This window comes from Saccharicrinis aurantiacus (genome assembly GCF_947489045.1).
GTDB classification, from domain to species: domain Bacteria; phylum Bacteroidota; class Bacteroidia; order Bacteroidales; family Marinilabiliaceae; genus Saccharicrinis; species Saccharicrinis aurantiacus.
Genome location: NZ_CANLCN010000012.1, coordinates 1 through 115,343, shown reverse-complemented (window position 1 = coordinate 115,343; position 115,343 = coordinate 1). Strand labels below are relative to the sequence as shown.

At 34.8% G+C, this 115,343-nt stretch carries 75 protein-coding genes (1 of these 75 running past the window's edge); 25 read left to right on the top strand and 50 right to left on the bottom strand.

The window, feature by feature from the left end; genetic code table 11:
* From QMO11_RS14460 to QMO11_RS14440, 5 genes are all read right to left on the bottom strand, one after another.
* Positions 1–100 carry the 5' portion of a SusC/RagA family TonB-linked outer membrane protein gene (locus QMO11_RS14460; protein WP_282037940.1) on the bottom strand. Its footprint begins 3,020 nt before the window's first position, so 100 of the gene's 3,120 nt are visible here — the first part of the coding sequence; its start codon is at positions 98–100; its stop codon lies off the left edge, out of view.
* Between the two features lie 117 nt (positions 101–217).
* Positions 218–1,921, bottom strand: coding sequence for a glycoside hydrolase family 9 protein (locus QMO11_RS14455; protein ID WP_282037939.1), 1,704 nt, complete (start codon positions 1,919–1,921; stop codon positions 218–220).
* A 107-nt stretch (positions 1,922–2,028) separates the two neighbouring features.
* On the bottom strand, positions 2,029–4,461 hold the full coding sequence (locus QMO11_RS14450) for a glycoside hydrolase family 94 protein (RefSeq protein ID WP_282037938.1): 2,433 nt from the start codon (positions 4,459–4,461) through the stop codon (positions 2,029–2,031).
* Between the two features lie 11 nt (positions 4,462–4,472).
* Positions 4,473–6,104, bottom strand: coding sequence for an MFS transporter (locus QMO11_RS14445; RefSeq protein WP_282037937.1), 1,632 nt, complete (start codon positions 6,102–6,104; stop codon positions 4,473–4,475).
* A 4-nt stretch (positions 6,105–6,108) separates the two neighbouring features.
* A complete protein-coding gene (locus QMO11_RS14440; protein ID WP_068471905.1) occupies positions 6,109–6,831 on the bottom strand; it encodes an NUDIX hydrolase in 723 nt (240 codons plus the stop codon).
* Positions 6,832–7,138: 307 nt separating this feature from the next.
* Between QMO11_RS14440 and QMO11_RS14435 the strand changes: the two genes are divergently transcribed.
* Positions 7,139–7,822, top strand: coding sequence for a DUF2293 domain-containing protein (locus QMO11_RS14435; RefSeq protein ID WP_282037936.1), 684 nt, complete (start codon positions 7,139–7,141; stop codon positions 7,820–7,822).
* A gap of 149 nt (positions 7,823–7,971) precedes the next feature.
* On the opposite strand, the gene QMO11_RS14430 is transcribed toward QMO11_RS14435, so the two are convergent.
* Positions 7,972–8,262 (bottom strand): hypothetical protein, encoded by a 291-nt coding sequence (locus QMO11_RS14430; protein ID WP_282037935.1) that lies wholly within the window; start codon positions 8,260–8,262, stop codon positions 7,972–7,974.
* 472 nt (positions 8,263–8,734) lie between these two features.
* Between QMO11_RS14430 and QMO11_RS14425 the strand changes: the two genes are divergently transcribed.
* Positions 8,735–8,944: a hypothetical protein gene (locus tag QMO11_RS14425; RefSeq protein ID WP_282037934.1), complete on the top strand. Its 210-nt coding sequence runs from the start codon at positions 8,735–8,737 to the stop codon at positions 8,942–8,944.
* A 66-nt stretch (positions 8,945–9,010) separates the two neighbouring features.
* Here QMO11_RS14425 and QMO11_RS14420 read toward each other — a convergent pair whose 3' ends face one another.
* The 7 genes from QMO11_RS14420 to QMO11_RS14390 all read right to left on the bottom strand — a co-directional run bounded on the left by QMO11_RS14420 (position 9,011) and on the right by QMO11_RS14390 (position 21,044).
* A complete protein-coding gene (locus tag QMO11_RS14420) occupies positions 9,011–10,849 on the bottom strand; it encodes a sulfatase-like hydrolase/transferase (RefSeq protein ID WP_282037933.1) in 1,839 nt (612 codons plus the stop codon).
* A gap of 10 nt (positions 10,850–10,859) precedes the next feature.
* Positions 10,860–12,716, bottom strand: a complete 1,857-nt coding sequence (locus QMO11_RS14415; protein WP_282037932.1) for a sulfatase-like hydrolase/transferase — start codon at positions 12,714–12,716, stop codon at positions 10,860–10,862.
* A 19-nt stretch (positions 12,717–12,735) separates the two neighbouring features.
* The gene (locus tag QMO11_RS14410) at positions 12,736–14,157 is read right to left on the bottom strand and encodes a sialate O-acetylesterase (protein ID WP_282037931.1); all 1,422 of its coding nucleotides are present in this window, start codon (positions 14,155–14,157) and stop codon (positions 12,736–12,738) included.
* Between the two features lie 136 nt (positions 14,158–14,293).
* Complete coding sequence (locus tag QMO11_RS14405; RefSeq protein WP_282037930.1) at positions 14,294–16,855, bottom strand: VPS10 domain-containing protein; 2,562 nt, start codon at positions 16,853–16,855, stop codon at positions 14,294–14,296.
* A gap of 640 nt (positions 16,856–17,495) precedes the next feature.
* Positions 17,496–18,782, bottom strand: a complete 1,287-nt coding sequence (locus tag QMO11_RS14400) for a S41 family peptidase (RefSeq protein ID WP_282037929.1) — start codon at positions 18,780–18,782, stop codon at positions 17,496–17,498.
* A gap of 210 nt (positions 18,783–18,992) precedes the next feature.
* Entirely contained in the window at positions 18,993–19,634 is a 642-nt protein-coding gene (locus QMO11_RS14395; protein ID WP_282037928.1) for a hypothetical protein, read from the bottom strand.
* Between the two features lie 468 nt (positions 19,635–20,102).
* On the bottom strand, positions 20,103–21,044 hold the full coding sequence (locus tag QMO11_RS14390; RefSeq protein ID WP_282037927.1) for an NADP-dependent oxidoreductase: 942 nt from the start codon (positions 21,042–21,044) through the stop codon (positions 20,103–20,105).
* Between the two features lie 225 nt (positions 21,045–21,269).
* On the opposite strand from QMO11_RS14390, the gene QMO11_RS14385 reads away from it, so the two are divergent.
* Positions 21,270–21,674, top strand: a complete 405-nt coding sequence (locus QMO11_RS14385) for a winged helix-turn-helix transcriptional regulator (protein ID WP_282037926.1) — start codon at positions 21,270–21,272, stop codon at positions 21,672–21,674.
* 92 nt (positions 21,675–21,766) lie between these two features.
* On the opposite strand, the gene QMO11_RS14380 is transcribed toward QMO11_RS14385, so the two are convergent.
* From QMO11_RS14380 to QMO11_RS14365, 4 genes are all read right to left on the bottom strand, one after another.
* A complete protein-coding gene (locus QMO11_RS14380; protein WP_282037925.1) occupies positions 21,767–23,407 on the bottom strand; it encodes a sulfatase-like hydrolase/transferase in 1,641 nt (546 codons plus the stop codon).
* A gap of 397 nt (positions 23,408–23,804) precedes the next feature.
* Complete coding sequence (locus QMO11_RS14375) at positions 23,805–26,324, bottom strand: glycoside hydrolase family 2 TIM barrel-domain containing protein (RefSeq protein WP_282037924.1); 2,520 nt, start codon at positions 26,322–26,324, stop codon at positions 23,805–23,807.
* A 322-nt stretch (positions 26,325–26,646) separates the two neighbouring features.
* The gene (locus QMO11_RS14370; RefSeq protein WP_282037923.1) at positions 26,647–29,241 is read right to left on the bottom strand and encodes a VPS10 domain-containing protein; all 2,595 of its coding nucleotides are present in this window, start codon (positions 29,239–29,241) and stop codon (positions 26,647–26,649) included.
* A gap of 238 nt (positions 29,242–29,479) precedes the next feature.
* Complete coding sequence (locus QMO11_RS14365) at positions 29,480–30,943, bottom strand: sulfatase family protein (RefSeq protein WP_282037922.1); 1,464 nt, start codon at positions 30,941–30,943, stop codon at positions 29,480–29,482.
* A gap of 255 nt (positions 30,944–31,198) precedes the next feature.
* On the opposite strand from QMO11_RS14365, the gene QMO11_RS14360 reads away from it, so the two are divergent.
* Entirely contained in the window at positions 31,199–32,656 is a 1,458-nt protein-coding gene (locus tag QMO11_RS14360; RefSeq protein ID WP_282037921.1) for an alpha/beta hydrolase family protein, read from the top strand.
* Between the two features lie 442 nt (positions 32,657–33,098).
* Here QMO11_RS14360 and QMO11_RS14355 read toward each other — a convergent pair whose 3' ends face one another.
* The 3 genes from QMO11_RS14355 to QMO11_RS14345 form a co-directional block, all read right to left on the bottom strand.
* Positions 33,099–33,560 (bottom strand): hypothetical protein, encoded by a 462-nt coding sequence (locus QMO11_RS14355; protein WP_282037920.1) that lies wholly within the window; start codon positions 33,558–33,560, stop codon positions 33,099–33,101.
* A 233-nt stretch (positions 33,561–33,793) separates the two neighbouring features.
* Entirely contained in the window at positions 33,794–34,258 is a 465-nt protein-coding gene (locus QMO11_RS14350) for a toxin-antitoxin system YwqK family antitoxin (protein ID WP_282037919.1), read from the bottom strand.
* Positions 34,255–34,809 carry a hypothetical protein gene (locus QMO11_RS14345; RefSeq protein WP_282037918.1) on the bottom strand — a complete coding sequence of 185 codons (555 nt, stop codon included), beginning with the start codon at positions 34,807–34,809 and terminating at the stop codon, positions 34,255–34,257. Before QMO11_RS14345 ends, QMO11_RS14350 begins: the two co-directional genes overlap by 4 nt.
* An 825-nt stretch (positions 34,810–35,634) precedes the next feature.
* On the opposite strand from QMO11_RS14345, the gene QMO11_RS14340 reads away from it, so the two are divergent.
* From QMO11_RS14340 to QMO11_RS14330, 3 genes are all read left to right on the top strand, one after another.
* Positions 35,635–36,228 (top strand): sugar O-acetyltransferase, encoded by a 594-nt coding sequence (locus QMO11_RS14340; RefSeq protein ID WP_282037917.1) that lies wholly within the window; start codon positions 35,635–35,637, stop codon positions 36,226–36,228.
* Between the two features lie 436 nt (positions 36,229–36,664).
* Positions 36,665–38,326: an alpha-amylase family glycosyl hydrolase gene (locus tag QMO11_RS14335; RefSeq protein ID WP_282037916.1), complete on the top strand. Its 1,662-nt coding sequence runs from the start codon at positions 36,665–36,667 to the stop codon at positions 38,324–38,326.
* Positions 38,327–38,459: 133 nt separating this feature from the next.
* Positions 38,460–39,029, top strand: a complete 570-nt coding sequence (locus QMO11_RS14330; RefSeq protein ID WP_282037915.1) for a class I SAM-dependent methyltransferase — start codon at positions 38,460–38,462, stop codon at positions 39,027–39,029.
* 70 nt (positions 39,030–39,099) lie between these two features.
* On the opposite strand, the gene QMO11_RS14325 is transcribed toward QMO11_RS14330, so the two are convergent.
* The 4 genes from QMO11_RS14325 to QMO11_RS14310 all read right to left on the bottom strand — a co-directional run bounded on the left by QMO11_RS14325 (position 39,100) and on the right by QMO11_RS14310 (position 48,125).
* Positions 39,100–41,139 (bottom strand): WG repeat-containing protein, encoded by a 2,040-nt coding sequence (locus tag QMO11_RS14325; RefSeq protein ID WP_282037914.1) that lies wholly within the window; start codon positions 41,137–41,139, stop codon positions 39,100–39,102.
* 54 nt (positions 41,140–41,193) lie between these two features.
* On the bottom strand, positions 41,194–43,254 hold the full coding sequence (locus tag QMO11_RS14320; RefSeq protein WP_282037913.1) for a WG repeat-containing protein: 2,061 nt from the start codon (positions 43,252–43,254) through the stop codon (positions 41,194–41,196).
* A gap of 90 nt (positions 43,255–43,344) precedes the next feature.
* A complete protein-coding gene (locus tag QMO11_RS14315) occupies positions 43,345–45,444 on the bottom strand; it encodes a WG repeat-containing protein (protein ID WP_282037912.1) in 2,100 nt (699 codons plus the stop codon).
* Between the two features lie 317 nt (positions 45,445–45,761).
* Positions 45,762–48,125: a type IA DNA topoisomerase gene (locus QMO11_RS14310; RefSeq protein ID WP_282037911.1), complete on the bottom strand. Its 2,364-nt coding sequence runs from the start codon at positions 48,123–48,125 to the stop codon at positions 45,762–45,764.
* A gap of 331 nt (positions 48,126–48,456) precedes the next feature.
* Here QMO11_RS14310 and QMO11_RS14305 point away from each other — a divergent pair, with 331 nt between their 5' ends.
* Together QMO11_RS14305 and QMO11_RS14300 are read left to right on the top strand one after the other, a co-directional pair.
* A complete protein-coding gene (locus QMO11_RS14305) occupies positions 48,457–49,761 on the top strand; it encodes a M18 family aminopeptidase (RefSeq protein WP_282037910.1) in 1,305 nt (434 codons plus the stop codon).
* 458 nt (positions 49,762–50,219) lie between these two features.
* A complete protein-coding gene (locus QMO11_RS14300) occupies positions 50,220–51,326 on the top strand; it encodes a hypothetical protein (protein WP_282037909.1) in 1,107 nt (368 codons plus the stop codon).
* A gap of 154 nt (positions 51,327–51,480) precedes the next feature.
* Here the strand turns inward: QMO11_RS14300 and QMO11_RS14295 are convergent, their stop codons facing one another.
* The 3 genes from QMO11_RS14295 to QMO11_RS14285 form a co-directional block, all read right to left on the bottom strand.
* Complete coding sequence (locus QMO11_RS14295; protein ID WP_282037908.1) at positions 51,481–51,621, bottom strand: hypothetical protein; 141 nt, start codon at positions 51,619–51,621, stop codon at positions 51,481–51,483.
* 168 nt (positions 51,622–51,789) lie between these two features.
* Positions 51,790–52,626 (bottom strand): hypothetical protein, encoded by an 837-nt coding sequence (locus QMO11_RS14290; RefSeq protein WP_282037907.1) that lies wholly within the window; start codon positions 52,624–52,626, stop codon positions 51,790–51,792.
* Between the two features lie 122 nt (positions 52,627–52,748).
* A complete protein-coding gene (locus QMO11_RS14285) occupies positions 52,749–55,508 on the bottom strand; it encodes a serine hydrolase domain-containing protein (RefSeq protein ID WP_282037906.1) in 2,760 nt (919 codons plus the stop codon).
* Between the two features lie 336 nt (positions 55,509–55,844).
* Between QMO11_RS14285 and QMO11_RS14280 the strand changes: the two genes are divergently transcribed.
* Positions 55,845–56,246, top strand: a complete 402-nt coding sequence (locus QMO11_RS14280; RefSeq protein WP_282037905.1) for a response regulator — start codon at positions 55,845–55,847, stop codon at positions 56,244–56,246.
* An 81-nt stretch (positions 56,247–56,327) separates the two neighbouring features.
* Here QMO11_RS14280 and QMO11_RS14275 read toward each other — a convergent pair whose 3' ends face one another.
* Positions 56,328–58,295: an OmpA family protein gene (locus QMO11_RS14275; RefSeq protein ID WP_282037904.1), complete on the bottom strand. Its 1,968-nt coding sequence runs from the start codon at positions 58,293–58,295 to the stop codon at positions 56,328–56,330.
* A gap of 201 nt (positions 58,296–58,496) precedes the next feature.
* Between QMO11_RS14275 and QMO11_RS14270 the strand changes: the two genes are divergently transcribed.
* From QMO11_RS14270 to QMO11_RS14250, 5 genes are all read left to right on the top strand, one after another.
* Positions 58,497–58,964 carry a MaoC family dehydratase gene (locus tag QMO11_RS14270; protein ID WP_075602614.1) on the top strand — a complete coding sequence of 156 codons (468 nt, stop codon included), beginning with the start codon at positions 58,497–58,499 and terminating at the stop codon, positions 58,962–58,964.
* Between the two features lie 92 nt (positions 58,965–59,056).
* On the top strand, positions 59,057–60,253 hold the full coding sequence (locus tag QMO11_RS14265; protein WP_282037903.1) for an MFS transporter: 1,197 nt from the start codon (positions 59,057–59,059) through the stop codon (positions 60,251–60,253).
* A gap of 35 nt (positions 60,254–60,288) precedes the next feature.
* Complete coding sequence (locus tag QMO11_RS14260) at positions 60,289–61,080, top strand: EI24 domain-containing protein (protein WP_282037902.1); 792 nt, start codon at positions 60,289–60,291, stop codon at positions 61,078–61,080.
* A 10-nt stretch (positions 61,081–61,090) separates the two neighbouring features.
* Positions 61,091–62,482, top strand: a complete 1,392-nt coding sequence (locus QMO11_RS14255; RefSeq protein ID WP_282037901.1) for an NfeD family protein — start codon at positions 61,091–61,093, stop codon at positions 62,480–62,482.
* 182 nt (positions 62,483–62,664) lie between these two features.
* Complete coding sequence (locus QMO11_RS14250; protein ID WP_139314838.1) at positions 62,665–62,862, top strand: hypothetical protein; 198 nt, start codon at positions 62,665–62,667, stop codon at positions 62,860–62,862.
* A 46-nt stretch (positions 62,863–62,908) separates the two neighbouring features.
* Here QMO11_RS14250 and QMO11_RS14245 read toward each other — a convergent pair whose 3' ends face one another.
* The 6 genes from QMO11_RS14245 to fabG all read right to left on the bottom strand — a co-directional run bounded on the left by QMO11_RS14245 (position 62,909) and on the right by fabG (position 69,842).
* Positions 62,909–63,322, bottom strand: coding sequence for an RrF2 family transcriptional regulator (locus QMO11_RS14245; RefSeq protein ID WP_075602617.1), 414 nt, complete (start codon positions 63,320–63,322; stop codon positions 62,909–62,911).
* Between the two features lie 155 nt (positions 63,323–63,477).
* Positions 63,478–65,124 (bottom strand): diphosphate--fructose-6-phosphate 1-phosphotransferase, encoded by a 1,647-nt coding sequence (locus QMO11_RS14240; RefSeq protein ID WP_075602618.1) that lies wholly within the window; start codon positions 65,122–65,124, stop codon positions 63,478–63,480.
* 291 nt (positions 65,125–65,415) lie between these two features.
* Positions 65,416–66,570 (bottom strand): DUF819 family protein, encoded by a 1,155-nt coding sequence (locus QMO11_RS14235; RefSeq protein WP_282037900.1) that lies wholly within the window; start codon positions 66,568–66,570, stop codon positions 65,416–65,418.
* 9 nt (positions 66,571–66,579) lie between these two features.
* Positions 66,580–67,968: a D-alanyl-D-alanine carboxypeptidase/D-alanyl-D-alanine endopeptidase gene (dacB, locus tag QMO11_RS14230; protein ID WP_282037899.1), complete on the bottom strand. Its 1,389-nt coding sequence runs from the start codon at positions 67,966–67,968 to the stop codon at positions 66,580–66,582.
* On the bottom strand, positions 67,965–69,008 hold the full coding sequence (locus tag QMO11_RS14225; RefSeq protein WP_282037898.1) for a DUF6340 family protein: 1,044 nt from the start codon (positions 69,006–69,008) through the stop codon (positions 67,965–67,967). The genes dacB and QMO11_RS14225 overlap by 4 nt, the downstream gene beginning before the upstream one ends.
* Positions 69,009–69,095: 87 nt before the next feature.
* Complete coding sequence (gene fabG / locus QMO11_RS14220) at positions 69,096–69,842, bottom strand: 3-oxoacyl-[acyl-carrier-protein] reductase (RefSeq protein ID WP_075602622.1); 747 nt, start codon at positions 69,840–69,842, stop codon at positions 69,096–69,098.
* Positions 69,843–70,242: 400 nt separating this feature from the next.
* Here fabG and QMO11_RS14215 point away from each other — a divergent pair, with 400 nt between their 5' ends.
* The 5 genes from QMO11_RS14215 (at position 70,243) to QMO11_RS14195 (ending at position 75,794) form a co-directional block, all read left to right on the top strand.
* Positions 70,243–72,126, top strand: a complete 1,884-nt coding sequence (locus QMO11_RS14215) for a methyl-accepting chemotaxis protein (protein ID WP_282037897.1) — start codon at positions 70,243–70,245, stop codon at positions 72,124–72,126.
* Between the two features lie 134 nt (positions 72,127–72,260).
* On the top strand, positions 72,261–72,983 hold the full coding sequence (locus QMO11_RS14210) for a (Fe-S)-binding protein (RefSeq protein WP_282037896.1): 723 nt from the start codon (positions 72,261–72,263) through the stop codon (positions 72,981–72,983).
* A 318-nt stretch (positions 72,984–73,301) separates the two neighbouring features.
* Positions 73,302–74,471, top strand: coding sequence for a 4Fe-4S binding protein (locus QMO11_RS14205; RefSeq protein WP_282037895.1), 1,170 nt, complete (start codon positions 73,302–73,304; stop codon positions 74,469–74,471).
* Between the two features lie 50 nt (positions 74,472–74,521).
* Positions 74,522–75,184, top strand: coding sequence for a nitroreductase family protein (locus QMO11_RS14200; RefSeq protein WP_282037894.1), 663 nt, complete (start codon positions 74,522–74,524; stop codon positions 75,182–75,184).
* Entirely contained in the window at positions 75,177–75,794 is a 618-nt protein-coding gene (locus QMO11_RS14195; RefSeq protein WP_282037893.1) for a nitroreductase family protein, read from the top strand. Before QMO11_RS14200 ends, QMO11_RS14195 begins: the two co-directional genes overlap by 8 nt.
* A gap of 8 nt (positions 75,795–75,802) precedes the next feature.
* Here the strand turns inward: QMO11_RS14195 and QMO11_RS14190 are convergent, their stop codons facing one another.
* Together QMO11_RS14190 and QMO11_RS14185 are read right to left on the bottom strand one after the other, a co-directional pair.
* Complete coding sequence (locus QMO11_RS14190; RefSeq protein ID WP_282037892.1) at positions 75,803–76,669, bottom strand: hypothetical protein; 867 nt, start codon at positions 76,667–76,669, stop codon at positions 75,803–75,805.
* A 59-nt stretch (positions 76,670–76,728) separates the two neighbouring features.
* A complete protein-coding gene (locus QMO11_RS14185) occupies positions 76,729–80,439 on the bottom strand; it encodes an SNF2-related protein (protein WP_282037891.1) in 3,711 nt (1,236 codons plus the stop codon).
* Between the two features lie 389 nt (positions 80,440–80,828).
* On the opposite strand from QMO11_RS14185, the gene QMO11_RS14180 reads away from it, so the two are divergent.
* Positions 80,829–81,779, top strand: a complete 951-nt coding sequence (locus QMO11_RS14180) for a mechanosensitive ion channel family protein (protein ID WP_282037890.1) — start codon at positions 80,829–80,831, stop codon at positions 81,777–81,779.
* Between the two features lie 110 nt (positions 81,780–81,889).
* Here QMO11_RS14180 and QMO11_RS14175 read toward each other — a convergent pair whose 3' ends face one another.
* Complete coding sequence (locus QMO11_RS14175; RefSeq protein ID WP_282037889.1) at positions 81,890–82,588, bottom strand: DUF6567 family protein; 699 nt, start codon at positions 82,586–82,588, stop codon at positions 81,890–81,892.
* 100 nt (positions 82,589–82,688) lie between these two features.
* Entirely contained in the window at positions 82,689–83,033 is a 345-nt protein-coding gene (locus QMO11_RS14170) for a HopJ type III effector protein (protein ID WP_282037888.1), read from the bottom strand.
* 313 nt (positions 83,034–83,346) lie between these two features.
* Between QMO11_RS14170 and QMO11_RS14165 the strand changes: the two genes are divergently transcribed.
* Genes QMO11_RS14165 through QMO11_RS14155 form a run of 3 tightly spaced genes read left to right on the top strand, consistent with a single transcriptional unit; the run spans position 83,347 to position 87,428 of the window.
* Complete coding sequence (locus QMO11_RS14165) at positions 83,347–85,251, top strand: PAS domain S-box protein (RefSeq protein WP_282037887.1); 1,905 nt, start codon at positions 83,347–83,349, stop codon at positions 85,249–85,251.
* 3 nt (positions 85,252–85,254) lie between these two features.
* On the top strand, positions 85,255–86,391 hold the full coding sequence (locus QMO11_RS14160) for an FIST signal transduction protein (RefSeq protein WP_282037886.1): 1,137 nt from the start codon (positions 85,255–85,257) through the stop codon (positions 86,389–86,391).
* Positions 86,391–87,428, top strand: a complete 1,038-nt coding sequence (locus tag QMO11_RS14155) for a sensor histidine kinase (RefSeq protein WP_282037885.1) — start codon at positions 86,391–86,393, stop codon at positions 87,426–87,428. The genes QMO11_RS14160 and QMO11_RS14155 overlap by 1 nt, the downstream gene beginning before the upstream one ends.
* Before the next feature lie 110 nt (positions 87,429–87,538).
* On the opposite strand, the gene QMO11_RS14150 is transcribed toward QMO11_RS14155, so the two are convergent.
* From QMO11_RS14150 to QMO11_RS14095, 12 genes are all read right to left on the bottom strand, one after another.
* Positions 87,539–89,413 (bottom strand): PKD domain-containing protein, encoded by a 1,875-nt coding sequence (locus tag QMO11_RS14150; protein ID WP_282037884.1) that lies wholly within the window; start codon positions 89,411–89,413, stop codon positions 87,539–87,541.
* A 511-nt stretch (positions 89,414–89,924) separates the two neighbouring features.
* Positions 89,925–91,700, bottom strand: coding sequence for a hypothetical protein (locus tag QMO11_RS14145; RefSeq protein WP_282037883.1), 1,776 nt, complete (start codon positions 91,698–91,700; stop codon positions 89,925–89,927).
* Positions 91,701–91,720: 20 nt separating this feature from the next.
* Positions 91,721–93,517 (bottom strand): RagB/SusD family nutrient uptake outer membrane protein, encoded by a 1,797-nt coding sequence (locus tag QMO11_RS14140; protein ID WP_282037882.1) that lies wholly within the window; start codon positions 93,515–93,517, stop codon positions 91,721–91,723.
* Between the two features lie 11 nt (positions 93,518–93,528).
* Positions 93,529–96,642, bottom strand: coding sequence for a SusC/RagA family TonB-linked outer membrane protein (locus tag QMO11_RS14135; protein WP_282037881.1), 3,114 nt, complete (start codon positions 96,640–96,642; stop codon positions 93,529–93,531).
* Between the two features lie 916 nt (positions 96,643–97,558).
* Positions 97,559–99,457, bottom strand: coding sequence for a family 16 glycosylhydrolase (locus tag QMO11_RS14130; RefSeq protein ID WP_282037880.1), 1,899 nt, complete (start codon positions 99,455–99,457; stop codon positions 97,559–97,561).
* Positions 99,458–99,643: 186 nt separating this feature from the next.
* A complete protein-coding gene (locus QMO11_RS14125; protein WP_282037879.1) occupies positions 99,644–103,867 on the bottom strand; it encodes a hybrid sensor histidine kinase/response regulator transcription factor in 4,224 nt (1,407 codons plus the stop codon).
* Between the two features lie 777 nt (positions 103,868–104,644).
* Positions 104,645–105,916, bottom strand: a complete 1,272-nt coding sequence (locus QMO11_RS14120) for an Lcl C-terminal domain-containing protein (protein ID WP_282037878.1) — start codon at positions 105,914–105,916, stop codon at positions 104,645–104,647.
* Between the two features lie 307 nt (positions 105,917–106,223).
* Entirely contained in the window at positions 106,224–107,534 is a 1,311-nt protein-coding gene (locus tag QMO11_RS14115; protein WP_282037877.1) for a sulfatase-like hydrolase/transferase, read from the bottom strand.
* A gap of 377 nt (positions 107,535–107,911) precedes the next feature.
* Positions 107,912–109,126 carry an Lcl C-terminal domain-containing protein gene (locus tag QMO11_RS14110; protein ID WP_282037876.1) on the bottom strand — a complete coding sequence of 405 codons (1,215 nt, stop codon included), beginning with the start codon at positions 109,124–109,126 and terminating at the stop codon, positions 107,912–107,914.
* 388 nt (positions 109,127–109,514) lie between these two features.
* The gene (locus tag QMO11_RS14105; RefSeq protein WP_075602755.1) at positions 109,515–110,681 is read right to left on the bottom strand and encodes a DUF418 domain-containing protein; all 1,167 of its coding nucleotides are present in this window, start codon (positions 110,679–110,681) and stop codon (positions 109,515–109,517) included.
* A gap of 437 nt (positions 110,682–111,118) precedes the next feature.
* Entirely contained in the window at positions 111,119–112,696 is a 1,578-nt protein-coding gene (locus tag QMO11_RS14100; RefSeq protein WP_282037875.1) for a hypothetical protein, read from the bottom strand.
* Between the two features lie 141 nt (positions 112,697–112,837).
* Positions 112,838–113,725 carry a phospholipase D-like domain-containing protein gene (locus tag QMO11_RS14095; protein WP_282037874.1) on the bottom strand — a complete coding sequence of 296 codons (888 nt, stop codon included), beginning with the start codon at positions 113,723–113,725 and terminating at the stop codon, positions 112,838–112,840.
* A 526-nt stretch (positions 113,726–114,251) separates the two neighbouring features.
* Between QMO11_RS14095 and QMO11_RS14090 the strand changes: the two genes are divergently transcribed.
* Positions 114,252–115,001: a DUF6261 family protein gene (locus QMO11_RS14090; RefSeq protein ID WP_282037873.1), complete on the top strand. Its 750-nt coding sequence runs from the start codon at positions 114,252–114,254 to the stop codon at positions 114,999–115,001.
* Positions 115,002–115,343 lie beyond the last annotated feature (342 nt).

Here is a 115,343-nt window from a genome sequence, read left to right as displayed (position 1 = left end):
ACAATAAAAACATTGCCGATTTAAGTAACTTTGATGATATCGTTACTTCTTTACGTTTTGTTAACAAACTACTAATAGTAGTTGAGTTGCTTTTTTTCATAGTTTTGTAACTTTAATTTTTCAATTCCATGTTTCCTTATAAATTGGATTTTGATAATTATAAATGAACCTGATTATAGTGTCCGAAATTATTTTCAGGTTCTACTTTTCTCTCTTTTTACTCTATTTCATAGGCATCTAATATTGAGGTTGTAAGCACCAATGGTGCATTCCAATTAATTGCAATTTCATTTGTTGAATAACTACATTCCATATCGATATACGATAGTGCTGGAAAGTGAGATCTTTTAACATCTGAGCCACAGTCATCTAAAACAATTGTATTAGGTCCACCAATTAAGAAACCCGGTATTGGTTCCTTTATATTGTCTGCAGCAGATGGACGGTGATGTATATATTGAGGCGATTTCTTTCCGAAACCACTGACGAAACAATAAGATGTTGCATTCCTACCCATTATGTAATTGTAATCTTCGTTTGCAGAATTAAGGTACCTTTTTTCTTTGGTAATATGATAAGCTACTAACTTTAACACAGCCTGATTGGCCACATCAGAATTACTTCCCCATTCAAACTTATCCAAACCTACTATATATGGTGTCTGCTCTTGCAAAATAATTAGGTTATCAACGTAAGATATAAAGAGCTCACTTAAGTGAGTAAATTCGTTTGCTGCTTCAGAAGTAATTAAAGAAATAATACCTAAAGTATTTACCACATCCCATTTGGGAGTATTCAATAGTTCCTCATTCTCTTGAATATACTTTAAGTACATTTTATCGCCTGTACTCAGGTATAATTCTGAAGCTGCCCAGAACCACTCATCAACCAAACTGGTATCTGAATAAGCTCCTGTAGAAATATCAGATGGTTGCACATAAAACACAGAAGGGTTTTTCATTGCCCAACCCCAAGCTTCTTTAGCTTGACTGAGCATGGTTTTACTTAATAATTTTGTGGTTTCAAAGTCTTGGTAAACTCTTTGTGCAGCGCACATAGTTGCAGCAAAATCAAGAGCTGCCGACGTGCTTTTTTGAACTAAGTATCGTTTTTTAGTAGCTTCATGCGGCATAACAAAGTCTTCAAACTTTTTTGAGGTTAGTTTATGATACACTCCTCCATCATTATCATCTTGCATTGTTTGCATCCACTTTAGGTTATAAAGCGTTTCTGCAAGAATATCGGGCAATTCGCCACCTGATTCAGGAATATTCACGTTAAGATTTGAATGGTACTTAGGTGCTAGATCATACGCTTTCAATAAAGTATATGATGTAATACTACTATTTACAATATACTTATTGTAATCCCCAGCATCGTACCAACCTCCACTTGATGAAACTTCACTTCCTTCAGGGTATTCTTTACTTGCTGCTGATCGATGGATATATACTTTCGTATCTGGATGCCCTGCTTCTCTTGCCCATTTGCCAGCATACTGTTGGGTAAGCGGCATGGCTGTTCTATTATAATAGAATGCTTTTAAACTTGCTTTAGCAACTTCATTATAAGCATTATTAGAGATATGTATTGAATCACATATAATCTGGTCATCAACATACAAACAATAATACCCTTCTGTATTTAAAGCTGTAAAGTCGATTATAGAAACTGAATCGCCAGATAAGGGCCAATATGAGGCTTCCCATATTCTGCCTTTATGCACCACATTTCCCTGAGCATCTTTTAAATTAAAGTACTGACCAGAACCTCTTAAAAGTGCTTTTTTAGGTGTATTGGTTTGATACGCATACTGATTGTATAACAACTCTTTTGTATTTAAAGAGCTGGTTTTACCATTATCAGAACATGCGAGTACTAATAAGCTTAATATCAGAATTAATGTAGATTTAATTGTCATAGATATTATTAGAAATAGATTATTCATGTATTAGGTATTCCTTAGCGGGTAACTTAGGAAGAAAGAGGAGCACGTTTGCTCACTCTTTCTGAATTTTAGCTAACGTTTTAGCCCATTGTAACAACAACCTGATAGTCTCCACTTGACTGAACAGGGATGATATTATTATCTAGCACCTGACCATTCACCGAAATAGTCTTTACGCCTTTTGATACTTTATTAGGATTTACAACTTCAATATGATAGTTTGCCCCTCTATATTTTCTTTTTACCTTAAATCCTTTCCAATCGCTCGGAATACATGGATCAATTTCAAGGCCATCATATGACGTTCTTATACCTAGTATATATTGAGTTATGGTATAAAAATTCCATGCTGCGGTACCCGACAACCAGCTATTTTTACCTTCGCCTGGTTTAAAGGCATCTTTACCTGCAATCATTTGACAATACACATAAGGCTCAACTTTATGTAACTCGCTAATATCCTCAAGATAAGCCGGGCATATCTTTTTAAAATAATCCCAAGCCTGGTCTCCACGACCTATCATTGTTTCACCAATAATTACCCAAGGGTTGTTATGACAGAAAATACCTGCATTCTCCTTATATCCTGGAGGATAAGTTGAAATTTCGCCGTATTCAATTACATATTTTGTAAAAGCCGGGTTATTCAGTACTATACCATATGGTGTATCTAATCGCTCTTTAACACTATCCAAGGCCTTTTCAACCAGGCCTTCTTCAAGTCCTACTCCGGCCATACTACACCAACCTTGCGACTCAATAAATATTTTACCTTCTTCGTTTTCGTTTGAGCCTACTTTTTTACCATAATAATCGTAAGCACGTAGATACCAATCTCCATCCCATCCATGCTCTTTTATGGCGGTTTCCATATTGGCTACCTCTGCTTGAGCAGCAGCAGCTTCTTCTGTGTTACCAATTCTATTGCATAATTCAACATATTCTTTACCATACACTACAAATAGTCCGGCAATCATAAGTGACTCAGCTGTTCTTCCTTTTTTATTACCCGTGGTTTGAAACGATTCATTTGGATCTGTAGAAAAACAATTCAGATTTAAGCAGTCATTCCAATCGGCACGACCAATTAATGGTAAGTTATGCGGTCCTAAATTATTCACTACGTGGTAAAACGAAACCTTAAGGTGATGCAATAGTGATTGCGCTTTGCTTTCATCATTATCAAACGGCACTTGCTCATCTAAAATGCTAAAATCGCCTGTTTCTTTAATATACTCCGTAACCGAAAGTATTAACCAAAGTGGATCATCGTTAAAGTCTCCGCCTAAAGCGTGATTCCCTTTTTTTGTTAAGGGTTGATATTGGTGATAACATCCACCATCTTCAAATTGAGTAGCTGCAATATCTAAAATTCTTTCTTTTGCCTTTTCAGGAATTTGATGTACAAAACCAATCAAATCTTGGTTAGAATCGCGGAATCCCATACCTCTACCAATACCACTTTCGAAAAAACTTGCGCTTCGAGACATATTAAAGGTTACCATACATTGGTACTGATTCCAAATATTCACCATTCTATTCAACGGCTCCTCATCACTATCAATCTGAATATTATCCAATAACCCTGTCCAATAATCCTTCAGCTCATCAAAAGCAGCCATTACCTTTTCAGGCGTATTAAACTGCTCTTGCATGGCAAGTGCTTTTTCTTTGTTAATTACACCTTTTGATTCCCACTTATTATCAGCTTCATTCTCTACATAACCAAGAATAAAAACAAACTCTTCTTCTTGTCCAGGAGCTAGTTCTACTTCTATATAATGTGAAGCTATCGGAGACCATCCGTGTGCTTCACTGTTAGTAGCTTTTCCGGCTTTTACAACCTGCGGATTATGAAAACCATTATGCATACCAATAAAGGTTTCTCTATCGGTATCAAAACCATCAATTTCGCGGTTTGATGAAAAGAAAGCAAAATGATCTCTACGCTCTTTATATTCCGTTTTATGGTAAATTGCTGATCCTTCTACTTCTACTTCTCCGGTAGAAAAATTACGCTGAAAGTTGGCCATATCGTCTTCGGCATTCCAAAGACACCACTCCATAAATGAAAACAGCTTAACCGTTTTTGGTTTATCCGTTTCATTCTTCAATTTTAACAAATGAACCTCTCCCCAATAATCTTGAGGAATGAAACAAAGTAAGTTAGAAGATAATCCATTCTTTTTAGAGATAAAACGCGAATAACTCAATCCATGTCTGCATTCGTAAGAATCTAACTCTGTTTGAGTTGGTTTAAAACCAGGATTCCAGATAGTGTCATTATCATTGATATAATAGTAACGACCACCATTATCCATAGGAACATTATTGTATCTGTATCGAGTTAAACGTCTGAATTTGGCGTCCTTGTAAAATGCATAACCTCCTGCTGTGTTTGAAACCAATCCGAAAAAATCTTTATTTCCTAAATAATTGATCCATGGGAATGGTGTTAATGGCGTATCAACAACATATTCTCTCGCCTCATCATCAAAATATCCGTATCTCATAATTAATACTATTAGCCTATATTACTTGTTTCTAATTCTTTATTTCGTCTTTCCTCTAATTCAAGGGTAATCTCATTCATCTTAGTTTGTGTTAATGGGTATATAACCATTACAATTGCGGCCAGAAGAGCTACTAAAGCAGGCACCCAACTCATCAACATTTTTATCGCCGGCAAGGCTCCTTGTATGGTACTCGAGTCCATACCGTCGTAATGGAAAGCTGCCAACACTGCACCAATTATAGCTGCGGCAAGTCCTCCTCCGAATTTGGTAACAAAAGAGCCTGCTGAATATATGAGCCCAGTTGCTCTTCTCCCATTTTTAAATTCAGAATAATCTGCAGCATCACCTAACATGGTAAAAAATAGGGTTGGGAATATTGCTGCTCCAAATTCAGACACAATACCAATTGTAAAAATGGCACCAATATCTTGCGGTCCGCAAAAAGCAAACAAGGCATTTACTCCACCTGAGAATAGTAAAGCGTAAATAAACAATCGCCTTTTACCTAACAACTTTCCTAAGGGAGCTGTTGCTACTGCGCCTGCGATAGACGCAATCATTAAACCCACAAGAAACGAAGATGCCAGTAACTGATCGTTTAAATAAAGGGTGAAATAATACATCACCATTCCTTGTTTAATTGAGTTATAGATAGTCCATAGTAAGCCAACGGCTAGCAAAACCAACCATGGCTTATTTTTAATTAAATCGCTTAAATCGCGTTTTAAATTTGACTTCTGTGTTTTCGGTGGCGATACCCTTTCACGCGTACTCGCAAAGGTTATAAACATAAACAACGCTAAAAACGCCGATAAAACATAGATAGAATAACTGTATCCTTTCTTTTGATTTATTAGAGTAATTTTTTCCGAGGATAAATCTGACTCACCACTTACAATAAAACTATATGGCTTATCAGCATCCATTGAAAAGCTTATATATGGTGAAGGCTCATTTTTAATACCACTTTCAGCACTTTCCCATACAAATGTAGCTACGCCATCTTTAGTCTTTATATTCGCATTTTCAACATCCTGAGGTGATGATACACTAACCTGGTATTTTTCATCGCTAATTTTATCAATATCAATTGTAGGATTAACATTACCAAAGTAAGCTACCAAAAACAGTAAAGCTCCCTGTACAATCATACCTCCACCAAAAGCACCTACCATTCTGTAAGAACCTAAACTGGTGCGCTCTTTATTATCGCCTGTCATCACAGCCATTAAAGCTCCGTAAGGGATATTATTGGCTGTATAAATTAGAGTAAATAATATATAAGTGGTATATGCATATATTATTTTACCAGTCATTCCTATATTAGGAGTAGTAAATAATAGCGATAAGATTCCGGCCAAAGGTATGGCTGTCCATAATACCCATGGACGAAATTTACCATATTTTGATTTTGTTCTGTCTCCTATGATTCCCATGGCAACGTCACTAATGCCATCACTAAAACGAGCTACCAATAACAATAGCCCAGCTGCTGCAGCTGTTAAGCCGAATACATCAGTATAAAAGAACAACAAGAAGGTAGAAACACCGCGCCAAGCTATGTTAGCTGCACCATCGCCTAAGGCGTAACCTATCTTCTCTCTAATAGAAATTTTATTTGTATTTATTTTGTCTGCCATTATCTTATACTATAAAGTTTAGTAGATCCTTCTTCGTATTTCCGTATACATCGCGACTAAACATGTACAACTGTGCAGGCTTATGCGCCACTCCTTTTTGTTTCTCATCTAAAGGAATTAGATATTTCATACGAGCTACTTTCTTTCTAAAGTTTCTTTTATCAAACTCCGTATCTAATATTATTTCGTAAACTTTTTGTACTTGAGACAGGGTAAATTTCTGTGGTAATAACTCAAAACCAATTGGCTCATGAATTATTTTATTACGTAAGGATAATAAAGCACTCTCTAAAATAAGATTATGATCAAAGGCCAACTCTCCAACTTCATCAACCGGAACCCACTGAACGTTACGCCCCTTCCATTCTAATGTAACCTGATCTGTAGCTAACAAGGCAAAATATCCAACAGAAACAATTCTTTGAAAAGGATCTCTACCATCATGTTGAAGCCACTTAATATCGTTTTCTTTTGTTAATCTATCAGGATGGGCGAATGTTTTAAACTGCTCTAAATAAATATTAGTTAAACCTGTTAATTCAAACAAAACTCTATCTGCTGCGGCATCTAAAGGTTCATTTTCATATACATGATTCCCTGTCAGTGTTAAATCTGTAAAAGAAGTACTACCCTCACTTAGTGTACGATCAACAAGCAACACTTTCAACCTCTCCCCGTCGAAGCCAAATATCACACAATCTACAGATATATAATTATTTAATTCCATACTATTTCAATTCAAAATAAACAAATAAGTGCTAGATGTAATACCTTTGTGTTATTATCACACTTACTATATTTTGAGCTAATGTATGAGAAAAAAAATAACACTCCAAATTTTTTAACAATATTGTTAATTAGTGTTACAATAACTTAGTGTCGTTTTAACACTTTAATCCCTTTATAGCTCTAGGATTTAGAACATAAGATTTTATACAAAAAAAAATATTGATTTTTTAGCAGAAACATAAATCTGTACTAAACACATTCAATTTTAGAATCAAGTGTTACTTTTGCCTCAAATAAGAACCACGATGATACAGTGCCAAATAGTTAATATAGAAAAAGGACTACTTTACGATGAATATAGAAATGTGGTAACTCCACCGCTGGGATGGGTGTTTTTACCTGCTGGAGATGCTGGTATTACAAGAAAAGTAACTGCTAAAAAACGATACTGGAAGGTTGTTTTTAAAAAAGGAAGAAGAACTATGTCGAAAGGAGTGTGGGCTCCGCGAGATATTATTGAAAATGCACAAAAAGAAGTTGCCTCTACCCGATCTACCGACACCTACAAAAAGAAACAAGCCTATACTAAGGCAAGAAGGGATAAGCTGCAAAGTGAATACGAAGTAGAGTTTTATAATACAGTAAAAAAACACCTTCGCTTTGATGAAAAATACAAAAGTATGGAAACGATATTGGCTGCCGTTATTACTGAGTTTGCTATCCCAGTAGGAAGTGGAACTGTGGCACGCACCCAACAAATACCAATTTCAGAAAGAGCTAAAAAGGCCGTAACGGCATGGATGCGTCACCAAACGAGTAACTACGACAATATGAAGATTCCATTAATTAAAGGGAAACGCAGAGAGGTAAGGCGTAACATAGCTGAGGAATCCAACAAAATATTAGATAAATACCGTAAAGGTGAGTCTGTTAGCGAAAATTGTCCCCTTTTTAAAAAGGTAAAGCAAATAGCACAAAACAAATCATAATACTACTTATAAAATAAACTTAAATCGCTGAAGAAAAGGGAGCAATAATTGACTTCTACTCATTTTTTCAGCAGTTAATGATATTCTAGTACATTGGAGAGTTTTACCAATACAGCCCAATAGATATTTCTGAAAGTACCAATGAAGCTTCAAAAAACAAGTGCATTGGTATTCAGCTGAGTCAGATTAAGAAAGTATTTGGCATTCCCATTTTCTTTATTCGATATCGCATTGAGTGTTGGTCGTACCTTAGTCGGGTCTGCATTGGTACTCCTTCGGATGTTTATTGGTCGCTGGTTGGTTCCATGGATCCAATGAACGACCAAGTTAGGTACAATCCAGGTACGATGCAGATACAAACAGAAGCCCATCAAGTTGCGATACCCACATTCTGAGACAAGCAAACAGAACAAACTTACTTTTGGGCTGATAATAGGCATTATCTTTATTAGCTTATACCAAGTATCCAAAAAGTATTTTTATTTAAAAACTAACCAATAGTCATCAAGCCAAACTTTGATGCTATTGCATGTGTTCCATCCATTGTGATTACATCGAACAATTAAGTAATAAAAGAAGAAAAAAATAAAGGAACTCATTAATTACTATTGCTCAATAAAAATCAAATTAAGCGTATGTTTTAAATGGTAAAAAGAATGGTTCTGGTTAAAACTTGAAATTTATTGATAAACAGCCTTATTTTATACTTGTTTTTTTTACAATTTATAATAGAAATTATTATTTTTCAGTCGTAGTTTATATTTGTTTTTTTGAATAAACTACGATTCATAACTGAGTTGGCATTTGACTCAATAAATAAGAAAAATAAATGCACATGTGTTTTAATACTTAATTTACTTTGGCACACTAAAATGAAGTGCCTTATAACTAAAGCGTTGCATTAACAAACAGATGAAATCAAAAAATTCGATTAACAAGAAGAGCGGTAGTGCTCCAATGGGCAGTAGCAATGAGAGAAATGGCTTACGCCCCGTTAAAAAGTCAAGATCTGGTAAATCTAAAAACCACCTGTCCATCTACGATGACTATGATGAGGATTTTGATGATATACCAATTGGGTATATGGATGATGATGATATTATTGAAGATGAAGAAGAGTAAATATAAAATGGCTAGCATAATTCATTATGCTAGCCATTCTCGTTTATAAAAATTCTTCTCTAAAATTTAAAGCTTCAACTTATAATCGTGCGCACCTGGTGCAAAGTTACTTTTGAATACTTCGGTACCAATTGCATTGCTTCCTTTGCCCCAATTTACCTCTGCTCTATTGTCGCCAAGCACAATATTAATTAGCTTTTCTTTCATCTTTTTAGCCACCTTTTCGTACTCTTTATCAAAGGCTAAATTGTTCTTTTCGTCAGGATCATTTTTTGTATAGTATAAAGCTGGATCAAGATCTTTATAACTCGCATTTAATGCCCATTCCATATTTACACCTCGTTTGGTATTGGGGCGCGTTTGCATTGAAAAACAATAATCTTTAGTTCGGATATATGCCCGAGGCCCAGTTACATGATGACTTTCGCCGACTATATAATCTCTTACAGGGGCTTCTTTGCTTACAACTTTTGCCATATCCATACCATCTAAATAGGCATATTCCTTGGTATTGACTTTAGCACCTGCTGCACCTAAAATGGTTGGAGCTATATCTACAAACTCCGTAAAATCGCGAACTACTTTACCCGCTGGAAACGCTTTTTTATCAGAAGAAACCACTACAATTGGGTTATGACTATCCACATCCCAAGGCGTAAACTTAGATACTGCACCGTGGTCGTTTAGTTTCCAACCATGATCGCCACAAACGAAAACTACCATCCACTCCTGCTTCATTTTTTCACTATAGGCAACAAAAGCATCCACCGACTCTCCCACAAGAGCATCGCCATAGGCACAAAAAGCATAATAATCTTGTATCATTTTCTGCTTTTCCTCTTCGCTAAAATCGTTAGAGTAGCTCTTTTTCACTTGCTTCTTAAGTTGCTCAGGCATTTTTTTCCATTCAGCATCATCTAGCTCAGGCACCTTATAAGTATGTTTTTGAAAACGTGCGCGATAATCAGCTGGTGGCAATACTGGCGTATGCGGAAAGTCGAATCCAATATGGCAAAACATAGGTTTAGAAGTATCTACGCCTTTATATGTTTTGGTTCCTACTTGGAAGTTTTCGTTCTGATTATTCAGGAAATCGATAAATATAGATGCATAATATCCATCTCTTGTTTTACCTGCCGGGCGCGAACTTACACCTGCTAATATACCCGGACTAAAAACTGTTTCGGGATGATCAGGTGAGTGTTTACGCATAAAATCGTACTTATCGTAAGCTTCCTGTGCCATTCCTGCAAACTGCGGATTTTCCTTTTCAAGCTCCTCTGAAATGTAATAATACTTGCCATCCTCATCTATAAAATACTCAACACTGGTTTTAATTTGCTCCTTCAGTTTTTGTCCGTTTACTTCTTTAGGGCCCCATTTTTTACCCCATGCAGTTAGTCCTTCATCGGCAAGAATCCTAGAATCTATATCCGTTTGGTACATATTTGCCTTTTCCGCTTTTCCGTTTTTTATGGTGCGCAAGCGAATCCCTAGTTTACCAAAATGAACCGTTTGATAACCCAGCTTCTCCATGGCTTCAGGAAGGTGTGGGTACGAATTTTCGGTATTATTGTTATGGTACTCGAACTGATAAACGCCCGATCGGAACGGATAACGCCCGTAGTGCATGGAAGCTCGCGATGGTGCACAACCGGTAGCCTGACAATAGGTATTGATAAATGTTGTTCCCTCTTTTGTTAATCGATCTGTATTGGGAGACTCTACATAACCCAACTTACTCATTTCATTACCTGTAAGCATTTTATTAAATGCTCTGATGGCATCATATCGATGATCGTCGGTTAATACCCAAAGAATATTTGGTTGCTGCTGCGCTATTGCACTCTTGCCAATTGTAAACAAGGCTACAAAGGCCAATAGTATTGAATATACCTTATTCATATTTAATTTTTTATAGATTAATTTTATGATCGTGTGCCCCTGGTGCAAAGTTGCTACGCTTTACTTCTGTACCAATTGCTTTAGTATTTTTTCCATAATTATCACCACCCCAATTGATTTCGGCTCTGCCATCGCCAATTACAATATCTAGCAGTTTTTTTTGAAGCTTCTCTGCTATCTTTTTGTACTCAGGGTCAAATGCTAGGTTATTGATTTCGTTAGGATCTTTAGCTGTATTATACAGAGCAGGGTCTAGTTCTATGTAAGTAGCATTCATGGCCCAATCCATATTTTCGCCTCTCAGCGAATTTGGTCTCGTTTTCACTGAAAACATATAATCTTTGGTGCGGATATAAGCTCTAGGTCCTATGGCATGATGACTTTCGCCAATTACATAATCGCGAGCAGGTATTTCACCCGATGCCACTTTTTCTAAATCAAAACCATCTAAATGACTGAATTTGCTTTGATTTACATTTGCTCCTGCAACACTTAAAATAGTTGGTGCAATATCTACAAACTCCGTAAAATCGCGAACTACTTTCCCGGCAGGAAATTTCTTTTTATCAGATGATACCACAATAATTGGGTTATGGCTGTCGACATCCCATGGTGTATTTTTAGTTATAGAACCATGCTCATTCAGTTTCCACCCGTGATCACCGCAAACATATACAATCATCCAAGGTTGATTTTGTTTTTCACTATACTCAATAAAAGCATCGGAAGCTTTACCAATTAAAGCATCGCCATAGGCACAAAAAGCATAGTAATCTTGCACCATTTTTTGCTTCTGTTCATCCGTAAAATCGTCGGAATAACTATTGGTTACACGCTTCTGAAAAGCTTTGGCCATCTTCTTAAACTCTTCATCAGTTAACTCAGGCATTTTATATTTATGCTTCTGAAAACGCTTTCGATAATCCTCGGGCGGTAATACTGGTGTATGCGGAAAATCATATCCTATATGACAAAATAGTGGTTTCGAAGTGTCTACTCCATCAAATGAATTACTACCCGCCTTAAATGATTTATTTTCACTTTCCAGAAAATTGATAAAAGCTGTATTATAGTTGGCATCGCGAGTTTTGCCCGCTGGCTGTGGGCTAACCCCTGCTAAAACACCTTTACTAAACGCAGTTTCAGGCTCACCTTTCTTATTGTTATGTTTATACATTAAGTCATATTTTTCGTAGGCTTCTTTAGCCATACCCGCAAACTGAGGATTCTCTTTTTCAAGTTGCTCTGACTTATAATAAATGGTTCCATCAGCATCTTTAAAATAAACTACATTCCTTACAGGCTTTGCTAGCTTTACTCCATCTATTTCTTTTAACACAGACTTCTTTTCCCACTCGGGTAACATATCTGCATCGAGCAACTTAGCGCTAACATCGGTTTGATACAAAGGGTAATTAACAGGTTTACCATCCTTTAGAGTTCTTATGCGTACCCCTAATTTGCCCACATGGAAAGTTTGATAGCCTAAATCACTCATTTCTTCAGGCAACAAGGGATACGAATTATCGGTGTTGTTATTAAAATACTCAAATTGATAAATTCCAGAACGCCACGGATAGCGCCCCATATGCATTGATGCCCTTGAGGGCGCACACCCTTGTGCCTGACAATAGGTATTAATAAATGTTGTGCCTTGTGCAGCCAAACGATCTACATTTGGAGACTCAACGTAACCTAAGGCACTATTCTCTCTTCCGTGCAACATTTTATTAAATGCACTAATGGCATCGTAACGCTGATCATCAGTTAATATCCACAGAACATTTGTTTTTTGCTTTGCCGATATTAAGGCATTTGACGCCTGAATACAGAAAAATACGAGAACTATTATTCTTATTTTTTTCATGATTATTTTTATTTAGATTTTAGTTTTCCATTTTAAAAATTGTATCCCAATCATCGGTGCAAAATGATGAAGCTGGTAAGCCGGCAGTATTATAAAGGCTGCCCTCAAAATAACTATTCCAACCATATCGTACTGATGTTGGCTTGCTAACATCTTTACTCCAGACTTGTAAAACTGTTCCGCGCTTCACTATTTTTGCTTGTGCAGGATGAAAGACACCATCGGCACCAGCCACCTCAAAATTACTTAAAGGCTTACCCATGCTTGTGATACCGATAGGAGCGTGATTAAAGCTAAGCATGGCCTTACCTTCAGTAACTTCCATTGATTTATAAATAGGGCCCGAAGGAATAATATAATCTTTGTCATAGGTTTTGGATAATGCCCAAAAGGCCAATCGCTGCCCTACTTCTTTCTTCCTTGGCGGATGAATGCACTTTTGCGCCCCAAGATCATTAATACAAGCCATGCCCGTATTTTCAAAAGTTAACATTGTTTTTAACTGCGCTTGTTGCACGCCTACCCAACCTTTAACATTATAACCATAGGGCGCTATTTGTACGAAATAGAAAGGAAAATCACCTTGAGCCCAGTTATCTCTCCAACTTTTAATCATGGACGGAAACAAACGAGAATATTGTTCCGGATCCCATCTATTACCTTCTCCTTGATACCAAATAGTTCCTTTTATTCCGTATGGGATTAAAGGATTAATCATACCATTATATAAAGCAGTTGCTGTTTTCTGTGTATACTCCTTTTGCATATCCGTTTTAAACTCATGAAACTCTGTTTCAATAATATTATTTGGTGTCCAGGCTTGAGCAGGAGTTCCTCCAACATTACTAGAAATTAAGCCAATGGGCACACCCAATTGTTTTTGTAACAAACTACCAAAATGATAACCTACAGCGCTAAAATTGCCGACAGTTTCGGGATTACATTGCGTCCAATTGCCCTTACATTCTGTAAGAGGCGTTTCGCTTACTGCCCTTTCTATGGTGATAAATCTGATTTGGCTATTACTACTATTCATAATGGTTTCCTGACTACCCTCGATATGTTGACCGGGATTACCTTGTAATTTCATAGCCATGTTTGATTGCCCTGTGCATAACCAAACCTCACCAACAAGCACATCCTCAAAAGTGATTGTATTGTTTCCTTTTACAATTAACTGATAAGGTCCACCTGCTTTTAAGGCATCCAACTTTACTTGCCATTTTCCGTTTTTATCTGCTATTGCTTTATGCGTTTGATTGGCAATAGATATGCTTATTTTTTCGCTTTTTTTGGCTGTTCCCCATATGGGATTACGATGATTTTGCTGCAATACCATGTGACTACCGAAAATACTCGGAAGCTTTACATCCGCGTAAAGCGAAATTGTGCTTATTGAAAGCACCATGATTAAGGTTAATACTTTATTGAGGTAATTCATAATGTGTTTTTTTCTCTATTGTATGTTTCAAGATCTCAAGGCTATAACAACTGCTACACCAGCTATTGACATCTAGCCTTGAGATTGCTTCCTAAGTACCAATGACGAGGCTCTTAGGTTCAGCGCCAAGGACTAACTACTTTTTAGACCAGCCTTCTTTAGTGCCTTTCATATATCCTATGGCCCAACCACTTCCTTTTTGGGAGCACCAAAAGATATCTTCTCTATACGGATCGGGTTTAAAATCGACAATACGATCTTGCTGGCCGAGCTTATTATTTATTTTATTCCAGGTTTTACCTGCATCTAAAGAAACATAAGCTCCAGGGTTAAGCTTTTTTGAAGCTTCCTTTGTTTTGGGAGGTAAGGCTGCACATACAGTAATGATATTCGGGTTTATTGGAGATGTTTCGCACTGCCAAATAAAAGGTAAATCAAATATCTTCTCCCACTTTTTACCTCCATCTTTACTGCGCCAAGCTCCAGCACCCAAGTCTGTTGCTTTTTCGTTACCGCAGGCTATAAAAATATGTTGGTTATTTCTATCGACATAAACACTATTTACCGACTGAATTTCTGCGGGTATCTGCATTGCATTCCAACTGATACCCTTATCTTCTGATTTGTATAAGGCTCCGTTTTCATCGTTTGCTGCAGCATAAAGCACTTCAGAATTTTTAGGATCCATAAATACGCGTCGGATACTTACGCCATCGTGAAAACCTGTATTACTCAACTCCCAATTATAACCACCATCGCTAGAACGATAGAAACCATAATCGCCTTTGGTAAGTTTTTTAGCATAAGGACCCGCTACCTCCGAGATAGTATTTTTGGTAGCACAGAAGTACATATTATCAGGATTAACTGGATCAATTAATAAGGAGTTTTGAAATACCAAACGTTGATGCATTGGCACATCAGCATCAAAAATAGTAGCAATGTTTTCCCATGTCTTTCCTCCATCAACCGACTTGCGTAACTTACCACGATTCTCTTGTCGGTACGATAGAAAATATATTATATCAGGATTATTGGGATGAACTGCAATTGCACTAATAGAGTGAGAACCTCCATGATGAATTTGTCCTTCTAATTGCTCAACAGCCACGGCCATTTTATCAGGATAACTGCCTAAAGGCGCCGTTTGCCAAAGGCCATGCTCACCGCTACAAAGTAAATACCTATCTTCTTTACCCGTTTCTAACAACATAAAACGCCCCGGTAAATTACTATCGCCACGGCCTACCCATTGTTTGCTGACTGGTGCGGTTTCATTATCATCAACCTGATGCCAGGTTTTAGCTCCATCGGCACTTTCGAGTACTTGCTGATCCAAACAAATATAAATTTTACCATCGGCACTAATCTCTAAAAATCGATTTCCCCATACTTCTTCTCGTCTATCTATTTCGGGCTGAAGGTGGGCAAATGTTGTGTTTATCCCGACAGGGTTATTTCGAGACTGCCAATAGGCATTATCAGCGCCTGTAATCCAATACTTACCCTCACGAGCCGCAGCTATCCATGTGGCACCTCCATCTTCTGATTTCCAAGCACCTCCTGGCAAAAAGGCCTTATCGTGCTTACTATTGTGTGATAAGTAAATTTCGTTTTTATCATTCGGGTTAACCCTGATGCGATGCCACACATCAAAAACTTTTGTGGGTAATTGCGGGTATTTTTTGCGTATGGTTTTAACATCAGTCTGAAACCAAAATGCCAAAGAGTTCCAATACTTATTATGCAGGGCTTTGCTAGAAATTTGATTCATATCAAGCGCTAAATTACCCGAGATATTGTGCCACGATTTACCATGATCGGTACTTTTGAATAAACCTCCCTTGGTGCTTACTGTTTTTCCCTCGCCCTGAAAAGCGGTTTGTTCTAACAAATAAATAGTAAATTCTTTTGATTTGGTATTGTAATGATAATCCATATCGCGTGGGCGATTTACTGGTAAACCCTTGGCGCTTGCTTGCCATGTTTTACCCTGATCTGTGCTTCGAAACAAACCTTGGCTTGTGGCTGCCAATATATTATTACCATTTGTTGGATCAACTATAATGCGACCAACATCGAGGTTTTCGAAATTGCCTACCTTTGAGGCTTTCCATGTTTTACCACTATCAGTACTTTTATAAATTACGTTATTCTTAAAATTACGCGTTTGTCCATTGACATGACGCCAATTGGCTTTTACATTCCAAAAATCGCCCGGACCTATATACCAATTGTTATCGTTGGAGGGATCGACCGTTAGTTCGGCAGAGCGACCTTTAAATTTTCTGATTTCTTCCCATGTATGTCCTGTATCTTCTGTTTTGTAAAGCATCCCGGTACCGGTTATGGCATACCCAAAAGCAGGGTTCTGATGCGAAAAGGTAAATTTACGAACGCGAGCCAAGTCTTTTCCTATACCATCGCAATCTTTAATGGTATGCCATGTTTTTCCGGCATCCCATGATCCGCATGTATTGTACATATCGGGCGATATCATCATTACATCTTTATTTGTTGGATGACACCAAAACTCTTCGCAATAGCCAGCCATCCCTGGTCCTACTTGTTGCCAACTAACCAAATTGCTTGAGGCTTGTTGCTGTGTTTGTAATTTTCGGAAATACTTTTTATCGGATTGCGCATGTACAAGTACACAAAGCGCAAAAAATGCTAAAATAGATATGCTTTTCTTCATTGTTCTTTTTTTTAAGCTTAGCGCACAATCAATGCTGCTCAAGCTTAGGTTTTTAACAATTTCGAAGTAAAAGATTTATTAGTATAAATATGGGGTACAAATGTTATCGTAATGAGGCATTAAAAAAATACTAATGCACTCAAGAGTACATACAATAACTTACCTGAATATTAACGAGGCATTAATACACGTGACATTTGAGTGATAATTGAGGGAGAAACTATTGTTTGGTTTGAAAGGAACTTTAGGGGTGGCAAATCGCAACTTGTTTACAAAATATTAGGCTTTCTGAGTCAGTAGCTTCTATTTTAAGATTTCTCATCTTTCGAGTTCAATATGAGAGACATTTTTAGCGTACTTCTCGTAAGGTTGTTAAAGTCATACTTCTTTCCTTTTAGCAATTCTACTAATCTATTTTAGTCGGCATCTTATCACAATAAAATTTAATTTTTTACTGCCAATTTGGCTAAACCCCCAATCGAATTCAATAAATCCCTGCCAAATTGGCTAAATCCCCACTAGAGTTCAATGAATCCCCATCAAAATGAACTTTTCCCCATTGGTTTTGAATAAATCCCCAATAGGATTGTGTAAATGGAGCATGGACAGCTAACTTTTATTTTCTCTTCGAATTTCAATTTTAGAATTGATTCAAATACGTTAAGGCTTTTACTAAAACAACATCATACCCATTTAGAACATCTTCTATTGTTGGTTCAAGTTCTAAATCAGGTTCAATGTAAGTATACATTTTACCATTACAATAGACTCGTTGTGTTGCAATTTTTGCATATGCGCCCAATGGTAAATTAATAATTAATGGGTAAGTCGCACTCCCTTGTGATGGTTTACCAATAACATATGCTTTATCTAATGCGCGGAAACAAATGATAAAGCTTTCTGCTTCTGAAATAGTACTTTCATTTACTAGAATTACAACGGGTATATTAATAGTTATATCTTTTTCTTTTTTGAATACTGCTGTATCACTTTTAAAAGCATTATTCTGATAGAAGTTAGTGTAGTTTTCATTAAATTGTCCGCTAGCTCTTCGGTAACTATTATTAACTCGTACTTTAACTGAATATGGGTGAAATATACTATCTGCTGTAAAGTATTTCGATATTTCACTCCTTATACAGGCACCTCCTCGATTTCCTCGTAAATCAAATACAATACCTTTTGTTTTCTGAATGCTATCAATGACAGATTCAAAACTTTTCATCGGATCAGGATTTATATTGGTTCCGAAGTTTATATATGATATATCATCCATTATTTCAAAATGAAAATCTTTATATGATTTTCTAGAAAATTTGATTTCATCCCAGTCCCACGTATCTGTATCTGTCACCTCTATATTAACGGTATTTACAATTGAATTAGGTGCTTTAAATTGTATTTCATACCTAGTCCCCACAACATCATAAAAAACCTCTCTTATTAAGTGGTGATATTTCACATGCTCTGCATAGTAAAAATCTTTATACAAACTATCTAGGCAACTAAATATATCAATTCCATTAACTTTTAAAAGTTCACTGCCTAATGGTATCTTATCTTTTAATTCTTTACCTACTCCAATTATATATATTTTATTGTGCGTGTAAAGTGGCCATATTTTTGCTCCTACTTTTTTATGTATTTCTTTAGGTGTATAAACATATGTATGTCCTTCATGAAATACTGCGAGAAATTTAGATAGCATTTCGAAATATTCTTTATCCGTTTTAAAACTATCAATCTTATTTATGTTTGAATAATATAAACTATCCCACCCAACATTTTGCAATTTATAATTTGGATAATTATATTCTACTTCCTTCCAAATTTGAGATAAGCCTTTAATTTTATCGGTTCGAGTCAGTTGCTGTGAAAAAATATTAAAACTGAAAAGCAATAATATAATTAGATAAGTAATTTTCATTTTTTGAATATTAGTTTTGGAATATGGTATCCTTGGTTTAATTAACTACAACGGCTCGAATATGCATAGTGCGGGATTTCAAGGCACTTCACTATCAAACCACTACTTTGTTTATTAAATGTACTAAAGTTCAAATTTACTAAAATGCCCTGCATTACGTATATTTATTGCTGTAGCCAGTCCTTATCCTTTAATTATTTATTTATCAGTCTATTCTGGCAATTTACACCTACCATCAATTATTTTCCAAGTCTTAGTTTTTTTGTCATAAACAAATCGGAAATCAGGTATGTACCCATTTGTTCCACCACAAGCAAGTGAATAATTTGCTTCTCGAAAATGAAGTCCATTTTTTAAGAAAATTCCTTTTTTTACCGTTAGCGTTAAATCTCCGAAGTTTATATCAATCGTATCTTTTGAAATTTGTTTATGAGTAATTCTATATAACTTCAATGTTTTTCCATGTTTATAGGCGTAATCAAATAATTCATCGGATGAAGGAAATTTATAAGCACTATTATGGTCAAAATAATTCTTAATCCTTTCACTCCGCTCATTTGGCTCTATGAATTTCCAACCACTCGATAATTGTAAATCAAATCTGTTGTTTAAAGCTTTTATATAGATACTATCCAATCTCTGTTTGTCAACTTGCTCAAGATTCTTTGGAGTTGTTTTAAGCAACAAACTAATTTGTTCGAAATATTCTTTATTGGGATAAATTAAAACAATTCCATTACCATTTCCATAGATATATTTTTGGTCCTCGCTTTTTAAAACTTCAATCTTTTCAATCCAGTCTGGATTTATCGAATCAGGAATAGTGTCCAAAAAATATTCATTCTCATTCATCTTGATTACAAACTTGGGCAACGAATCAAGTGGTTCACTATTTATTCGAACAGAAATATCACTTAAATTCTGCCCGTAAATAAAGAATGGAAACGAAAAAATCAGTATTGTAAATATGTATCTCATTTGCACTTCAGTTTCCTAAATTAGCTACAACTATTCTGTATCCCATCTTTTAAGTCGATACATCTATATGGCTATTATTTTTGCAGCAATGAAAGTAGAAATAATTATGGATTATGATAATTATAGGAGTGCCTTTTTGACGTTTATCCGCTTATTTATATTTATGCTAAATAGATTTAGGGATTGCCTTGGTTAAATGATAAAGGGTAATTATAAGTTATATAAGTATTGCAAATGGCACCGATATGTGCCAAAGAGAGAAGGTTTGATAGATTGGGAATGTAAAACTTAAATGGCGCCTCGAGATGCCTTAGTGCCTTGGAATAACGAGGCGCCTATATATTATAAAGCCACAACCACTTTCCCAACTAACCCGCCTTTTTCAACAGCTGTGTGAGCGTCGCGCATATCTTCGAATGGGAATACTTTATCTATAGTTGGTTTTAAAGTTCCTTCTTCCATCATTTTTTTAATGGTATTCATATCCTTAGCACTCGATTTTACTAATAATCCTGATACATTAACACCAGCTTCTTTGGCTTTATTCGCTAAACTTTCTGGTACTTCCATTATTGCAGTACTGTAAATAGTTCCTCCTTTTTTAAGCACCTTAATAGATGTTTCAGCAGATTCTGGCCCGAATATATCCAACACAAAATCAATATCAGAAAGCACTTCTTCATATTTTACCTTATTATAATCGATATGCTCATCGGCTCCTAAAGACTTAACAAAATCACCATTCTTTGTAGAAGCAGTGGTATATACATAGGCACCTAGTGATTTTGCTATTTGTACCGCAAAATGACCTACTCCACCTGAACCACCATGTATCAGCACTTTATCGTCTTTTTTAACTCTACCTTCAAGTATCTGTAAAGCAGTAAGCGCCGCTAAAGTTGAAGCTACAGATTCCTCGTAACTTGCACCTTGAGGCATTAAAGCCAAATGATCGGCAGGAGCAGCAACATACTCTGCGTAAGCATTTCCTACCCCTGGGAAATTAACCATACCAAACACCTTATCTCCTACTTTAAAGTTACTTACCTCACTACCCACTTCGCTTATTGTTCCGGCAATATCCCAGCCTAAAATAATAGGACGCTCAGTGCCAAAAAACATATTTAACATCTCATCAACATACTTTGGCTTTACATCTGCAGGGTTTAATCCAATGGCATTTACCTTAACCAATACCTCATTTTCTTTTATTTTTGGCTGAGCTACTTCTTGCATAATAAGATTCTCAACTCCACCTGCTTTTGTTAACACTATTGCTTTCATATCTAACATTTTAGTTATACTATCATTTTTATAGTTACAAATGTATGGCAAGTAATTATAAAGCGCAATAACGGTCAAAAAGGATAGTATAAAAAACAACAGCACACATAAATCATACAGCACTACTAATGAACAATTTAAACATCGTAAAATAAACTATATTTTTTATAGTTACTACAAGTATTAATGCCCTATATTTGTATCATCGTTAGAAAAGTGATTGTTATGGATAGAAAAGAGTTATTTGATAAAAAACCGATGATTAGGATTCATGATAAGTTATTTCCATGCCCAACCAGTGCGGCAATGGAATTAATTGGTGGTAAATGGAAAAGCGTTATCCTAACTCATATGATTGAAGGCGAGAAACGCTATAATGAATTACGAAAGGAGATTCCTATTATTACTGAACGCACTTTAAGCTTACAATTAAAACAACTAGAAACGGATGGATTAATTACCCGAAAAGTATTTACAAAAAAGCCTCCTCTTAAGGTGGTATATTCGTTAACTACATTTGGAGAAACGCTAATACCATTATTAAAAACGATAACCGAATGGGGTATTACGGCTGCATACGAGAAGGATGCATTTGTTGAGGCAGATGAAACAGAAATGAATGAAAGCTAATACAATGGTGGGTACACTTTAAACTTTATTCTGAATATCATAAATCATTTATGGATTCCCCTTTGTTAAGGGAGAATCCATTTATTATCTAATTAATTATTGCTTGATAATGGTTTTACGTCCTTAAACCCTCCTTTGGGCTCGCCATGTTCTGTATCGTGAACATTAAACCTAGGTAGTATTTTCTGCAGCTTTTTATTCTCATTCATATGGTTTTCACTAACCTTGCTCCAATCGGTAATTTGCGGATAGCTAATTAAATCATCGGGCTGAGCCGTAACATCATAAGTTCTGCCTACACCATCAATCAATACATATTTACCACGTATTAATTGTTTATCTTGATGGTAAGAGTAAACCCATTGGCGGTGCTCCTTTTTATTAGTAGTTAAATATGGTATCAGGCTAACTCCATTCACCTCGTAACTATCCGGAATTTGAACTCCCATCACTTCGGCTACAGTTGAGTATATATCTGCTGTATTGGCAACAATATCTTGCATGCCCTCTTTCGTCATATCTAAACAAGGTGCATAAATAATCATAGGTACATGCACCCCTTTTTGAACAGCCGGACTATTTTTTCCATATCCGCTAGTACCATTATCGGCACAAAAAATGAATACGGTATTGTTGTCCTCACCCATTTCTTCAAGCTTCTGCATATATAACCAAACTTGATAATCGATATAATTGATGTGCGAGTGTATACCCGGCTCACTAATGGTTCCGTGGGTATTGTAGTCACCATTATCGCCCGTTATCTTCGGATGTGTGCGGGTATACTTATTATTTTCCCATTTCACCTTTGGGGTTGCTGGCCATTTATTACGGGTTTCTTTATTGATATCTCTGCTGAAGAAATCCCATCCATCGTGACCGAGGTGTGTGGTGTGATACACAAAAAATGGTTCTTCCTGCTTATGTTTTCTATCCATAAAATCAAATACAAAGTCGAGCTCCACATCAGGACCATAAGTATGTAAACCGTATTCTTTTTGGGATTTAGGGGTATTGGGCCACCATTCAAATTTGGTTTTACTATCGGGATGATTCATTAACTGAACATGAGGTTTCCAGTACCAACCGAATTGTTGATAATAGTTTACCTCATCGCCTGTATCCTCATTAATTAGTACTCGTTTGCCATTCACCTTTTTTTGTACAATTTTAAAATCGGTATACTTGTTTTTAAGACATTCGCGCTGCGTTTGCCCTCCTGGAGTAAATACTCCCTCATCAAATCCGAATTGATTAACTCCACCCATTTGGGTTTTACCGGCCCATATAGATGCGTAACCGCCTGCCTTAGCAACATGTGCAATGGTATGGGGCGAACTAATATAAACCGGAACCGATTCCTTTTTACCTGACTCGTTGGTATATTTACCTTTGTCTTTATTATGCCACCATTTGTGTAAATGGGCATATCGACCTGACATCATCATGGCCCGTGCTGGCATACATATGGTTGCCGACCAAGCATCTTTTATTACAACGCCTTGGGTTGCCATTTTATCTAAAACGGGTGTTGATGCTCTGTATTGAGGATCGCTGGTATTGCCACCTTGGGGTGGTTTGCTCCATACCGAAGAACCATAAATAGGTAATTCGCGAGCACTTATATCATCAGCAAAGAAAATAATAACATTGGGTTTCTTTTTGGCTAAAAGAGAAGTTGGCATTAGAGTAAATACCACCAATAATAGCAGTAAAGATCTAGTATGAATCATACTTTAATTAATTAGTTGTTTGTATCCGAAATATCCTTTGTAAAATATGGAGTAAAAAGGGCTTTGTACGGGTAGTAATGACTGTAAATAGGGGCGGTTTTGGTAGAAACTAACTTAGGCTTATTGAGAAGTACACTTATACCAATACTACATTAAAATGAGCCTTATTCTTTCGTCCTTTTTAACTTATCCATCGTTAAAAAATATCGCCGTAGCTAAGGCTATGCCTCAATTTTTCGCCTTGCCTAAGCTAAAAATACACAAAACAATTTAAGGCTCACTTTAAAATAGAATTGGTATTATTATCAAAAAACTCCCGAACAGAATGAATTCTGATTCGGGAGTTTTATGGTATTGCTTTATGTAACGTTTAAAAACATGGAGCCTGTTCCTACTTTTATAAATCTGCTAGTTTAATAGTTAAGGTTTGTGTTTCTAAGCCTTTTGCGGATGCTTTTATGGTAACTGTGCCTGCTGTTTTATTCGATTGAATAAGAGCCAAACAATGTCCTTCGTTAGTAACTACTCTATCCGACTGAAAATCTTGCGTACTCGATTTTGAGCCATTATCTACACCTAATAATCGTACATCACCATCAATCTCAAAAACAATTTCAGTTTCTTCTGTTTTAACAGGATTACCATCTTTATCAACCAACTGAGCTATTAAATGTGCTACATCATAGGCATCCGCCTTAAGCGATGATTTATCGCTTGTAAATTCAATAGCTACCGGCTTACCCGTTGTTTTTAATTCGGCTTTTACTCTAGCACCATCAAATCCTGCTTTAGCAGTAATGGTACCTGCTTGGTAAGGCACTGCCCATCTAAAAATACGATCAGGACATTCTGAAAGTCCTCTGCAACCCAATGAAACACCGTTTAAGAAAAGCTCAACTACAGGAAGATTAGAACAAACCTCAACCAATACCATTTCGTTATTCTGATAATTCCAATGCATGTTAGAATTATCCCAGCTCATGGCCTTTTTGTTTTTAGCTACCGGTTTACCACTCAATTCATCAATTTTAAATAATGAGCCTTCAACCGGTTTTGTACCTATGGAAATATGGGGTTGATTTACCCAGATACTTTTAAAGTAGTTCCACTTTTGTTTTTTAAATCCGGCAAAATCCAGCATATCACCATCCCAACCCTTTTGAGGCCATTTTTGGTTTGCTTCGCCCATGTAATCAATACCAGTCCACATGTACATACTAAAAACCATAGGGTTTTCAATAATTGAATTCCACTCGCTTAGTAAGCCTGTATTTTCGTTACCAGTAAATAACATATCAGGATAATTCTTCTTACACCAATCGTACTGGGCAATTTGATAACTAAAACCAACCACATCGAGCGCACCGGCATATCCCGAGGCACAACTGGCTACTGGTATAATTAAATTAGCCGTTACTGCACGTGTAGTATCTAAATCTTTAACCCATTTTGCAAGGCGTTCTGCCGTTTCTGCTAGTTTATATTTTCTATCGGGTAAAGCCTCGTAACGTGCTTTCATTTCATCGGCAGAAATTTCAGGTATCTTATTCCAATAACCTCCTTTTGATTCTGGATCCCATAAACCACTCACATGTTTATAGTGCTCATAAGTCCACTCTATTTCATTACCAATACTCCACTGAAATACCGAAGGATGGTTTTTATCACGAAGGATTGTTCTGGTTAAATCGCTCTTTCCCCATTGCTGAAAATGCTCTGTATATCCTCTAGTAATGTATTTAACCGATCGCTCGTTAAGGTTGAATTGCTTGTCTTTAGGGTTATCCATTTCATCGAATATTTCGTTCTGAACCAAGAATCCCATTTCATCACAAATATCTAAGAAATCGGCCGAAAAAGGATTGTGCGAGGTACGTATGGCATTAACACCTGCATCCTTAAGCAATTGCAATCTGCGACGCCAAACACCATCAGGAACTGCAGCTCCTACCAATCCACCATCGTGATGGAGACAAACTCCCTTAACGTAAGTAGACTTTTCATTTAAGAAAAAGCCGTGGTCCTTATCGAATCGAATACTTCGGATACCAAAAGGTGTGGTGTAAGTATTTAGCACTTTATTTTTCTGCTTTAGCTTAGTGATTACCTTATACATATTCGGATTATCCGTATCCCAAAGCTTAGGGTTCATCAATTGTACATTTTGAGTGATGGTAGTTTCCTTGCCACTTTCTAAGTTAAGTTCAGAATCAGAAGAACCTACTATTTTACCATTGGCATCAACTACTTCGGATACTAATACAAACTCGCTTGACTTATCGCGGGTATTAATCACTTGTGACTGAATAGATACACTTGCCTTTTCGGCACTCACCTCGGGTGTGGTAACAAAAGTTCCCCAAATAGGAATGTGTAATTTATCGACTGTGATTAGTTTAACATTACGATAAATTCCGCTTCCTGTATACCAACGGCTATCGGCATAGCGAGAGTGATCAACATGAACTGTGATAATATTGTCGGCTGAGTTTTTATTTAAATACGGAGTTAAATCGAAATACACAGGAGAATACCCGTACGGATTTTCGCCCAGTCGCTTTCCGTTTATCCAGAATGTGGCATTGTTATAAACACCATCAAATAGCACGAAGGTTGATTTTTTATTCTGATTTTTTGGAGTTTTAAAATGCTTTTGATACACTCCTACTCCACCTGGCAAGTAGCCGGTACAGCCTTCTAACTTTTCATCGAAGGAGAATTCTACACTCCAATCGTGCGGCAGGCGAACATCCCGCCAATCGCTATCATTTAATGGTAGTGAAGTTGGTACTTTTGTATCCTCTAAAAGAGTGAACTTCCAATTATAATTGAAATCTTTTGTGTGTTGTTGCGCTTTTGTATGCATGGATACTTGCAGCATACAAATGCACATTAGAGTTAAAATTGTTTTTTTCATCGTTATTATTTGTTTGTATTACTTTTTTAATTTTTAATGATATTTTACCCCAATCCCTTGTCGTGTAATTGATTGTCAAATTTCTAATATATTACCTAAAACATAGTATTTTGAGATCGCTTCTGACTTTGCAGTGACGTAATATTTACAAAAGTCAACCTTACAAGATTATTAATAAAAGGATAAACTAGTACTTTTTCTATAACCTATTTCTTCAGTTATAACTTATCATTTAACACTTTTAATTAAACCCAGAAAGCCTATGATGAAAAGTTTCTCACCATAGGCTTAATGTCTATACTATTTGAATTAAGAAATCATCTTACTTGATAATTGCCTTATACCAACCACTTCCCCAGGCAGCTGACCATAGTATTTTTTCGTTGTACGGATCGGGCTTAAAATCTGTCATTTTATCTGGCTGACCAATACCTTTATTAATTTTTTTCCAACTAGTGCCTCCATCTAATGAAAGGTATAAACCTGGATTTTTAAACTGCTTTAGTTTATCACCGGCTTGAGCTGGTACAATTACGGTAATAATATCAGAATTTAACGGAGATACTTCTGTTTGCCAAACATATGGGGCATCAAAAAACTTCTTCCAAGTTTTACCATCGTTTGTACTTTTATATACTCCTCCTGTATGCAATTCGCCACCTCTGTAACCGCAAGAAATAAACATGTCGTGGTTATTTCTATCAATAAATAAATTATTAACGCCTTGTATTTCTGCTGGGATATTTACTTTTTCCCATGTCTTGGTTTTATTTTTAGAAACGTACAATCCTGAAGGTTCTTTACCATTGAAGTTATTTAATGACGCGTAAATTACTTCTGGATTTTTTGGATCCATAGTTAATCGGCGTACACTACATTTCTCTGGCAAGCCACTATTCTGTAGTTTCCAGGTATAACCTCCATCTGGCGAATAACAAACCCCATAAGCTCCTTTAGACATTACGCTTTCCTTGGCCGATTGTCCTACTTCTTGTATGGCTTTTCGGATAGTGCAGAAGTACATATTATCCGGATTATTAGGATCAATTAATAAGGATGCTTGCGTTGCAATTCCTTGCCAAGATCCGTTTTTACCAACAAAAATAGTTGAGATATTCTCCCATGTTTTTCCACCATCCGTTGATCTGCGCATTTTACCACGATGCTCTTGTCGCCATCCAATGGTATAAATAATATTAGGATCGTTTGGATGCACTGCCACAGTAGAAGCAGAATGTAATCCATGGTTACCATCAACATCGTGCACCTGACCTTCTATTTGCCTTACAGCAACAGCATCCTTATCGGGATAGTTACCCAATGGTGCTGTTTCAAATAAGCCATGCTCTCCCGAACAAAGTATATATCTTTCTTTAATACCCGTTTCTAATAACATAAAACGCCCGGGTAAATCACTATCGCCACGGCCAACCCATGCATTACTGCCTGGAGCTGTTTCGTAGTCGTCAACCTGCTGCCATGATTTTCCACCATCGCTAGTTCGCTGCGTTTGTTGCTGAACACCAATAAACACATCTCCTTTACACGTTATGGCTAAAGAACGGCTACCAAATCTGATTTCGTGCAATTGATCGTTGGCTGCCTGTACATGCGCAAACTCAACATTTGCTCCTGTATCCATACCCTTGCTTTCCCAGTAAGCATTGTCTTTACCATTTATCCAATAGGTTCCGGCACGTGCCACTATTTTCCAAGTTTTACCGCCATCTTCTGTTTTCCAAGCATCGCCAGGGCCAAAACTTTTATCGTGACGCTGATTGGCCACTAAATAAATCTCATCCTTATTAGTAGGATTAACCACCATCCTGTTAAAGATAGAATAGGTGTTTTTAGGAAATTCAGGATACACTTGCTTTGATTTTACACCAAACCAATAGCTCAACACCTTGTGATAATTACCACAGTGATAATGGTCTTTGATTTGATTAAAATCGACCCCTAAATTACCTGTGATACTTTCCCAACTTTTTGCACCATTGGTAGTTTTATATACCCCTCCTTTTGTATTTATACTCTTTCCGTTAGGCTCATAAACAGTTTGCTCAACCACATATAATACAAACTCCTTTGTTTTTGGATTGTAATAAGAAGCCATATCTCGTGGTAAATTATTGGGTAAACCTTTACCTGCCGATTTCCACGATTCGCCGGTATCGTTGCTTACAAACACACCATAATTGGTGGCAATAAACATTTGCTTTGGCTTAGCCGGATTAATAATGATACGTGCTACATCTAAATCGGGTGAAATGTTAGTAGCTACTTTTTTAAATGTTTTACCATGATCAGTAGTTTTGAGCACATAACCATATTGGGCTCTTTTGTCTTTTTTACCATGTATAAACTCTTGTGAACGGTGGTTAGATTTCACATTCCAGAAATCGCCTGCACCAACAAACCAAATATCATCGTTTGTAGGATGAATAGCCATTTTAGTGTGCGCATTATAGCTCGATTTTTTTGCTCCTTTAATGGTATGAACCAATTCCCATGAACGACCTCTATCATTGGTTTCAAAAATTTTACCTCTACGTTCTAGGGCCAAACCAAAATCAGGATTTTGAGTTGAAAATACAATATCATGTACACGTTCCAAGTCCTTTCCATCTCCATCATAATCTTTAATGCTATGCCACGATTTACCATCGTCCCAACTACCATATGCAACATGCATATCTGGCCCCATAAACATAACATTTGGATCTGTAGGGTGACACCAAAACTCTTCGTTATAACCAGACATTCCTGGTCCAAATTGCTTCCATTCGATGGATTGCTCTGAAGTAACTCTTTCTGTTCTTACTCTCTTAAAAAACTTATCCTTATCCTTCGCATAAAGCTGAGATACCATAAGGACAGCTGCAAACAATGTGAATATTCCTTTTTTTATTACCATACTAATTATAAGGTTTAAAAATGTACCATTCTAACATGGCACAGAAATTACGATTTATCGGTATGCAAAATGCCTCAAATAATTGACTCTGCAACTACCTGAGGCATTCATATTTAATCACAAAAAACTATACAATCACCACAATGGGGTAATTTTATAATGTCAAATAGAGGGTAAATGAACCTTGAAACATGGAGCTATAAAAATTCACCCTGATTGTATGCTTTTCGCTATGAAATTAATATTGATTTGGCTTTTTATTTTCGCCACCACAAGCCGCCTTTATGGCTCTCTCACGAATCGCTTTTTCTTTATATACATGCTCAGGATGGGCATCGGGCCATAGGTTATTTATATTTCCTTTATTCCATTCTGTATAATCTGCTTTAAGTTCATTCAATTTCTCAGGCATCGCTGCAGCTAAATTAAATTGCTCTAAAGAATCTGTTTTCATATTAAATAAGAACAACTCCTGACGAACCTCTTCTTTAACCAATTTGTAATCGCCTTTACGCACTGCATATCCTAAACCATCAGAATAACGCCAAAATATTTTATCGTGTGGTTCATTGTTTACTTTTCCTTTCACGTAGGGCAATAAATTGGTGCCATCTAAATCAGCACTCTTGCTATAATTAATTTGAGTAGCTCCTAAAATAGTTGTAAATATATCGTAAGCTACAATTGGCTTATGATATTGCTTTCCTCCTTTTAAACCAGCAGGCCAAGTCATTAAAAACGGAACCCTAATTCCTCCTTCAAATAAATTCCCTTTTCGCCCTCTATAGGGTTCTTGACGTGTACCAGAACCGTGGCCACCATTATCACTATAAAAAAAGAATAAAGTATTTTCATACTCCCCAGCTGCTTTAAGTTTGGCAATTACCTTACCAATACCCTCATCCATACCAACAACTAAACCGCCATATGCTGCACGTTTTCCATTTTCAATATGTTCGGTTTTATTCAAATATTCTTTTGTAGCCTGGATAGGTGCATGAGGTGCATTGTATGCTAAGTACATAAAAAATGGCTTATCACTTTTTGTATAGTCATCAATATAATTAATAGCTTCATTTGTAAAGTCATCAGTTAGGTAACCCTGCTCTTCCAATGGAACTGGCTCTCCATTACGTCGAATCAGGTGCCATGATTGTGACTTTTTATCCCAACTTTGTCCCCAATAATTTCGAGCACCTCCGGTAAAACCATACCAATCGTCGAAACCTCTTTGGGTAGGCCAAAATTGGATACTATCGCCCAAATGCCATTTCCCTATGGCGCAGGTATTATAACCATCCTCTTTTAATACATTAGAAATAAAAGTTTCATTGGTTGGTAAACCTTGAGGTCCATCAAGGTCTTTACTAAGGTTGTTACCGCAACCAAAACGCGCCTGGTACTTACCCGTAAGTAATCCTGATCTACTGGGTCCGCAATAAGAATGCGAGGCATAACCTGATGTGAAAATTACACCATCATTGGCTAAGGCATCTAAGTTTGGTGTTGGTATATCGGTACAACCATTGAAGCCAACATCTCCCCATCCTAAATCATCAGCCAAAATAATAACCACATTGGGTTTCTTAGCAATTGTTTCTTTGTTAGGTGTTATATGGTTTGTACAACTGAAGGCTGCCATAGCAAAAAGAGCGACAGCTAAGTAACTACGCCAAAGGTTTAAATTCAATAATTTATTCATAAAATATCAGTTTTAAATATTGATCAATGCTTGCGAATTTATCCTTATAAATAAGAATCCTATTTTTTGAAACACATCAATAACTAGACTTTCCTATTTTTCATAAAATTCCCCCTGATTAATGATTTAAATTCACCTATTTTACTTATGTAAAACTCATCTTATCATTACTCTTTAATATATTTTTACTACAAAACGGTGTAATTGCAAGTTACTTTTACAAGCGATTTATTTACTAAACAATAATTTTCACTAATGAACAAGAAGCTACTGTCTATCACTATCCCAAACCGCGGTATTTTACTTTTATTGATATATATTATTACTTACTCGAATATATCTGCTCAAAAAAAAGAAGAAAGCCCCAATTGGCACATTCCTGATTTATCAGAAACTGAAACCAACCTTATTTCAAAGGATACCTATGTAGAAATTGAAGACGTAATTCCCATTAGAAATACAAAATATAAGATACGCGTGCCTAAAAACTGGAATGGTACATTGATTAGCGATTTGGATTATTACGATGCTGCCAACTCTAAAAAATATTTATACCTACTTGAAAAAGGCTATGCCATGTCGGGTACCAAAAGACGTCCGGGCAGGTTAAGTAATTATGATCCGGCTCACGAAATACACGATATCATTTCTGTATTAGATATTTTTGAAGCAACTTTTGGTAAACCAGGAAGAACTATTCAATATGGTTGCTCTGGTGGTGGCACCATTACTTTGGCTATTGCTGAAATTCATCCGGATAGGTTTGATGGTGGTATTGCCGGTTGTGGTGCTACAAGTCCTTGGATGGCAAATACGCACTTAGACGGTTTATTTGTATTGAAAGCCTTAATTGCGCCCGAATTACCAATCATTGATTTACCACTATATAACCCAGAAATTGGAGAAGTAGAAAAGAAATGGAAAGAGGCCATTAGTGAGGCGCAAAAAACTCCGGAAGGAAGAGCTCGAATTGCCTTGGCTATAACTATTGGACAGTGGCCTGCTTGGGGTGGACCTGGGGAAGCACCGCATTATGCACCCAATGAAGATGACTATTTGGCCTTACAGGAAAGTATGTTTAATAGCTTATTTATGCTCCTACCCTCACAAGGAACATTTGGCACTACCATGCTAGAATTATCGGGCGGAGGACAATTAAAATCAAATGACGGCATTGATTATAAAGAACTTTATAATAATGGATATGAAAAATATAAAAGTGCGGTGAATAAATTGTACAAAGAAGCTGGTATAAATTTAAAAGATGACCTTAAGAAAGTGAATGCTTTCCCTCGAATTGAAGCAGATGCCGTTGCTAAGAAATATTGGAGTGCCCCCGGAAGAACTCACATAGGTGAACCTAAAATACCCTTACTACGCATTCACACTAAAGGCGATGGTTTAGTATATCCATCAATGGCACAAGGGTATGAAGACTTGATTAAAGCTAATGGTTACCAAGATTTTTATAGAAGCGCATTTGTTGAAAGATGGGGCCACTGTTCCTTTAGCATATCAGAGTTTTTATCAGCTCTGGAAACCATGGAGCAAAGACTTGACAAGGGCGAATGGCCTGATACTTCGCCAAAAAGCATGAATGAGCGTGCTAATAAATTGCTTACTAATTCAGAAAGTAAATTCTTTGAAATGGAAAGGGTTGAAAAATATAACCGTGTATGGATTCCTACGAAGAAGGAATATTTAGGAGAATAAAAGGAATTCACTGGGAGTTAAGGCTATTTTCTCAACTCCCAGTGAAATTTTCTATGCCCAAAAAATGGTGACCATAATACCCTTTTAATACCTGAAAACGATATTTTGTGGCAAATGCCTTATGGGCTGTTAATTGAAATTCAACGGAGTTGGATTAATAACTTCAAGTACGCAAATATTAAAACAAAATTAGCTTATTGTTGGCATAGTCCCATTTTAGGGACTACAATAAGGGTTGAACATCTGCAAAAACGTGGTTATATCTCTTTGGCTTCAATGTACAATGAGATCACATCTTCTTTACCTACCAAAACAAATACATTGTTCCCCATGATGTAAAGAACCGCCGTATACGAGACCCGTACGTACGGTGGTGTGAGAGGGTCTCCGCTAGGCTATACGCCTAGCGGCGCTCTACTCGATTGGCAGTTGGCATTTTTATTTACCATATTGATTTAGGAACTTTACTAAAATCCATTTCTGATATTTTAGGATTTCTAGTATTATAATAAACTGGATATTTACCTCCTGGAATTTTTATTTTTTTTAAGTCAGCAGAACCATAACTTGATTCATCTATATACTTATTACCGTTAACATAATACTCATATTCAATTACAGAGCTTGCTTTCGCATATATTTTATGACGAACAGTTATTCCTACTGTTTTGGCCTTATTAGATTTAAATTCTGTCCAAGATAAATATCCTCTGATTCCTACTAATGCACATATACAGCTAATTACAATCAACGAATAGATTGGTTTTTTCTTTATTCCATTCTTTTTATTTATAATAATCTGAAATAGTTGAAAAAAAACTACTAACAAACCTAAAAGTCCAAATATAAGAAGTCCAAACCTTTGAAAGTCATAATTAATACTGGCTATGAAAAAGTGTTTCATTTGTAATATCTTTTTTATTTTTTAGGACGTCATATGCTTACTGCCAACGGCTCGTGTATGAGTAGTGCGGGATTTAACCCATAACAGCCTCAAATAACTAAGTAGCCAAAACTACGATTTTACAGGTAACTTTCAAATTTGTATTAGCCTGTCAAATCGTAGATTTGGCGGAGCTCAAAAACCGTACAAACCCTCGTGAATAGTGCGTTACCCGCATTACTTATTACAAAATGTTAGCGGTTGTTATTTATTTGTTCACCTTTTAGAAATTCAATTTTATCGATAATATCACCTTTGTCATTGAAGATTTTGAAAATCCCCTCTCTTCTACCATTCATGTATTTACCAATTGCATATAATTGTCCATTTTCATGAAAAGATTGAAATTCACCGTCAACTATGCCATTAGCATTTAGCTCAATATTTTCAATTGTACCGTTAGGATAATAGTAAATCCATTTACCTTCTTTCATTCCGTCTTTATATAATCCTTCGTCTTTTAACTTTCCCGATTCATAGTATGAATACCAATATTCAGATTTAAGTCCATTTCGGTAAAATCCCTTAAGTTTATAATTGCCGTTCGAATATTTTTTTTCAAATTCTCCGTTCCTTGAAGAAAATGTATTTGATACAATGAAATTAATTGTCTCTTTAGTACCTGATAAAAAGTGAATGATTTTAAAAAGTATACTCATTTCTCAAATTTGTTTTTAATAACATTATGATTGTCGGGATTGTCGGGCAAAAATTTTACAAATAGTGTATCGCCAATATCCTTTAATTCATTTGGGTAACTATGCTGAAATTTCTTACCTCGATATTTATATTCATAATAAACATAATACTCCGCTGGTGAACTTTTACCTCTTCTTTCCCACTTTTTATCTGCAATTATTGCTAATGCTTCTATTCCATTCTGTTCTAATAATTCATCTTGGTATTTGAAAAAACCAATATACCCCCAAACATGAATTCCAACTAAAAAAATCAACATAGTTAGTGTAATAAAAGCTGGTTTGTTTAATGATTTATAATTCGTTGAATTTGCAGAAGTAATTTCGCTAAATGAAAAATCTCGATTGATAAACAGTCCAGCAAATTTTGCTGAAAAATTGAACAGTGATATCATGCCTATTAAAAATCCCAACAATCCAATGAATCTATAGTTGTCTTGTGCAAAAGCAAATTTTAAACAGAGATAATTTCCAACGACTAATAATGTGAAATACATTATGACTTTTTTCATTTGTTTTATACTATTGTTTTGTGCAAAGTGTTTTTATAATAACCGCTAACTAATTATATACCCCACTAGTATGGGATATATTTAATAAAAACCAAATATATAAACATTTCGTAAACGTGTACCGCTATAAGTGCTTTAAAAATAAGAGTGATGTGGGCTTGTTTCTCATTTGGGTCAGGTGCTTTTGGTTCTTATTTTGATGCAAGCTCCCTGCAACCGTGCAACGGATTTGCATCGCTGATGCAAGCTTCCTGCAACCGTGCAACAGATTTGCATCGCTGATGCAAGCTTCCTGCAACCGTGCAACGGATTTGCATCGCTGATGCAAGCTTCCTGCACCGTGCAACAAATTTGCATCGCTGATGCAAGCTTCCTGCAACTTTGCAGCGGATTTGCGTCACTGACGCAAGCTTCCTGCAACTTTGCAGCGGATTTGCGTCACTGGCGCAAGCTACCTGCAACTTTGCAGCGGATTTGCGTCACTGACGCAAGCTTCCTGCAACTTTACGGCGGATTTGCGTCACTGACGCAAGCTTCCTGCAACTTTGCGGCGGGTTTGCGTCACTGACGCAAGCTTCCTGCAGAGTTGCAGGAGTCTGTTCAGGGTCTATTCAATAAACTGTGTCACCAGCATTTTTTCTTTAGCTAAAGCCCTTCACAAAATCGAGGTATGGCGGCATAAATCGTCTCTTTATCAGAAAATATTTACTAAGCCCAAATCTGCAATAGGCTTATAAAACTATTTATTAAGCATTTTGCAAAACCCACTATAAACACATTTTCTTTTCATTAAATTGTATTCGTTAAAACTATAGATGAAGAACAATGACTGAGAAAGAGAAAATGATAGCCGGCAAGCCTTACTTTGCTTTTGATAAAGCACTATTTAAAGAACGCCAGTTGGCAAAAGAGAAAGTATATGATTTTAACTTCTCAAAACCTTCGGAGCTTGATAAGCGAAATACTATTATACAGTCCTTACTAGGTAAAACAAGCAATAGCTTTTACATAGAACCTCCATTTAGATGTGATTATGGATATAATATTGAGATAGGCGATAACTTTTACTCCAATTACAATCTTATCATCTTAGATTGCGCAAAAGTTACAATAGGTAACAATGTACTTGTTGGCCCCAATGTGAGTTTATTTGCCGCAGGCCATCCCATTCACCACGAAGTTAGAAACACAGAGTTAGAATATGCTTTTCCTATCACCATAGGTAACAATGTATGGATTGGAGGAAACGTTGTAGTTAATGCTGATATTACAATTGGTGATAATACTGTTATTGCATCAGGTAGCATTGTTACTAAAGATATTCCTAGCAACGTAATTGCTGCCGGAAATCCTTGCAAAGTATTACGAGAAATTACAGATGAGGATAAACAATACTATTTCAAAAAACTTCGCATTTAATTGCAGTGTATCTCCATTTATATGAAGTTGTTTAAGGTTGTAGGGGAATTGCGAGAGTGACAATTTGATTATCAGTGGCAAAGCTCAATTTTTTATTGCATAGCCGTAGCTACGGAATAAAAATTAGCTGAAGCCAATGAAACGAGAGTTCTATGAGACAAAATAAAATACATATTTTAACCTCATAAAATCAAGGTGTTACTCGCAGATTTTCGATACAACTTTAAACAACTTCTATTCTATATCGCTCTCATTTATTAAAAAAATGTAAAAAAAATCAACTTTACCGCAAACGTTTGAAACCTGACAAAGCCTATCAAATCGCTTATAATACAAGTGTTTTAGCATTTTTACACATACTTTTTATGTCTATATTTGACTCAGATCAACCATAGGAAATCAGTTAAATCAAAACAAATAAACTAATATATCTACTATGCTAAAGTATACTTTTATAGCACTAATCGCCCTTTTTACAATCTCCTGTTCACAGACAAAGGAAAACAAAGAAATACCTGAAGCTCCATTTATTTGGGAAAATGCAAATGTTTATTTCATGCTAACAGATCGCTTTAATAATGGCGACTCAAGTAATGATGTTAATTTTGAAAGAACCAAAGAAACTGGTGTATTAAGAGGCTTTATGGGTGGTGACTTTAAAGGGATCACACAAAAAATAGAAGAACATTATTTTAACGATTTAGGCGTTAATGCACTTTGGTTTTCTCCTATTGCCGAGCAAATACATGGCTCTGTTGATGAAGGAACTGGCAGTACCTATGGTTTTCATGGTTACTGGGCTAAAGATTGGACCCGAATAGATCCTAATTGGGGTACTGAAGAAGATTTTGCTGCATTAGTTGAAGCAGCTCACAAAAAAGGCATTAGAGTAGTTATGGATGTGGTTATTAATCACACAGGTCCTATTACTGATAAAGACCCTTCGTATGGTACTGACTGGGTTCGTACTGGCCCTGCTTGTACTTATGAAGATTACAACACAACAGTGAACTGTACTTTAGTTGAAAACCTACCGGATGTTTTAACAGGAAGTAATGCGGATGTTGATTTACCAGAAACGCTACTTGAAAAATGGGAAAAAGAAGGTAGATTACAAGAGGAAATGGATGAACTCAATGCTTTTTTTGCGCATACAGGTCACCCACGCGCGCCACGTTTCTACATTATGAAATGGCTTACTGATTTTGTTAGAAAGTATGGAATTGACGGTTACCGTATTGATACTGCTAAACATACCGAAGAAGGAATTTGGGCAGAACTAAGAGCTCTTGCTGATGAGGCATTTGCTGAATGGAAAGCCGCCAACCCAGATAAAGTACTAGATGATAATGCATTTTACACGGTTGGGGAAGTTTATAATTACGGAATATCATCGGGTCGTGAGTTCGACAATGGTGGAGTTATGGTTGATTATTATGCCAACGGAATGGATGCATTAATCAACTTTGAGTTAAAAAGTGATGGAGATAAAGATTATGAATTCATTTTTGATAAATATTCAACTCTTCTACAAAATGAATTGAAAGGAAAATCTATCCTGAATTACCTTACTTCGCATGATGATGGATCACCATACGACGAAAGCCGCGAGAAATCTTTCCGCACTGCTAACCTACTATTTTTAACTCCTGGAGCCAGTCAAATTTACTATGGTGACGAAAGCAATAGAAACCTTATTGTAGAAGATGCTGTTGGTGATGCCACGCTTCGTACTTTTATGAATTGGGAAGATATTGAAAACAACACAGAGGTTAATGGCATTAAAACCCAAGACTTAATGTTACATTATCAAAAGTTAGGTCAGTTTAAATCCATGAATCCTGCAGTAGGGGCTGGTATTCACAATAAAATATCAGAAGCTCCATATGTATTTAGTCGCGACTATGTAAAAGGAAATTATAGCAACAAAGTAATTGTTGCCTTAGATGCAGAAAAAGGACCTAAAACAATTAGCGTTGACGATGTATTCAGCGAGAATACTATTTTATTTGATTACTATTCTAATCAAGAAGTAAAAGTAACAGATGGACAAGTAGAAATTGACTCTCCATACACAATGGTTTTATTATCCTTATAGGAATAAAATATATCACATCAACAAAAACAGAACGGGGGTGCTTGTAAAAAAGTATTCTCGTTTTCTTTTTTTATAGATAGCTTCACTCAAAAACAATAAGATGTTATAATTGTATCATTATAAAAGTATTTACATGAGCACTGATTATTATAGCAACAAAGAGCAGGTAGAGAAATACATCGATATGACCAAAGGTATGAGTGGAATAGAGATAATTGATTCTCTAAGGCCATACCTCTCGGATGATGCAAAGTTATTAGAACTTGGAACGGGTCCGGGAAACGATTGGAACATTCTGAGTAAATATTACACGGTTACAGGCTCTGATTTTTCAGAAGAGTTTATGAAGCACCTTTCGCTTCAATTCCCCAAAAGTAATTTTCTTCAACTTGATGCAGCAACAATAGAAGTAGATACTCACTTTGATGCCATTTACTCAAACAAAGTATTGCACCACCTTAAGGATGATGAATTGGCTTCATCAATAAAAAGACAAGCTGAAATACTTAATGATAATGGTGTGATTTGCCATAGCTTTTGGAAAGGTAAAGGAACTGAAAACTATAACGGCATGTTTGTAAACCTACATACTGAGGAGGCTTTATCTGAGTTACTCAAAGAACAATTTGAGATTTTAAGTACTGAAGAATATAAAGAATTTGAGGATAATGATTCTATTTTTATTATCGCTCGGAAACTTTAAAATAGTATACATAGCCTATAGCCAGAAGTAATATTAACTAGTTCTGGCCATAGACTTTGTTTGTTTAATATCATTCTGAAATATAAAACATCTGATTATTGCGCTCCACCATAATACCCTGATATGGAAACTCATGAATTATACACGCATCAACTTGCTTGTGTAAAATTCTAAAGTCAGCACTTAATACTACAGTTTCAGAAATACCATCCTCATTTACCATATTATAAACCTGAAACGGAAAACCATCCTTAACACTTACTCTGTTTGTAGGCTCAAGGTTTAGCATTGTTACCTTACCTTTTTCAACTATCAAGTAAAAATTATAGGCCTTATATACTTTATGATTCGGGAACCTAAAGCACTCCTTTGAATAAGCTCTTAAATGGCTATATGCTTTCTCTGAAAGAAGCATATTATCATAAGGTGGTAGGCCAATTAATTCCCATTGCTCACCTTTTTGTCCAAATCCTATAAACTCATCAAAATCTTCACACACTGTTATTTTATCATACGCAGCCTTAATAATTACCTTATCTGTAAAAACATCTTTTAAACCATTCTTACCATTACTAGTATATTGATAATAAATATTGTTTTGGTATTCAATAAAATCACGATCACTTTGTTGTAATTCTGCTAAAAATGGCACAAGATTAAAATCCTTGGGAACCGGAAATTTTCGCAAATCATACCATAGCAAATACATATTATCATTGCTATAGTCAACAAATGCATTGTCCTGCATTGAACTTAAATCAACTGTGGAAACAAAGGTTTGATCTGTAGTAAATACATAGCCTATTCCTTCCTTAGGAACACTAAATAAAATGTATTTCCCTTGCTCTCCTATAATACTAATTGATGCCGAGTCTTTATGGTTCCATTCGTCTAGCAGTAAAAGCTCTCGTTTGCTTAAGGATGAACTTTTTAAGCAGTTTTTAGGATGAAAATATTCAAAGTTATATTGAGAATCTATCCAGAATAAGGAATCTTTCTTTACATAAAGACCTGCAGGAGGCATATATGCCTCAAACGCTTCTATAGGCTCTACTAACAATTCTTCGTTTTGTTCTCTTAATATATGCATACTTGCTTCAAATTCAGATTTATAATGAGAAACAAGAATGGCGTTTTGTAGCATTTCAACATTATCAATCTGCAATGAGTCAAGTGAGCTTACCTTACCCGTTTTTAATGATATATAAAGGACTGAATCTTCAGTTGCTTTAAATAAGCCAAAATCGTTTTTATAAAGCTCAATATCTTCATTAGTGCTATTATAAACTTTATTGAGATAGTTATCGTAATATTCAATTCCTTCTTTGGTTTGTATTTCAATAAGGCGATTACTATTATTCGACTTTCTAACAGAAAGTATTTCTTTATCCGTTAACTTATTTGGGAAACTAGGGTTAAGTATCTCACCTCTTGAATAAAATACTAATTGGTCGAGTGGTAAATCCCAATCCATGCACCTTAAGTGGAGCGGTATTTTAAGGTCGAATAAAGAGTTGTATTTTTCATCCAAAATGCGAAATCCTTTTTCGTGATAGTTTGTAAGAATAAGCACTTTTCTTATCAGCTCTCTCGGAAACTCATCACTGTAGATTTCTTTTAACTCATAATCATCATAGGTTTCATTAAATGGATAAAGGTAGTACCTATCCCTCCTATTATAATATGTTTTGTATTTATTGGCTACTAGTGCCGAAGCATTTGTATCCAATTTTATCAATTCCCATTTATCGTCGGCGTATTTTGCTAGAAGCTCTCCTTTGGTATTAAATAGATGAATTTGATTAGGAACAAAACCAGCTATAACTGTTTCGGAAATATATGAAAGGTCTTCATAAATAAACGGGATAATAGTTTTATTTTTTTTGTTTACGGCTCCCCACTTAAGACCTTTATCTAAGTCTTTTTGAATAATAAAAGCGTCACCTTTACTAGGCTGCACATTGCTATAAGCTTCTTTTAGTACTACTTTGCCCGCTTTGTTTTTAAAGCCATACAATCCGTTTTTATAAAAGGGATAATTATTGTTGTTTTGCGCCACACTTGATATTGTTAGTATGGCAAAAAAAGTAAGTGCAAATATATATTTCATTTTCTGGTCTTAATTTTAATCAACTTATGATTGTTCTATTTCGGTCGGTAATTTTTAATTATTAAGATCAAAAAGCACTTCGCCATTAAAGGTAAAATAGTAAGGGTTACCCTCTCGTTTGACTATTATTAGCTTATCCGACTCGAGGACAATTGGCTTAGTTTTAAAAAATATTTGTTTACCACTTTTTTTTATAAATACACTATATAGTTTTTCTTTATCATATGTTTTATGGTGTCTTAAAATAAACAAGTCTTTAGTATCAAACGCTATCGCTTGACAATCTATTGGATAGATATTTGCATCATTATCAATCAGCATCGTTTTACCTTCATCCTCATATAAATAACAAACTGGGTCTTTACTTACGTTGCGAATAGATTTGTTACTACTTAATAGTTCTGCACCTATGTATAGCCGCGGATCTTCAGACTTATTTCTTATCCAAATAAATGGTTTATCTGTACTTGTATGCATCACAGAAATATTATCTGCTTCAAATAAAAGCTCCATAGTTTTCATATGAACAAGATGCTTCTTCTTACCACTTTCAACCAATAATACGGGTAATGTATTGTAAGGGTATACAGTGTATTTGGTCCATTTACCATAGGATGGTAGTTTTTGTTTGTTACCATCTGAATCAAGCAAGTATGATGATGAATCTAACGCTGCTATAAAATAATCTTTACCCGGGAAGTTCTCATTCTGTTTACGCGTAATACTTTTATAGTTATCTGATATTACTTTAAGATCTGAGTTTAATAGATAGTAGCTTTTATCAACATTAAGAGCAATCATTGTTTCAAATTCTTTCTCCGACTTATATTTTACATTGCACTTTTGTTTATTTCCATTCTCATCAAGAATATATCTGCCCAACTGATTCCCTAGGTCCTTATCTAAAAATATAGGGTTTCCTTTAACCATATCAACTACTTTCTTATTCTCGAAATAAATGGTATCTGTTGATCCCCATTTTACACATCCACTAACACCTACGTTATTATTAAAATACATTGTATCCTTATTGTCAAAAAACACTTCATGGTATTTACATTGGACTATTTTATTATCTGAAGGTCTGAAAATTCCATAAATCAGATTCGAATTACTCTTGCTCTTAATTGTAAATGTAGGTTCGCCATCAAAGTTCATAATCGGACTAATTATACCATTTACTTTTGTTAGCAGCACTTCGCCAGACGGCGCTATTAACTCTGAGTATTGGGTCTTATATTCTCCATAGCTTTGCACCTGAAACTGTTCATGTAAATAACATGTTTGATAATTTTCATGTGTAAAAGGCAAAGAATCTAAGAAAACTCCTTTTTTGTTATAGAGATGCCTTGTTTCATTATTAATTCCCTCTATATACATTTTATTTTTGCTCGGCGCTTTATAGGCTGTATAAATAAATTCGCTGCATTCGTTATTAGTGATATTAAGTATAGCCCAACGATCACTTTTCTTCACAAGCACTATTTCTTCATTACAAAAAGGCATCACATTTATTTGATAAACCTTAGTATCAATAGCACAAAAATAATCTTGATGGTTAATGTTGAAGATATAATCTTGCTGGTTGGTTCCTAATCTGTAAATAGATGGATAATTTCTATTTATTTCCGTTTTAGAAGTGAAATAACGTTTTGAAGCAATGTGATAATAAGAATAATCACCATTGCGATAATTTCGTACAAACCCATCCTTTATATCAAAAGGAGAGATACTATCCTGTAAGCCAAGCAATAATTCACTGTTTTTATTGTAAAATGCGTAATTATCCCCCTTACGAGCAGCTAACAGCTCGCCACATTCTGAAATTTCATTATAATAAAACGGAATAATAACTTTTCCTTTATTATCTATTGCTCCAGTTAAAAAATCTCTTTTGTTTCCTCCTTGTACAATAGCTATATTGTTTATAAAATGGTATGCGCATTTAAACTTCTCTTTAATCTCAGTTTTCCCTTTCTCATTTATATATAAATATCCATTTGACGTTTTATAGGGCAATGGGTACTCTTGTGCAGAAATATTTATTGTAAAAAATATATTTAGCACCAAAGCAACAAGGGTAATTAAATTCAATTGTAAACTATTTCTATTCATTTGAAATGGTATCTCTATAAGTATAAGACTATTAAAAAAAGCAATCTAGATAAAGTGTTGTGATGTGGTTTAATACCTTTAACAACTTACTTACCAAATAGCCAACTCTCTGCCATGCTTGTCCAATAAAACCCTTACATCCTTTTGTAGTAATTCATCCCATCTGGCAGCCTCAAAACAACCATAATATGAAGAGTAAATAGATTTGTATTTAAAATCGCTTAAGCGCCCGCTCATTGAAAATAAGGCGTAGTATTTAGTGTACTCCTCTTTTTTAGTTCCAATGAAATATTCATTTCCAATATCTTTAATATGATACATTTTTTCTTGAAGTACTTTGCCTTGATATACAATCCCCATAAAGTTTCCGTAGGTGATAATATAGTAATTAGAACTCTTTTTCATTTTAATTTCATGCGCCGGATTGTAATCAATAGGGATACTAAAAAAACAAGAATCTGTATTATAGATATTTAATGTACTCTGTTTTGTATTTGATTTTGGTTTTTCGATAAGCGCATAGTTAAACTCACTAGATTCAATGCTATAATTGTAATATAATATCGATGCTCCTCTATTATCCTTAGCATAATCTATATCAAAAACCCATGCTTCTTTACTTAAATCAAACACGCCATATTTGTTTTTTTCTTCACCCTCAATTCTAACTTTAAAAGGCACGTATATTTTACTTGATACTCTTGGAAATTTAAGCTTATCCCAATTATAATTGTCTACCTCTAGTATGAGTTTACCATCAACATCGAGTATGTAACTTTTCTCTGTTCCTGATAAAAACACATGCTTGCCTCTGAAATAAATCTTATTATACTCGTAATCTTTTAAGGAAATAATCTTACCCGTTTTATTGACAATACTATATTTCTTAGGATTGTCTTTTTCAGGTACAATAAAACATTCTGAATAAGTTTCAGACATGCTTTTTTGCCAATCTAAATTTTGATTAGATGGGAGGTTTAACCTCGTATTGTTAACCAAATTATATAAATATGCGATTGTAGAATCATTGGCTTCATATTTTAAAAGGTAATCGCCAACCATTATAAGATGGTCTATTTTATTGTAATGTTCGTTAAACTTATCTTTTTTAATGATGTATGGTTTTGATAGTCGATCAGAAGTAATCTCGGGTTCATTTTGTTCTGCATTATAAAATAGCCTGGTTTGATAGTTGGGTGCTAAATCGATTAACTGCGAATTTCTCCCATTCTCCTCAAACACCATAAACTCTTGGTAATTATTTGTAGCAACGCTGTTACATTTTACAGATTGTATTTCTGCTTGGAGCAAGTAATTATATCTTTTACCTTTTCCATTTTTATATGTAGCAATACCACATTTATTATAACTATCAGGTGCAGTATATGTAATGCTATCGTTAACAGTTGGCACTAAAACTTCACCATCTGTGCTTTTTATTCCATACTTACCATTTTTGTAATCGGTTAGGTATAAATAAGAATATACTGGATCATACCAACCATTCGAACTTTTAGAAAGTATTATAGCTCTGTTATTACTAACTATTTTTTCTGTGGTCTGCATTAAATACTTACCCTCTATCAACCCCTCTTTATTAATTAACAAAGCAGGCTCATGAGCAAGATCTTTTTTGTGAGGAACAATTATTTTTTTTCTATCTCGAAGTTGAATTACTTCCTTATACTCTTTACCAGTACTAATATCAATATTTGTTGACCAATTAGGAAATGCAATAATTTTTATTCTATCAGCTGTTCTGTATTGAGGAACTGAATCGTTACTGAAAATTACAGTTCCTTTATTATTTAGCATACTGTTTATTGTGTAATCGTTTACTTCATTATTATATGAGGTAATCGCCCATATAACTTCTGACTCATCATCAATTGCGTTTAATTTTAAAATATCACCTCCCTCCTTCTGGAAAATAATATTACCCTTCTTATTTATTAATGCATTTTTGCTTGAATAATAACCCGTTTGTAATTTTACTAAAGCTAAATCATCATAAAAAGGTTCTGCTGACTTAAACTGAGGTTCAATCATCCAAGAACCGTCTTGGTTTTTGTATCCATATTTGCCCGAGGCATCTTTCTCTATAATATATTGAGCGCTTGATGATATAGCACACAAAAGAAATAAGCCTACTAAGAGTAGATCTTTATTAAAAGTAAAAGTTTTGTTCATTAATAATCTTATTTATAATTGGATATTATTACCAGTATTAGGCTAGCTCAAGAATACTGATATAAAAGAATAGGTTTAAGTGCACTTTGGTATTTGATTTTCAATAAAACAATATTAGCCTGCTATATGCATCTGTGGAAACACTCTATTTGGAGGACACCATTTTATGAAAACAGTGTACACTAAGCATACAACACCGCAAATATAGCAATACAATTTATGTTAGAAAACGGGCATGTGTATATCGATATAAATAAATCTTGATCTGGCTAAATATCTAGTCTCTTTACTTAATTAACATGTAAGCTATCGGATAATTACATTTTAGTAAAACGCAACGAAAAGTTCTCGTCCCAATCAATAAATCCAGTCACTCCTTTCTCTTCATCAGAAAGAGAGAAACCTTTTAATTTAGGAGTTTTACCTTTAAAAATAAGGGCTTCCATATTACTCTTACTGAGCTTCTTTTTTAAGAATTCAAATGGAATAACTACACGGCAACCATTGGTATAGTTTGAGCAACCCCAAGCCGATCTGCCCTCCAATATTTTACCCGTTTTACATTTAGGGCATATCAACTCTTTAGCGGCTTCTGCCTGAAGTTCTAACTGAATATCGGCATTAAGAATTACAGTGCCATTTACTTTATTATCACCTTGCGTGAATCCTTTAATAAGAGGTGTTTTCTTTTTAAGAATTAAGGCCTCAACTTGTTTGTCGGTAAACTTTTTGCCTAAAAATTCGAAAGGTATAATGGTTTTACAGCCATTGGCATATTCCGAACATCCCCACGCAGATTTACCTTTTAGCATATTGCCTTTTCCACATCTTGGACAGGTAAGTACTACTTCTTTAACTACCTTTGGTTTGGCCTTTTTCTCCGGTGGTTTATTATCATTCTCTTCTATGATAATTTTACCACGAGAATAATCACTTTTTACTTGGAAAGCTAAATCTGAAACCATTTGTTTTAACTCAGCCATAAAATCGACTATCTGATATTCTCCCTTCTCAATCTGACGAAGTTTTTGCTCCCAAATACCTGTTAGTTCAGCCGACTTTAACAAATCATTATCAATAGTGTCAATTAGCTTGATACCCATCTGCGTAGGCAGCACATTTTTACGTTGTTTGTATAGGTACTTTCTTCTGAATAGGGTTTCAATAATATTGGCACGTGTTGACGGTCGGCCAATGCCATTTTCCTTCATGGCTTCGCGTAGTTCCTCATCATCCACTTGCTTACCGGCAGTTTCCATGGCTCGCAGCAAAGTTGCTTCAGTATATTGCTTTGGCGGTTGCGTTTCCTTTTGCTGAAAATCAGGCTCATGAGGTCCGCTCTCCCCTTTTATAAACTCAGGTAATATGCTTTCTTCGCTGGTCTTTTTGGTTTGTAAGCCTTTATACACAACACGCCAGTTTTCTTTAATTACTTGCTTACCTGATGTTTTAAATTTAACACCCTCAACCTCGCCCAGAATTGTTGTGGTAGATATTTCACAATCGGGATAAAAATTAGCAATAAATCTACGAGTAACGGTATCGTAAATAATTTTCTCATCGCGCGATAAATTCCCTGGTGCAACACCTGTGGGAATAATTGCATGGTGATCAGTCACCTTTTTATCATCAAATACCTTTTTAGATTTGCGTGGCTTACTACTTAACAATGGCTCAACCAACTCTTTATAATCGACCAATCCTTTTAATATGCCAGGTATTTTTGGGTAAATATCGTTACTCAAGTAAGTGGTATCAACCCTTGGATAGGTGGTTAATTTTTTCTCATATAGCGATTGAATCCCCTTTAAGGTTTCATCGGCCGAAAGGCCAAACTTTTTGTTACACTCTACTTGTAAGGAGGTTAAATCAAATAAACGCGGTGGAGCTTCTTTGCCTGGCTTACGCGTAAAATCAGTTACAACAAAAGGTTTATCTTTCACCTTTTCAAGCGCTGTATTTCCTTCTTCTTTACTCTCAAACTTACCTTGAGTTGATGAAAAAGTAACTTCTTTATATATGGTTTTTAGCTCCCAATAAGGTTTGGGCACAAAATTCTCAATTTCTAAAAACCGATTTACAATTAAAGCCAAGGTTGGCGTTTGCACTCTGCCCACCGATAAAACTGTACCTGGCTGACTGTATTTAATGGTAAACAAACGGGTTGCATTGATACCTAAAAGCCAATCGCCAATAGCACGCGAGCTACCCGCCGCATATAAATTATCGAATTTGGCGTTATCATATAGCTTATTAAAACCCTCGCGTATAGCCTCCTCTGTTAATGATGAAATCCAAAGACGTTTTAATGGCACTTTGCACCCTGCCTTCTGTAGCACCCAGCGTTGAATAACTTCTCCCTCTTGGCCGGCATCACCGCAGTTTATCACTTCTGTAGCTTGCCCAACCAATCGCTCTATAGTTTTAAACTGTTTTTCAACTCCCTGATTCTGTATGAGCTTAATTCCGAAGCTAGAAGGAATGATAGGAATAGTGACTAAATTCCACCGTTTCCATTCGGGCATGTAATCATGAGGCTCTTTAAGGGTGCATAAGTGTCCGAAAGTCCATGTTACCTGATAGCCATTACCCTCGTAATAACCATCTTTTCTACTAGATGCTCCAACAACTTTGGCAATCTCTCCTGCAACACTTGGTTTCTCGGCAATACAAACACGCATATTCTTAAAGTTCCTTTCATTTTGTGAGTAGCACGAAGATAAGTTTTTTAGCAGTTTGAGCAAATAAGACGCAGGCTTTATTCCCCAACAAATTTAAATTTTAATGATTCATTTTGTAATGGAATTATACAGACCCCATTAATAACATTATGATTCCTTTTTCAGTAATTTCATGGTATTAGTTCGATTTATATCAATTACCTCAGTCTTAAGTTAAAATTGACTATTAATGATACCATGAACAAAAACAACGATTCAGGCATTAATATGATGATAGTCGTAATTAACTACACATACATTTTATAAATTGCACAAAATTAAAACCAACAATATGAGTTCAGAAATACAATTAGCCAACGAGCTTATCGATTTTATATATGAAAGTCCATCGCCTTACCATGTGGTAAGTAATTTAAAGACCACTCTTAATTCTGAAGGATTTACCGAGCTACCATTAACCAGCACTTGGAAACTTGAGGCAGGAAAAAAATACTATACAACAAAAAACGATTCCGCATTATTTGCTTTTACTATTGGACAAAAGAATATTGCAGAAACTGGTATAAAAATGATCTGTGCTCACAGTGATTCTCCGGGTTTTAAAATTAAACCTCAGCCCGAAATGTTAGCTGAAGGAAAATACCTAAAGCTAAATACCGAAGTGTATGGTGGCCCTATTTTAATGACCTGGATGGATCGCCCACTATCAATTGCAGGTAGAGTAAGCTTAAAGAGCGATGATATATTAAACCCCAAAACAAAGTTTGTTAGTATCAACAGACCTTTAATGACAATACCAAACTTAGCCATTCATCTTAACAGACAGGTTAACGATGGAATTGCCTTAAACAAACAGATAGATATGCTTCCTTTATTAGGGATGCTAAACGATAAGCTTGAAAAGGATAATTATTTATTAAACCTTATTGCTGAAGAGCTAAAAGTAGATGCTGCTGAAATAATTGATTTTGACCTAACATTATTTGAGTATGAAAAAGGCTGTGTTATGGGGCTCAATAATGAGTTTATTAGTTCAGGAAAACTTGACGATTTAGCAATGGTTCATGCCGGTACCAAAGCCTTATTAGAAAGCAGCAATACCGAAACAACGCAAATGTTATGTGTATTTGATAACGAAGAAGTTGGCAGTGGAACAAAACAAGGTGCAGGTTCGCCCGTACTTAAAAACATATTAGAACGAATTAACTTTGCTTTAGGAAATAACACAGAGCAATACTTTCAAATGATTTATAATTCATTTATGATTTCGGCAGATATGGCTCATGCGGTACATCCTAACAATGCGGGAAAACATGATCCTATATTACACCCTGTTATTAATGGCGGTCCGGTAATAAAGATACATGCCAACCAAAAATACACCACAGATGGAGATTCAGGTGCAGTGTACGAGATGATTTGTAAGAAAGCTGATGTACCTTATCAAAAGTTTGTAAACCGATCGGATTTAGTTGGTGGTTCAACTCTTGGTAATGTATCAACCGGGCAAATAGATATCAGAACTATTGATATGGGTAACCCAATGCTTGCCATGCACTCGGTACGTGAATTAGGTGGAGTTAGCGATCATACATACACTACAAAATCGTTTGTAACATTTTATAATTTAAAATAGCTTACTAAGCATAGTATTAAAGAAAGCGCCAAGTATTGTAATTTGTACTTGGCGCTTTTTCTTATAATAAACTCGTCAACTAATATTTCAATTCGCAAGCTATACTTGGCCTCTTATTGCCCTTACTCTGGTAAAATGAGTAATATTATCCTTAACGCACTGTATTAAACCCACTTCTGTAATCCTGGAAACAATTTCATTAGGCAATTTTGCATACTTACCTACTCAATAATACCATTTATCAAATAACAAAGTTCTACGGCGTGGCTTAACTACGGGATAAAAATACAGCTAAATCTCACTTCAGCAACATTTTACAGAGACACATCACTAACAAATATAACTCCGTCAGTCACTTATCTACTTATCTAAATAGCTCAAGCCTTTAACCTTTATAAATATCTACATACATTTACTTCAACATAAAAGTTTAGCAATAACAATTAAAACATAGTGAGATGAAGAATGTAGGACGACTGTTATTAATTATAGCTACTATAGGATTGGTATTCAATTCTTGTAATAAAGAAAAATTAGAAGTAGCAGGTGAAATTCCCGGAATGGGAGACTCAGCAGGTACACTCGAGGCTCAAGAATATAGCTTCCACCAAGACCTTACGCTTGGGAAAATAACTGGTGTTGGAGATGTAATGAAATCTATTTCCAATGATGTGGTTATTGAGGGAGTAGCGCAAGGTTCTGGAGATTTAGTTACCATTACGCTAACAATTACAAATAATAATCTATATAAATGGAGAACCGCCTTTTTTAGAGCAGGATCGGTTTTTGATGTAAATCTAGAAGGGTATCAGAATGGTATATTACTAGCACCTGTAGCTGTTTGCTTATCACCTGGTGAAGAAAGAACTGTAACGATACATTTATACTGCTTAAACTATGGTAAAAGTGATTCAGACAATAGTGCCTCATATGAATTATTGGGTGTAACTCAATCGGAGGTTATGTTGGAACTAGTTAATGCGCTTCAAGGCAAAATGATCAATTACGAAGACTATATGCTTTATTTTGGAGTGGGTGCAGCAATGTTTTACGAGACTGTAAAAGAGGAATTACAAGAGATTGTATGGCACGTAACTAATGGAGAGGGAATATCTGAAGAAGACTTAGAATATATCAATAGCCTACCTGGTCTGCCTGATGGTGTGCTTCCTGCTGGCATTTATGATCTTGATTTTGAATTACCATCTGAATGGTGTGGTGATTGTCGTTTAGAAACAGCATGGGGAGGTACATCCCAAGAAAATGGTTCTGCTTGGTGGTTTTATTATGACGCCTCAGTTGGAGGACAGCAAGCAATATATGCAGGCCAATTTGCAGTAGATGGAGCTTATGTAGAATATGTAGATGGTAAAATTAATATTGTACTTGGCAATAACATGGCTTTAATAGATGATAATGAAGCTGTTAAAATTCAAGGATATGATACGCTTCCTACAAGTAGACCTTCAGGAGGACATTTCTCATACAAAGGAACAGATTTATCTGTGATGGTGGGTGATTATATGTATTATGCGATACACCTTGATGTAGCTGTGTGTGAATAAATTGTAATATATAATATACAAAATCTCAAAACCAATGGTTTTGAGATTTTTTTATTTTAGGGAATTGCTAGCTGTAATATCTTCAAAATAAAGTAAAAATCTGTCAAGCTATTTTAGGGAAGGTCAAATTACTCACTTGTAATCGGTCACCTTCCTACTCGGTAGGTACAATGTCGAGTTCGGTAGACACTCCTTCCTGTGTAGTAGAGTCTCGTTCCTGTCTGGTAGACACTTCTTCGTGTTCGGTAGACATTATTTCCTCCTTGGTAGACATTTTTGCAAGCTCGGTAGGCATTTTTTCCTACTTGGTAGACATTTTTTCCTAAGTTTTAAACCATATAAGCGCGTATTAGTAACTACCAACATTGAGCCAATATTACATTAGAGATTAGACCCTTTACAAAAACTATAGATTCTGGGTAAATAGTAGCTGAGAAGAAGGTTATACTTGGTGGGTATGTAATTATTTTTCTGTCCAATCCTTAAAAATACCTCCGCTCTCTTTAATCGGCTTCTTTGTATCGTTAAAAAAATAGTCGTTTAACTTATCAACCAATTGCCTTGCTCTGGTTATGTTAGAGTGTTTTATCCATAGTTTGTATCCATCTACAATACCCACAATTGTATTATCAGTAGGCTTCTGGGCGTTTCTTTTAACTGCAAAAGGTTTCTTCACCTTTGTCGCAGTTTTCTTTTTATTAAAGGTGGCTATATACTTACGCATTCTACCATCTTCAATCTCAAAAGGAGCTTGCGGAGCTTTAATCTTACGCTTACCTGTTCCCCAATTTTCACCGGTTTTGATTCGGTTAATTTGCATTTCAGACACACTAAAAAACCAAGCAATCTTTCTTAATGGAATACCCATTTTAATCTGTTTCTTAATATGCTTTACATCTTCTTTGCTTAGTTTACTGTTACTGGGTTTTCTTTCCCCTACCTCTAAATTAGTAAAATGCAAATTTCGTATATCTCCATCTTTGAATACAATGGCTTGCTTTTTTTTGTTTAGTTTTTCCTTAATTACCCCAAAGGCTAATGCAACAACAGGGGCTACTTCAACATTATGGAGCTTCCCTTCAGTATCTGTTAAACTAACGTAACCACGGCGCACTGAATTATTTCTGGTATCAAAATGAACTTGATTTTCACTTATATATATTCGCCCTTTCGTTCGCCAAGTTCTGGGTTTACCTGTTTCTGTTCTGTAAACGCGTCCCGATTCACTTACATGATATCTCTCAAAACCATCTATCCTAAAACATCTTTCGTCATTAATAATTAACTCACCCTGATTCATATTCAAGCTCTTTTAATCTCAATAATAGATCAAAGATAAGAATAATATGAGAATAGTTACCAACAATCACATACTACATAGATTATCAGAATACTACAAAATAATAAACCTAGAAAATAGAATTACTTATCTATAATTTTATTTCGCTCCCAAAACTCAGGAAGAGAATGATAGATAGCTGAATGTATTGAAGTTCGCACGTTACTTGTAATTAGCTTTTTGTTATACTGACGCGGATACACTCTGTTTGACAAAAAAATATAAATGAGATCATATTCAGGGTCAACCCAAACTAAAGTACCTGTAAAGCCTGAATGCCCATAGGAACTTGCAGAAGTCTCAGGGCACGATGGACTAGCTTTTTCTGGGTCTGTTTCTGGTTTATCAAAACCTAAACCACGACGATTGCCATCTTTATAAGTAGAAGTGAATAATTCGATTGTTTCTGGTTTAAAGTATTGCTCACCCCCATAACTTCCTTGTTGTAAATACATTTGGTATACTTTTGCTAAGGACTCTGCATTAGCAAACAAACCCGCATGTCCTCCAACACCACCTAACATTGCTGCACCAGGATCGTGAACATACCCTTGAACTACTTCTTTACGCCATTGTAAATCATTCTCTGAAGGCATAATCTCTTTCTTCGAATATTTCTCAAGAGGCAAATAAGTAAGTCTCTCTGCTCCTAAATTTTTATAAAAGTTATCTTGAACAAAATCTTGCAAAGGTTTATTATAAGTACGCTCGATAATTTCACGATAGTAATAGTATGCCAAATCGCTATATCTATACTTTGCAGGTAAACGAACTGAAGAGGTATCAATAGCTATTTTAACGCTATCAATCCAAGCACTATTCATATACATTTTATCACACACCTTTACATTTGCCTGAGCTGTTTTAGTACTTCTAAAAACATCGGTTCTAAAGCGTGCCGTTTTATTCATATACAAATGCTTATCAACCCTAATGTTATAATTGGCAGAATATCGATTGCTATATAGTTTTCCGCGTACCTTTTCAAAATCAAGAGCACGCATATAAAATGGAATCCAAGCTTGTAAACCTGCTTGATGAACTAACATATCGCCAATTTGCATACCTGATTTATTAGTTCCTTCCATTCGTGGTAGATGCATGGTTAAACTATCCTCAATATGAAGGATTCCCTCATCATACATTTTCATTAACGAAGGTATGCTCGCCGTTACCTTTGTAATAGATGCAATATCGTATAAGTTGCTATTATTAACGTGTGTTTTTTTATCGTAGGTATGATATCCGAAAGATTTATTGTAAATAATATCTCCTCCTTTTGCTACTAAAACCTGACAACCAGGCGTAGCTCTCTCACGAATTGCTTTATAAACGATTTTATCAATATTTGCTAACGAATCAGTGTTTGCAGCATAATAACTTGGTGCGTAGGATAAGCGACACTTATTTGTTTTAACACCAGTGCCAAATACGAATTTCTTATCAATATCAAAAGGTAAAATTCCATTGGCTCCGATTCCTCCCATTATCATTTGAGCCATACACTCCTGACTTAAGGTATCTGCCTCAAATGACATGCTAAGTGCATTATATTTTACGGAGTTAGTCAGTTTACCTAAAGAAGTACCATCACCAAAATAAGAAATTACCACATCATGATTCGTTAATAGTTGTTTTAACTTCCCATTCACTTTCTTTACTTTGTAAGCTTGTAACCAATCCTCAGTTATTGCTAATATTATAGTATTGCTCGAAGCGATACTTTTCGAGAGCTTTTTAGTTTTATTATCAGATAATTCATCCACACTAAACGACTCTATATTTGCATAATGTTTAAGCATCTTCAAAAAAGGCATTTCTTTTGCGCTGCCTAAATGTATCGCTGCTATTTTTCGTTCTGATAATTTATTAACTGGTATAATTCCATCACTTTCAAGGAGTATACTCCCTTGTCTTTTTATTCTAATATTTATATTTTCAGATAATTGAGTTTGATTGCAACTTGTTGTTTTGCTAAGTTTATCCTTACTATATAAATACTGCTGCAACAAACTATTTTTACAGCTAAATTCAATTTGCGATTCATCAAGCACCTTACTATTTATTAAACGTAGTAAGTCTTCTTGTACTTCCCTTTTATTTTTTGAAACAAAAATGGCACCCTGAGAAAGAACGGTTTCCACTGATGGTGAATTTCTGTCTTCCATTAATCGCTCGTAATTTAACCATGATGTACCCTCAAGAATAGAAAAAGATTGACTATCTGAATACTGTTGATTAAACTCATTTTCGAGGCGATTCATTTTATGGGAACTCAATACCTTTGATGGATATTGGTATACATCCACAGAAAAATAATCGTCAAACTTATTTTCGCTTATAATAGGACTTAATAATCTTCCATAAGGAACATAAAAATAGCTCAGTAATGAAACATCTGTATTAGCAAATAAGAGTGCGTAAGGTGAGTCTATATCATAATAAAAACCATTGTTATCTGAGATAGCCAACCACTGATTAAATAATGACAATAATTCGGAGTTATCGCCTCTTATTAATGCTGATTTTACAAGGTTCTTGTTTATAGAAGTTCCACTTACCGTATCGTTTAGCAGATGATCAACATTTGCCCATACCCTCTCGCTTCTGCATGAATCAACAAAAGAACTATGGTTACAAACTAACGATTGTAGACTTAAATTAAAGGAGTCTTCTTTTGCTATAACAATACAGCTGATCTTATCCTCTAAACTTAATATATCGTAAATTGAATCTACAGTAGCATTATAGAACTCAGGAAGACTATTTGCTTTAGAGTAGGATACACTTAATATTAGTATAATTAAGCAAATATATAGTTTTCTCAATTTGGCTATTCTCATTTTATTTATCTCTCAATGTTCTTCCCCATCATCCTGCTGTTATAATAACACCGAAAGGAAACCAAAATTAATTTTTTAGCTCGAGAACATCAATAGCTTTCGCAGAAAAAAAGCAATTAATATGAACAAAACATTTAACCTACTAGTTTTAATAGCATTGTATTACGTAATTAATTGTATTCTTTATTGAAACTAATATTTATATCTGATTCTATAAGCTTAGCAATTAAGTAAAAAGCTACTAAAATCAATTGTTCCAAATAATTTGGTAAATAAATAAACAAAGATTACTTTAGTTATTCATAATTAATGAAAGATTACTGAAATTAACACGCTATGAGTGAAAATATTAGCAGTTCCCTTAATCAAGATTGGGGTGAAAAAGTTATTCTTGTTGTGGAAGATGTTGACACAAACAAGATTTTTTTTGATGCTGCGTTAAGAAAAACCAGTGCCAAAATTTTATGGGCAAAAGACGGTAAAGAAGCTGTTGATATGTTTCAGAATAACGAAATAGATCTGGTTTTAATGGACCTTCAACTACCCATAATGGACGGTTACACTGCAACCAAAGAGATAAAAAAAATTAATTCTAGTATTCCTATTATTGCACAAACAGCTCACGTAATGTCAGGCGAAAGGGAAAAGTGTTTAGAAGTTGGCTGTGATGATTATCTAGCAAAACCAATAAGGCTACAAATATTGATGGAGACACTCTCAAAATATTTAAACAAGTAAATAAATATAAAGCCATTCTTAACAGAATGGCTTTTTTTGTGCACTACTATTCTATATTTTTGATACACAACCTCTTCGGGATTATTCTATAATTTGCACTTCTGTTCTTCTATTTTTAGCTCTTCCTTCAGGTGTATCATTACTTTCAATTGGCAGGCTCATTCCGGCCCCTTTATACTTTAATCGTGCTTTATTAATTCCCTTTTTAACCAAATAATTATAAACCTGTTCAGCACGATTTTTACTTAAAGTTCTGTTATAATCTTCTCCACCAACATTATCTGTATGTCCTGTAATTTCAAGTTGCAAATCAGGATTTTCAGCAAGAAAGGCGGTTAACTTATCCAGTTCAACATGAGAAGACGCTTTGAGTAAAAAGCTATTGCTTTGATAGAATACATTCTTCAAAATTATCTGTTGACCTACTTCAATCTTATTCAAATAAACATTCAGTTCAAATGGGTTTTCAGCTGATGATAGCTCATTCATATCAAAATGATCAGAATAGAATAAGTAACCAGGTTTAGATACGTTTAATGCGTAACCTGCCCCGGTAGGCAAGCAAACTAAAAACTCACCAGAAAAATCGGTAGATAGAGCTTCAACTATTAAATCTCCTGTCTCAATATTTTTCAATTCAAAATTTGCCTGTAAACGCTCTTTGGTTTTATTATCAAACACCTTACCTCTAACGTAAGATACCGGATTTGGCATTAGTTCAACAGGAAGAGTGAAGCTATACAAATCTTTACCGCCCAATGAAGTATCAAATCTACTCGAAGAATAATAGGCTGTTCTCGCACTAGCGGTAACAATTAAACCTATTTCGTCATCAGTAGTGTTAATTGGGTATCCTAAATTTACAGACTCTCCAAATTCGCCATTCTTATCCTTACGAGATACAAAAAGATCCATATTACCCAATCCAGGCCATCCTTCACTTGAAAAATATAAGGTTTTATTATCATGATGGATAAAAGGTGAATTCTCATCCTGTTGTGTATTAATATTTGGACCTAAATTCTCTGGCTTACCAAAAAAAGGGCTTCCATCTTCGCGGTATCCAATAACTTTAGCACACCAAATATCTTTTCCGCCAAAGCCACCACTTCTATTACTCGTAAAATATAAGGTTCTACCATCAGCAGAGAATGAAGGCTGCGACTCCCAATACGGTGAGTTAACAGGTGAACCAACATTTACAGGCTCACTCCATCCATATTTTGTTTTTTTACTAAAATAAATATCACAACTTCCTTTAGAATCTTTTCGTCCGCATGCAGTAAAAAACATCCAATTACCATCCGCTGATAAGCTTTGTGCGCCTTCGTTACTATCTGTGTTTAATGGTGATGGTAATACTTCGCGCGAAGCCCAGTTACCCTCTTCATCTTTTATCACTCTATAAAAATCTTCTTGAAAATATTGAGCTGTTTTGGGTAAACTTCCTGCATTTAATCTTGTGGTATCCTTTGGCGCTAATACCGTAAATATTAAAACATTTTCATCAGCAGTGATGCTTGGCCAATATTCATCGTAATGGCTATTTACTTCTAATCCTAAATTTTGCGGCTCAATCACTTTTGGCTTATTCATAATCTCTTTTACAAAAGCAGTTTTCTCAATCCACCTATCTGCCTTTTGTTTAGAAAGCTTACTTCGAGTTTTACTTTGATACTTCTCAAACCAAACTTTAGCTTCATCAAACTCATTAATATGAAATGAAGCCACACCTATATTGAAATAACTTGTTATAAAAAAAGTACTATCAATTTCTATAGCTTTTAATAATGAAGACTTCTCGCTATCAAAATCTTCCTGCTGGTGATAAACATCTGCAAGTAATAAATAGGCTTCAATAAAATTCTCATCTTTATTTAAAGCCTGATCTAATGCTTGAATAGTTAGGTTATACTTATCGGAACTATAAAATGATGTGGCTTTTTGAAATAACGAAGCCGCCTTCTTGTTTTTAGTTGTTAAACTTTGTGCATTAAGCAATTGAATACAAACTAGTGAACTGATGAATAAAAACAATCTGATGCGCATTATGCTATTTTTGAGATTTAGCTTGTAAAAGTAACTTATTTGAGCCACTATCCACAATCAACTTCCGCATTATATTTAACTGATAAAAATCATTAAATATGGTTCAAACTAGCGAGTATATATTTTAGAATTATTAAACAGAAGTAAACAAAATGCGTATATTTGGCCTGAATTTTAATTTTGTTATTAAAAAGATCACATATGAGCAAGACGGTTATTAGCAGCTTTGAAGAACTTGAAGCGCTTAAAGGAAGTGAAATTGGAAAGTCGGATTACCACACTATAACACAAGAACAAATAAACTTATTTGCTGATGCAACCATTGACCACCAATGGATACATACGCAACCAGAAAAAGCCAAAGAAGAATCTCCATTTGGCAATACCATTGCACATGGATATTTAACGGTTTCATTATTGCCACACTTATGGTCGCAAATTGCTGATGTAAAAAACATTAAACTACAAGTAAACTACGGCGTTGAGAATTTGAAATTTAATCAGCCAGTTATTGTTGAGTCTAAAATTAGACTTGTTGCAAAAGTTAATGATGTGGTTAACCTACGTGGTGTTACTAAAGCAACAATTGGTGTGAAAATGGAAATTGAAGGAAATAAAAAACCTGCTTTTATTGGTGAGATAGTTTTCCTTTATCATTTTAACGATTAATGTAAACTTAAAAGGATAGTTCTTTCCTTTTAAACATCATAAAATATACTTTTGCCTGCAATCATTAATGGTTGCAGGCATTTTTTATTTATATGGCACAAAACATAAGCTCAAACGTAAACAAACTCTACATTATAAAAATAGCAAAATGGTTTATGCTAACCATGCCTATTTTAATGCTCTTTTATAAAGATATGGGCTTTACTGATAAACAATCATTTCAGTTAAAAGCTTTTTATTCAATAGCTATTGTAATTTTTGAAATACCATCAGGATATGTTGCTGATGTGTTAGGTAGACGAAAAACACTCATCATAGGATCTATCCTAGGCTGTTTGGGTTTTTTAGTTTACGCAACTACCTCTGGGTTCTACTATTTTATGTTAGCAGAACTAATTTTAGGAGTTGGACAAAGCTTCATTTCTGGTGCTGATAGTGCATTGCTTTATGATACCTTAAAATCGACTAATAAAGAAAATGAATATATAAAATACGAAGGACGAAACTTTACAGTTGGTAATTACTCTGAAGCATTGGCTGGTATTTTAGGAGGAACTCTAGCAGCAATAAATATGCGTCTTCCATTTATACTACAAACAGGCATAGCCTTCATGGCCGTACCTGCAGCCATAATGCTTATTGAACCACCTCTAAATTCCAATAGAAAAAAGCCTGGATTAAAAGATATACTTGATGTTGTTTGGTATGCTATGGTTAAAAATAGAAACCTCAGGTGGAATTTAATCTACTCTTCCATTTTAGGAACTGCAACCTTAACAATGGCATGGGTTTATCAGTTATACTTATACGATTTAAAATTTTCAGAAATAACCATTGGAACAACGCATTCGGTACTCAATTTAATAGTAGGTACCACCACACTTTTTGCCTACAAAATTGAGAAACGATTGAAACCTCAAAGTACCATTTGGCTTACCTCAATAATAATAACCGGAACTTTTGTAATACTCGGTTTTGTTTCATCCTCATGGATATTCTTAATACTGGCTATTTTTTACTTCTCAAGAGGTATCGCAACACCAGTATTAAAAGATTATATCAATCGAATAACTTCAAGCGACATAAGAGCAACAGTTCTTTCAATCCGAAGCTTATTAATTAGAGCTATGTTTGCCATTATTGCACCCCTCTTCGGATATTTATCAGACAATTACACTCGCTCACAGGCCCTGATAATTATAGGTGCAGTATTTACAATTCTAATTGGCTCATCCATATTCTTATTTCTAAACTCGTTAAAACAGCAGAGTTTGCACAAAAGCGTTTAAAAATTTACTTTAGTTGCAATTAACTCAATCTTGATATGACATTTTTCAAAGACTTTTCTAAGGGAATTAAGGCCTATTCGAAAGCCTCAAAATTCCTTATACACCATAAACTAACCTGGTTCTTTATATTTCCTATCCTGTTAAATATCCTTCTCTTTATTTTAGGATATGCTTCAACAGTATCTTTAAGTTCAAAAGCAATAGCAGAAATTAATAGTTGGATATCAATAGAAACCTGGGAGTTCTGGGGTTCAGGAGTCCTTTATGATGTAATATTCTTTCTGATAAATATATTAATACGCTTACTGTTCATCTCAATATTTGCTTTTATAGGTGGCTATTTTGTACTCATACTACTATCCCCTATTTATGCCATTTTATCTGAAAAAGTAGAACAAAAACTAACCGGAAATGAATATCCTTTCAGCATTAAACAATTTGCAAAAGATGTTTGGAGAGGCATACTACTTGCGTTAAGAAACCTTGGATTAGAAATAATAATTACCATAGGATTGTTTGCCTTAAGTTTTGTACCTGTAGTAGGCTTAGTTAGTGGACCTCTATTGTTTTTAGTCACTGCCTATTTTTACGGGTTTTCGTTTATGGATTACACCATGGAACGACAAAATCTAAACCTTAACCAAAGCATTAACTTTGCTAAAACAAACAAAGGTTTAACCGTTGGAAATGGAACAATATTCTCCGCAATTCTTTTAATTCCGTATATTGGAGTACTAATCTCAGGATTTGTTTCTATTATAGCGATAACAGCTGCTACAATATCAACAATAGAATTAATGATCGATAATAAACAAAAACTGCAATAGAAATACCACTATGATAAAAAGAACCATTTTTACCTCTCTATTATTAGTAACTTTCTTTATTTGTAAAGCTCAAGTTGATAGCACCTTGCAATCAATTGTTTATAAATTTGATATTAAACAAGAAATTGGAAGTACATCATGGATACATACTCAAAATGCATTTGAGGAAGCCAATAAATTAAAAGCTGATGTGATATTACTTCACTTAAACACTTATGGTGGTCAGGTAGTTTTTGCCGATTCAATACGCACTAAAATTTTAAATAGCAATATACCAGTTCATGTATTTATTGATAATAATGCCGCCTCTGCAGGCGCATTAATAAGCATTGCTTGCGACAGCATTTTTATGCGACCTGGTGCCAATATTGGTGCTGCCACGGTTGTTAATCAGAGTGGTGAAAAAATGCCCGATAAATATCAAAGCTATATGCGCTCAACAATTAGAGCAACTGCAGAAGCCCATGGAAAAGATACGATAGTCAATGGCTCAGATACGACTTATATTTGGAGACGAGATCCTAAAATTGCAGAGGCCATGGTTGATGAAAGCATATACCTAGAAGGAATTATTGATACAGGAAAAATATTAACCTTTACGACTCTTGAAGCAATTGAATTTGGATTTTGCGAAGGAGAAGCTGACAATATGGATGAAGTTTTAAATAAACTTGGCTACACCGATTATGAAATAGTTACCCACAAGCCAACTGTGTATAGTAATATAAAAGGCTTTTTAACAAACCCTGTTTTTCATGGTATTTTAATTCTTGTAATCATTGGCGGTCTCTATTTCGAGTTGCAGTCACCAGGAATTGGCTTCCCGTTATTAGCCTCATGCATTGCAGCTATATTATACTTCGCTCCTTTATATATTGATGGATTGGCTGAAAATTGGGAAATATTACTTTTTATAGCAGGCTTGGCTCTAATTGCTCTTGAAATATTTGTGGTGCCCGGATTTGGTATAACAGGGATTGCAGGAATTACTTTGGTATTTGCAGGCCTTATGCTTAGTCTTCTTGAAAATGTTGTGTTTGATTTTACAAACGTACCAGGAGACGAAATGGTAAAAGCCTTGATTATTGTATCCTCAGGAACCTTTCTGGCCTTTGCAGCTGCAATACCAATGACTGAAAAATTATTTACAACAGGTGCCCTTTCAAAAGTCGCTTTGCAAGGATCACAGAAAATTTCTGAAGGTTATTTAAGTTTTGATCCTTCTTTAGCTAATTTAATTGGAGAAAAAGGCATTGCTGAAACGCAGCTACGTCCTTCAGGAAAAATAAGCATTGATGATGAACTTTACGATGCAATTGCACTAATAGGTATTATTGAAAAGGGTGAAACTGTAGATGTTGTTAAATTTGAAGCCGGTCAGCTATACGTTACAAAGGCTTAATATGGCTAATTACACTTTTAGCAAATCTAAAATGATGTGTGGGATATTAATTATTCCGACTTATTAGATAGTGAAAAATTAATACTTTTTGTCTGCATTTTGTCATTAAATCTATCTTTGGTAATATGTAATTTGCCTAAGTGAAATAGATAATTAACTGTATATGCAAGGAGGGCAGAGTTATGATGAGCGAGAAAAAAAAGACAAATTCAACTTCGTATCAAGATCTTGATGAGAAAAGAAAAGACAAACCTACAAGAGTTACAAAAAACAAAGACTCTGAAATTTATAATGATTTAGCAGAGGATTTTGAAGATGTTTTAGGAGATGGTTTTCACGGAATGAATGATGATTACTATTTTGATGAAGACGATATGTAAAAACAAAAAAAGCTGCTTAATGCAGCTTTTTTTATATAATTTGTTCTTAATTATATGCTTTATCTAAATAATTTATCAGAAATTTATCTTTCAAATAAGCTCTAAATCTGCAAGCCAAATCATTTGATATATTACCCAAAATACAAGAGTCAAAAGCGCACTCTTCCTTATCTTGCATACATCCTTCAATCTCAATTTTTCCTTCAATAACTTCGTAAATATCCAAAAGCGAGATTTCTTCAGGATCCTTTTTAAGGATAAAACCACCACTTGGTCCTCTGTTGGAACTAACCAAATTCTCTTTTGCTAATCGCTGAAAGACTTTTGCTACATGATGCTTAGAGCTATCTATTTTTTCAGCAATTTGGTTAACATTTAATTTAACGTCCGATTTAGCAATTAAAACCATACCATGAATTGCTATGGAAGAAGCTTCTGAAAGTGTGAATATTTTTGACATATTTTATAATATGAGACTTTTAAAAAGTCTGGTAAAGAAATATATTGGGACTGCAAATAAACTGATTTTATTATTATGATAAAAAATTTTCGATATGTTATAAAACAAAAAAGCCCCGCTAACGCGAGGCTCTATATAATAAAGTTTCTTGAAACTTATTTACTCTCTTCCATAAGAGTTTTAGTAGGTTGATCACATACTTCTGAAGGACCAAAATACTGAATAGGACCTGGATAAACAAAAGATGTAGTCTTAGCCCACTCATCGCGCTTAGCAACTAATGCTTTATAAGGAGCACCATCTAAACGAACTAATGCTTTTTGAATTACTGGTTTCATTTCACCATGACGACGCTCCATGTTCATCATCATTGTAACAGGTACACCACCAGCGATCCACTGATCAGCAGGAGCTGTTAAGTTACGTACAGAAGCCATATAACCCGACTTACCTTCACCAATTAATAATGAAGCTGTTGTTCCTAATGAATAACAATAATCAGCATCAAAGTTAGAAGGAGCAGCACAACGTCCTTCATATCCGAAGAAGTGTCCTTGAGCAGCAAATTTACCAACATATTTACCTTCAGCTTTCATAGCCTTAAGTTTAGCTGCAACCATATCAATTAATAACTTCTCAGTTTCAATCATTGATACTTGTACATTACCATGCGGATCACGATCTAACATTAATTGGTTAGCAAATCCATCAGGTAAAGAAGTAAATACAGCAGCTGAATCAGCAGTTAATTTAGCAGCAACAAATGCTCTTTTCTCAACGTCAGTTTCAATTGCATTAACTTCAGCCTCGTTATGTGCTAATAAATCGTTTAATTCAGAAATAAGAACTTTCATAGCAGGAATAAATTCTACTAATCCTTCTGGAATTAAAACAGTACCAAAGTTTCCTTCTGTTTCAGCTCTAGCAGCAACAACATTAGCGATATCAGTAACAACTTCATCAAGAGTTAAACCTTTTTCTTCAACCTCTTCAGAAATAATAGTTACGTTTGGTTGTGTTTGTAAAGCACACTCTAAACCAATATGAGAAGCCGAACGACCCATTAATTTAATAAAGTGCCAGTATTTTTTTGCTGAGTTAGCATCACGTTGGATGTTACCAATAAGCTCACTGTATACTTTACAAGCTGTATCAAAACCAAATGAAGTTTCAATCATTTCGTTTTTAAGGTCACCATCAATTGTTTTAGGACAACCAATAACTTGTACACCAGCATCTTTAGCTAAATAATACTCAGCCAACACACAAGCATTTGTATTTGAATCATCACCTCCAATAATAACAAGTGCATTGATTCCTAAAGCCTTACAATTCTCTAAACCTTTATCGAATTGTGCAGTTTCTTCTAATTTAGTTCTACCAGAACCGATGATATCAAATCCACCAGTATTTCTGTAATGATCAACGATATCATCAGTTAACTCTAAATAATCGTTATCAACTAATCCACCAGGACCACCTAAAAATCCGTAAACTTTGTTTGCAGGGTTTAAAGATTTTAGACCATCATAGATACCAGAAATTACGTTATGACCTCCTGGAGCTTGACCACCTGAAAGAATAACACCTACAGCAATAGCCTCACTTGTAGCAGAAGAATCTCCTGGCTCAAAAGTTAAAATTGGCATACCATAAGTATTTGGGAAAAGTTTTTTAATATCTGCCTGATCAGCAACAGACTCAGTGTTTTTTCCTTGAACACTTTTTACAGCTCCTTTTAATGCAGCAGGCACTTTTGGAGCATAGCTTTCGCGAGCAATTTGAAGTGGACTTTTAATCATCTTATCCAAATATTTTAAATATAGTTTTTAGAAATAATCTATTTCAACTTTATAAGTTTATCAGCTATATAAACAGTATTCTAATACATAAATACCCAACAAACTTTACCTTAGAATATGGCCCTTTGACCTGTTTTCTAATTGCCTGCAAAAATGACACTATTTTTTCAATTTAAAAAAGAATCAATCCTAATATTTATGATTTAATAGTTATTTAAACTCATTTTCTATAATAAGCTAGTAAGCTTTGAATCAAAAGAATTTAAGAAGTTTAATAAACTACAAAAAATCCTAAAACAATGTGAGTAATTCAGAAATTAGAAATCCTAAAAAGTTGCCAATAGCATAACCAACTATTCCAACCGTAATACCTGGTAAAATTAAAGCCTTGTTTTTTAAGGCTCCTGCCACTACTGGAACAAATGGTGGGCTGCAAATTAAAGCTGCTGAGGTTATGATTACAGTGTCAGCATCTATTTTAAAGATTTTAGCTAACAATACATGAAGTATCATTGAACCAAAGACCACAAAGGTTACATAATAGAATATAGTAGGATTAATATTAGTGAAATTACGGTAATCAGCCTTTGAGGCTACTACGATACTAAATATTAAAATAAGGTACATACCCAACTCGTAAGTTTTTGGTATATCTTTAATGGTATCTTTTGTAGATGCAACAAGTGCTAAAGCTGTAATTGATAAAATAAATACCGCCATTTGATATTTTTCAGGCATAAGCATCATTAAACCACCACCAATGGCAACTATAAAAAAAGTGATACCTACGGCTTTCAGAAGCGGCAGTCTATTTTCTTTACTCAATAAACCCCAATAGGGATCTTTGGCCACTTCACTAATCCATTTATCATCAATATTATTATCTTGATTTACAAACTTTGGTAAAACCAACTCAAACATTTTTTTACCAATCAACATTAGAAAAAACAAATGCAAAGTTGATAAAACCATATCGTAAGTATGAATAGCCAAGTAGGTACTGACATCAACATCCAAAACCATCTTTAAGGCTGCCAAATTAGGTGTTCCTCCTGTATAAACGCCCACAAGCAAACCTGATATTTTTGAAAAATTACCATTGCCAATAGGCTTAAATATAAAATACCCAAGCACTACAATTACGACTAACGCAATTAAAGCACTTAATAGTGACATAAAAGTGCTTTTAGCTAATTCAAAAGACTTTTTTAAATTGCTCGAATATAGTATTAATGGTATTGCCAATGGAATGGTTACAGACATCACTATTTCTTGCATCTGATTTATAGCATCGCCATTAAAATAGCCCGTATTACCAATAATTATTCCTACCACATATGCCATTAAAACAGCTCCTAGCTTATTTATAAAAGCATATTTATGGCACAGGTATAGAATTACAAATGGTGATAATATGTAAAACAACAATAGAAAAGCAACTTGCATACTGAGGGACTATTTTGAAAATTGAGCAGTTAAGTATTTATCGATATACTTGCGTGCACTTTTACTACTTGAAAGAAAATTATTGGCGATTATACAAAACGGAATATAATTATTGTCATTTTTGATATAATAGCCGGCATAAGCCACTACTGATTCCATAGAGCCACTCTTGCCCAATATTTTACCCTTAATTTTAGGGTCTCTAAACACATACTCTAAAGTACCTGATTGCCCTCCAATTGCTAAAGATTCCTTAAATACATCAAAATGGGAACTATTATTTTGCATCCATTCTAATAATTGTACAATCCCTTCGGAGGTTAAGTGGTTTTTTGGCGACAAACCACTTCCATCTTTAATGTTAAAATTAGACGCGTAATCTATTTTATCTTTCCAAAAAGATTCAATTGCTAGAACACCATTATCCCATGATTGAACTCCCGAATATCTTTCTGCGAGAGTTAAGAAGAGTTGGTCAGCAAAAAGATTGTTGCTTTTATGATTGGTTACTTTAATAATTTCAGATAACGTTGGAGAATAGACTTCACACAGCAATTGAAAAGCACCATCCACGGAAGTACTTTCCTCAGTATTGTTACTAAACGCTATTTGATTCTCTTTAAGAAATAATCGTAAATCTTGAACAAATACCATTGATGGATCAGGCATAGCTGACTTTATAGTGAAAGCTTCACGGTTTGCCGGAATAGAACCTTCAATCCACCATTTCTGAAGCTGACTAATACCATACACATAGGCACTATCCTTTTGATGAGCTGCAGCAATAACATTGCTTTGAATGGTATAATAATCAATATCAGGAGCTATATCTACAACTTTAACTTTTGAACCTACTTCAGCACTTTTCAATGTAATTCTTATGGTATTATCTCGGAAGTTTAGATTATTAGGAATCCCTCCATAATAATTCCCCATATCTTCCCATAAACGGGCTGCCGGATAATCTACTGTTGCACTATTGAATTGAATTTGAATATCTCCTTTTATATGCTGTATTTGCTTTAGCTCAAGCGAATGTTTTATCTGAGAAAATAGAATATCAACAGAAGTTGAATCAAATAAGTCGGAGCCTAAAGTTGGATCATTACCCGACACTATAATAATATTACCGTGCAAAACTCCATTTATAATATCACCCGTGTATCCTACTCGTGTTCTATACCGAAAATTAGGACCTAACACTTCAAGAGCGGTACTTGTTGTTACCAATTTTAATAATGATGCAGGAACAGCTGGTACTTTTGAATGCTCAGAAAAAAATACTTTACTCTCAGTCCTTGATAATTTACACAAAAGAGCCTCGTCGGGATTAAAGGAATCTTGAGCAATTATTTGCACGAATATTAAGGTAAAACAAAGCGTTACTATATATTTCATTCAAACCCTCCTACTTGTTCTTTTAACTTATTTATAGTTTCTAAACGTGCACGAAGAATTTTTGCATACTCTTGCGAACGTAAAAACTCTTCCTTATTTACATTTCCTTCTTTAGAAATATAAATGTCATTCGATATCTTCAACCAATATTTAGCCGATTCAAAATCGCCTAATATTTCAGATGCAACAGCTAGGTTATATGAAGAACGTGCTTTATACTTACTATTAGCATTATCATAGATATACTTCCAAAGTTTAATGGCTTCACCATATTGTTTTTTACGCACAAATTCGGCAGCCTGAAGGAACTGATAATTACCACTTTTATACAAACCCCTTTGTGCACTCTCCCATAATGGCGTTGTATGATTAACTGCTTGTATACCCTGATATTCGGCTAAACTAACGTAAGCCTCTTTAAGATCAGGTAAATCGCGTATGGTTCTTTCCAGAGTACTTCCATAGGCTTGCCACGATATCGTATCTTTTTGCACTTCTTTATATAAAGCTGTCCTATCAATATTATTGTATCCTCGCCACAAAATAGCTCCTTCAACATCCATAGTGGCATAAAATCCACCATCGTATTGAGGTTCTGCTTTTACTGTTGTTGCATAACGATTAGCTTCAAATGAAATGATTCCTTCTGCACCATAAATATTGCAAATACTATCTACTTGTAACCAATTTAAAGCTCTATAAGGATAGGAAGCATCTGTTTTTAAAGTTTGACTGTGATAATAAACAGTATCATAAAACTCGCGCAATAATAATTCCTGATTCAGAGATTGAAGGGCAATTTCTGCAAAATCATCTTGCCATACGGATTGCATTGTTCTTTTCTTACCATTTACCTGAACCGTATTTTTTGTGGTATCCCGATAAGGAATAGAATTATTTACTAAAACTACTGATGTAATTTCAGGCGCTATGGTATACTTGGCTGGTGCAAGTACATCTATAGTAAAAGGTTCGTACGTTGAACACGAGGCAAACACTAATAAAAAAACCAGTAGTATATAATTTATGAGTTGCTTCATATAATATTAATTACTTATGCCTAAAAATGAAAAAGGCTGCTCTATTAAAATAGAACAGCCAAATATATAAAAAGATGTAATTATATACTACATATTCATACCACCACAAACATGAATTGTTTGTCCGGTTACATATTGTGATAAATCAGAACCTAAATATACACATGTGTTGGCAACATCTTGAGGAGTACCTCCACGCTTCAATGGAATTTGAGCTTCCCATTGTGCTTTAACATCATCAGCTAACACACCTGTCATTTCTGTAATGATAAATCCTGGAGCAATTGCGTTACTTCTAATTCCACGAGAACCTAATTCTTTAGCTATAGATTTTGTAAAACCAATCATACCAGCTTTAGAAGCTGCATAATTAGCCTGACCAGCGTTTCCGCTAACACCTACTACAGAACTCATATTTACGATAGATCCAGAACGTTGCTTAAGCATAGTTCTCTGAACAGCTTTAGTAAAGTTAAATACAGATTTTAAGTTTACCTTAATAACCATATCCCACTGCTCTTCAGTCATACGCATTAATAATGTATCTTTTGTGATACCAGCATTATTGATTAATACATCAACACGACCGAAATCAGCAACAATCTCATCAACTACACGTTGTGTATCTTCAAAATCACTTGCATCAGAAGCATAGCCTTTGGCTTTAACCCCTAGAGCTGTTAATTCTTTTTCTGTTTCTTGCGCAGCCTCGTTAATTTGTAAATCAGTAAATGCTACATTACATCCGTGCTGTGCATAAGTCATTGCAATAGCTTTACCAATACCTCTAGCAGCACCAGTAATAATTGCAGTTTTTCCTTCTAATAATTTCATTTTATAAAATTTTTATTCTCAAAGGTAATTTATAACAAAATCTATATAATAAAACCTTGTTAAATTTAGCTTGGCAAATGTAGTAATAATTATCTAAGTCCTCGGTTTTTTTTAACAATGATCAGTCTGATTTAAAAGAATTATCCATTCAGCCTTAAAGTGAGTTAAAATTGCTTTTTTGAGCGCGTACTAGCAACTATAGCATCACTAGTGAAACATTTTCCTCATATTTAAGTACACTAACACTTAAATATAGGGGTACTGGAAAAAAAATACGTTATTTTATGTTAATCCAACATTAATCATACTACGAAAGGTGTCTATGTTTTATATTTGCATTGTATTAGACTTAAAATAAACCTTCCAAAAATAGTACTCAAGCACTTTAACAACACATTCTATGAAGAAGAGATCAAATTTAAAGCGTAAAGTAGTTAGTAATATTATTATACCTGTATTTATAGTATACGGCATCATCTTTACCTTTATCAATATTCAGTTTAATAAAAATGCCAAGGAAAAAGCATTTAATGAAACTTCCTTTTCCGCACAGCTATATTCCTCTCGAATCTCGCAGCTTCTCAATGAGGACTTATCCTTAGCTAGAGCTTTATCTCAAAGTATTGAAGCATTTAGAGATGAAGATTCAGATACTAAAATTGAACTTTCAAATAGCGTTATCCGCTCTTTTATAGATCATAATAGTCACTTAAAAGGAACTTGGTATAATTGGCAATTAAATACAATGTCAGATTCTTGGACAGCTGAATACGGAAGAAGAAGAAGTACATTTTTTAATTACGACAATAGCATTACTTACCAATCTGACACCCTTGATATAAATGGTGAGAGCGGTTTATATGAAACTATCCATAAGTTAAATGATGAATACGTAACCAACCCATACTACGAGGATTATGAAGGAAAACTAGCGTCTCCAATTATGGAAACTAGCATTTGTGTTCCTATTAAAAGAAATGGCAAATTTATCGGCTTAGTGGGTTTTGATATGGAGCTTGATAGTTACCAACAGATACTAAATAAGATAGAGAGTATTGAAGGAGCCAATATCATATTATTCTCTAATAATGGTCATATAATTGCGTCGAAAAGAGAAGAGTGGGTAGGTAAATTTTTAAAGGATACTGGAATTGATTTTCCTGAGACCAGCGAACTGTTTAATAATTTTGAAGAGAGTACTCATTTTTTAAGTGAAATTGAGGATGAGAAAAAAGAAAACAATTTTTATTCATTCTCGAGCATCGAAATTGGTAATTCTCCTGAAAAATGGGGACTTGCTTATAGCATTCCTGTATCCACTGTATTAGCAGAAACCAGACAACAGTCGTTGATTATATTTGCCTCAGGGGTTATAGGACTTATCATTATAATAGTACTTCTTTTCGGAATGGTTAAAAATGTTATTAAGCCGATATCTGACACATCAGAATTTGCTTCTCAAATTGCGGAAGGTAATTTAAGTGCATCGATGGATACATCAAGAAATGATGAAATAGGTATGATGGTTTCTACCTTAGGTGAAATGACCAATAAAATTAACGAAGTAGTTTCTACGGTAATTAGCATTACCAAATCGATAACTGGTGCCTCGTCTGAAATTGAATCTGAGACTCAAAAATTAGCAGAGAGTGCTGCAGAACAAGCTGCCTCTATGGAAGAAATTTCATCAACAATGGCTGAAATTATGAGTACCACACACCAAAACACCACCAACTCAATTGAAACCAATCGTATTTCTACGCTTGCTGCTGAAAACATTCAAGAGGGACTAAAAACAGTGCACCAAAGTAATGAGGCCATGTTAGAGATTACTCAGAAGGTTTTAGAAGTGAAAGAGATAGCTGCACAAACCAATATATTAGCCTTAAACGCAGCAGTGGAAGCAGCTAGAGCCGGTGAAAGTGGAAGAGGATTTGCAGTAGTTGCTACCGAAGTTAGAAAACTAGCGGAGCGCACTAAAAACTTGACTGACGAAATTGAGAATGCTGCCTTAATGGGACAAGAAGTTTCAAACAGCGCTACTGAAAAATTAGATGCGATAACTCCTGAAATTGTAAAAACAGCTGATTTGGTTAATGTTATTTCGCTTGACTCACAAAACCAAACATCGGCAGTTGATCAGGTAAACAGTACTATTTCGGAGCTAAATAGCATAACCCAACAAAATGCACAACAAGCCGAATTAATGAATCAGTTTATTGAAAAGTTATCTCAGCAGGCAAAAGCTTTGAATGACACAATGAACTATTTCACAACAAAATAAAATACAGAGTAAAAATATACTAAGGCTCTATGATAATTTATCATAGAGCTTTTTTTATTGCACTACCCGAATTAAATAAAATTAGAAGCTGCTGATAAGATCTAAAAAATTAACTTTGGCAAAATTTTAAGATAATGACTGTCGACTTATTTATACCTTGCTTTATTGATCAAATGTTTCCTAACACAGGATGGAGTGTTGTAAAGATATTGGAATCTCAAAATATTGAAGTAAACTACAACCCCAAACAAACTTGTTGTGGACAGCCAATGTTCAACAGTGGATTTTGGAAAAACTCTAAGAAAACAGCCATTAAATTCATCAAAGACTTTCCTGAGGACAGACCAATTATTGTACCTTCCGCCTCATGTGCTGGTTATATTAAAAATCACTACACAGAAGTTTTAAAGGATGAACCTGATTACCTTGAGGATTGTGAGAGATTAAAGCGTAATGTTATTGAGCTAAGCGATTATTTAGTAAACCATTTAAAGGTAACTGACTTTAAAGCTAATTTCCCGCACAAGGTAACTTATCACGATGCTTGTTCTGCGCTACGCGAATATGGCTTAACTGATGAACCGCGCACTTTAATAAATAATGTTGAAGGCATTGAGCTAAGCGAAATGGAAGATACCCACACATGCTGCGGATTTGGTGGTACATTCATGGTAAAAATGGTTCCAATATCAACTGCTATGGTTGAGCAAAAAGTACAACATGCAATGGCTACTGGTGCAGAATATATTGTATCAACAGAAGCATCGTGCTTACTGAATATTCAGTCGTATATTAATGAGCAGAAGCTGAATATTAAAACTATTCATTTGGCTGATATATTGGCTCAGAATTTATAAGGGTCAATTAGACCTCATAAATTATAATTATCTAAATTCAATATGATTTTCTATTAATTGATATTGAATTTAGACTTCCCTCCTTTTCTATACACACAGCCCACTACTCAAGCTGACAATAAACAATTCAGTCTTCTGTAAAAGCCAATAATTTAACAATAGTTTCCAATATAAGTACACTACTACAAAGCACAGGATAACTATTTTTGTATCAAAAACAAATACATCAACAAACATTATACAAATGAAAAAAATAAGCATTAGTGATGTTATTAATATAATACTGGCAGCAGTAGTTGTAATGTTATTACTAGCTCTATGAAAATAAATAATAACGTTATTAAAAAAGCATCAGCGTATTGCATTATTATATTACTTGTAGGAGTTTGGGCAATACAAAATGAGCAATTATTCGGCATCAAATTATTCACTAGCGAGGAAGGTGAGAGTCAGAAAACGGAATTTGAGTTGACAGATATCCAAAGCATATTTAGCTCAGCTGATAAATATGAAGTAAATGCAGTTAGTATACTAGTTTACTCAGGAACACAACTTGTAGGATGGGCGATAAATAGTAGTCCCTTTTCCGATTCGATAACTGGATATACCTCTTCAGTTCCTTTATTAATTGGTTTCGACAACAGTAATAAACTCCAGGGCATTTCTCTATTAAAGAATTATGAATCACCTGATTTTATTGGTGATATTGTAGCCTCTGGCTTTCTTAAAAGTTGGGATAATATTCATATAAACAAGCTTAGCAATAAAAAAGTAGATGCTTTTAGTGGTGCTACATTAAGCTCAACAGCCATTATTAAAACCCTCAGACACAGAGTTGGGCAAATTTCGGAACAATCGGCTTCTGAAGTTGAGAAGATAGATTTATTGACAATTGCAAAAACAGCTTCGGGCTATTTACTAATTATATTAGCACTGCTACAATTTTTCTTTACTAAAAAGATGAGAAAAGTGAGAACCTTACATCAGGTATTGACAATACTAATATTAGGATTTTGGTTAGGTACCTTCTTATCTATTTTTTCGATAAGCAATTGGATAATATATGGGATCGACTTACCTGCTAAACTATTTGTATTCGTCATTTTGATACTAAGTATTGGATTGCCATTGTTCACTAGCAAATCATTTTACTGTAGTCATCTTTGCCCATTTGGAGCAAGTCAGGATTTATTGGGGAAAATAAAAAAAGATAAGGTCAAATTATCACCACGGGTAAAGGAATTTCTTTCAACATTGCAAGAGAAAGTATTTGCCACTATTATGCTTCTATTATTCACAGGAGTGGGTTTTGATTTAACGAATATTGAACCTTTTTCAGCATTTATCTTTAAGTCAGCTTCTATACCCGTATTAATTTTGGCATTAACATTCTTGGCACTTTCGGTATTTACACCTCGGCCATGGTGCAGATTTGCATGCCCCACAGGATACATACTAAACACCATCAGAAAACCCATTGAGAAATAGTATTTAACCCAATAAATTAACAACAACAACAACACTTATATTTATATATTATGAATAAGAGTCAATTATTATCACTTTTACTAGCAATAGCTCTCTTTATAACAACATACAAGTTAGTAGATGTTAGGCGCAAATCGGAAGAAACAGAACAATCAGCAACAACACAACGAGAAGCGGTTTTATCCGTCATACAAAATAGAAAAAGCGTTAGACATTATACTGATAAAAAAGTATCACAAGAAGATTTAATTACTATTATGGAGGCCGGAATGGCTGCACCATCAGGACACGATACTCGCCCTTGGCAATTTATTGCTATAACAGATAGAAGCACAATGCTTGAATTACGTAAAGAACTTGAATGGGCCAGTGGTTTAGATGGTTCACCTGCTGCTATTGTTGTTTGTGGTGATATGAGCAAGGTTGATGAAAGAAACCCTGAGTTTTGGATTACAGATAACTCTGCTGCTACACAAAATATGCTTCTTGCCATTGAAGCGGTGGGTTTAGGTGGTGTTTGGAGCACATTATACCCTGGCGAAGAGCGCATGCAACATGCTAGAAATGTACTTAATCTTCCCGACCACATAATGCCTTTATGCATTATTCCTTTGGGATATCCAACAGGAGTTGAAAAGGCTAAAGATAAGTTTGATATCAATAATATTCATTGGGAAAAATGGACCAAAAAATCGGTGAAAACAGATGAGTAAAAGTCACACATTATCATTATTGCTAGCTATAGTATTATTTATAACTACCTATAAGCTAGTTAAAACAAGAATTAAACTAGAAGATGTGGCCAATTCTTCAACCACCAAAAGAGATGCTATTCTAGAGGTGATTCATAACAGAAAAAGTGTACGACATTATCTGGATAAATCAGTCTCTAAAGAAGATTTGCTTACCATTATGAAGGCCGGAATGGCAGCCCCTTCTGGAATTGATAAAAGACCTTGGGAGTTTATTCCTATAACAAGCAGTAATAAATTAATTGCCATCAAGCAAAAAGATGCAAAAGCTGCTATTGTTGTATGTGCCAACATGCATAAGACCGATGAACGTGCACCTGAATTCTGGATTACCGACACCTCTGTAGCTACCCAAAATATGCTATTGGCCATTGAAGGCATGGGACTTGGTGCTGTTTGGAAATCAGTATATCCTTGGAAAGATTATACTGAACACATTAAATATGAGTTAAAGTTGCCTGAACACGTGGTTCCTTTGTGCGTAATCACACTTGGTTATCCCACAGGTAAGGACAAACCAAAGGATAAATTCGACCCCAATAATATACATTGGGAAGAATGGAGAGAATAATAGATTAATCATAAAAAACCCTCCCAGGCAAGAGCGATAATTACAGTTCGGGTTAGCCCGTCTGGGCGAGCTTTTCTAACATAAACAGGTACGGCTAACCTAGCTTTCAAATTCCCTTTTTGAATTGATTTTATGGCTTGTAAGCCGAGATTAAAAGAAATTCCTTCTGATTCTGGTACTCTTTCTCCATCATAAATATAATCTCCTTTGATACGATAAACAGATACAACTGATGCCATCCAATTTAAATTGGTACTGGCCCACATGCGGTTATATCGCAGCATAATATCATCTCCCCTATCTAAATGATAACTATTCTGAAAATCAATAAACTTTCCGTTTGGTTCAAAGGTATTATCAATAGCCCCAAATGGCAACTGATAACCTAATGCAACTGACCAGGAAGGCATCTTATATTCACCTTGAAATAATAAATCATAAGTACCCAATCCTCCTTGCAGGGCCATTGGCAGATGATTACCGGCGGCATCTTGCGCGGTGACAGTTCCAATGGGGAATTTAGCACCAAGTGTAATACCAATTTTATCGCTTACTAAATACCTGCTTGCTAAAGTAGCATCACTAATATAGGCGTACCATTCTTGACTATAGTATGCATTACGAAGTGGTATTGAAAAAGAAATATCTAATTTATCGGATGCTTTCAAAGCTAAACCAAAAACAGAATGCAAATATTGCATATCCTGTTCTCCCAACTCCCAGGTTTGTTCAACACTCACGGATAGAGGCTTTGATTTTTCGTGCAAAGTTACTGATGATTGCGGCATACTGCAAATACCCGCATCACTACACCCTTGCGCTTTCGCGAGATATGGAACTACTAGAAACAAAAATATGCTAAATCTTCTAATCATAATTAGAAAACCTAGCATATCCAATATTGTTTAATTCCTTCTACAAAGAAAATCCTCTATTACGAGAACAACTCTTCAATATCATTCATATCTAGAGTTTTCATTATATTCTCATCTGTTTGAATAATATCTCCTGCAATTTTCTTTTTCTGGTTCTGTAGTTTTACTATTTTTTCCTCTATAGTATTTTTACAAATCATGCGATAAGCAAATACCTTTTTATCTTGTCCAATACGATAACAACGGTCAATAGCTTGGTTCTCTACAGCTGGATTCCACCATGGATCTAACAGGTACACATAATCTGCAGCCGTAAGGTTTAATCCTGTTCCACCCGCTTTTAAGCTGATAAGGAACACACGTAACTCTCCGTTTGTTTGGAAATTATCAACCGATTGCTCACGCTGTTTCGGACTACTCTTTCCATCAAGATATTCGTACTTTATATTTAGTTTATTGAGTTCAATTTTCACTAAATCTAACATCTTCACAAACTGAGAAAATACCAATATTTTATGGTCGGTAGTTTTATGAGTAATGTGGCGCAATATCTCTTTTATCTTAATTGATTGCGCTTCTGTTACATTTTCATCATTGATTAGTAATGGGGAATCACAAATTTGACGCAGACGCGTTAAGGCCTCAAGTACCATTATTTTTGATTTTGCCAATCCTTGTTCATCAATCTTATTTAATAACTTCTCTTTAAAGTTATTGCGGTAAGCATCATAAACACTACGTTGTTTAGGCTCCATTTCGCAGTAAATTACATCTTCTGTTTTTGAAGGTAACTCGGTTGCAACACGCTCTTTTGTACGACGAAGAATAAACGGATTCACTACTTTTTGTAGTTCACTTGCTATGTTTTCATCGCCGTCGCGATCTATTGGGAAAGCATAATTCTCTTTAAACGAAGAGGCAGCTGCAAAGAATCCAGGATTTACAAAGCTCATTTGCGCATATAAATCGAATGTACCATTCTCAATTGGCGTACCCGACATGGCAATTCTGTTATTGGCTTGAATTAGTTTGGCGGCTTTAAATCGACGCGAAGCAGGGTTTTTAATGGCCTGCGACTCATCAAGAATTACATAATTAAACCTGAAATCCTTTAGCACTTCAATATCACGTAATAATATACCATAGGTAGTAAACACCAAATCGTAATCTTTAAATACCGAGGTATCCTTTTGGCGATTGCTTCCATAATAATAGAATGCCTTTAAGTCAGGCGCAAACTTAGCAATTTCATTTTCCCAGTTAAACAACAATGTTGTTGGTACCACAATTAAATTGGTACTATTTTCTTTACGAACTACATGCTGAATAAAAGTTAATATCTGTAAGGTTTTACCAAGTCCCATATCATCGGCCAAAATACCACCCCACTGCATCTCATCTAAGAAATTAAGCCAGTTTAAACCTTCTTTCTGATAATGGCGGAGCTCAGCTGTAATATTATCTGGAACTTCGGTATCTGTAATCTCAGTAAACGCTTTTAATCGCTCACGCTTCTCAGTTATTTCTTGTATAACTTTAAAGTCGTCTATTTCATCAAATAAATCATCAACAATAGAAAAGCGAAGTTTTGAGATGGCTAAACTATTATCCTTAATCTCTGAATTTCTGAAGTATTTCTCTAATTTAGTAAACCACTCCTTAGGCATAATTCCTACAGAGCCATCGTTTAACTGAATGTATCTTTCCTTTTTAAGAACCGCTTTTTTAATCTCAGCTAAACCAATCTGATTATCACCAAAACTAACTTGTATATTCACTTCAAACCAATCTTGACGAGAAGTAACAGAAGTACTTATATTACCTTGGTATGGCGAATACTTAAAGCCTTTGAGATCTTTTAACCCAAACACCTCAATATTATTAACCTGCAAATGATCAAAGAACTTATAAAACCACATGTTATCGGTAAACTCACTCATGTGGAGGAAGAATATTCGATTGGATTTTTGCGTCTCAAATTGAGGATGCATTTTCGAAATCATGTCAATATAATCATCCTCAAGCTCAAAGTTTCGTTTGTAAACCTTAACTAATTGATCTGTTTTATCAAGTAAGTTTCCGTTTTTATGTAAGAGCACAGACATGTCGTCTTGATAAACAACTTGTGGCGTAAATACCACATATCCATCTTTCTCGGTTAGGTATAACTCCTTCTCGTTAAAGTCTAACTCAATCACTTCTGTTTCGTAGCTTCCCTCATTAAAATTGATTACAAAATCTTTTGATAAAGGAGCCACTACTCTTCTGTAAAACTCTTCTTTTTGCGCCAATACCATTTTTAGCTCACTTGGTAAACTGGTCAGGCACTCTCCTACTCTTTCGTTCTTTGAAAAGTAAAAGATATTATTGATACTGTTGATATATGGATTAACGTATTTCTGACTTAAATCTTCATGTTTATAAAACAACTTACCCACTTTGATCTTCATATCTGAATTCACAAACTGACTATTAACCGACACATCAAATGTCATATCAATTGGTGTGGAAGAAAGTGTTATCATGCTTAAATCACGTTTCTTAAACTCATAGAAACCCGTATCAGCATGATAAATAAAACGCTCATTCGTCATTAAACGAAAAGCCTTTTGCATTGCGGCAAAAGATTTAGAATCACTTAACTCATCCAAGTTAAACTGATGGATAAGATCTAATAATTCTCTTTGATTATCTGACGGTTTTATTTTATTTGAATCGCGATGGTACACATCAATACTATTTATAATAGCATCTTTCGTTTTATTGGTTTTACCAATAATAGGTACAATTCGGTATGAATATGAACCAGTGCGAGACTGAATGGCTTGTAAAACAAAACCTAATTCTTGCAAAGTATCTACCTTTGGTAAATGATTCAACACTTTCAAATCATCTTCGGGCTTAAGAATGCGGGCTAATCTTGCATCGGCTAATTCGTCGGCTGACATTAAGCCTTTTGCCTTTGAATCTGCTACAATATGTAAACCTTTATCCTCATCATATACGTAATTAAAATAATCGGTAAACGGAGCACCTTTATCTAAGCCATATTGACTTAGTAAATCTTGCTGAAAAGGCATATTCTCCTCGGCAAAAACGCCCGCAATCATTTGTGGAATATCTGAGTTAGCGATCAACAATAAACAATATAATTCTATCGAATTTAAATTGCCCGATGCTGTACTTTGAGTAGATGAAACATAAAATAAATCTTCTACTTTTCTGATTTCAACACTATCTTTTCGGTATTCATCTTTAGTTTTAAAGGTGATACATTCTGGAGTAATAATAATATCAGTACACGTCATTAAAAAGGCATAATTCACTACCCTATTAATGGTATTACCTGTAGCCATTTGTTTTAACTCTCCAGCACGCAAAGGATTAACATTAACTAACTCTACTCCTGCGGCATGTCTTTTTTCAGCCACTTCAATAGGTCTTGCACCCTCTTGTGCAAAACCATCAAGCTTATAAATATTATCAATCAAATATTTTAATGCCGCCACACTGTGCTTACACAATACACCAAATGAAAAAGGACAAGAACAACTGGTGCGTACTGAACCTTTGTAAATTCCGTATACTTCAGTTTTATAGTATTTAGAATCACGAACCATGAATCTAAATGTATCATTCTCTTTATCACTTCCTTTTAAAGTAACTACATTATTGTTGTATAATGATTCTCCTTGCTGAATATTGGCATCAGTGGTTGAAGCATTGATAAATTCCTCTATAAGAGTTAAAGCTTGTTCTATTTTGTCCATATTGGAATGCTATTGCATATAAATTAAATACACACCAAACATCTAAATAAAAGGCATAATTATGATCTAATTTTTGCCCCTTAAAATGTTGCGATGGCGCCAAAATGCGAAAATAGCAATAATTTTTGCTTCGCGCTAAGTTATACAACATGTATTAATATTATAATTGAAGTAAAATTACAGACTAGCCTTTTAGATAATCACATAATACATTCTTAATCAACTTTTTTGTACATTAATTGCTTTAATATGAAATAATGAAGAAAAATATAGAATATGCAGAGAATTTAAGTCTCATCTAAATTAACAATACCACTTATGACTAGATATCAATACATTACTATATTTTACTTCATGCATTATTGTATAACCGTTAAAAAACTATAATGATGAAAAATATAAAATCCTTCATTCTACCTGTTCTTCTTTTGTGCCTCACAATTGCACTTAAACAAGTCAACCATTTTTATCCGAAACTTACCATTATCAATACTGAGATAACTAGTAAACTACTCTCTATAGTTTTAATAATCAGTTTTACCTGGATGGTAATAAAAATGCTACGTTTAATAAAGCTAGGTGTATTAGGCAATTTTGATATTAAGAAAGAAGATAATTTAAAAAGCAGGCGTGTTTATACACAATATAATATACTTGAAAACATTTTAATATTTGTAGTAATTATTGTGGCTATTGGTTTTTCATTAATGCTATTTGATGATGTAAAAAAGTTAGGTATTAGCTTATTTGCCTCGGCAGGAATATCGACCATTATAATTGGTTTTGCTGCTCAAAAATTCATAGGAACAGTTTTAGCGGGTATTCAAATTGCCATTACCCAACCCATTGCAATTGATGATGTAGTAATTGTTGAAAATGAATGGGGCTGGATTGAAGAAATAAATCTTACCTACGTTGTAGTGCGTATTTGGGATAAAAGACGATTAATTGTACCAACTACGTATTTTATTGAAACTCCTTTTCAGAACTGGACTAGAAATACTGCCGATATACTTGGAACTGTATTTATATATACCGATTATACTATGGATGTGAAAGCATTGCGAGAAGAGCTAACAAGGCTTTTAGAATCAACTGATTTGTGGGACAAAGAAGTAAACGTTCTGCAGGTAACAAATGCAACAGAACAAACTATGGAGATTAGAGCCTTGATGAGTGCAAAAAACTCGCCAACGGCATGGGATCTGAGAGTGTTTATTCGAGAAGGCTTAATTACTTTTATTCAAGAGAATTACCCTGATGCTTTACCCAAAACGCGTATTGATATACCAGAAGCAATTGAAGCAGATCCCTTATCTAAGGAAGAAATGATGAACTGATTGTTATAGATTACTATTCATAAGGTAGTTATGAGTAGTGCAAAATATTAAAACATAGAAAAGCACAGTACCTCAAATAAATGCTGTGCTTTTTAAAAGACTTATTGTTATTACTCAAAGAAATAAAACTCCCTTTCATTATCTGCATTAAGTATAATTACACCTTCAGATCCAACGGCAACTATAGTTCCAAACCCTTTAAAATCATCTCCGATATCATATACCCCATTCCCTTTATGAATATTTGAAAGATATTTGACATTAGTAACTGATATTTTCTGATTGTTTCTATCATCAATGTAAGAGATACGCGCCTTTTTATCTGAAGGAAAGGATAATATTTTGCATGCTCTATATTTAGCATCTAGCACACTATCTCCAATGGCTAAATTGTTTATATATTCTAACTCATTCTGAACATTTACCCCAATTGAGTTAATGTGATTTTTATAAATATCCGAGTATGGAGTGCTTATGGTATCCGAAAAATTAATCACATCAGCACTAACTGTAGCTATAGTACTTGAATAAAATAAGTAATATGAATTTTTAAAGTCTACAATAAAATTCGCATAAGATTCATTTACTTGCAGAGGTCTATTCCTCATTAATTTTTGCTTGGCATTTAATACTAGCGCATCTTTTGAGAGACCTCCGAAAAACAATACTTTCTGTGTTTGTGAAACTCCCATTGCCATATCAACATACTGAACTTGTTTTGTGATGGGGCCAGTACTCATCACACCAAAATGATTGGCCATACAAGAAGAAAACAATACAACTGCAAAAACAAAAATTAGGTTTTTCATAGTTTGGATTTTTAATGAAGCGCAAATTTAGCAAAATGTTTAACATAAAAAAGCACGATACTCTATTGAGTGCTGTGCTTCTTTATATAATAATCCTTAATTACTTCTCTTGTAGGGCTACTCCTTTAAAGTTTATGCCATCCCAACCATGTGTAATAAAGTTGCGGATGTTCTGATGATCATCTCCGTTCGGATTTTCTAATACATCTTTAGTATAGAATTTCCCAAAACACATTAATGTTTCTTCCTTAGTGAACTTCTGAATTTGTGCAAATGCGAATAGCTTACAAGAACCATTATTTTGCCCCTCTTCGTTAACTACTTCTCCATTCTTAAATTCTGTAGGTGTAAATGAATAATACTGATCGACGATATCCATTGTTTCAGCAAATTCAATACTTTCAGGAGAATTCTTTAGTTTGTTTTTATATTCTGATAAATTCATAATTCGACGTTTTATTTAATAAAACGCAAATGTATTAATATTTTAGAAATAGATAAAGCTTCTAAATTTCAAGGCTCGTAAAACCTCAGTCAAACTAATTAAGACTGCAGACTTCAAAAGTTCATTATTCACACTAGTAAGAGTATCTAATAAACCTATTAAAAAACCCATAACTGCACCTAAATTTTTTCAAATGATTATTACATTATTTTATAATAAATAATTGTTTGTAATTATTTTTTTATAATTTAAAGGCTGACAAACAAGATATTAGAATCTTACAATAGTTAATATTTAACAAAAACTTATAACCTTGGAACAACTCTTATTTCACAAAACGCAAGTAGATCGGTTATTTCCTTTCTACATTCTAACAGACAAATCGTTAATCATACAATCGTATGGTCATACTTTGCAAAAACTTATACCTAACGTAGAAGGGCAAAATGTATACGACCTTTTTACAGCTAGTTACCCTATCATTGAACAAAATATTAACGGCAATAATATTACTCCCTCTGAACAGACCATAGAGTTATGCCTTAAAAAAAACAAAGAACTCATTTTAAAAGGTTATATCGAGGAAATAGAAGGTGGTGATCTTTTGTTGTTTTGCATTTCATTAAGGTCTGATTGTATACGAAAACTTATGAATAAGAAACTTAAGTTACATGATTTTTCTTTTCATGATTCTACATCAGATATCTTTACTGCTGTTGAAGTATTTCAGCAGGCAAGCAACGACATGGAAGAATTGCTCTATAACTTGAATAAACAGAAAAACAAATTAGGTAAACTTTCTGATATTATTGAGAACTCTATTAATTCGATTATTATTACTGATAGTACCGGTTGTATAGAATGGGTTAACAAAAGCTTTTGTGAAATAACAGGCTATACAATTAAAGATGTAATAGGGAAAAAGCCTAATAAATTACTTAGCGGCATAGATACGTCTGCGGAAACCTTAAACTATCTAAATGGACAAGTAAAAGTAAATAAGCCATATGCATGCGAGATACTAAATTACAGAAAAAATAAAACCTCCTATTGGGTAAATACCTCTGGCCAACCCATATTTGATAAAAATGGAAAACTATCTCAATATTTTATTATAGATGAGAATATAACCCATAATAAGAAATCTAAAGAAGTATTACTCACTGAAACCGACAAATATGGTAATATTATAGCTAATATGAATTTAGGTTTAGTTGAAATTGATAACCTTGGTAAAATTGTTTATACTAATGATAGTTTGAGCAATAATTTAGGCTATACCTCAGCAGAATTGCTTTCACAACAAGCATCTCTCCTTATGCCTGCTGAATCAATTGCTTCTTTTCGTGATCACGTCGCTCAAAGAGCAAAGGGTGTTTCAGGTGCCTACGAATTAATAGTAACCCATAAAAGCGGTAAAGAATGTACTTGGTTAATAAGCGCCGCGCCTAAATATAACGACAGTAATGAAGTTGAGGGTTCAATTGCAATATGCTTGGATATTACCAATCAGAAAAAATTAGAACATCAAAAAGAAGATTTATTAAAAAGTCTTTCTGAGCAAAACGAACAGCTAAATGAATACGCTCACATTGTTGCGCATGATTTAAAATCACCACTAAGAGGTATTTATGCTTTGTTAAGCTGGACGATTGAGGATTTTGAAGAGAAACTCGGAAATGATGGCCTTACAAACCTTAACCTAATGCAAGATAAGGTGGAAAAGATGGATCATTTAATTGATAATATTTTAAAATATTCAAGTATTGAACGAGGTGTAATTAAAAATGAAGTTCTAGATTTGAACACTCTCATCAATAATGTTGTAAGCATGGTTTATTGTCCTGACAATATAGAGATAAAAGTTGCTGAAAACCTTCCTTCCATAAATGCCAATGAAACACGCATACAACAATTATTTCAAAATATCCTTAGTAATGCTGTAAACTATACTGATAAAGAGGTTGGTTTAATAGAAATAAAATGGACAGAAAATCTTAGTCATTATATCTTTTCAATAAAAGATAATGGAATAGGTATCGCTAAAAAAGATCAAAAAAGAATATTTGATATTTTTAGTTCCTTAGGAAAACATAAAAGATCTACAGGAGTTGGTTTAAATATCGTAAAAAAAATAGTTGACATGTACGATGGTGAGATTTGGCTCGAAAGTGAATTAGGTATTGGAACAACATTTTTCTTTAGCATTAAAAAATAAATTATGAAAGTAGTTCAAGCATATAAGAAGTCTTCAACTTCAGAATGGATTTTTATTACTGAAAATCAAGAATTAAATAATCCATTGGTAATGGTTTTTGGAGGAAGAAAACTATTAGAAAACACCAACATATATAATGAGATAAAAGCAAAATTCCCTTACAATAATATTGTATTTGGCTCTACGTCTGGTGAAATTATTGAAGGGGAAGTATTTGACGATTCAATCTCAGTAACAATGATTGAATTTGAAAAAAGCAATTATATTATTAATCGTGATAATATTCTTGACTATAATAAGGATGCCAAAGCCTTAGGCAATGCCTTAACCAAAACATTCCCGAAAGAAAATCTTAAACACTTAATTATTATATCTGAAGGCAGTTTTGTAAATGGTAGCTCTCTAATTGCTGGTTTAGAAGATGATCTCCATAACAATACTGTTATAACAGGCGGTTTATGTGGCGATGGTTCGCGCTTTGAAACTACTTTAGCCTCTTATAATGAAAACCCAAAAGAAGGAGAAGTAATTGCAATAGGTTTTTATGGTGATAACCTAGAATTCTCTTTTGCCAGTGTAGGTGGTTGGAGTACCTTTGGCCCTGAAAGAATAATCACTGATTCTAAGGAGAATATTCTCTATAAAATTGATGATACACCTGCTTTGGATATATATAGCAAATACTTAGGCGATAAAGCTTCTGAACTTCCACAGGCTTCGTTATTATACCCTTTAAATATAGTAGCACAAGGTAAGAGTAAAGCAGTAGTAAGAACTATATTAAACATTGACCGTGAAAACAATTCTATGATATTAGCTGGTGATGTGCCTGTAGGCTCAAGAGTACAACTCATGATGGCCTCTTTAAACGGCATTGAATCTGGAGCCTACGAAGCTGCTAAATTAGCAATGACAGATCGCAAAAAGGAACCTGAATTTGCTTTTTTGGTAAGCTGCATAGGAAGAAAAATTGTATTAGACCAACGGGTGCAAGACGAAATTGATGAAGTTAGAGATGTTATTGGACTACAAGTTCCTGTAGCAGGATTCTATTCATACGGTGAGATGGCTCCTTTCCAAGGAGAAACTTCTTGCGAATTACACAATCAAACAATGACCCTAACCTTAATAAGTGAATAGTGAATCGTTTACTTCAAAGACAAATAAAGAAGAACCTCTCAAAAGAACTTCTGGAAGACAAGGCTATCCAGAATCTTCTTGAGGCTATAAATAGCTCGTATGAAAATTACGAAGATCAAATTTCAATGACTCAAAGGGCTATGAAAATAAGTTCTGATGAGTTATTTAGTGCCAATCAAAAGCTAAGGAAGGAGGCTGATACAAATAAAGAAACCATACAAAATATCCAGCAAATTGTTAAAACTCTTAATTTAAAATCTACCCACAATCCAAATGACAATTTAGAACTTACTGAAGTTGCCACCTATATAAAACAGCAATCTAAAGAAATTGCAATGGTGAGTAAGGAACGCGAGGAATTACTTAAAAATTTAGAGAAACGCAATCAAGTATTATCAGAATATGCACATATGGTTTCTCACGACCTTAAATCTCCGCTTAGAAATGTTAATTCAGTGATAAATTGGATTATGGATGACAATAAGGACCAAATTGATAGTACATGCACAAGCCACTTTGAACTAATTCTTCAGAACTTAGAAAAAATGGACTCGCTCATTTCGGGGATATTAGAATATTCAACAATAGATGCAGTAAATATTAAAAAGAATCTTATAGATATTGAAGGATTAATTGATGATATTACAAACAAACTAACAATTCCTGATGAAACAGAAGTAAGAATAGTAGGTAAATTACCCACTGTAGAAGGGAATCAAAATCTATTTTTCAAACTCTTTAGAAACATTATAGATAACGCAGTTAAGAATATTGTTAATAAAGAAGGATTAATACAGATCGGAGTTATAGACAAAAATACAGAGTGGGAATTCTATATTTCAGATAATGGAAAAGGAATAAAACCCGAATATCATGAAAAAATATTTGAGATATTCCAAAAGATAGATGATGATGCTACCGCTACTGGTATTGGTTTAGCAATTGTTAAGAGGATCATTGATTTGTATTGTGGTAAAATTTGGCTACAAAGTAAAGTGGGTTTAAATACTACTTTTTTCTTTACTCTACCTAAGTAAATATTTTATTGGCTTTAATTAAACTCTTGATCCATTAAAAATGGGATATTCTAGTCTATTAAGAATATCCCATTTTAAGTAATTCGTTTTTATGATATAAAAAAATCGACTTATAATATCACAACCTTCTTTGTATAAACTATATTATTCTTCGACAAAAGGTTTAACATGTAAACACCTTTTTGAATATTATCTATTGGCATTCTAATGGTTGAATTATAGAATTTGCCTTCCTTAAGTAAACTACCCGATAGGGAATATAATTGAACAACATCAGCATATTGGCAATCTATATTAATATAATCAGATGCTGGATTAGGATATACACTCACCAAGCTATCTTCTATTTTACCAACACTAGTTTCCTCATCAACAACAATGTAATTTTCAATTAATTTGATATCCAATCCATTATCGTTGGTAACTGTTAACTTTACGCTATAGGTACCTGGAGTATCGTATGTAAAACTAGGATTACGCTCGTTGGAATCAACGGTGCCATCATTATCAAAATCCCATTCCCATGCTGTTGGCATTCCTTCTGTTTCGTCGGTAAACTGAACCGTAAGCGGAGCTTTGCCAGTTGTTGCATCGGCTGTAAAAGAAGCTTCTGGAACTAAAACGGGCGTATTCTGGTTTTCAAACTCAAGATTATCTATAAAAAATAAGTTATTACTACCACTCACATTGGCTGATGCTACCTGAATACCAATTCTATCACCATTAGTGATACTAGGATCGGATGCACCATTGCGTGAAAAAGTTTTGGATAGACTTACCCATTTGCCCGTCTCAATACTTGAAATATCAAAATCAATCTTAGCCCATGGCTTATTCAGAATAAAGGATATTTCATTCACATTAGCATTAGCATCTTTCCAAATTTTAAAGGTGAGTGTATTGGCTCCTGATGGTAAATCTAATGAGCCATATGGCGACCAGATAGTTTGGTTGGATGAAATTGCCGCTGTTTGTTTCCAACGAAGGCTTAAATCACCATCGGCTACTTGATCAGTTTTCATACGCCATGGAGTAGAATTTGCAGCCCACCAATTTTGACTGCGGCCTTGAAAGTAAAAGGGACCTTCGAAACCTAATGCGTCAAAATATGGACCTTCTACTTCCTTCTGCCACAAACGCACGTAATCAATTTTGTATTCTCCAGCGTTGTTGGCTAAATCTTGCATACTTGGTAAGCCGTACCACGAAAACACTTCGGAGTCAATCCACATTTCTTGTGCATTGTTATGTGCCCACGCTTCTGTGGCTTCAAGCTCTGTACGTGGTTTAGTTCGCAGTAACTCTCCATTAAAGTAAATTTTAACTTCATCTTTACCCCATTCAAAACCATATACGTAATAATCGCTTGCTACCCGAACATCAAGAACTTCTTCATTCTTCCAAGGTTTATAATCGGCTGATTTATCTGGGTCCCAGCTAATCATATTTGTTCTGTATTTTCGTTCTAATTCTTCAGGTTTGTTTTCAGGATTACCAATTGGTCGCTTTCCATAGTTCTCTGTCATATCAATTTCAGAGTGGTAACCGGTAGTCCAGAAAGCATTGGTAACAGGCGCATCAGCCGCCTTGCACCTTACTTCTAAATATCCATAACGAAAGAATCGCTCGCTTAAAACACAGGCTTGTGTTATAGGTTTTGATTTATCCGCAGCAGTTGTTGACCCACCATACCAAGTACCTTCGTGCATTTCGTTGGCAAAGGCAAAATCAGGTTCCCATTGAGAAGTTAAAACCAATTCGCCATTCTCTACTTTCACATTATGTGGGGCAAATTGACCAGGTGCACGTCCTTTCCACTTATTGCGATAATCGCCATTCTCACCTAATATCCACCATTTGTTCTTGTTTAATTCGGTGCCATTAAATTCGTCGGATATTTCGTTATTTAAGATCCAGCCCTCTGAGTTTGTTGGATCGGAAGCCGGATAGTATTGGGCTTTGATAGTTGCTATTGAAGTCCCCATCAGAAATATTAAAACTAGGACTGCGTAGTTTTTTTTCGGTAGAAATTTAAGATTCATTTTATGTGTATTAATTACTAATATTCAGAATATCTCTCTCTTATGCCAAAACCATTATCATATGATTGATATAAATTGTTTCTAAAAGTATATTCAGCACACATAATGGATATTAATAAGCGTACATTTTATAGAAATATAAATTTATTAAGTAAAAGACATTACTACCATAAGTGCCACAAGGAAAGCAAAATACACTGACAGAAGAAAATGTAATAATCCAAAAGGATTAAATATACTTTCTAGGGAGGGAAATAGACTTACTAAAAGTTCTACTTATTTTTGGAGAGAGTAAACCTAAAATTGGAAAGCATCAATAGTGTTCCTGAAGAGCAATATAGATCTCCTGAAAGTTTTAAGGGACTTCCTTAAGAAAGGTAATATGTTATATAACTAAAAAAGCCACCTGTGTAATACAGATGGCTAAATAATATAGTTGATTTTCTATGTTGTTTTATGGACGTATCCCTGCATCTACTGCGGCTATTCCCATCGCATCTAAATAGAAAGTTTGCATATCGGTTGTAGGTACACCCGGATTATCGGATGCATATATTGAAAACTGATATCTATATTGCTCAGTGCTAGAACCACCAATTTGATTAGGGAAATTAGCAATGCTCTTAATAGTTACCCACTCGCCTTGCTTAACTTCAGATAAATCCCATTCGAATGCTACCTCAGTTGGCCATCCTCCTGTTTTTGGAGAAACATAACTGCGTATCTTTTGAATGGTTGACCCCGGCTCAATATATATTTTATGAGATACCTCGTAAGCACCAGGTGCAAGGTCTACTGATTGTTGCATTTGCATCCAACCTAAATTTGGTCTAAGTGGAGTTAAGGTTCCATTATACATCATTGAAGCCTCACCTTCGAACTGTTTTGTTTCTACTCTTGACCATTCAGCGTTTGCAGGATCTTGAGCTCCAACCCAGTATTGGTTCACAAACCCAGTTTGTGGGTTACCATTTCCATCTTCATAACCAGAATATTTTCCATCATCAGTAAGCTCATTATCGCTACCAGCAGGTATCGAAACTACTTGCGGAGTAAATGAAATCAATTGTCTTTCGTCCTTAGAAAGGATATTAGTTCCTGCTGCATCAAAGCTAACTTTGATCATATCGTCTCCATAAATCTCAGCTCCTAATTCGAGGCTAATACGGGTAGCATTGGATGGATCAACACTAACCCCTGTTACAGGGATAACAACTGGTGAAGTACCTAATTTCGAATTTTCTACAGTTACTGTGAATCCATTTTCTGGAGCACCACCTAAAGAAGCAACTTCACCTGTTACATTAAAGGCCAAAGTCTTTTGACCTGTCCACACAGCACCATCAGCATAAGTAAAATCTTTCTCTGATTGAACTACTTGTAACTTTAATGGAATGGGTTTTTGACCCGATCCTTTTGGTGCTCCTGTAATGTTGCGTTCAACTTTTAAGCTTCCTAAACCTGTTGTTTTATATCCATATACATTAAAATAAACCAAGGCTACTGAATCTGTTTTCACATCTGGTTCTGTATTATTTCTAATCGTCCAGGTTCTGCTATCTGGCTGCTTAAATTCAGGATTTTCTTCCTTAGTTAAATCAATAAACATTAGGCGTTCACCTACTTGTACGTCTACTGATTTCCATGTATCAGAATTTTCAACATTAACTGTATCCTCTCTGCTCACTTCAACTAAAACCTCACCTGCAGATACCGACCCATCAGTACCTTCAATTACTCTACACACTTTAAACGCAGGTTGAACAGGTGCATAAACATCAACCACAAAAGAGGTGTCAATTACCCAGTTTCCTTCGGCATTCATTTTAGAGTAGATTGGACGAGCTCCATTAAATGCAACCGAATCAGGAAACTCATTGTATAAACTTACGGTAGTACGGCCTGACTTTCCAAAGTATACACGAACGCCTTTATCATCGCTAACCAATCCTTTTTCTGTATCTAAGAATAACTCAAGGCTATCACCCTGATCTGCTTCCTTTAAGAGAAAATTAGCTCCTTCTTGTATGCGCCACTCATGGCTAAGTTCTCCAACCGAAGCATCCATAAACCCTATTATTTCGCCTTCTTGTGCAAAATACTCTAAAGCACCTGGCATACTTGTATACCATTTTACATCAGATACAGGGAAAGGTTGCTCATACTCATCTTTACAACTGAACATTGTAATGAGTGAGAATAACAATATATATATATTTAATTTTTTCATTTTTCTTACTTTAAAATATATTACAATTCAGTATTACTTTGCTCCTCCGTACTAGGTATCGGTAACCAAGCATGTCTATCGTAAATGAAATTTTCCGCAGCTTTCTCATAATCCGTCACTAATACTTCATCAGGATTTGATGGGTCAGAAACTCTAGATATTGTACTCCATTTTTTTACGGCATCTCCGTTAATTTCACCATACTCAACTTCATAGTTTTGAGTATAGAATTTTTCTTGAGCATGCATTTTAAAATTCGATTCTAACATACCCCAACGGCGTAAATCGAACCATCTGATACAATGCCCTTCAATTGAAGTCTCTAAAGGTTTCTCTAAATTTTGTAAACGCGATAATAAACTTGCTTGATCATAATCTGCAACATCAAGTTGAATTAACGCCCATCTGCGGCGAATATCATTAATCTCAGCAATAGCCTCGCCTATTTTATTTTGATAGATATAACACTCGGCTAACATTAATTTTAAATCAGCTAAACGATTTACTACTACATTTTTACCTGATCGTTGAACACCTCCTGGGAGGTCTGTTTCATCAGCTAAAATATCATGATTATTGTAGTGCTTATAACGTCCAAAACCATTTTGTGTCTTTTTTGACTCTCCTGGAAAAGAATAAGCCTTGTGAAAAACCTCAGTATAATAAGGTGTATAATCATCCTGCACCATACCCATCATTGCACTAGCTCTGCGAGATACTTTACGGGTAATTTCTATATCTTCAATATCAGGCTCACCTCCGGGTACTGGGGTATATATTTGTGCTGTTACTTTATTTCTATCATCATTAAGATCCATTTCTTCGTTATGATAGGCATCAATCATCCATAAAGATGGGAAAACATGATTGTCGTTAGATCCCTTACCGTTAAATGAGAATGCTAAACGGGTATGTAAACCATCTTCGCCCCAAGTATTATACTCTGTATTATATGCATTAGAAAAGGCAATTTCAAGTATCGATTCTTTATTCATCTCACCAGCAGTGGTAAATAAAAGATTCAAATCTTCTACCAATTCGTATTGATTTGAACTTTCAACAAATTCAAACATCTCAACTGCTTTCTGAATTAATTCAGCATTGGGCTCTCCACCCGGATTAGCTAAAGTAGCTTCGTACAAATAACTTGTACCTAAAATGGTAGCTGCTGCTCCTTTTGTAGCACGACCTTGATTGGTTTTATCATAACTTAATGGTAAGTTATCGAATGCATATTGAAGATCTTCTCTAAAGAACTTGATTACATCTTCAGACTTTGATAAACCCTGATTGTATTCTTCTAGACTACCTGGAACTATATCTTTTATAATTATATCCCCTTTGTTAAACGCAGAATGAATATAAAAGTGATATAAACCTCTTAAAAAACGAGCTTGTGCCATTTGAGAATCCCATTGTTCTTGACTTGAAATATTCTCAAGATTCTCTAGCGCACTTATTACTTGGTTTGAACGAAATATACCTAGGTATAGAATCTCCCATTTTTTAATAATACTAATGTGCGAATTGGTATATGAATGGTAATACCATACAGAACCTTTACCAGGATAATTTGGGCGACCAAAACCTGGCGTAGCCATATCTGATCGGGGTGCTTCCTCAACAATATTTAAAGCAAAATCACTAGCTAAAGCTGCATATGCTGCACTTAAAGTACTATTTGTTTGATTCAAATTCTGCCAATAATTGTCTTTATCAGATTGATTAGGGTTAACCTCATCCAACCAATCTGTACATGAGCTAAACATCAGTACTACTGATGCAAATGCTATATATTTAAATGTTTGTAATTTCATTTGTTTACGAATTAAAAGTTAACATTAACACCTACAGAATACAACGACGTTACTGGGTAATTACCTTTATCTAAGCCTCTATTGGCAACATTTCCACCAACCTCTGGATCAAACCCTTCATACTTCGTCCATGTTAAAGGATTTTGAGCTGTTACAAAGAATCTACACTTAGCTAGCTTCAATTTACTTAATGCCTCACTTGATAAGGAGTATCCTAATGTGATGTTTCTTAATCTAACGTAAGACCCATCTTCTACCCATAAATCTGTATATCCATTGAAGTTTGCATGATCACCAGGCTCTCCTCTGTATGATGGAATATTTGATGATGTATTGTTAGGTGACCATTGAGATACCATATCTTCATGGCGGTTCCAAGCGTAAGCTGTTGCTTTTGCACCATTCATAATTTCATGACCCAATGCGGCATAAAACTGAAATGATATATCAAAGCCTTTATAATCAGCTGCAATATTTAATGATGTTTCATATTCTGGTAAACCACTTCCGTGATAAGTACGGTCTTTATCTGTAATTTCTCCATCACCATTAGAATCGCGGTACATTAAGTCACCCATTCGCGCAGTAGGATCAAGCTTTTGATATTCAACCAACTGCTCTTCAGTTTGCACTACCCCGTCTGTTGGATATAAGAAAAATGCACCAGCCTCATAACCTTCAGCTAAAACAGTAACCCTTGAAACAGCTGTTTTTCCAGCAATTAAACCGTTATCATTTAGGAAGGTAAAGCCATCTAAACCATTAACTTTAGTTACTGTATTGTCGTTAGTTGAGAAGTTAGCTCCAAAGTTCCACTTTACTTTACCAGTTCTTGCTTTATAGTTTGCAGATAACTCTATACCTTTATTGGTCATGTTACCAATATTTAAATAAACCAAGCTACTTTTTGGAGTTTGCATCCCTGTGTTTGGAAGTGATCCGTTTGAACCAGCTACCTCTACAGGCATCAACATATCTCTTTTATCTGTTTGATAATATTCTGCAGAGAAGGTAATTTTATTTTTAAGGAAGGCTAAATCAAGACCAATATTACTTTGAATGGTTGTTTCCCATTTAACATCAGCGTTAGCAAATGAACTTTGGGCACTTCCGTAAACTTGTTCTCCTCCAAAAATATAATCAACACCATTAACAATACCTGCTGAGAATGAATAAGGGGCAAAGTTTTGATTACCTACCTCACCATAACTGGCACGAAGCTTCACATTATTCATTGTACTTTTTAATCCTGAAAAGAAACTCTCATCAGAAATATTCCAACCTACAGAAGCCGATGGAAAGGTTCCCCAACGATTCTCTTCAGAAAACTTAGATGAACCATCGCGACGCAAACTAGCACTTAATAGGTATTTTCCTTTATAATTATATTGAGCACGACCAATAAAACCTAGTAATCTGTTGGTATAATCATTACCTAAAGATGATGCATATGGGTTTGATACAGCGCCATCAATAACTTTAATTTCGTTATTTACCACTCCATCTTTACTAGCTCTAAAATTACTGAATGTATATATTTCAGTAGACTGACCCGCATACAACGTCATGTTATGCTTACCGTTAAAGGTTTTATTATATGTAGCACCAAAGTTAAAGTTGGTGGACATTTGGTGAGAAGCCGTATTTGTAGAATAACTATCTCTGATAGGATCACTAGTTAAATCACCTTGATCATCATACACTTCTTGGAATGGGCTAAATTGATGTTGGTAGTTGTTAACCCCTCTAACAGCACCTCGAGCATTTACACTTAAACCTTTCATCACTTGAAATGCAGCGTTTACGTTTGCAAAAGAAGTATTTCGTTTTGTTACATCTTCATTTCTAAAGCTACTCAATACCCAATTTACATTTAATGCTTCGTTAGGACTACTACTATAAATTGGCTCATCACTATCAAAATCTAACTCTTGGTTAGTTGGATGATATTTTATAGCCTGCGTTACAATACCTCCTGGCGGACGAGCTATCTCTTCTAAAGTCATACCAACGTTAGCATTAATAGTCCATCTATCATGCTTATAGGTAGTATTAATACGAGTATTAAAACGATCGAAACCCGAATTTACTAATACACCATCTTGCGAAAAATAACCTAATGTTACATTGTATGAAAGATCCTTTGTACCACCTGACATATTTAAACTATAATCCTGAGTAGCTGCATTATCAACATATACATAATCTGAAAGATTCGTATTATTCTGGAAGAAATAAGGAGAACGCAATAATCGTAATCGAGCTTCATCATCATATACGCCTGATACATGGTTTTGCTCTAACAAATCAGCATAAGTTTGTTCAGATGCATTCATTAGAGGTGTAGCCGAACGAATATTTTGAATACCATAACTTGCATTAAAACTAATGCGCATTGAGCCTTCTTTACCTTGTTTTGTGGTAATTAAGATAACCCCTGCAGCACCTTGAGTACCATAGATGGCACAAGAAGCAGCATCTTTTAATATATCAATTGTTTCAATTTCGTTAGTACTTAAGCGAGGATCTCCTTCTTGAGGAACACCATCAACAACATAAAGTGGCGTATTACTACCGTTAATAGAACTTACTCCCCTAATTAAAATACTAGCACCTTCTCCTGGCTGACCCGACGCTGCAGTTACATTAACCCCAGCTACTAAACCTTGTAAAGCATTACCTAAATCTGAAGTTACTACTTTGGTAATTTCTTCAGCCTTAACCTGAGCTACAGCTCCTGTTAACTCCTTTTTCTTTTGAGTACCATATCCAATAGCAACCACTTCATCCAAACCAATAGTCTCAGGACTTAGCTTTACATTTATACTTGCCCTATCCACGGTCAATTCTTGAGTTTCCATTCCAATAAAACTAACAACAAGAACATCTCCCATTTTAGCTTTAATATTATATTGACCATCCATATTTGTAATTGTACCATTGGTTGTTCCTTTTACAACAACACTAACGCCTGGCACTGGCAACCCATCTTCGGTGCTGGTTATCACACCTTTTATCATAGAAATTTGAGCTTGTGCATTCAAACTAAAAAGCATTAGTCCAAGCACCATTGATAGCAGAAATAAATTCCTCGCTTTCAAACTCCCGGATTTTGATTGTTTCATAAACATAGTTTTATGTGATTTATTATACTTGAAATTCATTTTGATTAGTTTTAGTGTTTAGGTTAAATGGTTTTTTCATACGCTCATATTTTTACTGTTATTTCAATTTTATTGGTTAATTTTTGTGTTTTTATATTAATTTATGTTGCAAATTAAGTCCATTATCTCGTCAGTATATTCCTATATTTTACCTCAAACAAGCACTTTTTTACCCTCTATTATTTTTGAGAAAGAACCTTTGTATTTTAATTAATGAGCCATGCCTAGCATAAAACTCAATGAAGTTTTCGGGCTTACTAAATATTCAAAAAGAGCCGTTAACTAATTTTCACATTCAAAAGTAACTACGTTAAAAACATTGAATATAAACTTGCATACATTTGGTGTAAGCCACAGTACAAAACGCTAACTACCAATACCTTGAAGTTGAATTATTAGCTTAGGAAATAGGAATAAATCAATGGTTAAGTGAACAAACATTAATATCTAATGCAGATCAAATGGTTTGATTAAACTACAAGTACACCACTTTTACTATTAGACATAAAAAAGCCTAGTGAATAAATCCACTAGGCTCGTTTTAATATTTGGTAAGATATTTTGCATCTATTATGGCTTACATTATCTAGCTTATCTTAAGCCATAATTTTCAAAAGGCGCCTGACCGTATTTTGTAATCTGCCATTTACAGATTGGAACCGAAGAAATCCTAAATAATCCTTATAATGAGAAAAGAAATACTCTTTAGTGAGTAATATGAGAGTTTTGTATTAGCAGTAAATTTTAAGCATAAAAAAAGGGATTTCAACAACGGTTGAAATCCCTTTCATTTAAACTAAACCACATTTGTTATAAAAAACCAATTAGATTCTGAATCATGCGGCTATTATTATTGTGGTATCAAATCATATTATCATTACTTGACAAGCAGCTTCACGGTTTGATTATTATCTGCTTTAACAAAATAAACTCCAGATGGAAAGTCTGAAATATTCATTGTATGTTTTATCCCTGCTGGTATAAGTTCAGATTTCACCATTGTTCCATTTGAGTTATATATGGCAATTAAAGTTTCATCCTTAACCATATTTAATGCTTCTATTGAAATAATATCACTAGCTGGATTTGGAAATACCTTTAATGTAGCCTTTCTATTATCCGGAGTTAACAGATTCTCAGAAGCACTGGCTGATTTTAAAAGGCTTCCATCGCTAACTTTAACAAACTGCCATTGGGTCCAATTTAAAGTAACAGAAGTAGGGCGCTGTCTTAGAGCACTTCTATTTGAAAGATCCACTTCCATAACATCAGCGGTCGATGGTCTGAAATATTGCGCAGTTTGCCTGTTTTTTAAATAAAAGAAATTACTTGAACTTGAAACTTTCTCCCATTGTGTCCAATTGTTCTGTGTTTGGCTTTGTATCATTATACTCCCATTACTATTATCTGTAGGTCGTAAATACATTCCCGTTTCCGCATTCTTCAAATGAAACCATCCGTTACCTGCATCAACAACTAACCATTGAGTATAATTATCAGTACTAAGTGTTGCATGTTTAACCTGTGAACCTTCTATATTATTTAATGGTCGAATATCTTTTCCTGTATGTCTATTACGGATATAAACATTTTCAGAATTATTGCCTCCTGAAGAACCACTGGATGTAACATTAACTGTACATTTTGCTGTTTTTCCGTTAGTTGTTGTTACGGTAATAATGGCTGTTCCAACAGACTTAGCTGTAACTACTCCTGAGCTTGTAACTGTAGCTACTGATGTTTTTGAAGAGCTAAAAGTAACTGATTTATTAGTTGCGTTTTGTGGACTTACAGTAGACACAAGTGTAAATGAAGCTCCTGTATTTAGGTTTTTTGTTGATGAAGATACGCTTACTCCTGTAACTTCAATATCATCAGATTCTATCTTTTCCCACACTCGCACATAATCAACATACATGGTTGTTGGTATCTGAGATAGCTTCGCATTTGCATCAGGATCGGTTACCGGATTCACTGCATGGTTTGCATTATCGTAAAACTTAACAAATGGCTTACGCAAACCGAGTGATAAAGTAATATTCATTGGACGTTTCCAATAAGTATTAGGTTTTCGTGCAACCTCATTCCCATCGACATACCAAATAATTTCTGAGTCGTTTACTTCACATCCATAAATATGAAATTCGTCTCGAGGATCCCATGGTGCTCTCCATTTGTTTAATTGAGTTTCTTTGTTTGGTTTTGGTCTTAACCAAACATCCTGCCCATTTTGCTTTACCACGGCATGAAGATTTAGGTCCATATCATAAATATCATCCTGGATACCTTCAAACCAATCAAACTGTTGCAGTTCAACAACATCAACCTCGCAATACACAGGTTCCCCTTCTGCTGCGTTTCTATCAAAATCACTAAACAACCAAAAGGAAGGACATACACCCTCACCAATTGAAGCGCCTTTAATTTTAGCTTCATAATAGCCATTCGTCATTGTACGATACGACTTTAGAATACCAGATTCAAAGTAAGTACCGCCATTGGGAACATTACCAGCATTATGTGTCATGGTAAGTTCAGCAACACCATTATTTATCTTAACATTGTTTTGATTATCCCACTTCCAACCAGTGGTGTTAGGCAAGCCGCTACTTTTAATCCATTTGTTCCAATTGGGTGTATCATCTGCAAATTCGTCTGATATACTCCATAATATTTTCCAATTATCAGATCCACCATCTGATTTTGTAGGCTTTTGAGCCCATAATTGTAAACTCATTCCTAGTAACACTACGAATGCTAATAAACCTTTTTTCATGATTTAAATTTTAAATTAGTATTTAGTTAAATGCTCTTTAACCTCAGATATATGAGGCTATTAGCATTTGATAATTAAATACAAACTTATATTATGATGAAACCATGTTGTTGCTCTAATCCTTTAATGTGTTGCTCCTATTCATTTAGTAGCTAAGAATAAAATTATTCTGAACACATATTCATGTTAGACACATTTTGCGTACTTATTTGCATATTGAGATGGAGATACTTTATATTTTTTCTTAAATGCATTGCTAAATGCTGACTTACTTTCATAGCCAACCATAAATTGCACCTCAACCACTCTTAAATTATTACTCGATAAAAGCTGTGCAGCTCTTTTTAGTCTAAATTCTCTTATAAAGTTACTCGGATTAAGATTAGTAAGGCTTAATATCTTTTTATAAATATGACCTTCACTTATACCCATATAGTCGCTAAGTTTACTTACTGAGAATTGAGAATTTGACATTTCTGCTTCAAGCACTTCTAACAACTTACTTAAAAACACTTCATCGGCATTAGTCACAGAAATTTCCTTTGGATCTAAACTCATGCTGTTAGTAAATATCGCCTTTAAATTACTGCGTGAACTTATAAGATTATCTACAGTTGCTATTAATACATCTATATTAAAAGGCTTTTCTAAATAAGTATCAGCTCCTATTTTTAAACCATCGATATGATTATGGTCGGAACTGTATGCTGTTAATAGAATAACTGGAATATGACTGGTTTCGATATTAGTTTTAATATGTTTACAAAACTCAACCCCATCCATATTTGGCATTATAACATCACTTATTATTAAATCAGGATTATACTTTTGCGCCATTAATAAACCTTGTTCGCCATCATTGGCTTGAATTGTTCTGTATTTCCATTGCAATTCAGCTACCAATAGAGTTCTAATATCTTTGTTATCATCAACAATTAGCACAAGCGGTCTTTGGTCGTCTCCATCAATAATCTCAACTACTTTTCTCTCCCCGTCTTTACTGTTTAATTTATTTGAGAGAATATTTACTCTTTCATTAATGGATTCGGATAATGTATATGCTTTATCCTTTTTTTGAAGATGTTTAGAATTAGTGAGAGCTGATAATTGAATAGTAAAAATACTGCCTACACCAAGCTCTGATTTTACCGTCAGCTTGCCTTTGTGCAATTGAACCATTTCGTTGGTTAATGCTAAGCCTATTCCTGAACCATGAAAAACATGTGATTCTGAGTTATCTATTTGCATAAACCTATCGAATATATACTGAATCTTTTCCGCTTCAATACCAATGCCCGTATCCTTTACCGAAATAAACAGATAATCGTTATGTGTATCGATACTCAATTCTATTTCTCCTCCTTCTTTGGTAAATTTAAAGGAGTTTGATAATAGATTGTAGATTACAATCTCCATCTTTTCAGCGTCAATTGGTATATACAACTCATCAACATCGCAAGTAAAAATTAGCCTAATTCTTTGTTGAACAGCAATGGTTTCGAATATATTAAGTATCCCTCGAAAAAAAGGCACTACATTGATCATTTCTAGATTAAGATCTAATTGCCCCTGTTCTAATCTTCTAAAATCAATAAGTCTATTTACTAAATGCAATAACCTATTCCCATTTTTCCGCATCATTTGAAATAGTAAATGATAATCGCTAATTACCACATTACCTTTTAAGCTTAGAAGTTTTTGAAGCGGCACCAACAAAAGCGTAAGGGGCGTTCTAAATTCATGAGATACATTGGTAAAAAATTGCAGCTTCGTTTGATTAATCGATTCTATTTTTGAATTTAGTTTTTCTAACTCATTACGTTGTATTATTAATTCTTTGTTCTGATTACTCAAGGTTTGTTTCTGCTCTAAAATTTGATTCCTTTGGGCTTCGAGTGTTTTTTTCTTATGAGAAAGTATTCTATTTTTATTTTCAAGTTCAAAGCGAATACTCTCTAAATCATTATTTGCAATTTCTAGTTTAATGGTTCGTTCTCTAACGGTATTTTCTAGGAGTGTTGTTTGTTGCTTCAATAGTTTTAACCTTTGCTTATAAATAACATAGAGTAACGTAAATAAGAATAACATAACTAAAAAACGAAACCACCAAGTAGCCCAAAAAGGAGGATGCACCTCTATTTTAAAACTGGTTCCGTGCTCATTCCATACTCCATCGTTGTTAGAAGCTTTTACTTTAAAAGTATAATCGCCAGGTGGCAAATTGGTGTAATTAGCATACCTTTTCGTCTTACAATAAACCCATTCCTTATCAAACCCATCTAACTTATAAGCATATTGGTTTTTTTCTGATGATGAATAATTTAAAGCTGTAAATTCTATGGTGATTACATTATGTTCATAATTTAAATATATTTTATCCACCAATGAAATGTGTTTATCAAGAATACCATCCTGGGCTCCTACCTCCACACTTTCATTATACAATAACAAATCGTTTACAACCACCTTCGGGGCTAAGGTATTATCAACAATATTATTGGGGTGAAACAAATTAAAACCGTTAGATCCGCCAAATAATAACTCCCCATCTCTGGTTTTGCAGCCTACATAATCCGCAAAATCATTATTCTGAAGACCATCTGTTTTATGGTAGCTTTTAAAAGAATTTTTCAGTTGGTTATAACATGAAATGCCGTTATCAGTGCTAAGCCAAAGTTTATTATCACCATCAACTAATATTTTACAAACATTATTACCGGGTAAACCATCCTTTTGAGTATAAAACGTAAAAGATTGAGATCTAACATTAAACTTGCTCAATCCTGCTGCTGTTGCTACCCAAGTATTTCCTGTATTATCTATACAGATATCGTTCACCTTATTGCTCGTAATTTGTAACGGACCATTATTTCTATTTACAAATTGTTTATGTTTACCACTTTCAATATTGTATAAGTATATTCCATTATTGGCTGTACCAAGCCACAGCTTATTGTTATTCGCTTTTTTAATTGAAGTTACAAAGCAATATCCTTCAATTCGTTTAAATGAATAATTGGATGTATCAAACGAATACAGATTTTGTTGAGTAGCTACCCAAACCTTATCATTTTCAACATAAATATCGGTTATGCAACGTGCTTGAATAGACTGATCATCGAGTATTGGACACTGCCTAAACCGATTGGTTCTTTTATCCAATATATTTAATCCTCCTCCCAAAGTACCTACTAATAACAAATAATCATTGAGCTGATTTATTACTGATATATACTCGCTATTTAAAGCTCCTGAGGTACGAGCAGATGCTTTATAATGAGTAAATGTTCCTGCCTTTTTATTAAAACTGCTTAAGCATCCTCCCTCCTTAGTGCCAACCCAAATAACTCCATCCCTATCTTCAAATAATGCTCTCACATTATTATTGAGTAAACCATCTTCTTTGAAATTAACCTTGTAATGATCAAAGCGCTTCTCTTTATTGTCGATGTAATTAACTCCGGACTTTAAGGTACCTAACCACATTATGCCATCATCACCTTTATGTATGCACGACAAACTACGAGTACTTAAACTTTTCTCATCATAAATATTAGGCTGATACAATGAAAACTCCTCTAGTTTAACATTATAAATGTACAAACCTGCTGATGCCATTGCGATATAAATGTTACCATCATCTCCTTCCTCAATTCCACTAACGCGATTGTAACTAAGATGTCCTGATTTTATACTATAGTTGATGCTGTTATCCATGCTTTTATTTGGCAGACAATACAAACCGCTATTCAAGGTCCCAATCCAGATATTACTTTTAGAGTCGGCATATATATCAGACACATCTTTAATGTGATGGCTATTTTCAACGAAAGAGAACTCATTGGTTATACTATTAAAATGGTAAAGTCCTAAATTGCTCCCAATCCAAATTTTATCCCCATCAGGATACAAACAATTAATTTCTACATTATCCAATGTAGCATTAAAAGCATCTAATTGATAAGATGCTAAAAACTGTTTAGAAGTAACATCAAATTTATCGAGTCTGTTAGATCGGGCTAACCATAAAAAACCCTCTTTATCAAAGGATAAGTCATTTACTCTTTGATAATAATTAGCATCAACACGGATGTTTTTATTATAGTATCGGGTGATGCAATCTTTTTTAAGATTATAAGAACAAAGTCCCTGTTGTGTGCCTATCCAAAGATTTGAATCGCGAGCCTCTTCAATGCAAAGAACTATATTATTTGAGATGCTATTTCTATTTTCAGAACTAGCCAGAAAGGTTTTAAATTCATAAGCATCATACCTATTCAAACCATAATAAGTACCAACCCAGATAAAACCTAATTTATCTTGATGTATACAATTGATTTTACTTGATGATAGACCATCTTCGGTTGTCAACTTCTTAAAATTAATCCCAAACGCCTTATAAGAACTCATAAGACTAAAAAGTAGGATAATTGCGAATAACTTTTGGGTGTAGGTTTTTTTCACGTTGTTTTTATTAAGTCATAGTACCAAAAACACCATCAAATGATTGATATAAATTACTTCTATTGTGTTTCAACTTCTCTATAAAATATCAATGTAGCTATGGCTATACATCTATTTAATGCATTGTTGAAACCCAATATAATTCAAGTTATTTATCAATCATTTAATAATGCATTTGGTATAAATCTTAAACTATTAACGTAAAAATGCAAGCCTATGTTATAAATAATGAATTCTTTTTAATCACTGAAAGACAATGTTGTCCTAAATAATATTATGTATTGGGCTCTTTGCCCAAACCTGCCTGCCGGCAGGTAGGCCCAACTTCATTTCTTGCCTTGAAGCAAGAAACGGAAGCAAAGAAATTCAAGGCTGCTTTCCAAAAAACTTTTTTATTTATTTGAAGCTTAAGTGCGGCTGACGGATCTAAGAGCAAAGCTCTCAGCTAGCCAGTCTTACTAAAGCTTCAAATAAAACAAAAGCCTTTTGTAAAGAGGCCATCCTGACAAGGCGCTTAAATACAAGCCGACGAAAAAACACATTCTAATAACAAACTATTCATTAGTAGCTTAGCCTTAAGCTTAAAAATCCTTTAGTACGCTATTGACTGAAAGACAATAATTTCAGATTACTATTTCGCAACTACCTCTACCAAATTAAGAATGCAAATGGAATTTAATTGTAGTACTATTAAACAAGCTAATGGACTAAGATATTTTAATTCTATTGCACTATCGTTCTTACTAAACGAACGTAGTGACTAAACCGAACCACATCACCCTGTGGGCCGTGTCCTGCGCTGTAATCTTTACCATCATCTGTTTTAGGATCGCTACGTTGTGCCCCTGCTCCGTGCACATCAATTGGTGTTGTTGCTCCTTCAGGGAAGAAACCTAAGGCTTCGCCAAAACAGATGTATACTGCCGAGGCTGAGGATTTCAAATTTAAATGGGTAGTACTACTCCAAAAAAATGGATAATCTTCTAAACCACCTTCAACAGTAATTTTTGATATATTAAAAATTGGATCGATGGCAGCACTATTTGTGGCCTGCGGTGAACGCGTATAATCTAATATACTGTGCAATTCTTTGGCATTGGGCACTCTCCAATCGGAATAGCCCAAATACTTTTCTGCATTTTTTTCCTGAGCCCAGGCTAAAGCATCTTTCCATTCCATAGCCATTCCACTATCATTCTTATCCCACATTAAACCTGTAGCCTTATCCGAAACGGTGTTATCAGTAGTTTCTTCAAAATCATTTTTCCCGTAATCAGTATTGCCTCGTACTAGCTTTACAGAGTAATCTTTCTCTTCTCCTTTCGACACATAAGGGTAACCTTTTATACGGCCATCAGCTAAATTTAGTCCAAATAAGGTTTCATCTTTACCCATTGTTACGCCGTTATATTTAGTACTACTATAGTATTGCACATCAATGGCTCTATCTCCATTGCTGAAATAATCAAAGTCGAAGTAGGTATTATCAATAAAAGGAATGGCATTGGATGGTGGCACTGCTTCCATATCGGCACTACTCACATCGGTACCATTAAACTGCATAAGCGAGTATAACTCCTTAATGGTAGGAATGCGCCAATCGTTATATTCCCCCTTATTTTTCTCTTCTAAATAGGCAAGAGCCTCTGAATGCGTTAAACGTTGGTAGATTTTCTCCCAAATCAAGCCTGTAATATTATCTGTTACAGTACCATCGGCATTACTTGTATAGGATGGTGAATTGTTAGTAAACTGAGCATCTTGCCCATAAAAGGCTTCTCCCTCTTTTGGAGCTACTGCTAGAACTTGAGCATTATCGTAAAAAACCGTTTGCTTGGTATCTACAATCGGATATTTTAAGCTTAATACAATATCGTTATCATCAGGAGTAGTAACTTCTTCGTCTTCTGGAGACTCTACACCGTTGTTGTCATCATCGCTACACGATAATAGAAATATACCCATTAGAAGTAGTAAAATATATGGCTTTTTCATAATTTATAAAGTATTAAGTTATTCATGCGAATCAAGAGTTGAGCATATTAGTAAACACTAAAGGATTTCATCCCTTAAACCCTGACTTACTTTTCTTTGCTTGATCAAAGAAAGTAAGCAAAGAAAATCAAGGCTGCTTTTTAAATACCTTTTTTATTATGCTAAAACTTAAGTGCGGCTGGGTGATCATCGAGCGAAGCTCTCTGCTTCCCAGTCTTACTAAAGTTTTAACACAAACAAAAGCTATTTAAAAATGAGGCCAATAAAACGAGGCGCTCTAAATAAATGCTTCAACCATTGATTTACATTATTCATTAATTATTTTATTGGCTTCGCTGATTAGTTGCTGTTTGGCTTGAATATCGTCTGAATTTGTACTGCTATATAAATCTGTTGTTTCATAAGGATCGTCTATCAAATTATATAGCTCATCATCTTTATCGTTATTACTTATGAGCTTGTAAGTTCCATCAGAAATAGTGTATCTGTAATCATCGCCATGATCTACTTCTGAGAAATTATAGCTTCGTAAACCTGTAGCTTCACTGGTAAATAAGGATTTAAAACTATAACTATCCTGATATTGGCTAATACCAGCTCCTGCGATATCAGCAATAGTTGCAAAAAAATCAGCGGAGCTAATTTGGCTCTCGTCTCTTACATTCTTTCGGCTTAGGCCTTTACCAGAAACAATAAGTGGCACGTTGATACCTCCCTGATAAATGGAGCCCTTGGCTTTTCTGCCTCTATATGGTAATTGCAATACGTTTTTATCTGTTCCGTTATCGCCCAAGAATATAATAATGGTATTCTCTCGTGTATCTTCATCCATTGAATTAAGCAGACGTCCCATTTCATGATCTAAACTTTCTATCATGGCCAGATACATGGATAACTCCGTATTTTCAGCCTCGTTTTGTTGATGTAAATCAGAAGGAGGATAATGAAATGGTGTATGTGGCGCTGAATAAGCCAGCCAACAAAACCATGGTTTGCTTTGATTTTTAATCCAATCAATGGACAAATCAGTAATTTTTGTGGTATTATAAATTTGGCATGTTTCCGATTTACCATTCTGTACCAAATTCCAATTATTATAATCATCTAAGGCACCACTCATAGAACCAGCAAAGTATCCAATTCCAAAATCATTAGGTGCCCCAAGTTCACTATTTTTAGACAAGTGCCATTTACCAATTAAAGCTTGCGTATAGGCTGAATCTGTTTTGGCATTTATATACTGCTGAATAGATTGCTCTGTTTTTGAAAGGTAAGACTGATTAACACTCAATATCCCTGTTCTGCTACCATATTTACCTGTTATTATTGAAGCTCGTGTGGGCGAACAAACTGGGTACGCCCATGCATTATCAAAGGTAATGCCATCTAGAGCTAAAGCTTCCAAATTGGGCATGGCTGGCTGTATTTCTCCTTCAGTATACATGGGGCAAGCATCGAGCCCCATATCATCCGCTATAATTAGTAGAATATTTGGTTTTATGATTGAATCATTCTCAATACCTTCATCAATATCCTCTTCTTGGTTTTCGAGCGTACTGCTCTTTTTACAAGCACCGAGAAATAATAAGATTGAAATTATCCAAATAAGGTTTTTCATAAGACATTAATTTATCCATTAACAAGATTACGCATATTTATATATACGCATACAATGTTGTCCTAAATAATTTATGTATTGGGCCTGCCTACCGGCAGGTAGGCCCGACTTCATCCTGAAACAATTAAGAATACTCAATTCTTAATCGTCCCGATATTTTAAACTCGCACTTTTTCGTGCCTCAAAGTGCTCAAACAGCTTACGTTTTTTAACCGTCAAATGCGAAGCTATTCATGAAGCCCTTTAAAATTAGACTTCCCTGAATAATTCAATCCTGTTTTTTGGTTCACTGGCTGAGGTCGATACTAAACAAGCCGTGCAGTACATTGTATAAAAACTTCTAGGATGCGATTGATACTCATATAACGGAAAATTGTTTATTTAATTATTCTTCGAACTGCCCTACAGTGGTTAAAAACACTAACCAAATCGCCTTGAGGCCCTCGATAAATTGGATAGGCCGATGCTGCGCCTGTTTTAGGGTCACTTCGTTGCGAACCTGCGCCGTGTACATCCATTAGCTCACCTCTCATTTTCCCTAGGGATTTCCCAAAAGCAATATAGGTAGCGTTACTATATGGTTTAGGCCCATCGAGGTGCGAAGTTGTTGCCCAAAAGAATGGGTAATGTCCTTTATTGTTTTCAGGATCTTTTATTTCTGAGATTTCGAAAACCGGATCTATGGCAGCAGAGTTGCTTGCCATGGGGCTTCTTTGATAATCAACTATACTTTGCAATTCCTTAATGTTTGGCAGATGCCAGTCATCATAGCCCGCTAATTCTAGTTTCTCGCAATATTCAATTGATTTTTCCCAATCGCGGGCTTCACCATCATCCGATTTTTGCCACATTAAGCCTGTTGCATAATCGCTTATGGTACCATCCCCATTATCCACAAAGCTATTTTTTCCGTATTCTGAGTTTCCCCTCACCAAACGAAAATACATTTTATTGGCCTCACGAGCTCTTGGTTTTACTGCAGGATACCCCTTTATGCGACCATCTACAAAATTAACCCCAAAAATTGTTTCATCAGCACGCATGGTTTTTCCGGTATATATGCTAGATGACCATGTTTGTGCATCAATAATTCGCTCCCCCTTTGACACATCGCCAAAAGGCTGAGAAAAATAATTGGTATCGATAAACAGAGCCTGCACCTTATCTCGCTTTAATTGACCAGTGAATTGAATTAAGGAATAGAGTTCTTTTATAGAAGGTAAACGCCAATCATCGTATCCTCCTAAGGTAGATTTTTTAGCGTACTTCACAGCTTCTGCGTAAGTCATCTTCTCTCCCATATCCTGTTGCCACATTAGGCCTGTTACATCATCACTAATGGTTCCATCTTCATTATTGGTGTACGATGGTTTATTATAAACACGCCCTGCATCTTGCCAGTACAATGCTTCCGTAGTATTGGGTGTTTTAATAATGGCATTTGTATTGTAAAATTCAGAAACTCCTGTGTGCACAATAGGATAACTTATTGGGGAAGCTTCGCTTACTCTTTTGGTACTATTTTGTTGGGAAATAGCTGTTGATCCGGAGAATAACAGTATAGCTAGTAGTGAGTAGATTATTCTATTCATAATTGTAAGTATATGGTTTATTATATATTACAATAAATTTGCTTATTCACAGCTGCAATAACAACTAAAATCAACCAATTGAGATATTTCATCTATATACTAAGGCATTTATCTATACCAAAAAGCCCAATGGAAATATATCCACTGGGCTTGTAGGCTTTATTTAGAAGTAATTGAATTATTGTAACTATTCAGTAGTAAGACAAAAGTATAAAGACAAAAGACTTAGGATGTTACAACTTTTCTTTTTTTTAAGAACGTTAAAAAAAATAGTGCTATTAATCAAATTGTAGCAAAATAGTATCCTTTTTATAACAATAATAAAAACTTTAAGTATTTGATAATCTTTATACTTTTGTCTTTATACTTTATACTGAGTAGTAACGAATTATTTAATCCAAGTTAGTTTATGCCATAACTTTTCAAGTGGTCCTTGACCATATTTGGTAATCCACCATTTGCAGAAATAGAATTGAAGGGCATAAAGCACAATGCCTATTCCTAATGAAACGGTATGTTTTACATGCGGACCTATTCCTAAACCATATCCGTAAAAGATGAAACCTCCCACGATGGATTGCATTACGTAGGCCGTTAAACTCATTCGGCCTGGATATTTTAAACCACCTACCAACTTGCTAAACCACGTTTTCTTGTAAAGAAGTATAAAGGATGAAACCAATACAAAAGTAAAGGCTAGGTTTCGGTACATTTCAACCACTCGTTTTAAGGTGAGTCTTTCTGCTTCTGAAGGAAATAACTCCTTGGCATTTAATGCCAAGAAGTAGAATGGAATAAAAACAATTGCTGATATGATTAGCGTTTTAGTCCAGAATTTAATATTCTCAGGTGTATCATAAAATCGTTTTGTGTTGCCTAATATATAACCCACAATAAATAATCCGGCAGTTTGAACCAAACGCCCCACTTCAACAGCCCATATCAAAGCCACTTTATGGCCGTATAAGGTATTTGTTTTTACGGTTTCCCAAAAAGAATCGCCCAACTGCGCTTCTTTAAGTTTTGACCAATACGTGTGCGACGGGATTACATTAATGGTATAATCAGGATTAATTAAATGATAAACATAATTAAACCATTCTACGGGTTGTGATAGAAGGATAGCCCCAACAACAAGCAAAGCTTGTAATTTTAAATTACGGACAAAGAACAACACCAACCCTACCAAAGCATACATTAACAATACTTCACCCGGAAAGAAGGCGCCATTGATTAATGCGAAGCCTACCAATAGTAATAAACGCCATAAAAAACGGTATCCAAAATCTTTACCTAAACTACGCTGCTTAGTCATCATTAAACTAAATGTGAAACCAAATAACAAAGAGAATATGGCATAGCCCTTACCTGCAAACATAAAAAACAAGCCATCCCAAACATTGGTATCAAGGGTATTTAGCCAATCGGGTTGCGTGGCATTATCGGGGAAAACATAAAAATTAAAGTGCTCAATGCAATGCAAAAGCATAATGGCAAATATGGCTAGTCCTCTTAAACTATCCACTACCTCAACGCGAGGTTTCTTTACTGTCATAAATAACTGTTTTAGATTTTATAAACTATGAAGTTGTTTAATGTCGTGCTGAAAAACTGCGAGTAACATCTTAATATAATTGACTTCAGCTAATTTTTATTCCGTAGCTAAGGCTATGCAAGAAAAATTGAGCCTTGTCACTGAAACCAATATGTCACTCTCGAAATTTCCAGACAACTTTAAATAACTTCTATTCTAGATTAAGGCGTAGCAAAATAAAAAAAGGAATAACAATAGATGCTATTCCTTCTTAATTCAATTTAATTCTAAATTAATATTGTGAGACAATGCTGTGCTAAATATATTAGGTATTGGGTTGTTTCAATATATTGATAACTTATAGCAAAAACCATAACTGCTAAATATGCCGGTTACGTCAACAGGCATCCAGCCTTTGTTTTACAAACAGGCAGGATTCCTAGTTATGTTTCGTAACCTTATAAGGTACTTAAATATCCTTTAACCCAATTAGCCTGACGAGTTAGAGGAATACTAATGGCTTTTTGTTCATCAATTTCAACTATAGATTGATAACCACTCCATAAATAATCTTCTGCTTTAAAATTTGCATAATCAAATTTCAAATCAACTTTGGCAGGGTTCATATAATCAAGGTACTCACAATAAAAACGACCATTTTCAGTGAGTACGAATAATTTAGGCCATGTGCGATGGGTTTCATCAGCATAAAAAAATCTTGCTTTCATAAAATTATTTTTTTGATAGTATTCCTTTAAAATATTTATAGGGTAAATTTTTATTTCGCGAAAAGGTCCAAAATCGGGTTTCGTATTAAAATACAATACACCTTTTTTTAATAAACTTATAGCTTCTAAGCCATTTTGTTTTGGCGAATCTGTTTTCTTTAAAAACACTTTCTTGAAAGTCCATATTGACATATATTCTTCTTTATCAATAATGTAATGACCGTTATCAACATACTCTTTATCTCCTTTCTGAAATGATATTTTTCTTTTTATATCAACAAGCAGTTTCTCAGCAAGAATTGAGGGTGTTCCGAATTTAAATTTATCTACTTCAGACACCAATTTATAATTATCATATTTTGTACTTAAAACACTTTCGGGATCTAAATTTGTATGTTTCTTATCATATGCTTGAAACATACTGCATTCTTGGTAAGTGCCACTCGCAAAATAAAACTTTTCTTGAATAGCATTCTCTTCTGTTGTAAAGTATTTAATAGCATAATATTGCTTGTTCATATATACATAATTTACAAATACTCTACCCCATACATTTTCTCTTTCTTCAGTAATACCAAAATCACATATCTTAAAGGTAAAATATGTTTCATTACCGCTATTTTGAAATTGTAATTTTTTAAATTCCTGAACTATTAATTCTGTATCCTCTTTGTATCTTCGTAAATCGTAAAGTTCTTTTTCATGACTTTCATTTGCATGGATGAGTTGTGCAATTTGTTTTTCTTTCTTTTCTAATAGATTATTGAGTTTGTCTTTTTCCTCTTGAAACTTTACTTCAAGGTCATGAAGTTCTTCTTTAGTTAATTCTTTCACGCGTGAATATTCCTTAAGAATATCCTCGTTAAACGGTTTGTTATAAAATCCCAGGTGTGCTATATACTCATTATGGAATTGCTTTATAAATTCATGTAAAGTCTTAATTGCTTCAATATCACTTGAAATACTTTTTTCATCACTGTGAATTGCTTCATTTCCTGCGTCTTTTATTTGATATAGCTTAGACAAAAGTGGTTGATTAATTTTTTTTCTAAATATTCCATTAGACATCATTGTGCTTAGTGTTGATGTGTGCCTACTTCTTTTTAGTTTATCTTCAAGTCTGTATATTGCATTTATCGTTAACTCTAATGCCATTCGTGTAAATGCAAGTGAACCTCTAATATCACATAAAACCCGCTCCTCAGCACTTTTAGCTCTGAGATGCAGTTCCCTAATTATAAAGGAAATTTCAGAATTTATTTCTTCTAATTTTTCTAGTTTCTTTAAGAAATCAAAATTGGAATTCATTGTTTGCGATTATGTCTTTGTAATTATTGCCTAATGGGTAGTGGATGATTTCTTAAGGGATTGGGGACTTCAAACCTATCAAGTCGCTCACCTAAATTGATGCGGGTGATACCGCTCAAAAACCTCAGAAACCCTTATGAATTACACACATTGTTGTACAGCGTTGTTTATTTGGCTTTTATATATGTCAATCAAGGTAGTCAATACAGGTTGTAATTTTTCAAATTCATCCTTATCCCAATTTTCATACTCGTAATTATCAAAAATCTCTAAATCTAATTTAATTCGTTTCATTTGTCGACCAAAATCAATCTTAAATCCAATCAATCGATTTAGTTCATTTTCATTTGCTCTTAAAAATTCATATATGGCATTCTTAATCTTATAGGGATAATTTATTCTTAAATCAATACGATAATAAACTCCTTTAGGTTCAAGAATCAATTCGAAATTCTCCATAAACTCATTTATTGTAACTACAGTTCCATATCTGTTTTCATGAGTCTTTATATTTCCTTTCTCAAATCCAGATTCAAGTATAAAAGTAACCAATAAGTCAATGAAATCTACTTTTTTATTTGTCGATTCTTTACTTGTTGTTTCAACAAATTTACTCTCAGAAACAGAATAACTATCAATGTATACATCAATAAAATCAATAAGTTCTTTGTATTTATCCTCTTCTGTAATTAAGTATCCTATATCGATAGAAGAAGTGTCGGAATACTCATGTAGATTCATAGACGTAACAACCGCATGTTGTTCATTTAAGTACAATTTACAATGCAAATTCTCAATCTCAATTGGCTCAATACCAATCTGACGAATTTGTTCTACATTATTATCCACATTTTTACGAATATACCATCTTATTATCACACCCCTCTGTTTTGCTTTTTCAATCCGCTGGGTGAGTTTTTTCCAATACGTGAATTTATTATAGGGAGAAACAATAATTATTTCTTCTTTCGCTTGGTCAATCAATGTCATTATTTTTCCAGAAATCTCTGCTGGCTGAATCAAATCCATTCTCTAAAATCTATCTGTTTGTTTATTTGCAACACGCGGGTTCCTTCAATGCTGTACAACTAATACATCCCCAATAGTCCGCGATATATTTAACAAAAACCAAATATATAAACATTTCCTTAACGTTTGTAAACGTTTACTGCTATAAGTGATTTAAAAATAAGAGTGATGTGGGCCTTGTTTCTCATTTGCGTCAGGTGCTTTGGGGTTTTGTTTGATGCAAGCTTCCTGCAACTTTGCAACAGAGTTGCGTCACTGACGCAAGCTTCCTGCAACTTTACGGCAGGTTTGCGTCACTGACGCAAGCTTCCTGCAACTTTGCGGCGGGTTTGCGTCACTGACGCAAGCTCCCTGCAACTTTGCGGCGGGTTTGCGTCACTGACGCAAGCTCCCTGCAACTTTGCATGGGAGTAGCTACGAAGGCTAATAATTTAACAATAAAACACTGATTATCAGCTATTGGATGTGAAAATATTTTAATATAGTTTCGTATACCCTATTAAAAACAATCATAATCTATACAATTATGTTCCAATCCATTAAGATTTCGAGCTTGCGAAACAGCGAGTTCGTTCAATTTTTCCAACACCTTGATAAACTGGTGTTAAAGTACGATGCTACTGCACTGGGTATAGATGCAGTATACACTCCATTAAAAAACAATAGCGATAAGCTTACTGTTTTATACAAACAAAAAATGGGTAGCGACCTAAGCGAGGAAATTGCTATGGCCGATAAGCGACGCGATGATGCTTTAAACGGTTTATTCGCTCTTGCCAAGGCTTACAAATATAGTTTTAACGAAACCATACGTACGGCGGCAGTCGATTTGTGCAAGAGTATCGAATTTTATGGCGATGGTATTGCACGTTTCAATTATGCGGCCGAAACAAGCACCATTAGCGATTTGGTTAGCAAATGGCGAAACGACGAAAAGCTAGCGGCCGCTGTAGCAACTATTGATCAAGAGCCATGGCTAAACGAGCTTGATGAAGCTAATAATGCTTTTGACACCTTGTTTCTGTCGCGTATTGATGAGAGTGCCAATAATCCGGAGATTAATTTTAGAGACATCCGTATTGAAATGGCTGAGCAGTATACTACACTGCTAAAATACATTGTAGCATTTTCGTTAATTAAAGGTGAAGAGTTATATAAGCCACTTGCGGAGCGCCTTAATGTACTAATTGGTGAGTACGACAGAATGCTTGATATGCGCAAAGCCAAGAGCAATGCAAATAAAGAAGCTGAAGTAACAGAAAATGTAAACGAGTAAATAATACCAAAATCTATTAACTGTTGGTTTTTATAGGGAAAAAGGAAAGGCTGTTCTGGTATCAGAGCAGCCTTTTTGGCTTTATAAACAATAGAATAATTCCCATTAATGTTTTTAAGGCTAAGCTACTAATGAATAGTTTGTTATTGGAATGTGTTTTTTCGTAGACTTGTATTTAAGCGCCTTGTCAGGCTGGCCTCTTTACAAAAAGCTTTTGTTTTATTTGAAGCTTTAGTAAGACTGGCTAGCTAAGAGCTTTGCTCTTAGATCCGCCAGCCGCACTTAAGCTTCAAATAAATAAAAAAGTTTTTTGTAAAGCAGCCTTGAATTTCTTTGCTTCTG

Coding starts and splice junctions, on each gene's coding strand:
- QMO11_RS14455 (WP_282037939.1), bottom strand. CDS start 1,921: ATGACAATTAAATCTACATTAATTCTGATATTAAGCTTATTAGTACTC.
- QMO11_RS14450 (WP_282037938.1), bottom strand. CDS start 4,461: ATGAGATACGGATATTTTGATGATGAGGCGAGAGAATATGTTGTTGAT.
- QMO11_RS14445 (WP_282037937.1), bottom strand. CDS start 6,104: ATGGCAGACAAAATAAATACAAATAAAATTTCTATTAGAGAGAAGATA.
- QMO11_RS14440 (WP_068471905.1), bottom strand. CDS start 6,831: ATGGAATTAAATAATTATATATCTGTAGATTGTGTGATATTTGGCTTC.
- QMO11_RS14435 (WP_282037936.1), top strand. CDS start 7,139: ATGATACAGTGCCAAATAGTTAATATAGAAAAAGGACTACTTTACGAT.
- QMO11_RS14430 (WP_282037935.1), bottom strand. CDS start 8,262: ATGCCTATTATCAGCCCAAAAGTAAGTTTGTTCTGTTTGCTTGTCTCA.
- QMO11_RS14425 (WP_282037934.1), top strand. CDS start 8,735: ATGAAATCAAAAAATTCGATTAACAAGAAGAGCGGTAGTGCTCCAATG.
- QMO11_RS14420 (WP_282037933.1), bottom strand. CDS start 10,849: ATGAATAAGGTATATTCAATACTATTGGCCTTTGTAGCCTTGTTTACA.
- QMO11_RS14415 (WP_282037932.1), bottom strand. CDS start 12,716: ATGAAAAAAATAAGAATAATAGTTCTCGTATTTTTCTGTATTCAGGCG.
- QMO11_RS14410 (WP_282037931.1), bottom strand. CDS start 14,157: ATGAATTACCTCAATAAAGTATTAACCTTAATCATGGTGCTTTCAATA.
- QMO11_RS14405 (WP_282037930.1), bottom strand. CDS start 16,855: ATGAAGAAAAGCATATCTATTTTAGCATTTTTTGCGCTTTGTGTACTT.
- QMO11_RS14400 (WP_282037929.1), bottom strand. CDS start 18,782: ATGAAAATTACTTATCTAATTATATTATTGCTTTTCAGTTTTAATATT.
- QMO11_RS14395 (WP_282037928.1), bottom strand. CDS start 19,634: ATGAATGAGAATGAATATTTTTTGGACACTATTCCTGATTCGATAAAT.
- QMO11_RS14390 (WP_282037927.1), bottom strand. CDS start 21,044: ATGAAAGCAATAGTGTTAACAAAAGCAGGTGGAGTTGAGAATCTTATT.
- QMO11_RS14385 (WP_282037926.1), top strand. CDS start 21,270: ATGGATAGAAAAGAGTTATTTGATAAAAAACCGATGATTAGGATTCAT.
- QMO11_RS14380 (WP_282037925.1), bottom strand. CDS start 23,407: ATGATTCATACTAGATCTTTACTGCTATTATTGGTGGTATTTACTCTA.
- QMO11_RS14375 (WP_282037924.1), bottom strand. CDS start 26,324: ATGAAAAAAACAATTTTAACTCTAATGTGCATTTGTATGCTGCAAGTA.
- QMO11_RS14370 (WP_282037923.1), bottom strand. CDS start 29,241: ATGGTAATAAAAAAAGGAATATTCACATTGTTTGCAGCTGTCCTTATG.
- QMO11_RS14365 (WP_282037922.1), bottom strand. CDS start 30,943: ATGAATAAATTATTGAATTTAAACCTTTGGCGTAGTTACTTAGCTGTC.
- QMO11_RS14360 (WP_282037921.1), top strand. CDS start 31,199: ATGAACAAGAAGCTACTGTCTATCACTATCCCAAACCGCGGTATTTTA.
- QMO11_RS14355 (WP_282037920.1), bottom strand. CDS start 33,560: ATGAAACACTTTTTCATAGCCAGTATTAATTATGACTTTCAAAGGTTT.
- QMO11_RS14350 (WP_282037919.1), bottom strand. CDS start 34,258: ATGAGTATACTTTTTAAAATCATTCACTTTTTATCAGGTACTAAAGAG.
- QMO11_RS14345 (WP_282037918.1), bottom strand. CDS start 34,809: ATGAAAAAAGTCATAATGTATTTCACATTATTAGTCGTTGGAAATTAT.
- QMO11_RS14340 (WP_282037917.1), top strand. CDS start 35,635: ATGACTGAGAAAGAGAAAATGATAGCCGGCAAGCCTTACTTTGCTTTT.
- QMO11_RS14335 (WP_282037916.1), top strand. CDS start 36,665: ATGCTAAAGTATACTTTTATAGCACTAATCGCCCTTTTTACAATCTCC.
- QMO11_RS14330 (WP_282037915.1), top strand. CDS start 38,460: ATGAGCACTGATTATTATAGCAACAAAGAGCAGGTAGAGAAATACATC.
- QMO11_RS14325 (WP_282037914.1), bottom strand. CDS start 41,139: ATGAAATATATATTTGCACTTACTTTTTTTGCCATACTAACAATATCA.
- QMO11_RS14320 (WP_282037913.1), bottom strand. CDS start 43,254: ATGAATAGAAATAGTTTACAATTGAATTTAATTACCCTTGTTGCTTTG.
- QMO11_RS14315 (WP_282037912.1), bottom strand. CDS start 45,444: ATGAACAAAACTTTTACTTTTAATAAAGATCTACTCTTAGTAGGCTTA.
- QMO11_RS14310 (WP_282037911.1), bottom strand. CDS start 48,125: ATGCGTGTTTGTATTGCCGAGAAACCAAGTGTTGCAGGAGAGATTGCC.
- QMO11_RS14305 (WP_282037910.1), top strand. CDS start 48,457: ATGAGTTCAGAAATACAATTAGCCAACGAGCTTATCGATTTTATATAT.
- QMO11_RS14300 (WP_282037909.1), top strand. CDS start 50,220: ATGAAGAATGTAGGACGACTGTTATTAATTATAGCTACTATAGGATTG.
- QMO11_RS14295 (WP_282037908.1), bottom strand. CDS start 51,621: ATGCCTACCGAGCTTGCAAAAATGTCTACCAAGGAGGAAATAATGTCT.
- QMO11_RS14290 (WP_282037907.1), bottom strand. CDS start 52,626: ATGAATCAGGGTGAGTTAATTATTAATGACGAAAGATGTTTTAGGATA.
- QMO11_RS14285 (WP_282037906.1), bottom strand. CDS start 55,508: ATGAGAATAGCCAAATTGAGAAAACTATATATTTGCTTAATTATACTA.
- QMO11_RS14280 (WP_282037905.1), top strand. CDS start 55,845: ATGAGTGAAAATATTAGCAGTTCCCTTAATCAAGATTGGGGTGAAAAA.
- QMO11_RS14275 (WP_282037904.1), bottom strand. CDS start 58,295: ATGCGCATCAGATTGTTTTTATTCATCAGTTCACTAGTTTGTATTCAA.
- QMO11_RS14270 (WP_075602614.1), top strand. CDS start 58,497: ATGAGCAAGACGGTTATTAGCAGCTTTGAAGAACTTGAAGCGCTTAAA.
- QMO11_RS14265 (WP_282037903.1), top strand. CDS start 59,057: ATGGCACAAAACATAAGCTCAAACGTAAACAAACTCTACATTATAAAA.
- QMO11_RS14260 (WP_282037902.1), top strand. CDS start 60,289: ATGACATTTTTCAAAGACTTTTCTAAGGGAATTAAGGCCTATTCGAAA.
- QMO11_RS14255 (WP_282037901.1), top strand. CDS start 61,091: ATGATAAAAAGAACCATTTTTACCTCTCTATTATTAGTAACTTTCTTT.
- QMO11_RS14250 (WP_139314838.1), top strand. CDS start 62,665: ATGATGAGCGAGAAAAAAAAGACAAATTCAACTTCGTATCAAGATCTT.
- QMO11_RS14245 (WP_075602617.1), bottom strand. CDS start 63,322: ATGTCAAAAATATTCACACTTTCAGAAGCTTCTTCCATAGCAATTCAT.
- QMO11_RS14240 (WP_075602618.1), bottom strand. CDS start 65,124: ATGATTAAAAGTCCACTTCAAATTGCTCGCGAAAGCTATGCTCCAAAA.
- QMO11_RS14235 (WP_282037900.1), bottom strand. CDS start 66,570: ATGCAAGTTGCTTTTCTATTGTTGTTTTACATATTATCACCATTTGTA.
- dacB (WP_282037899.1), bottom strand. CDS start 67,968: ATGAAATATATAGTAACGCTTTGTTTTACCTTAATATTCGTGCAAATA.
- QMO11_RS14225 (WP_282037898.1), bottom strand. CDS start 69,008: ATGAAGCAACTCATAAATTATATACTACTGGTTTTTTTATTAGTGTTT.
- fabG (WP_075602622.1), bottom strand. CDS start 69,842: ATGAAATTATTAGAAGGAAAAACTGCAATTATTACTGGTGCTGCTAGA.
- QMO11_RS14215 (WP_282037897.1), top strand. CDS start 70,243: ATGAAGAAGAGATCAAATTTAAAGCGTAAAGTAGTTAGTAATATTATT.
- QMO11_RS14210 (WP_282037896.1), top strand. CDS start 72,261: ATGACTGTCGACTTATTTATACCTTGCTTTATTGATCAAATGTTTCCT.
- QMO11_RS14205 (WP_282037895.1), top strand. CDS start 73,302: ATGAAAATAAATAATAACGTTATTAAAAAAGCATCAGCGTATTGCATT.
- QMO11_RS14200 (WP_282037894.1), top strand. CDS start 74,522: ATGAATAAGAGTCAATTATTATCACTTTTACTAGCAATAGCTCTCTTT.
- QMO11_RS14195 (WP_282037893.1), top strand. CDS start 75,177: ATGAGTAAAAGTCACACATTATCATTATTGCTAGCTATAGTATTATTT.
- QMO11_RS14190 (WP_282037892.1), bottom strand. CDS start 76,669: ATGATTAGAAGATTTAGCATATTTTTGTTTCTAGTAGTTCCATATCTC.
- QMO11_RS14185 (WP_282037891.1), bottom strand. CDS start 80,439: ATGGACAAAATAGAACAAGCTTTAACTCTTATAGAGGAATTTATCAAT.
- QMO11_RS14180 (WP_282037890.1), top strand. CDS start 80,829: ATGAAAAATATAAAATCCTTCATTCTACCTGTTCTTCTTTTGTGCCTC.
- QMO11_RS14175 (WP_282037889.1), bottom strand. CDS start 82,588: ATGAAAAACCTAATTTTTGTTTTTGCAGTTGTATTGTTTTCTTCTTGT.
- QMO11_RS14170 (WP_282037888.1), bottom strand. CDS start 83,033: ATGAATTTATCAGAATATAAAAACAAACTAAAGAATTCTCCTGAAAGT.
- QMO11_RS14160 (WP_282037886.1), top strand. CDS start 85,255: ATGAAAGTAGTTCAAGCATATAAGAAGTCTTCAACTTCAGAATGGATT.
- QMO11_RS14150 (WP_282037884.1), bottom strand. CDS start 89,413: ATGGGGACTTCAATAGCAACTATCAAAGCCCAATACTATCCGGCTTCC.
- QMO11_RS14145 (WP_282037883.1), bottom strand. CDS start 91,700: ATGAAAAAATTAAATATATATATATTGTTATTCTCACTCATTACAATG.
- QMO11_RS14140 (WP_282037882.1), bottom strand. CDS start 93,517: ATGAAATTACAAACATTTAAATATATAGCATTTGCATCAGTAGTACTG.
- QMO11_RS14135 (WP_282037881.1), bottom strand. CDS start 96,642: ATGAAACAATCAAAATCCGGGAGTTTGAAAGCGAGGAATTTATTTCTG.
- QMO11_RS14130 (WP_282037880.1), bottom strand. CDS start 99,457: ATGAAAAAAGGTTTATTAGCATTCGTAGTGTTACTAGGAATGAGTTTA.
- QMO11_RS14125 (WP_282037879.1), bottom strand. CDS start 103,867: ATGAGTTCTTATAAGGCGTTTGGGATTAATTTTAAGAAGTTGACAACC.
- QMO11_RS14120 (WP_282037878.1), bottom strand. CDS start 105,916: ATGAAAAAGCCATATATTTTACTACTTCTAATGGGTATATTTCTATTA.
- QMO11_RS14115 (WP_282037877.1), bottom strand. CDS start 107,534: ATGAAAAACCTTATTTGGATAATTTCAATCTTATTATTTCTCGGTGCT.
- QMO11_RS14110 (WP_282037876.1), bottom strand. CDS start 109,126: ATGAATAGAATAATCTACTCACTACTAGCTATACTGTTATTCTCCGGA.
- QMO11_RS14105 (WP_075602755.1), bottom strand. CDS start 110,681: ATGACAGTAAAGAAACCTCGCGTTGAGGTAGTGGATAGTTTAAGAGGA.
- QMO11_RS14100 (WP_282037875.1), bottom strand. CDS start 112,696: ATGAATTCCAATTTTGATTTCTTAAAGAAACTAGAAAAATTAGAAGAA.
- QMO11_RS14095 (WP_282037874.1), bottom strand. CDS start 113,725: ATGGATTTGATTCAGCCAGCAGAGATTTCTGGAAAAATAATGACATTG.
- QMO11_RS14090 (WP_282037873.1), top strand. CDS start 114,252: ATGTTCCAATCCATTAAGATTTCGAGCTTGCGAAACAGCGAGTTCGTT.